The organism is Streptomyces sp. NPDC059788 (assembly GCF_042732265.1).
Taxonomy (GTDB): domain Bacteria; phylum Actinomycetota; class Actinomycetes; order Streptomycetales; family Streptomycetaceae; genus Streptomyces.
On record NZ_JBHWHY010000021.1, the window covers coordinates 1 to 114,479 of the forward strand.

Consider the following 114,479-nt stretch of genomic DNA (forward strand, 5'->3'; position numbering starts at 1 on the left):
CGGGCGCACCGCGGCCCCGGGCCCCGCCGCCCGCCCCGTGCGCGACACTGACCGCATGAGACTCTTCGCCGCCGTACTCCCGCCCGAGGCCGCCGTCGACGAACTCGACGCCCGGGTACGCCGGTTGCGGGCGCTGCCCGGCGCCGATCGGCTGCGCTGGACCGGCCGGGCCGGCTGGCACTTCACCCTCGCCTTCTACGGCGAGGTACCCGACACCACCCTGCCGGGCCTGCACGAACGGCTGGCGCGGGCCGCGCGGCGGCACGAGCCGTTCCCGCTGCGCCTCAAGGGCGGCGGGCGCTTCGCGGACCGGGTGGTGTGGGCCGGGGCCGAGGGCGGCCTGCCGGCCATGCGCAAGCTGGCGGACTCGGCCGCGGCGGCGGCCCGCCGGGCCGGGGTGGAGGTGAGCGGCCACCGCCAGTACACCCCGCACCTGACCGTCGCCCGCAACCGCGCGGCAGCCCTCGACACCGGCCCGTTCGTCGACGGCCTGGCCGGCTTCGAGGGCGGCGCGTGGACCGTACGGGAGCTGGCGCTCGTCCGCAGCCGGCTGCCGGACTCCGGGGTGGCGGGCGAGCAGCCCCGGTACGAGACGGTGGCGGCCTGGCCGCTGGGCCGCTGAGCAGGCGTCCCGCCGCCCGTCGGGGCCCGTGGGGCCCGCCTGGCCGTCGGCGGCCGCCGCGGGCCGGTTAGGCTCGAAGGGTGGACCCCAAAACCCGTAACCGGATCATGTCCGGCCTGTTCGCCGTGCTGCTCGTCGTCGTGATCGTGGCGGCCGCCCTGCGCTGAGACGCCGGGCGGCCCTCGACGGCATCGCGTCGCGCACTCACCTCACCAGGCGAACGCCTCCGGAGACGGCCCCGTGCCGGGGAAGATCTCGTCGAGCGAGTCGAGCAGCTCGGGCGACAGCTCCAGCTCCACGGCGCGCAGCGCGGATTCGAGCTGGCCGGTGGTGCGCGGCCCGACGATCGGCCCGGTCACACCGGGCCGGGTGAGCAGCCAGGCCAGCGCGACCTCGCCGGGCTGCAGTCCGTGCTTGTCGAGCAGGTCCTCGTAGGACTCGATCTGTGCCCGGATCGCGGAGTTCGCCAGCGCGCCGGCCGAGCGGCCCCCGTTCGTACGGGCTCCGCCGCCCTCGCGCTCCTTGCGCAGGGCGCCGCCGAGCAGGCCGCCGTGCAGCGGCGACCACGGGATGACGCCGAGGCCGTAGGACCGGGCCGCCGGGATCACCTCCATCTCGGCGCGCCGCTCGGCGAGGTTGTACAGGCACTGCTCGCTGACCAGGCCGAGGGAGCCGCGGCGTGCGGCGGCCTCGTTGGCCTGCGCGAGGTGCCAGCCCGCGTGGTTGGAGGACCCGGCGTAAAGGATCTTGCCCTGCTGCACCAGGACGTCGACGGCCTGCCAGATCTCGTCCCACGGCGTGTGCCGGTCCACGTGGTGGAACTGGTACAGGTCGATGTGGTCGGTGTTCAGGCGCTTGAGGCTGGCGTCCACCGCCCGCCGGATGTTGAGCGCGGACAGGCGGTCGTCGTTGGGCCAGACCTGTCCGCCGTCGGCGCCCATGTTGCCGTAGACCTTCGTGGCGAGCACGGTCTTGTCGCGGCGGCCGCCGCCCTGGGCGAACCAGGAGCCGACGATCTCCTCGGTGCGGCCCTTGTTCTCGCCCCATCCGTAGACGTTGGCGGTGTCGAGGAAGTTGACGCCCGCGGCGAGCGCGGCGTCCATGATGGTGTGGCTGTCGGCTTCGTCCGTCTGGGGGCCGAAGTTCATGGTGCCGAGAACGAGTCGGCTGACCTTGAGTCCGGTGCGTCCGAGCTGCGTGTACTCCATGAGGCCATAGCCAACGCCTTGGAGTGCGCTCGAATCAAGCAGTCCGCCGTGTCCGGCGGGTGGTCGTGCGGGGCGCGCGGCCGTCCGTCCCTCAGGCGTCCACGGGGGTGTACGGCGCGCCCACGCCCCACGCCTGGTGCAGGGCGTCCGCGAAGGCCGCCGCGAGCAGGTGCTCGCCCGAGGCGGAGGGGTGCGTTCCGTCGTAGGTGTCCCGGTCCAGGTCGTAGTCGGCCGGGTGGGAGGCCAGCAGCAGCGGTGAGGCGGGGGTCGACAGGTCCGCGACCGCCTTGGCCAGCAGTTCGTTGAAGCGCTCGCACTCGGCGGCGAAGGGGGCGTCGGACAGGGCGCGGGTGTTCGGGATGACCGGCAGCAGTACGGCGCGTATGTGCCCGTTGGCGGCCCGCGCCCGTGCGACGAAGCGGTGCACGTTCGCGGCGGTCTGCGCGGCGTCCGTGTAGAACCCGAGGTCTATCAGCCCGAGCGAGACCAGCAGGGTGTCGGCCTTGGTGGTGCGCACGGCGTCGCCGATCAGCGGCGCCATGTGGTGCCAGCCCTCGCCCCAGCCGGCCAGGTGCCGCCGGGCGCGCTCGGGGAAGTCCGGGTCGCGGTAGGCGTGCGAGACGGCCGCGTCGGCGGACATGTCGTACAGCTCGGTACGCGGTCCGACGATGCGGTACGGGCCGCCGAAGGTCCGGTTGAGGTGCTGCCACATCCGGTAGCGCCACGTGAAGTCACCGGCGCTGCCGACCGTCATCGAGTCACCGACGAACATCACACGCATACGACCTCCCGGCCGCCCGGCCCGGGCGCGCCGGAGAGCGCTGTCGGGGTGGTCATGCCGAGATCATAAGGAGCGGGGGGCCGGAGGGGGCGGGCGGGGCGGGGATGCGTTCGCAGTTTCGAAACCCACCTCTTCGAGCGATGGCAGTCGCGTGTTTCCGCGCCTACCTTAATTCGTGGGAGTCCGGTCGCTCATGCGTCGCATCTCGCATCCGCGCTGGTGCGGCTGCTGTTCCGGTGCTGTTCCGGCCGCTGGGCTGCCGTGACCGGAATAGCGATGTCCCCACGAATGCGAGGAGCCAGGGGCGCAGGACGGTTTACCGGACCGATGGATACGTGAATTGCCGAGTACGTGACCTTGACCGTGGCCGGGGCCGTGTCCGAAATGCGGCCGGCGCACTCCGGGAGTGATCCGTGCGCACCGGAATTTCCCGGGGACCGATTTCGTGAGCTGAATGTGTGGGCGGGAAGCCGGCCGCCGGGTATACCGACGGCCGGCCTTCTCGCGTCCGGCCGCGGGCCGGCAGCCGGGCCGCACCGCCGCGCGGCCGAAGTGGGAGGCTGTGCCCATGCGTTCGCTACTGTGCGCGGCCGGGGCCGCGGGAATACTGCTGTTCGCGGCGGCCGGACCGGCGACGGCCGACGGCGGGGCAGGGGACGAGGGCTTCACGATCGGGGACAGGCGGATCACCGAGTCCAGCGGCCTGGCGGCCAGCCGGGCCCACCCCGGCGTGTACTGGACCCACAACGACAGCGACGACGGACCGTACGTCTACGCCGTGGACGGCCGCACCGGCCGCACGGTCGCGACGATCACACTGCGCGGCATCGGCGACCCCCGCGACGTGGAGGCGGTCTCGGTCGGCCCGGACGGCAACGTCTACGTCGGTGACATCGGCGACAATCTCGGCGGCAGCTGGGACCACGTATGGATCTACCGTTTCCCCGAGCCGGAGCGGCTGCGCGACCAGACCGTCACCGCGGCGCAGTTCACCGTCAAGTACGGCGACGGGCCGCGGGACGCCGAGGCGATGATGGTGCACCCGAAAACCGGGCGGGTCTACATCGCCAGCAAGAAGAAGAGCGGCGGGGCCGCCCTGTACGAGGGCCCGGAGCGGCTGGCCGCGCGCGGCGCGAACACCTTCCGCCGGGTCGCCGGCATCGACCAGTGGGTGACGGACGGGGCGTTCTCGCCGGACGGTACGCGGCTGCTGCTGCGCGGCTACTTCGGCGCCGAGATGTACCGGTGGGAGGGCGGCCGTCCCAAGGACATCGGGAGCGTGGGCGTGCCGTTGCAGATGCAGGGGGAGTCGGTGACCTTCACCCCGGACGGGCGGACGCTGCTGTTCGGGTCGGAGGGCAAGGGGAGCCAGGTGCAGCCGGTGGGGCTCAGCGGTGATCAGCTGCCGGAGTCGGCGGCGAAGGAGTCCGGCGGCAAGGGCGGCGACGGCGGCGCGGGCAAGGGGGACGCGGCCGACGGTAGCCAGGACGCGGGCAAGAACCGCAACGTGCTGCTGGCGGCGGCGACGTTCGGCGTGGCGACGGTGGTGGTGCTGGCGCTGCGCCGGGTGTTCCGCCGGCGGTAGGGCACAGGGGGACCGGGCGCCCGTTCCGTCCTACGAGCCGGGCGCCGCCCTCCCCGGCGGCCCGCCCTCTCAGCAGCCCGGCCCCTCAATAGCCCGGCCTTTCAGCAGCCTGGCCCTTCAGCAGCCCCGCTCCTCGAAGTACGCGGCGAAGCCGTCGAGCAGACGGCCGAGGCCCAGTTCGAACGCCGCGTCGTCGTCGGCGTCGGCGGTGAAGGTGTCCTCGGCGAGCTGGGCGAGGTGCGGGTAGCGGCCGCTCTCCATCGCCCGGACCAGGAAGGCCTCCTGCGTCTTCCACCACTCCTCGTCGCTGATGCCGGTGTGCTTCTCGGCCATCACCGAGTTCAGCCGGGTGCGGGCGGCGCCCGCGACGTAGCCCTCCACGGCCAGCAGTATCCGGATCTTCTCCCGGTCGGGGAGGTCCAGGCCGGACAGCCCGCGCAGGGTGAACTCCAGGCCGTCCAGCGAGTTGGGGCCCAGCAGCGGGCGCGTCTGGTCGATCTGGAGCAGCCACGGGTGCCGGTGGTGCAGCTGCCAGTTGCCGCGCGCGGCGGTCTCCAGGACGGTGCGCCAGCCGGCCTCGGGCCCGGGGAACTCCGCGGCGTCGAACTCGACGATCTGGTCGAGCATCAGGTCCAGCAGCTCGCCCTTGCCCGGCACGTAGCGGTAGAGCGACATCGTGCCGACGCCCAGTTCGGCGGCGACCCGGCGCATGGAGACGGCGCCGATGCCCTCGGCGTCGGCGACCGCCACCGCGGCGGTGACGATCCGGTCGAGGGTCAGGCCGGGCTTGGGGCCGCGGCTGGGCCGCTCGCCGGTGCCCCAGAGCAGCTCCATGCTGCGCGTCACATCGCCGCTGCCGCTGTGTTCTGTCGTCATGGTGCCGCCCAGTCTAAGCCGCCGCGCAAAAACCGGGTACGTCGTACGCACAACCGGGTACGGTGTACGCGTAACTGGGCACGGCGTACCCGATTCGGGGTGGCGGAAGGACGGGGAAGCGCATGGGGACATCCGGAACGGCCGTGCTGGCGGAGGGCCTGGCCAAGCGGTACGGCGACAAGCGGGCGCTCGACGGCTTCGACCTCGCCGTACGGCGCGGCACCGTGCAGGGCTTGCTCGGCCCCAACGGCGCGGGCAAGACCACCGCCGTACGGATTCTGGCGACGCTGCTGCGGCTGGACGGCGGGCGGGCGACGGTCGCCGGGCACGACGTGGCGCGCGAGCCGCACGCCGTACGCAGGCGGATCGGCCTGGCCGGGCAGTACGCCGCCTTGGACGAGATCCTGACCGGACGGCAGAACCTGGAGATGTTCGGGCGGCTGTTCCACCTGGACGGGCGGCGGGCGCGGGCCCGCGCGGACGAGCTGCTGGACCGGTTCGGTCTGACCGACGCCGCCGGCAAGCAGGTCAGGGCCTACAGCGGCGGCATGCGGCGGCGCCTGGACCTGGCGGCCGGCATGCTGCTCGCGCCCGAGGTGCTGTTCCTGGACGAGCCGACGACCGGACTCGACCCGCGCGGCCGCAACGAGGTCTGGGGGAGCGTCCGGGACCTGGTCGCGGGCGGTACGACGGTCCTGCTGACCACGCAGTACCTCGACGAGGCCGACCAGCTGGCCGACCGGATCGCCGTCATCGACCACGGCCGGACCGTCGCCGAGGACACCCCGGACGGGCTCAAGCAGGGCATCGGCGGCGACCGCGTCCAGGTGGTGCTGCGCGACGCGGGCGAACTGCCGCGGGCGGCGCGGATCGTGGCGCGGGTGGCGGCGTACGGCGCCGAGCCGGACACGGGCGCGGCGGAACGGCGGGTCGGTGCGCCGGTGACGGACGGCGTGGCGGCCCTGACCGAGGTCGCGCGGGCGCTCCAGGACGCGAAGGTGGACGTGGCGGACATCGGACTGCGGCGGCCGACGCTGGACGAGGTCTTCCTGCGCCTGACGGGACACCGTACGGCGGATGCGACCGCCACCACGGCGGACGTGCCCGCCCCCACGCACCGGACGGAGGCCGCCGCGTGAGCACCCCCGCGACCCCCGCCACTCCCGCGCCCCTCCCGGAGCGGCGCCTGTACTGGGCCCTCGCCGACTGCTGGACCGTCGTCCGCCGCGACCTCACCCACTTCGTCAGACAGCCCGTCAACATCGCCTGGCAGCTGGGCTTCCCGATCGTCTCCGTCCTGCTCTTCGTCTACGTCTTCGGCAGCGCGATGGACGTCGGCGGCGGGCGCTCCTACCGGGACTACGCCATGCCCGGCATGTTCGCCATGACGATGGCCTTCGGCTTCATGAACACCGCGGTGCTGGTCGCGGTCGACAAGGACCGGGGCGTGACCGACCGCTTCCGCTCGATGCCGATGGCGCGTTCGGCGGTGGTCAGCGGCCGGGGTGTCGCGGACGTGTGCGGCGCGGCGCTGGACCTGGCGGTGCTGGCGCTGATCGCCGTCGTCGTCGGCTGGCGCTCGGACGGCAGCGCGCTCGCCACGCTGGCCGCCTTCGCCCTGCTGCTGCACCTGCGCTTCGCGCTCATCTGGCTCGGGGTGCTGCTGGGGCTGCTGGTGCCCAACCAGGAGGCGGCGGGCGGGCTGTTCGGGGTGGCCTTCCCGTTCGGCATGATCTCCAGCGTCTTCACACCGCCGTCGATGATGCCGGACTGGCTGGGCACGATCGCGATGTGGAACCCGGTCTCCTCGACGGCGAACGCCGTCCGCGAACTGTTCGGCCGGCCCGGCGCGACCGGCGGCAGCTGGATCGAGGAACACGCCCTGCTGATGGCGGTGGTCTGGCCGGTCGTCCTGACCGCGGTCTTCCTGCCGCTGGCGGTACGCCGCTTCCAGCGCCTCAGTCGCTGAGCGGCCGGGTGCCCCGCCGTGCCGCTACGGTGAGCGCCCCGCGAAGCAGCGGGCTCAGAGGGAACGGGTCCGGCACGAGGCCGCCGGGTTGTGTGCGCAAGGGGTTCCCCGCCACAGGTCGCACGGCGGCTACGGGTCTCCCGGAAGTCCGCGTACGCCTGGCACGCACCAGAAGCACGCACCTGGTCCCGGCGCGGTCACGCGCCCCGCGTCACCATCCGGGCCGCGGGCTCGGGGCGTGTACCGCTCGCGGTCCTGGTGTGCCGCAGAACCGGTCACCGCTCCCGGCTCATCTTCCGGACGTTACCCCCGACCAGGGACCTCGGCGGCCGTTCCCGTCCGCGCTCACCTGGCGCGCTCGGCGAGCGGGTCCAGGCCCGACACGTAAGTCTACAGCTGTATACTTACGTGGTCGGATACCTCGCATCACCGCGGAGTGCGGGCCGCGAGGCGGCCCTGAGAGGGAACACGAGATGAACCTCAACCTGACCGGTAAGCGCGCGCTCGTCACAGGTTCGAGCGCGGGGCTGGGCAAGGACACTGCGAAGCTGCTGGCAGCCGAGGGTGCCGCGGTCGTGGTCCACGGCCGGGACAAGGACCGTACGGAGGGGGTCGCGCAGGAGATCCGGGAGGCCGGCGGGACGGCCGGCGCGGTCGTCGGTGACCTCGCCGACGACCGCGCCGCCGCCGACGTCGCCCGCGCCGCCACTGCGGACGGCCCCGTCGACATCCTCGTCAACAACGCCGGTTTCTACCGGGACCTGTCCTGGGCCGAAGCCACTCCCGACGAGTGGCGCGACACCTACAACGTCAACGTCGTCTCAGGCGTCCGCATGATCCGGCACCTGGTCCCCGCCATGCGCGAACGCGGCTGGGGGCGTGTCGTCACCATCGGCGGCGGGCTCGCCTCCCAGCCGATGAACACCCACCCCCAGTACAACGCCACCTTGGCCGCCCGGCACAACCTCGCTGTCTCCCTCGCCCGCGAACTCAAGGGCACCGGCGTCACGTCCAACGTCGTTTCCCCCGGGGTGATCCTCGTCGAGGCCACCAAGGACCTCGTCACCGGCATCGGGCCCGACCGTGGCTGGGGCCGGACCTGGGACGAGATCCAGCCCAACGCCGTCCGGGCTCTCCTCCCCAACGACCAGGAGCGCTTCGGCGAACCGGAGGAGATCGCCGCAGCCGTCGCCTACCTCTGCAGCGGCTACGCCCAGTACATCAGCGGAGCCACCATCCGCGTCGACGGCGGACTCATCCGCTCCGCCTTCTGAGCGCACCGGCTCCGCTGTCCCGCGGGCCGACGACGGACGGCTACCCGTCGGCGCCGTCGAGACCGGGTCCGGGCACCGACGTGCCGCCCGCTTCATGGATGACCGGTTCGAGCATGTCGGTGAGGAGGGCGGTGAGGTGGGCGTCATCGGCCGTGACGAGCGCGGTGGTACCGACGACGCTGCGCAGCAGCCACGTTCCGGCGACCAGCGCGAGGGCGAGCTGCGCGCGCACCTCGGCGTCCGATCCGTCGAGCAACCCTGCCAGACGGGCCCCCACGTTGGTCTCCACGCCCTGCCGGACGATGCCCGCCGCCTCCGCGTCCGGCGCCGAGCGCAACAACAGGAGGAACGGATCGAGCCGTTCGGCGCCGGACGCGGTGCGCTCGGTGAGCGTGTGGGCGATGGCACCCGCCAAGCCGGTGCGTTCGTCGCCGACGATGGCCGGCGGTGCGAAGGCACGAGCGACGGCCTGCGCGAACAGGCCCTCCTTCGAGCCGAAGTAGCGGTTGATCATCATCGCCGACACACCCGCCCGCTCGGCGATCTGGCGCACCCCGGCCCCGGCGTACCCGTGCTCGGTGAACTCCACGACCGCGGCGGCGAGGATCGCCTCGCGCGTCGCGGCGGCGTCGCGCCTGCGGGCAGGACGTGCAGTGCTCATGGCCAGGAGCATACGGGGGCGCCGATGCACGGATCACGGGACGGTGGAGCCGCGGTCAGCGCGCTGGAGTCCCCGCTTTCACCTGCACGGCCGCCGCCCTCGTACGGACGGAGCGGCGGGCGCGTGCGTCGGCGGTTGCTACAGCTTGCCGATGACGTGGTCGACGCAGGCGGTGAGCGCCTCGACGTCCGCCGGGTCGATCGCCGGGAACATCGCCACCCGCAGCTGGTTGCGGCCCAGCTTGCGGTACGGCTCGGTGTCGACGATGCCGTTGGCGCGCAGCACCTTGGCGACGGCGGCCGCGTCGATCGCGTCGTCGAAGTCGATGGTGCCGATGACCTGGGAGCGCTTGGCCGCGTCGGTGACGAACGGCGTCGCGTACGCGGACTCCTCGGCCCAGCCGTACAGCGTGCGCGAGGAGGCCGCGGTGCGCCGCACCGCCCAGTCCAGGCCGCCCTGGCCGTTGATCCACTCCAGCTGCTCGTTGAGCAGGAAGAGGGTGGACAGCGCCGGGGTGTTGTATGTCTGGTTCTTCAGGGAGTTGTCGATCGCCGTCGGCAGCGAGAAGAACTCCGGGATGTGCCGGCCGGAGGCGTGCACGCCGCGGGCGCGCTCCAGGGCGGCGGGGGAGAAGACGCCGATCCACAGGCCGCCGTCGGAGGCGAAGGACTTCTGTGGCGCGAAGTAGTAGACGTCGGTCTGCGCGATGTCGACGGGCAGGCCGCCCGCGCCGGAGGTCGCGTCCACCAGGACCAGGGAGCCGGTGTCCGCGCCCGCCACGCGCTCGATGGGAGCGGCGACACCGGTGGAGGTCTCGTTGTGGGTGAGGGCGTAGACGTCCACGCCCTCCTCGGCCTTGGGCTCCGGGTGGTCGCCCGGGTCGGCGGAGATCAGCGTGGGCTCGGCGAGCCACGGCGCCAGCTTGGCGGCCTTGGCGAACTTCGAGGAGAACTCGCCGAACGTGAGGTGCTGGGACTTGTTCTCGATCAGGCCGTGGGTCGCGATGTCCCAGAAGGCGGTGGAGCCGCCGTTGCCGAGGACGACCTCGTAGCCCTCGGGGAGCCGGAACAGCTCGCGTACGCCGTCGCGTACCTTGCCGACCAGGTTCTTGACCGGAGCCTGGCGGTGGGACGTGCCGAGCAGGGAACGTCCGGTGGCGGCGAGGGCGTCGAGCGCCTCCGTACGCACCTTGGAGGGGCCCGCGCCGAAGCGACCGTCGGCGGGCTTGATGTCAGCGGGAATCTGGATATCAGCCACGGGCGAAGCGTAATCCGTCAGGGGGCCGGTTCAGGACCGGGGTCCACCGGATGAGACGGAACGGGGGCTGCCGTTTGCCGGGGGTCCGCGCGACGCGTGTCCGCCTCGCGGGCATCCGCCGTACGGGCCTGCGCGTACAGGTCGGTGACCGAGGCCGCGGCCCGCGCCAGCTCCGCCCGTGCCTCCGGCGGTTCGAGGACCTCCAGCGACGTGGCGAACTGGAGCAGCTGGCGGACCGCGCGCAGCTCCTGCAGTGCCAGTTCGACCGTCACCCAGGTCCCGCCGGTGTCCCGCGGCGGCTCCACCAGCGCCGTACCGAGGATGCGGACGAACAGGTCCAGACGGGTACGCAGCACCCGGGCCGTCACCCGCAGTCCCGCCGGCCGGGTCTCCACCTGCCGGCGCAGTGCTTCCCACGCGTCGGCCAGCTCCACGCCCTCGCGGCGCCGGACGGGCGCGTCGAGCACGGTGGCCTCGGCCACCCGGTCGGCCCGGAAGAGCCGCGCGCGCCGCCGCCGGTCCGCGACCAGGTACCAGGTCCCGGCCTTGGAGACGAGCCCGTACGGGTCGACGGTGTACGTACGCGGCTCGGTCTCGCCGCTGTGCCGGTACCGCAGGCGCAGCCGCCGGTCGGCGAAGACCGCGGTGTGCAGGGCGTCCAGCTCCACGTCCGGCCGGGGGCCGGACAGCCAGCGCCCGGGGTCGACCAGGATGCGGCGGCTGGTCAGTTCGGCGGCGGGCCGGTGCGGCGCGGGCAGCGCGGCCATCACCTTGCGCAGCGCGGAGCCGAGCGCGTCGTCCAGTCCGAGCGCGTGGTGCGCCCCCTCGGCGGCCAGTACGAACAGGGCGCGCGCCTCGTCGGTGGTCAGCCCGGTCACGTCCGTGCGGAACCCGGGCAGCAGCGCGATGCCGCCGTGCCGTCCCCGCTCCGCGTACACCGGCACCCCGGCCGCCGACAGCGACTCGATGTCGCGGTAGATCGTCCGTACGGACACCTCCAGCCGTGCGGCCAGGTCGGCGGCCGGCACCCGGCCGCGCGTCTGGAGGAGCAGGAGGACGGAGAGGAGGCGGTCGGATTTCACGCGGTCCAGTCTTCCGGAAAGCCGGACGGAAAACATGACGGCGGGTGTCAAGTTATGACGCCAAAGTGCCGGGCATGGACATCATGAACCCCACCGTTCCCGCCGTTTCCGCCGCCCCTGCCGAGTTGGCCGCCCAGGTCGCCGGCGTCGTCTTCGTCCCTGGTGACGAGGGGTACGAGACGGAGCGCTCCGGCTTCCAGACCGGGCACCGGCACCGGCCGTCGGTGATCGTCGGGGCGGCGGGGGCGGCCGACGTCGTGGCGGCGGTGCGGTACGCCCGCGCCAACGGCCTGCCCGTGTCCGTGCAGTCGACCGGGCACGGACTCGCGGCGGCGACCGACGGCGGGCTGCTGGTCAGCACGCGCCGGATGGACGAGGTGCGGATCGACGCCGGGGCGCGCACCGCGTGGGCCGGGGCGGGCGCGCTGTGGGGCGATGTGATCGAGGAGGCCGCGCCGTACGGGCTGGCGCCGGTGAACGGGTCGTCGCCCGGCGTGGGGGTCGTGGGATACACGCTCGGCGGTGGGCTGGGCATTCTGGGCCGGGAGTTCGGCTACGCGTCGGACCGGGTGCGGCTGGTGGAAGTGGTCACCGCCGACGGCGCGTTGCGCCAGGTCACGCCGGAGCGTGACGCCGGCCTCTTCCGCGCGCTGCTCGGCGGCGGGCACGGGCTGGGCGTGGTGACCGGCCTGAAGTTCGGGCTGGTGCCCGTGGAGCGGGTGTACGGCGGGCAACTGGTCTTCGGCGCCGACCTGATGGACGAGGCGCTGGCCGCGTACCTGGCCTGGACCGAGGACCTGCCCGGCACGCTGACCTCGTCGGTCGGGCTGATCGCGTACCCGGACGTCCCGGCGGTGCCCGGCCATCTGCGCGGGCGTTACCTGGCACACATCCGCATCGCGTACACGGGTACGGCGGAAGACGGCGAGCGGCTGGTCGCGCCGCTGCGCGCGGTCGGGCCGCGGGTGGCCGACACGCTGCACGACATGCCGTACACCGAGTCGCACACCATCCACCAGGACCCGCAGACGCCGCACGCCTACGACGGCGACAGCGTCCTGCTCAGCGGCCTCGACGCGGCGGAACTGCGCACGGTGACCGCGCTGACCGGGCCGGACGCGCCGATGATGACCGTGGTGCAGCTCAACCACCTCGGCGGGGCGCTCGCCACGGGCGGCGGTTCCGTCGGTCACCGGGACGCGCGGTATCTGCTGCGCCTGCTCTCTCCGCTGGACGGTACGGACATCGCGTCGGTGCGGGCCCTGCACGAGGAGGTGCGTGCGGTGCTGTCGGCCAGGGCTGTCGGCCGCAGCGTCAACTTCCTGTTCGGCGATCACGGTGACAAGGCGGCCGGTGCGCACGAGGAGCCGGTGCGCCTGCGGACGGCCGCGGCCAAGGCGGCGTACGACCCCGGAAACCTGTTCCGGGCGTAGCCGGTCCGGGTGCCGGCGGACAGGGGGGAGCGCGCCCGGCCGAGTGGGCAGGCTGGGGGCATGGCTGATCGTAGGCAGACACGCGGGACGCGGAACGGGACACCGGGCGGGGCGCCGGAGGACGCGCCGGGCGGCACGCCGGACGGGACGCGGGACCTGGCCCGGGAGCTGGCGGCCGCCGTGCGCGGTGAGGTCTCGGTGGCCGCCGGGGACCGGGCGCTGATGACGATGGACGCGTCCAACTACCGCCGGGTGCCGCGGGCGGTGGTCGCGCCGCGGGACGCGGAGGACGTCGCCGCCGTCCTGCGGGTGTGCCGCGAGCGCGGTGTGCCGGTGGTGCCGCGCGGCGGCGGGACGAGCATCGCGGGGCAGGCCACCGGCGTCGGCGTGGTGCTGGACTGCACCCGGCACCTGCGGCGGATCGTGTCGCTGGAGGCCGAGGCGCGCACGGCCGTCGTCCAGCCGGGCGTGGTCCTCGACGACCTGCGGGCGGCGGCCGGCGCGCACGGCCTGACCTTCGGCCCGGACCCGTCCACACACAGCCGCTGCACCCTCGGCGGCATGATCGGCAACAACTCCTGCGGCTCGCACTCGGTGGCGTGGGGCACCACCGCCGACAGCGTCCACGAGCTCGACGTGCTCACGTACGGCGGCGAGCGGCTGCGCGCCGGGCGGGGCGCGGCGGCACTGGCCGCGCTCCCGCAGCGGCTGCGGGACGGCGTGCGAGCCCTGGTCGACGGGGACTTGGCCCTGCTGCGCACCGGCTACCCGGACCTCCCGCGCCGTATCTCCGGCTACGCGCTGGACGCCCTCCTCCCCGAGCGGGGCACCGACCTGGCGCGGGCGCTCACCGGCAGCGAGGGCACCCTCGGCGTGCTGACCGAGGCCACCGTGAAGCTGGTCAGGCCGCCCGCCGCCAAGGTGCTGGCGGTGCTCGGGTACGCGGACGAGAGCGCGGCGGCCGAGGCGGCGCACACCTTGCTGCCGTACCGGCCGCTGACCGTCGAGGGCATGGCGGCCGACCTGGTGGGCAACGCGTCGGGGCTGCCCAAGGGCGGCGCCTGGTTGTTCGTCGAGATGGGCGGCGGGACGGCCGCGGCGGCGCTGGCGCGGGCCGAGGAACTGTGCCGCGGCGCGTCCACCACCGATCACACCGTCGTCACCGACCCGGCGCGGCAGCGCGCCCTGTGGCGGGTGCGCGAGGACGCGTCCGGCACCGCGACCCGGATGCCGGACGGCTCCGAGGCGTGGCCCGGCTGGGAGGACTGCGCGGTGCCGCCCGCACGGCTCGGCGCCTATCTGCGGGACTTCCGGGAGCTACTGGCCCAGTACGGGCTGCGCGGCACGCCGTACGGGCACTTCGGCGACGGCTGCATCCACGTCCGTATCGACTTCGACCTGCTGACCGCCCCCGGCATCCGCCGGTTCCGGGAATTCTCCTGCGACCTGGGCGAACTGGTCGTCGCCCACGGCGGTTCGCTGTCCGGCGAGCACGGCGACGGGCAGGCGCGCGCCGAACTGCTGCCCAAGATGTACGGCACCGAACTGGTCGGCCTCTTCGAGCGTTTCAAGGATCTGTGGGACCCGGCGGGCGGCCTGAACCCCGGAATGCTCGTCCGCCCGGACCGGATGGACGAGAACCTGCGCTTCGCGCCGCTGCCGGAGCGCCCGGTGGACGTGGAGTTCGGCTATCCGCACGACGGCGGCGACTTCTCGGCGGCGGTACGGCGCTGCGTCGGCGTCGCCAAGTGCCGTACCAGCGCCCCGGGCACGTCGGCCGTCATGTGCCCGTCGTACCGCGCCACCGGCGAGGAGCGGCACTCCACCCGCGGCCGGGCCCGGCTGCTGCACGAGATGCTGGCGGGCGACGTGGTCACCGACGGCTGGCGTTCCGAGGAGGTGCGGGACGCGCTGGACCTGTGCCTGTCCTGCAAGGGCTGCCGCAGCGACTGCCCGGTGGGCGTGGACATGGCCACGTACAAGGCCGAGTTCCTGCACCACCACTACGCGGGACGGCTGCGGCCCGCCGCGCACTACTCGATGGGCCGCCTGCCGCGCTGGCTGCGCGCGGCGGCCCCGGCCGCGCCGCTGCTCAACGCCCTGGCCCGGACGCCGCTGGCGGGCGCCGGCAAGCGCCTCGGCGGCATCGCGCCGCAGCGGGCGATCCCGGAACTGGCCACCGAGCCGTTCGTACGGTGGTGGGGGAAGCGGACGGCGCCCCTGGGGACGCCCACGGACCCGGCGGTCCTGCTGTGGCCGGACACCTTCACCAACTACCTCGCACCCGAGGTGGGCCGCGCCGCCGTACACGTCCTGGAAGCCGCCGGACTCTCCGTGGGGCTGCCCCCTGCGGGGCGCCGCAACCGGCCCCTGTGCTGCGGCCTGACCTGGGTCTCGACCGGCCAGCTCGACCAGGCGCGCACGGTCATGCGCCGTACGGTGGACGCCCTCGATCCCCTGCTCGCGGACGGCGGCCGGCTGACCGTCCTCGAACCGAGCTGCGCGGCGGCCCTGCGCACGGACCTGCCCGAACTGCTCCCCGACGACCCGCGCGCCGCGCGGCTGGCCGCCTCGGTACGCACCTTCGCGCAGACCCTGGAGGAGCAGGCCCCCGACTGGGAACCACCCCGCGTCGACCGCCCGGCCGTCGGACAGACCCACTGCCACCAGCACGCCGTACTCGGCGAGGCGGCCGAGCAGCGCCTGCGCGCGCGGGCCGGGCTGGCGGGCGGGCTGAGCGGCGGCTGCTGCGGCCTGGCCGGGAACTTCGGCTTCGAGCGCGGCCACTACGACGTGTCCGTGGCCTGCGCGGAGGAGCAGCTCCTGCCGTCCGTACGGGACGCGGACCCCGGCGCCGAAGTCCTCGCCGACGGCTTCTCCTGCCGTACCCAGATCGGCCAGCTCACCGACCGGCGGGCCCGGCACCTGGCACAGGTGCTGGCCGAGGCGCTGCCGTCGCGGGCCCAGCGGAGCGCAATGCCGCATTCCGACACCTGTTGACCCTGATGGCCGCAGCGCATCACAGCAGGTGGAAATCACATTTCACGGCGCGGGAGGCGGGCCGTAGCGTGGGCGTGTGAACGAGTCGCGCCACGAGCCCAGCAGCCTGCCGCCCCTGCCCCCGGTCCCGGAGCCGGTCCCGGCCCCCGAGGCGGTCCCGGCCTCCCCCGAGGTCCGGGCCGCCGGACAGGGTGCGGTAGGGAGTGGGCGCCTGACATCCGTGGCGCTGGTCATCGGCGGCATCGTCTCGCTGCAGTTCGGCGCCTCGGTCGCGGTGCTGCTCTTCCCGCGGGCCGGCGCGCTCGGCGTGGTCACCCTCCGGCTGGTCGTCGCCGCGCTCGTCCTCATGATCGCCTGCCGCCCGAGGATGCGCGGCTACACCCGGGGCGACTGGGCCACGATCCTCGCCTTCGGCGTCGCCCTGGTCGCCATGAACTCGCTCTTCTACGAGGCGATCGACCGCATTCCGCTGGGCGCCGCCGTCACGCTGGAGTTCATGGGCCCGCTGATCCTCTCGGTGGTCACCTCGCGGCGGGCGCTGAGTCTGCTGTGGGCGGGGCTGGCGCTGGGCGGCGTGGCCCTGCTCGGCCGGGAGGGGTTCGACGGGCTGGACCCGCTCGGCGCCGGTCTCGCGCTGACGGCGGGCGCCCTGTGGGCCGCGTACATCCTGCTCTCGACCCGGACCGGACAGCGCTTCCCGCAGGCGGACGGCCTGGCCCTGGCGATGTCGGTGGCGGCGGTACTGAGCCTCCCGCTCGGCATCTCGACCGCGGGCACGGCCCTGCTGGACCCGGTCACGATCGGGCTGGGCGCCGCCGTCGCCCTGCTCTCCTCGGTCACGCCGTACACCCTCGAACTGCTCGCCCTGCGCAAACTGCCGGCCTCCGGCTTCGCCGTGATGATGAGCCTGGAGCCGGCCGCCGGCGCCCTGGCCGGCTTCCTGGTCCTGCACCAGTCCCTCGGCTGGGCCGAACTGGTGGCGATCGGGCTGGTGGTGCTGGCGAGCGTGGGGGCTGTGCGGAGTGCGGGCCGGGGCGGGGCGGGCTGACGGTCGCGACGCCCCCGGCGGAAGCGCGTCATCCGGTCGGCTGCCGGTCTGCCGTCAGGTGGTGGGGGCCGCGGGCGTGCGCAGGACCGCCGCGGCGGCGCCGAGCAGGGTCAGGGTCAGGACGATCGCCATGAAGACCTGGCCGTGCATGCCGAGGACGAAGAGGGTCCGGCCGGCGAACTCCGGGTCGTAGGTGGCGGTGCCGGGGAACAGGAGGGCGCCGATCATGCCGAGCCAGGGGACGGCCAGGAGCGCGGCGGCGCACAGCAGCCGGCCGCGGGTGCCCTGGCCCCGCCGCAGGGCGAGGGCCAGGCCGAGGAGGCCGAGGAGCACCGTCATCAGCATGTACTGGGCGTCGTGGAACTTGGCGTGGGGCGGCCAGCCGGGGTTGAAGGCGTGCTGGGCCGCCAGATCCGGGACGACGAGATCGGCGAGCACGGCGCTGACCGTGGTGACCGCCCCGACGAGGACGATCAGGATGCGCGGGAGGGGCATGGGGTGACCTCTGGGGGTTCGGTGGTTTCCCGGTGGGGACACGCTTTCGCGGAGCCGGGCGTAGCGGGGCACGGGTGGGAGACACGCGGGTGGGGGTGTCAGGGCGTCCAGGCGTAGGCGGTGCTGATCGAGCGGTTGAAGAGCGAGGTGGGCAGGAGGGGCAGGGCCGCGTCCCGCAGGGCGGCCAGCGGCGGGGCCGTCCAGTGCGCGGGAGCGCCGGCCTGCCGGGAGCGGCGGGTGATCATCTGGGTACGCGGCCTGCGGACGCGGTCGTATTCCTCCAGCCCCGCTCGCACGCCGAGGGTGTCCGCCGCCGCGGCGAGGGTCACTGCGTCCTCAAGTGCCTGGCAGGCGCCCTGTCCCAGGTTGGGGGTCATCGCGTGCGCGGCGTCTCCGAGGACCGCGACCTTTCCGGAGACGTAGGCGGGCAGCTTCGGCAGCTCGTACGAGTCGTGCTGCAGCACCGCTTCCGCGTCCGCGGCATTCAGCAGTGCGGGGATGGGGCCGTGCCAGTGCGCGAAGCGTTCGCGCAGCCGGTCGAGGTGGGTGCGGGAGCCGAGCGGGGCGTTGGCCAGCAGGTAGCAGTAGACGCGGCCGTCCGGCATCGGCACATGCCCGAACCGTTCGCCTCGCCCCCAGGTTTCCACGCTCCCCTCGACGGCCCGGGGCGGTGCGATGAAGCGCCAGGTGGTGTATCCGACGTAGCGCGGTCCGGGGAGGTGCGGCCAGAGGGAGTGCCGTGTCGCGCTGCGCACGCCGTCGGCGCCCACCACGAGATCCGCGGTGGAGGTGCCCGCGCTGTGGTGGACCGTGCCGTCGGGCCGCACCTGGCGCACCTCGGTGCCGGGCCGCAGCGCCGGTGCGGGAACGGCCGCGCGCAGGAGGCCGATCAGAGCGGCCCGGTGCACGGTCACCCACTGGCCGAAGCGGCGTTTCAGGTCGTCGACGTCGTTGCGGATCAGCCAGTCCCCGCTTGCGCGGCGGATGCCCGCGGGCGGATCGGACAGCCCGCCGGAACGCAGCGGATCGCCGAGGCCCAGCGTGTCCAGCGCGCGTAAGCCGTTGGGCTGGATGGACACTCCCGCACCGATCTCGGTGAACTCCGGCGCGCGTTCCAGGACCTCCACCTGCCAGCCGCGCTGATGGAAGGCGACAGCCGCGGTCAGCCCGCCGATGCCACCGCCCACAATGATCGCCTTCATCGTCGGGTCTCCTTCGTGGTCGTGGAGTGCCGGGCCGGTGCGGGGCGCGGTGGAGCACTCTCCCCAGGCCCATTCCCTAGGGCCTCTAAGCTCACTTAGAGGCATTAAGGAAACATAGATGCCCTAGGATGTCAACGGTGCTTACGGTGTTGGTGGAGCGACAAGAGGGGTGACGATGGCCGCAGGGGCCAGCAGCAGGCGGGAGAGGCTGCGCCGGGCGACCCTTGAGGAGATTCACGGGGCCGCGCGCAAGCTCCTGGTCGAGCAGGGGTCGGCCGCGGTGACGATCAACGCGGTCGCCAGGCAGGTGGGCATGAGCGGCCCGGCCCTCTACCACTACTACGCCGGCCACGACGAGCTGGTCGGCGCGGTCACGGCGGACTTCTTCCGCGAGCTGACCGCCGCCATGGAGCACGCCCGTGACGCCCGCGCCGACGCGCCGGTCGGCGAGCGCATCCTCGCGGCCTGCCGGGCCATGCGGGCCTGGGCGAGCGCCCATCCCGCCGAGTTCGGCTGGGTCTTCGCCAGTCCGGTCGCCCCGCCGAACCGGCAGCCCGGCTCGGCGCGCCGCCAGGCCGGGCAGCGGTTCGAGCAGGTCCTGCTGGACCTGACGGTCGAGCTGTGGAGGACGCGGCCGTTTCCGGTGCCCGATCCGGCCGGCCTGCCCGCGTCGCTGCGCGAGCAGCTGACCGCCTACTCCACCGCCATCGACGGCGGCCTGCCACCCGAGGCCGCGCACGTCTTCCTGTCCTGCTGGACCAGGCTGTACGGCCTGCTGTGCATGGAAATCCTGCACCAACTGGACTTCGCCTACTCCGACCTGGAGCCCGTCTTCGAGGAGTGCCTGCGCGACGTGGCCGACACCCTCGGCCTGTAGGGGCGTCCGCGGGCACCCGGCCCGCACCCGCCTTCTTCTCCGGGGCCGGTGGGCCCCGGCCCGCGCCCGCTCTCCTCAGAAAATCATGCATGCGTGCTTGATTGTTTCCCCGCGCGCTGTCACGCTCGTTCCCGCACCGCATCAGTCAACGTGCCCTGCCCGTACGGCAGATGGCCGACGAGGGGAGTGCCGCGTGTCCGACGCCGACGCCAGTGCCGTACTGGCGGATCTGAGAGACGAAGGGGACGCGCTCGACGCGCTGGTCGGTGGCCTGGCGTCAGAGGGGTGGGCGCTGGCGACGCCGGCCGTGGGCTGGACCGTCGCCCACCAGATCGGGCACCTGGCCTGGACCGACCGGCAGGCCCTGCTGTCCGCCACCGATCCCGCCGCCTTCCAGGAGGCGGTCCGGCGGGCCCTGTCCGCTCCGACGACGTTCGTCGACGAAGGCGCGGAGGGGGAGGCGCAGGCACCGCCCGGCGAACTGCTGGCCCGCTGGCGGCAGGGCCGGGCCGAGTTGCACGAGGCCCTCGCCACGCGGACCGCGGGGGACCGGCTGCCGTGGTTCGGTACCGCGATGAGCACCGCCTCCATGGCCACGGGGCGGCTCATGGAGACCTGGGCGCACGGCCAGGACATCGCCGACGCGCTCGGTGCGACGCGCGAACCCACCGCACGGCTGCGGCACGTGGCCCGCATCGGCGTACGGGCGCGGAACTTCGCGTACGCGGCCAACGGACTGAGCGCTCCAGAGGAAGAGTTCAGGGTCGAGCTGCGGGCCCCCGGCGGCGGCATCTGGGCCTACGGTCCCGAGGGCGCGGCCCAGCGGGTCACCGGCGACGCCCTGGGCTTCTGCCTGCTGGTGACCCAGCGCGCCCACCGCGACGACGTGGACGTACGGGCCGAAGGCGCGGACGCCGACCGCTGGCTGGGCATCGCCCAGGCGTTCGCCGGGCCGCCGGGCAGGGGCCGTGAGCCGGGCGGCCGTGGTGGCCCGGAGGGCGCTCGGTGACCGGCGGCGAGGTGCTGCGCGTCGGCAACGCCTCCGGCTTCTACGGCGACCGCTTCGACGCCGTGCGCGAGATGCTCACCGGCGGCCCGCTCGACGTCCTGACCGGCGACTACCTCGCCGAGCTGACCATGCTCATCCTGGGCCGCGACCGCCTCAAGGACCCCGCCCGCGGCTATGCGAAGACGTTCCTGCGGCAGCTGGAGGACACCCTCGGCCTGGCTGTCGAGCGTGGGGTACGGATCGTCACCAACGCGGGAGGGCTCAACCCCGCCGGACTCGCGGAGGCCGTCGAAGAGTTGGCCCACCGGAGCGGCGTCCCGGTGCGGGTGGCGCACGTGGAGGGCGACGACCTCATGGCCCGCTACGCCGGGCGCGCGGGCGTGCTGACCGCCAACGCCTACCTGGGCGGCGAGGGCATCGCCGCGTGTCTGCGGGCCGGCGCCGACGTGGTCGTGACCGGCCGGGTCACGGACGCCGCGCTGGTCAGCGGGGCCGCGGCGGCCCACTTCGGCTGGGCGCCCACGGACCACGACCGGCTGGCGGGCGCGGTCGCCGCGGGTCACGTCCTGGAGTGCGGCACCCAGGCGACCGGCGGCAACTATTCCTTCTTCGCCGACCCGGACTTCTCCGCCGCCCACGACCTGCGCCGCCCCGGCTTCCCGCTCGCCGAGATCGCCGCCGACGGCTCCTCGGTGATCACCAAGCACCCCGGTACGGGCGGCGCGGTCACCGTCGGCACCGTCACCGCCCAGCTGCTGTACGAGACGGCCGGCGCGCGCTACGCGGGCCCGGACGTGACCGCGCGGCTGGACACCGTACGCCTGACAGCGGACGGCCCGGACCGGGTGCGTATCGACGGCGTACGCGGTGAGGCGCCGCCGCCGACGCTGAAGGTGGGCCTGACCCGCCTGGGCGGCTGGCGCAACGCGGTGACGTTCGTGCTGACCGGCCTGGACATCGAGGCCAAGGCCGCCCTCGTACGGGAGCAGATGGAGGCGGCCTTCGACGCGGCCGAACGCCGCCCGGCGTCCGTGGAATGGACGCTGGCCCGCACCGACCACGCGGACGCCGCCGTCCAGGAGGAGGCGAGCGCGCTGCTGCGGCTGGTGGTGCGGGACGCCGAACAGGACGCGGTGGGACGGGTGGTCAGCGGGGCGGCGATCGAGCTGGCGCTCGGCAGCGTCCCCGGGTTCCACGTGACGGCGCCGCCGGGCAAGGGCGAGCCGTACGGCGTCTTCGAGGCGGAGTACGTGGACGCGGCGGACGTGCCGCACACCGCCGTACTCCCCGACGGCAGCCGCGCAGAGGTGCCACCGCCCACAGAATCCCGCGAGCTGACACCGCTCGCCGAGCCCCCGCTCCCCGAACCCCTGGCCCACGACGGCCGGTTCCGGCGCGCCCCGCTCGGTCTCGTGGCCGGTGCCCGCAGCGGCGACAAGGGCGGCTCGGCGAACGTCGGCGTCTGGGCCCGTACGGACACGGCCTGGCGCTGGCTGGCCCACGAGCTGACCGCCGACCGCCTGCGCGAACTCCTCCCGGAGACGGCGGACCTGCCGGTGACCCGCCACGTCCTGCCCCATCTGCGTTCCCTGAACTTCGTGATCGACGGCCTGCTCGGCGCGGGCGTCGCCGCGCAGGCCCGCTTCGACCCGCAGGCCAAGGCCGTGGGGGAGTGGCTGCGCGCCCGCCACCTGGACATACCGGAGGTGTTGCTGTGACCGTGCTCGGCAGCCGGCTGGACCCGACAGGACCCGAGTACGCGGCCAACCGCGAGGCGATGCTCGCCAAACTCGCGGAGATCGACACGGAACACGCCAAGGCCATCGGCGGAGGCGGCGCCAAGTACGTCGAGCGGCACCGGGGGCGCGGCAAGCTGCTCGCCCGCGAGCGCGTCGAACTGCTCCTCGACCCGGACACACCGTTCCTCGAACTGTCGCCGCTGGCCGCCTGGGGCAGCGACTACCCGGTGGGCGCGTCCCTGGTCACCGGCATCGGTGTGATCGAGGGGGTGGAGTGTCTGGTCACGGCCAACGACCCGACCGTACGGGGCGGGGCCTCCAACCCGTGGACGCTGAAGAAGGCCCTGCGCGCCAACGAGATCGCCTTCGCGAACCGGCTGCCCGTCGTATCGCTGGTGGAGTCCGGCGGCGCCGACCTGCCCAGCCAGAAGGAGATCTTCATTCCGGGCGGCGCGCTGTTCAAGGACATCACCCGGCTGTCCGCCGCCGGTATCCCCACCGTCGCCGTCGTCTTCGGCAACTCCACGGCCGGCGGCGCGTACATCCCCGGCATGTCCGACCACGTGATCATGGTCAGGGAGCGGGCGAAGGTCTTCCTCGGCGGTCCGCCGCTGGTCAAGATGGCCACCGGCGAGGAGAGCGACGACGAGTCGCTGGGCGGCGCCGAGATGCACGCCCGTACGTCCGGGCTCGCCGACCACTTCGCCCTGGACGAACCGGACGCGCTCCGGCAGGCCCGCCGGGTCGTCGCCCGCCTCAACTGGCAGAAGGCGCACGGAGATCCAGGACCGGCCGCGCCGCCCAAGTACGACGAGGACGAACTGCTCGGCATCGTCCCCGGCGACCTCAAGGCGCCCTTCGACCCGCGCGAGGTCATCGCCCGCATCGTGGACGGCTCGGACTTCGACGAGTTCAAACCGCTGTACGGGCCTTCGCTCACGACCGGCTGGGCCCGGCTGCACGGCTACCCCGTAGGCGTCCTCGCCAACGCGCAGGGCGTGCTGTTCAGCGCGGAGTCGCAGAAGGCCGCGCAGTTCATCCAGCTCGCCAACCAGCGCGACATCCCGCTGCTCTTCCTGCACAACACCACCGGCTACATGGTCGGCAAGGAGTACGAACAGGGCGGGATCATCAAGCACGGCGCCATGATGATCAACGCGGTCTCCAACTCCCGTGTCCCGCACCTGTCCGTCCTGATGGGCGCCTCCTACGGCGCCGGGCACTACGGCATGTGCGGCCGCGCCTACGACCCGCGCTTCCTGTTCGCCTGGCCCAGCGCCAAGTCCGCCGTCATGGGCCCGCAGCAGCTCGCCGGGGTGCTGTCGATCGTCGCCCGCGCCTCCGCCGCCGCCAAGGGACAGCCGTACGACGACGAGGCCGACGCCGGGCTGCGCGCCATGGTCGAGCAGCAGATCGAGTCCGAGTCGCTGCCGATGTTCCTGTCCGGGCGGCTGTACGACGACGGCGTCATCGACCCCCGCGACACCCGAACCGTCCTCGGCCTGTGCCTGTCCGCCCTGCACACCGCCCCCGTCGAGGGCGCGCGCGGCGGCTTCGGCGTCTTCCGGATGTGAGGAACACGTGATCTCTTCCCTCCTCGTCGCCAACCGTGGCGAGATCGCCCGCCGCGTCTTCCGCACCTGCCGGGAACTGGGCATCGCCACCGTGGCCGTGTACTCCGACGCGGACGCCGACGCCCCGCACGTCCGCGAGGCCGATGCCGCCGTACGCCTCCCGGGCAACGCCCCCGCCGACACCTATCTGCGCGGCGACCTGATCGTGAAGGCCGCGCACGCCGCCGGTGCCGACGCCGTCCACCCCGGCTACGGCTTCCTCTCCGAGAACGCGGGCTTCGCCGCGGCCGTCGCCGACGCGGGCCTGACCTGGGTCGGCCCGCCGCCCGCCGCCATCGAATCGATGGCCTCCAAGACCCGCGCCAAGGAACTGATGGCGGCGGCCGGGGTGCCGCTGCTCGCCCCCGTCGATCCGGACCGGGCGACCGCCGCCGACCTGCCGCTGCTGGTGAAGGCGGCGGCGGGTGGCGGCGGGCGCGGGATGCGTGTCGTACGGGACCTGGCCGGCCTGCCGGGGGAGCTGGCGGCGGCACGGGCCGAGGCCGCCGCGGCCTTCGGGGACGGCGAGGTCTTCGCCGAGCCGTACGTGGTCGGCGGCCGGCACGTCGAGGTGCAGGTCCTCGCCGACGCGCACGGCACCGTCTGGACCCTCGGCACCCGCGACTGCTCCCTCCAGCGCCGCCACCAGAAGGTCATCGAGGAAGCCCCCGCACCCGGCCTCTCGGACGAACTGCGCGCCACCCTGCACGCCGCCGCCGCCGACGCCGCCCGCACCATCGGCTACCGCGGCGCGGGCACCGTCGAATTCCTCGTCTCCGCCGCCGGACACGCCCACTTCCTGGAGATGAACACCCGTCTCCAGGTCGAACACCCGGTCACCGAGGCCGTGTACGGCGTCGATCTCGTGGCGCTCCAGCTCCGGGTGGCCGAGGGCGAGGAACTGCCGGACGCACCGCCCGCCCCGCGCGGCCACGCCGTCGAGGCCCGGCTGTACGCGGAGGACCCGGCGGCGGACTGGCAGCCGCAGACCGGCACCCTGCACCACCTGTCCGTGCCCGACGGCGTCCGGCTCGACTCCGGCGTGGCCGACGGCGTCGTCATCGGCGTGCACTACGACCCGATGCTCGCCAAGGTCATCGCCTGGGCGCCGAGCCGCGCCGAAGCCGTACGCAAGCTGGCAGGAGCCCTGGAACGGGCCCGCGTGCACGGCCCGGTCACCAACCGCGACCTGCTCGTACGGTCCCTGCGCCACCCCGAGTTCGCCACCGCGACCGGCCTGGACACCGGCTTCTACGACCGCAACCTGGACGAGCTGACGGCGGCCCCCGACGGCACGGCCACCGGCCTGTGCGCGCTCGCCGCCGCCCTCGCCGACGCCCACGGCCGGTCCCGCTTCGGCGGCTTCCGCAACGTACCGTCCCAGCCGCAGGCCAAGACGTACGCGTGCGGCGGCGCCGAGTACGAGGTCCGCTACCGGGTCGGCCGCGACGGCCTGCACGCCGAGGAGTTCCCCGGCGTACGGCTGCTGACGGCCGCGCCCGGCCGGGTCGTCCTCGAAACCGACGGCGTACGGCGCGAGTTCGGTGTCGACCGCCACGGCGACCGGGTCTACGTCGACTCCGCCACCGGCTCCCGAGCCCTCACCGCCCTGCCCCGCTTCCCCGACCCCACCGCCCGCGCGGAACCGGGCTCGCTGCTCGCCCCCATGCCCGGCACGGTCGTCCGGGTGGCCGACGGCCTGGCCGAGGGGGACCGCGTCGAGGCCGGGGCCCCGCTGCTCTGGCTCGAAGCCATGAAGATGGAACACAGGATCACTGCCCCCGCCTCCGGCACGCTGACCGCCCTGCACGTCAAGGCCGGCCAGCAGGTCGAGGTCGGCACGCCGCTGGCCGTCGTCACCGCATGACGCCGCTCCCCCTCGAAGGAGTCCCCGTGAGCACCCCCGTGATCGAAACCGAGGAACACCGCGCCCTGCGCGCGTCCGTCGCCGCGCTCGGCAAGCGCTACGGACGCGAGTACTTCGCCCGCGTCGTCGCCGAGGGCAAGCACACCGACGACCTGTGGGCGGAGGCCGCCAAGCTGGGCTATCTGGGCGTCAACCTGCCCGAGGAGTACGGCGGCGGAGGCGGCGGCATCGCCGAACTCTCCATCGTGCTGGAGGAGCTGGGAGCGGCCGGCTGCCCCCTGCTCATGCTCGTCGTCTCGCCCGCCATCTGCGGCACCGTCATCGCCCGCTTCGGCACCGAGGAGCAGAAGCGGACCTGGCTGCCCGGCCTCGCCGACGGCTCCCGCAAGATGGCCTTCGGCATCACCGAACCGGACGCCGGCTCCAACTCGCACCGCATCACCACCACCGCCCGCCGCGACCCGGCCACCGGCGAATGGGTCCTCAACGGCCGCAAGGTCTTCATATCCGGCGTGGACATCGCCGAGGCCACCCTGATCGTCGGCCGCACCGAGGACGCCCGCACCGGCAAGCTCAAGGCCTGCCTGTTCATCGTCCCGCGCGACACCCCGGGCTTCGGGCGCAGTCAGATCGCGATGGAGCTGGGGGCGCCGGAGAAGCAGTTCGAGCTGACGCTCGACGACGTACGGCTGCCCGCGGACGCCCTGGTCGGTGGGGGCACCTCCCATGCCGGAGGCCATGGGGGAGAGGACGCGGGGCTTCTCCAGCTCTTCGCCGGACTCAACCCCGAACGCATCATGACCGCCGCGTTCGCCCTCGGCATGGGCCGCTACGCGGTCGGGCGGGCCGTCGACTACGCCCGCACCCGGCAGGTCTGGAAGGCGCCCATCGGAGCCCACCAGGCCGTCGCCCACCCCCTCGCCCAGGTCCACATCGAGCTGGAACTCGCCCGCCTGATGATGCAGAAGGCCGCCCGTCTCTACGACGCGGGCGACGACATGGGCGCGGGCGAGGCCGCCAACATGGCCAAGTACGCGGCGGCCGAGGCGGCGGTGAAGGCCGTCGACCAGGCGGTGCACACCCTCGGCGGCAACGGCCTGACCCACGAGTACGGCCTCGCCTCCCTGATCACCGCGGCCCGGGTCGCCCGGATCGCGCCGGTCAGCCGGGAGATGATCCTCAACTACGTCTCCCACCAGAGCCTCGGCCTGCCCAAGTCGTACTGACCGGCCGCGCCCGGCATCGCGGTCGCCGTGCTGACAACCGCACCGGCAACCGCGATGCTGCACGCACACGGACAGGCGCCCGCCCGCGGCCCGGACCGGCACCGGACGCGCGCCGCTGCTGAGGGGATGGCCATGGTCTTTCACAGTCAGTACGCCGATGTCGCACCCGTGGACCTGCCGATCCACGAAGCCGTACTGGGCCGGTCGGCCACCGCGTACGCCGCCCTGCCCGCCCTGATCGACGGCCAGGACGGCACCACGGTCAGCTACGCCGAACTCGACGGCGCCTCCCGCCGGATCGCCGCGGCCCTGGCCGACTCCGGCGTCCGCCCCGGCGACGTGCTCGCCCTGCACAGTCCCAACACCATCGTCTACCCGGCCGTCTGCTACGCCGCCTCCCGCTGCGGCGCGGCCGTCACCACCGTCCACCCCCTCGCCACCTCGGGCGAGTTCGCCCAGCAGCTGCGCGACTCCGGCGCCAACTGGATCGTCACCGCCTCCCCGCTCCTGGAGACGGCCCGCAGCGCCGCCGAACAGGCCGGCGGCATCACCGAGGTGTTCGTCTGCGACGGCGCCGTCGGCCACCGCTCCGTCCGCGACATGATCGCCTCCACCGCCCCCGAACCGGCCGTACGCATCGACCCCGCCCGGGACGTGGCCGTCCTGCCGTACTCCTCCGGCACCACCGGCAGCCCCAAAGGCGTGATGCTCACCCACCGCTCCCTCGCCACCAACCTCGCCCAGCTCGGCGAGCTGATCGGCAGCGGCCCCGGCGACCGCGTCCTGGCCGTGCTGCCCTTCTTCCACATCTACGGACTGACCGCCCTGATGAACGCCCCGCTGCGCAACGGCTCCACCGTCGTCGTACTGCCCCGCTTCGACCTCGAACACTTCCTGCGCACCATCGAGAAGTACCGGATCAACGCGGTGTACGTGGCCCCGCCCATCGTCCTGGCCCTCGCCAAGCACCCGGCCGTCGCCCAGTACGACCTGTCCTCGCTCGACTACGTCGTCAGCGCCGCCGCCCCGCTGGACGCCCGGCTCGCCGGCACCTGCGCCCGCCGCCTGGGCATCCCGCCCGTCATGCAGGCGTACGGCATGACCGAACTCTCGCCCGGCACCCACGCCGTACCGCTGGGCGCCACCGGCGCGCCGCCCGGCACGGTCGGCAAGCTGCTGCCCGGCACCGAGATGCGCATCCGCTGCACGGACACCGACAAGGACCTCGGCACCGGCGAGAGCGGCGAGATCCTCATCCGCGGCCCGCAGGTCATGAAGGGCTACCTCGGACGGCCCGCGGAGACCGAGGCCGTGATCGACGCCGACGGGTGGCTGCACACCGGCGACATCGGGCGGGTGGACGCCGACGGCTGGCTGTACGTCGTGGACCGCGTCAAGGAACTGATCAAATACAAGGGTTACCAGGTCGCCCCCGCCGACCTCGAAGCGGTGCTGCTCGCCCACGAGGGCATCGCGGACGCCGCGGTGATCGGCGTCACCGACGCCGACGGCAACGAGATCCCCAAGGCCTACGTCGTACGGCAGCACGGGGAGCCGGGGGCCCTGCTCACCGAGGACGACGTCATCACGTACGTTGCCGGGCAGGTCGCCCCGTACAAGAAAGTACGGCGGGTGGAGTTCACGGACGCCGTGCCCCGCGCCGCCACCGGCAAGATCCTGCGGCGCGAACTGCGCGCCAGGGAAAGGAGTTCCACGGCCTCATGACCGACGCCACACCGGACGCCACGCCCCGGGCCGCACCGGCCGCACCCGACGCCGCACCCGACGCCGCACCCGACGCCACGCCGGACGCCCCGCTGGTGCGGCGCGCCCACGACCGGGGCGTCACCGTCCTGACCCTGGACTCCCCGCACAACCGCAACGCGCTGTCCCGGCGCCTGGTGGGCGAACTCCACGCGGCCCTGACGGCCGCCGCCGAGTGCACCGACACGCGCGCCGTACTGCTCACCCACACCGGGACGACGTTCTGCGCGGGAGCGGACCTCACGGAGGCGACGGAGGCGGCGGATACCGCGGACACGGCCGGGGCGGCCGTCTCCGGCCCCCTCGGCCTCGTCCGCCTCCTGCGCGCCGTCATCGAACTCCCCAAGCCCGTCGTCGCCGAGGTCACCGGCCACGTGCGGGCCGGCGGCCTCGGCCTGCTCGGCGCCTGCGACCTGTCCGTGGCGGGACCCGGCGCCACCTTCGCCTTCACCGAGGCCCGCCTCGGCCTCGCCCCCGCCGTCATCTCCATGCCGCTGCTGCCCCGCATGGACCCGCGCGCCGCCGCCCGCTACTACCTCACCGGTGAGCGCTTCGACGCTGCCGAGGCGGCCCGTACCGGCCTGGTGACCCTGGCCGCCGACGATCCCGACGCCGCCCTCGAACCGGTCCTCGCGGGGCTGCGCAAGGGCTCCCCGCAGGGTCTGGCGGAGTCCAAGGCCCTGGTCACGGCCGAAGTCCTGCGCACCTTCGACCGCGACACCGCGGCCCTCGCCGGCACCTCCGCCCGCCTCTTCGCCTCCGACGAGGCCCGCGAGGGCATGACCGCCTTCCTCCAGCGCCGGGACCCGTCATGGGTACGGTGACCTCCGCCCGCACCCCCAAGGAACCGCAGCAGGAACGCAGCCGCGCCACCCGCCGTGCCCTCCTGGAAGCGGCCGTCTCCTGCCTCGCCGAACGCGGCTGGAGCGGCAGCACGGTCTCCGTCGTCGCGGAGCGCGCGGGCGTCTCGCGGGGGGCCGCCCAGCACCACTTCCGCACCCGCGAGGACCTGTTCACCGCGGCCGTCGAACACGTCGCGGAAAAACGCCGGGGCGCGCTGAAAGCCGTGGCCCACGACCTGCCGCCCACCGGCTCGGCCGCCCGCACCCGCATCGTCGTCGAGGAGATCGTCAACCTCTACACCGGCCCCCTCTTCCGGGCCGCCCTGCACCTCTGGGTGGCCGCCTCCGACGAGGAACCCCTGCGCGAGCGCGTCACCGCCCTGGAGGCCCGCGTCGGCCGCGAGGCGCACCGTACGGCGGTCGGCCTCCTGGGCGCCGACGAGGCGGTCCCCGGTGTCCGGGAAACCGTGCAGGGCCTCCTCGACATGTCCCGCGGCCTGGGCCTGGCCACCCTCCTCACCGACGACAAGGCCCGCCGCGACCGCGTGGTGACGCAGTGGGCGCACATCCTGGACACGGTGCTGAACGGGGACTGACAGGCCTCAGGCAGGCTCCTCGCCGGCAGCGGCGTACGCGTCGAGGCTGCGGGCCAGCGTCCGCACGAGATCGCGCAGGGCGGCGGGGCGCTCGATGACGAACGGGGCGTCCAGCGCGGCCAGTACCGGGGGAATCCAGTCCAGGCGTTCGGCCCGGATACGGACGCGGACCCATTCGGGACCGTCGTCGGACAGGGCGGCGATCCCGGCCGGAAGGCGGCTGCGGAGCTGCTCGACGCCGCCGCGGACGCGCACCGACACATCGTGGGTCCACGGCGTACGGGCGAGATGGTCGAGGACGGTCGCCGCCGGGTCGAAACCGTCCGGGACGGTGAACGTACCGGACAGCACGCGGACCGAGGCGATCCGGTCCAGCCGGAAGATCCGCATCTCCCCGGTGTCCCGGCCCGCGGCGGTCAGATACCACCGCCCGGAGTGCGCCACGAGCCCGTACGGCAGGACTGTACGGGCACTCCCGCCGCCCTTGCGGTCGGTGTACGCGAACGCCACCGGCCGCTGCTGCCGTACGGCCGCGGCGAGTTCGAGCAGCACCGACGCCTCCGGTGGGTCGGCGGGCCGGGGCCGGTCGGTGAAGTCGGCCGTCTCCAGCAGCGCTTCCAGCCGCCGCCGCAGGGCCACGGGCAGCACCCGCCGCACCTTCGCCGCGGCGCTCTCGCCGGCTGCCGCGGAGGCGGCGCCCGGTCCGCCGCGCTGCCCCGCGAGCAGGCCGAGCAGTACGGCCAGGGCCTCCTCGTCGGTGAGCATCAGCGGGGGCATCCGGTAGCCCGGGGCGAGCCGGTAGCCGCCGTACCGGCCCCGTACCGCGTCGACGGGGATGTCCAGGTCCAGCAGGTGGCCGACGTAGCGGCGGACGGTGCGCTCGTCGACGCAGAGGCGGGCGGCCAGCTCGGGAACGGTACGGATGCCGCCGCCCTGGAGGATCTCCAGCAGGGCGAGCACCCGGGCGGTGGTCGAAGTGGTCACTCCGGAATTCTGCCGCGGATACCGGGCGGAACCTGTCCGGTATTGCTCCTAGCGTGGCGAACACCCGGCGCCGCTTGCCGAGCCGGGCCCGCTCTGCCCTCCCGTCAGGAAGAACGACCCATGAACTTCGTGTCCATCCGCATCATCACCGACGACGTCGCCCGCCTCGTCGGGTTCTACGAGCGCCTCACCGGTGTACGCGCCGAGTGGGCGACCCCGGAATTCGCCGAGCTGGTCACGCCGTCGGGCACGCTGGCGATCGCCGGCAGCCGCACGGTGGCCCTGTTCGGCGAGGGGACCGCACGGGCCGCCGCCAACCACACGGTGATCACCGAGTTCCGCGTCGGCGACGTCGACGCGGAACACCGGCGACTGGAGTCCCTCGGCTGCACGTTCGTCCAGGAGCCGACGACCATGCCGTGGGGCAACCGCTCGCTGCTCCTGCGGGACCCCGACGGCAACCTGGTCAACCTCTTCACGCCCGTCACCGAGGACGCCGTGCGGCGCCAGGAGCGCCCGGCCCGTCACGCCGGCAGCGTGTAGCCCTCCACCGCCTCCGGCCCGCGCGGCCCCGGACCCACGTACGTGGCCGACGGCCGGACCAGGCGGCCCGTGCGCTTCTGCTCCAGGATGTGGGCGCTCCAGCCCGCCGTGCGGGCACAGGTGAACATCGACGTGAACATGTGCGCCGGGACCTCCGCGAAGTCCAGGACGATCGCCGCCCAGAACTCCACGTTCGTCGCCAGGACCCGGTCTGGACGCCGGTTGTGCAGCTCCTCCAGGGCGGCCTTCTCCAGCGCCTCCGCGACCTCGAAGCGCGGCGCGCCCAGTTCACGGGCCGTGCGCCGCAGCACCCGGGCCCGCGGGTCCTCGGCCCGGTACACCCGGTGGCCGAAGCCCATCAGCCGCTCGCCGCGGTCCAGCGCCCGCTTCACGTACGCCGTGGCGTCACCCGTCCGCTCGATCTCCTCGATCATGCCGAGGACCCGGGACGGTGCCCCGCCGTGCAGCGGCCCGGACATCGCGCCGACCGCGCCGGACAGTGCGGCCGCCACATCGGCGCCGGTCGAGGCGATGACCCGGGCCGTGAACGTGGACGCGTTCATGCCGTGCTCGGCCGCCGAGGTCCAGTACGCGTCCACGGCCGCGACGTGCTTGGGGTCCGGCTCGCCGCGCCAGCGCTTCATGAAGCGCTCCACGATCGTCCCGGCCTTGTCGATCTCCTTCTGCGGCACCATCGGCAGGCCCTGCCCGCGCGCCGACTGCGCGACGTAGGACAGCGCCATGACCGCGGCCCGCGCCAGCTCGTCGCGGGCGGTCTCCACATCGGTGTCCAGCAGCGGTTTCAGGCCCCACACCGGCGCGAGCATGGCCAGCGCGGACTGCACGTCCACCCGGATGTCACCGGAGTGGACCGGGATCGGGAACGGCTCGGCGGGCGGCAGCCCGGGGTTGAACGACCCGTCGACCAGCAGCCCCCACACGTTGCCGAAGGAGACCTTGCCGACCAGATCCTCGATGTCGACGCCCCGGTAGCGCAGCGCGCCGCCTTCCTTGTCCGGTTCGGCGATCTCCGTCTCGAACGCGACGACTCCTTCGAGTCCGGGTACGAAGTCGGACATCAGGCGGCTCCTCAAGATGTGGACGACATGCGGCTCATGACCAAGATGCCGTGCGTTCAATATCTGTCAGGTCAGGCTGGTCGGTCGGGCGGTCCGGCTGCCGCCGTGCGGGTGTCCCGTGTGGCGGACGGGGCGGCGCGCGGCTCCGGCCGCGGCCGGAGCCGCCGGCCGCGACCCGCGGTGCCGGGCCGGTTCCGTACGGCTGGTCCGGGTGCCGGTGCGGTTACGCGGCCGCGTCCGCGGCTCGCGGTCCGTACCGGTCACTCCCGTCATGCCCCGCGCGGGCGTTGGTCACCCGACCGTCACCCGGCGCTTCCCGCCCGGGGCACCTCGCTTCGATCACTTCAGGGCGGACACGATATCCCGCGCCCCCGGCGCGCCACAGTGGCTCGCGGCACGATTTTGGCCGGTCCGGTACGTACCGGGAAGCGTGACATCCGGCACACTGGACGATTCGCTTACGGGAGGGTTACGCCCGGCCGTCCAAGGGCAGACTTCCCTGCCACCCGGATGCCCCAACAAGCGTTCATGCTGCAAGATGTGGCCGTGCACTCCGCCGACACGCCCACCCCGGACCCGCTCGATCCTTCCGCCATGCGGGCGCATTACCGCGCCGAGGGACTCGACGAGGCAGAACTCGCCCCCAGCCCGTACGACCAGTTCGCGCGCTGGTTCAAGGAAGCGGCCACGAGTGGACTGCACGAGCCGAACGCGATGGTCGTCTCGACCGCCGACGCGGCCGGCCGTCCCAGCTCAAGGACCGTCCTGCTCAAGCGGTTCGACGAGCACGGCTTCGTCTTCTTCACCAACTACGCCAGCCGCAAGGGCCGGGACCTGGCCGAAAACGCTCATGTCTCGCTGCTCTTCCCCTGGCACCCGCTCGCCCGCCAGGTGATCGTGACGGGCACGGCCGCCCGCATCGGGCGCGACGAGACCGCCGCGTACTTCCGCACCCGCCCGCACGGCTCCCAGCTCGGTGCCTGGGCCAGCGACCAGTCCGCTCCGGTCGCCTCGCGCGCCGAACTGGAGCGCGCGTACGACGACCTGGCGGCCCGTTACCCCGAAGGCGAGCAGGTGCCGGCGCCGCCGCACTGGGGCGGCGTGCGGGTCGTCGCGGAGACCGTCGAGTTCTGGCAGGGCCGGGAGAACCGCCTGCACGACCGGTTGCGGTACGAGCGGGAAGGCAGCGGCGGAGAGGGCTGGTCCGTCGTGCGGCTCGCGCCCTGAGAGGCGGGAGGGCGGGGGCGGTACGGGCGTACGCGGGCCCGCCCGCACGCAGACGACCCGCGGGCTGCTTCCCCCGCGCCTGTGGCGCGAAGGGGCCGGTCGGACGAACCGGCAGCCCGCGGGTCGGGTGACTGCTTGGGATTGGCCGGCTGCGCAGCTGTTTCCTGCGCTGGTCCGGCGCTGCACACTGAGTGCGACGACGGGCCGCTAGCCCGCAGTCACCTCACGCGTCCGGTGCGAAATCATCTGCCGAACCACCTCCCTTCTCGTGTGCCTCACACCCTAGGAACCGGTCCGGCGGGCGCACAACCGAATTTCCCGCGACGGGGTTTTCAGGGATTTCCGCGAATGGGGTGTGGTCCGCGTCACGTTCCAGTTGAATGATCCGGCGTGCAGCACGTACGGCCGCGTTCGTAGGGGGTGCCAGTGGCTGCTTCGTCTTCGTCGTCCTCTTCGTCGTCCTCGTCGCACCGCTTCGAGCCCGTACCGCCCGGCGGGCCGGGCCGGGGCAGCCCGCCCGCGGACGACGCGCGCGCGGACGGGCTCACCGGCGAGGAGCCGGACCCGCAGCCGGACAGCGAGGACTCCGGCCTGCTCGCCGCCCTGCTGGACGGGATGGACGCCGCGCTGTGCGCCTTCGGCGCGGACGGCTCGGTCACGCACTGGAACCGCGAGGCGGAGCGGATTCTCGGCTGGTCGGCGGCCGAGGCGGTCGGCCGGCCCGGACTGGCCGGCTGGGCGGTCCGCAAGGAGGACGCCGACGAGGTGGAGGAGCGGCTGCTGGCGGCGACGCGGTCGCCGGGGCGCCAGGTCCACGAGTTCGCGCTGCTGACGAAGGACGGGCGCCGCGTCCTGGTGCGTACCCAGTCGTCCGCGGTGCTCGGGCCGGACGGGCGGGCGGCGGGCGTGTACTGCGCGTTCAGCGAGGTGCACACGCAGATCGACCTGGAGCGCTCCATCGCGCTGAGCGAGGCCCTGTTCGTGGACGCCTCCTGGGGCGTGGTGCTCGTCGACGCCGACCTGCGGCCCGCGGTCGTCAACGCCCACGCGGCACGCGCCCTGGGGATGGGCCGTACGGCCGTGCTCGGGCGCCCGCTGGGCGATCTGCTGACCCAGGGCGTGGAGGAGCTGGAGAGCGCCCTGACGCACGTCCTCGCGGAAGGCACCCCGCCCGCAGCCGCCGAACTGTGGGTCACGCTCCGGTCCGACGAGGCCGAGCAGCCCCGCCGGTGCTGGCGCAGCGGCTTCCTGCGGCTGGCCTCGCCGCTGGCGGAGGAGGCCGTACCGCTCGGCGTGGGCTGGCTCTTCCAGGACGTCACGGACGCCAAGCGCACGGAACAGGAAGGCTCCCTGCTGCGCTTCCGCGCCCAGCAGCTGCACCGCGCGGGCCGGGCCGCGGGGGAGTGCGAGGACCCCATGGAGGCGGCGGCGGTCCATCTCGACTTCGCGCTGGCGGGGTTCGCCGATCACGGGCTGATCGACGTGGTGGGCGGCGGGGGCGAGGCCGGTGACGGCGCGCCGGCGCTCGTCCGGGCCGTCGCCTCGCCCGCCGGGGCCCCCGGCCCCTCCGAAGCCGTGCCGCCGACCGGCATCCCGGTGGCCTACGGGGCGGGCCACCCGGCCGCGCAGGCGCTGGAACGATGCGGCTCGGTACGGGCCGGCGCGGGCCCGGCGGTCGCGGAGGGCTGGGCCGCGGCCCGCAAGTGGCCGGACGGCACGGTGCACGGCCTGTGCGTGGTGCTGCGCAGCCGGGGGCGGACGCTGGGCGTGGCGACGTTCCTGCGCGGGCCCTCGCGGCGCCCCTTCGACCGGGCGGACGCGGCGTACGCGGAGGACGTCGCCTCCCGCATCGCCGCCGCCCTGGACCTGGCGGGCGGCCCGGCGGGGCGCTGACGGGCCGGTGGACGTGCGGCTGCCGGGCGCGTCGTCCGCACGGCCGTACGGCTGTCCGGCGGGCCGCGTCCTACTGCCGGTAGTAGATCCGGTCCGCGTACTCCCGGATCACCCGGCCGTTCCAGTCGTGGCCGCCGTCCACGTTGCCCGAGCGCAGCAGCGGCGGGTCGATGCCGCGGTCGGCGAGCACGCCCGCGGCCGTCGCGACGACGGACTGCATGATCGCGCTGGTCACGACCGTCGAGGCGGGCGCGAAGGGCGCCTCGATGCCCGGCAGCGTCAACTCCGCGTCGCCCACCGGGATCTTGCTGTCCACGACGATGTCGCAGTGGTCCCTGAGGAACGTGCCGGAGACGTGCCGGGACCTGGTCTCCTCGGCGTACGCCACCGACGTCACCCCGACGACCTTCAGGCCGAGCGCCCGCGCGTTCATGGCCATCTCCACCGGGAGCGCGTTGCGGCCGGACAGCGAGATGATGACCAGGACGTCCCCGGCCTCCATGGGGCTGGTGTCCAGGACGGCCCCGGCCAGCCCGTCCACCCGCTCCAGCGCGCTGCCCAGCGTCGCAGGCCGTACGTCGACGCCGACGACGCCCGGCACGGTCAGCAGGTTCATGATGGCGAGGCCACCCGCTCGGTAGACGGTGTCCTGCGCGGGGAGGGAGGAGTGCCCGGCGCCGAAGACGAAGACCCGGCCGCCCGCCTCGACGGTGTCGGCGATCAGCGTCCCGGCCGCGCCGATCGGCTCGTCCTCCTCGTCGCGCACCCGGCGCAGCAGGTCCATCGCGGCGTCGAAGTACTGCCCGGCCAACCGGTTGCTCTCGCCCATCGCCGCGGGGCCCCTCTCGTCGGTGTTCGGCGGTCTTGTACGTTGGTGCTCGTACATTTGTCCTACGTTTTGACACGTCCGGCACCGGGTGCGGACCGGCGGCGCTGCGCGCCGGGTCCCGACGCGGGGCAGCCGTGGCGCGGATCACGTTGCGGTCTGGACCAGTGCCCTGTCAATACGGTGCGCGCCCCTGCCCGCGACCGGGTGGACACCTTCCGGCCGTCCGGACGTCGCCCGGTTGCCGTTCCGGCGCCGCCGTACCGGGACTTCCCGGGGCCCGGCCGGAGCGGACGCGGAACCGTTGTCAGTGGGATGCGTCAGAATTGAGTTCAGGGCCACCGCACGACACATCGAGGGGCACGCATGTCCGGACTGATCGACACCACGGAGATGTATCTCCGCACCATCCTTGAGCTGGAAGAGGAAGGTGTGGTCCCGATGCGCGCCCGGATCGCCGAGCGGCTCGAACAGAGCGGCCCGACGGTCAGCCAGACCGTGGCGCGCATGGAGCGGGACGGCCTGCTCACGGTCGCGGGCGACCGCCACCTGGAGCTCACCGAGGAGGGCCGCCGGCTGGCGACCCGCGTCATGCGCAAGCACCGCCTCGCCGAGTGCCTGCTCGTCGACGTCATCGGACTGGAGTGGGAGCAGGTGCACGCCGAGGCGTGCCGCTGGGAGCACGTGATGAGCGAGGCGGTCGAGCGCCGCGTCGTGGAGCTGCTGCGGCATCCGACGGAGTCGCCGTACGGCAACCCCATCCCGGGGCTGGAGGAGCTGGGCGAGAAGGCCGAGGCCGACCCGTTCCTGGACGCCGGCATGGTGAGCCTGATGGACCTGGACGCCGGCGCGGACGGCAAGACGGTCGTGGTGCGCCGGATCGGCGAGCCCATCCAGGCGGACGCCCAGCTCATGTACACGCTGCGGCGCGCCGGTGTGCAGCCGGGCGCGGTGGTCAGCGTGACCGAGTCGTCCTCGGGCGTGCTCATCGGCAGCAGCGGTGAGGCGGCGGAGCTGGAGTCCGAGATCGCCGCACACGTTTTCGTGGCCAAGCGCTGACCCCGTAACGCCGCTCGTTTCCCGGCTGACCTGCTTCGACGGCCGTCCCGGCGCGGTGGCCAACTGTTCGGTCGTCCGACGGAGTTGGCGGAACGCGAGCGCGGCGGCCGGTGGCATGCCACCCTGGCGCTGAGCGTGTGCGCGGGAGCACCCGGGAGCCGTACGGCGCAGTGGTCGATCGCGTGCGCGAGAACAGCGGGCTCATGACGTTGTGGCGCCGGAGACCTGGGCGAGGCGGCTGAGGACGAGCGGAGCGGGACGGTGTCCGCCGCCGCGGCCCCGGGTCGGGGAGGGGGCTCGGGTGAGGAGCAGTCCGCCGCGACCCCCGGCCCGGCCGGGCGCGTCGCCACCGCAAGCGGAGCGCGCCGCGAGGCGGGCGCGCACGGCGGCCTCGGAATGTCGCGGGAGGTTCGGCGGGGGAGCCGGAGCCGCAAGCGGAGCCAGGGCCGGGGGCGGCATCACGGCCGCAAGCGGAGCCAGGGCCGTCGGCGGAACGCGGGCCGGAGGCGGAACCGCGGCCGGAGGCGGCCGGCCCGTCCGCCGCGGCGATGGCGGCCGCGCGAAAGACCAGGGCCCCGGCGCTGCGAGCAGCCGGGGCCCCGCCTCCCCATGTCCCCCCGCCAAGACCCGGAGCCCCGAGCTCTCAGGGTCTTTCCCGTCGGGCCCCCTTCCCGGTGGGGCCCGCCTCCCGCTACGTGTCTCCCCTCGGCGAGGACCGGCAATCCTTGGGCGTGGTCACCCGAACGAGGGTTATTGGGCGCAGAATCAGCCTATTCGAATAGAGGTTCGATAGTGTGGGGCTGCTCAAGGACCGAATGGGGGTGCCAGGACCCATGGTGCGGCGTATCGACGTGACGGGGGCCGGCGGCGTCCGGCTCGCCGCCTGGGAGTTCACCGACCCGCCGAAGGCCGGCCGGGAGGAAGGGGAGCGCGGCCCGGGAGTGCTCCTGCTGCACGGCCTGATGGGCCGCGCGTCGCACTGGGCCGAGACCGCCCGCTGGCTCGGCTCCCGGTGCCGCCCCGTCGGCCTGGACCAGCGCGGCCACGGCCGCAGCGAGAAACCCCAGGACGGTCCGTACGACCGCGAGGCGTTCGTGGCCGACGGCATCGCCGCCATCGAGCAGCTCGGCCTGGCACCCGCCGTCCTGATCGGCCACTCGATGGGCGCCCTGACGGCCTGGCAGGTGGCCGCCCGCCGCCCCGACCTGGTCAGCGCGCTGGTCGTCTGCGACATGCGGGCCTCGGCCCTGGGCTCGGCCTCGCAGCAGGAGTGGGCGGACTGGTTCCGCTCCTGGCCGGTCCCGTTCGCCACCCTCGCGGACGTACGCAAGTGGTTCGGCGAGGACGACCCGACGCTGGAGCGGCCCAAGCCGGCCCGCGGCGAGTTCTTCGCCGAGGTGATGGCCGAGCGCGCGGACGGCTGGCGCCCGGTCTTCTCCCGCCACCAGATGCTCACCGCCCGCGAGACCTGGGTCCACGACGCCCACTGGGAAGACCTCGCCCTGGTGCAGTGCCCCACGCTCGTGGTCCGCGGCCTGGACGGCGAACTGGGCCGCGCCGAGGCCCAGGAGATGGTCCGGGTCCTCCCGCGCGGCGCCTACGCGGAGATACCGGACGCCGGTCACTGGCTCCCCTGGGAAGCCCCCGAGGAATGGCGGGGCGTCCTGGACCCGTTCCTCCAATCCGTCCTCCCCACCTGACCGGAACCCGGTCGGGACCTGACCGGAACCCGACCGGTCTCCGCCCCACCGGCCTCCCCCCTCCTCCCACCCGTCAAGGATCTGCCGAGCCCCCCGGAACCTCGCTAGTGTCGTCGGCCATGCGTCTTCTTGTTCTTGGCGGTACGTCATTCGTCGGCCGGGCCATCGTCGAGGATGCCCTGCGCACCGGTTTCGAGGTGACCTTGTTCGGCCGGGGCCGCACCAACCCGGACCTCTTCCCCGGCCTGGAACGGCTCGTCGGCGACCGCGACACCGGCGACTACGCCGCGCTGTCGGACGGCAGTTGGGACGCCGTCGCGGACGTCAGCGGCTACGTCCCGCGGCACGTCGGACAGGCCATGGACGCGCTGGGCGACCGCGTCGGCCGGTATGTGTTCATCTCCAGCCACGCGGTCTACGAACGCACCGGCCTGGCCCCGGGCGGCGACGAGGACACCCCGCGCCGCCCGCCCGTACGGGACACCGAGGAGCTGAGCGAAGCCACGTACGGGCCGCTCAAGGTGGCCTGCGAGGACGATGTGACGGCCCGGTACGGCACGCGGGCGACGATCGTCCGGCCGGGCAAGGTGGCCGGACCGCACGACTCGATGGACACGTTCACGTACTGGGTGCGCCGTGCCGCGCGCGGCGGCCGGGTGGCGCTGCCGGCCGACCCCGCCCAGCCGGTGCAGATCGTCGACTCGCGGGATCTGGCCCGGCTGGTCGTGCAGTTGATCTGCGACGACCGCCCCGGCGCCTTCCACGCGGTGGGCCCCGCCGAGCCGACGACCCTCGGCGGACTGATCGAGATCTGCGCCCGGGTGGCGGGCACCGAGGTCGAGATCGTGCCGGTGGCTCCCGACGGCGCGCCGCCCATGTTCCCCCTCGTACGCCCGGACTGGCCCACTCAGCAGCGCAGCGCGGCACGCGCCCGCCGGGCGGGCCTCCCGGCGACTCCGCTGGCGGTGACGGCCGCGGACGTCCTGGCCTGGGACCGCTCCCGCGGTGAGCCCCCGCTCCCGCTCGGCTACACCCCGGAACAGGAACAAGCGGCCCTGAACGGGCACCACTCCGCCTGAGCGAGGGCCGATGGCCGGGCGCCGGGCGCCGGGCGCCGGGTGCGGGGTGCGGGGCGCCGGGCGGGAGCGGGCCGGGCCCCCGCTCCCGCCCTCCGGTTCACCCCTTGCTGACCGCCACCAGAATCTCCGGCAGTCGCGCCGCCACCCGCGGCGCGGCCACCCGCATCCCCAGGAGCGCGATGCCCACCCCGTAGGCCGCCCCCACCGGCAGCAGCAGCCACAGCAGGCTGTGCAGGCCCGCCACGTGCAGCCACACCATCAGTCCGATCATCGGCGCGGCCAGCACGCCGCTCGCCAGCATTCCGGCGAGCAGGCTGAACCAGGCGACGGCGCCCTGACCGGCCGCGATGTTCTTGTTGCTCTCCGAGGGGATCGAGTAAGGGAACACCACCGAGGCCATCGCGCCGGTCGCCACCAGGGCGCCGAGCAGCGCCAGCGACATTCCGTAGACGTCGAAGAAGGCGGACCACGGCCCGAGGACGGCCGCCGCGCCGACCACGACCAGCGTCACGAACGGCACGCCGACCAGGGCCAGGCCCAGCCCCCGCGCGCGCAGCTCCACGAAGGCGTCGCGGGGCGTGGAGATCGTCGAGGCGACCATCCAGAACGCCGAGGTGTCCTGCCCGAACTGGTTGTACATCTGCATCCCCAGCAGGGCCGGCGCCGAGAACGCCGTGTAGATGCTGCCGCCGCCCTGGAGGGCGGAGACGACCGGGACGAGCAGGCCCACGCCGATCGCCATCGCCCAGGACATCTTCGACTTGGGGTCGCGCCACGCGTAGCGCAGCATCCGCAGGACGACGGTGCCCGTACGGCCCTCCGGCAGCAGCCGCTGAAGTCCGCCGCCCGAGGAGCGCCGCTTGCGCGCGCTGTCCTGCTCGACGGCCTGGAGGGTGGAGGAGTCGGGCGAGGTCATCACCGTGGTCAGGGTGCGGCTCCACCACCACAGCAGCAGGCCGAGGGCCGCCGCGGCCAGCGCCAGGCCCAGTACGGCACGGCCGTACGAGCCTTCGCTCGCCGCGCGTACCGCGTCCACGGCCGAGGCGGGCGGCACCCAGCGCAGGATGTCGGACGTGGATTCCAGGGCGGACAGCCCGGCCCCCGACCCGAACAGCTTCTGCGTGCCGATGTTCACGCCCTGCCCGCCGATCGCGACGAACAGGCCGCTCAGTACGGCGAGGTCGCGGCCCCGGCGGCTGGTCAGCAGCCGTACGTTGGCGGTGGCGACGGCCCGTGCCAGCGCCACGCACACCAGGACGACCAGGACGACGGCGAGGACGCCGACGACGGCGGCGCCCGCGCTGTGCGCCATCATGATCACTGAACCGACGGCCAGCGCCAGGGTGAAGACCGGGCCGATGCCCACCAGCGACGTCACCAGCAGCGAGACGATCAGCGGGCGCGGCCGCAGCGGCAGCATGACCAGCCGGGTCGGGTCGAGGGTCTCGTCGGCCGACGGGAAGAACAGCGGCATCGCCGCCCAGCCCAGCGCCAGGATGGCGGCGAGCAGCACGCCCAGCGCGCCCGCGTGCTCGACGTCGCGCAGGGCGACCAGGCCGAGCAGCACAGCCGCGGCGAACAGCAGGGACAGCACCAGCGACGCCACGTACGCGACGGCCCGGCCGGTCGACTGGCGCAGGCCGTTGCGCAGGAGGGACAGCTTGAGGCGGACGAGGACCGGCGTCAGCGACGCACCCGAGGCGGTGTGCCGGTCCCCGGACGGCGTGCGGGCGGGCGCGGCGGAGGCGGAGGGGGCGGTCATCGGGCGCTCCCGCCACCCAGCCAGTCCAGGTTCTGGCCGGCCGCGCGGCCGTTGGCGCCGACCAGTTCGAGGAACGCGTCCTGGAGGGACGGCGCGTCGCCGCGTACGTCCGCGAGCGGGCCGTCCGCCCTGATGCGCCCGCCGGCCATCACCGCCACCCAGTCGCACAGCGACTCCACCAGCTCCATCACATGGCTGGAGAAGACGACGGTGGCCCCGGAGGCCGTGTAGCGCTCCAGGACGCCGCGGATGGTCTGCGCGGACACCGGGTCGACGCCCTCGAACGGCTCGTCCAGGAAGAGGATCTCGGGATTGTGCAGCAGCGCCGCCGCCAGGCCGATCTTCTTGCGCATACCGGTCGAGTAGTCGACGACGAGCTTGTTCTGCGCGCCGGACAGGTCCAGTACCTCCAGCAGCTGGTCCGCGCGCTTGTCGACCTCCGCGCCGGGCAGCCCCCGCAGCCGCCCGATGTAGGCCAGGAGTTCGCGGCCGGACAGCCGCTCGAACAGGCGCAGGCCCTCGGGCAGTACGCCGATGCGGGACTTCACCGCGACCGGGTCGTGCCACACGTCGTGGCCGCCGATCTCCACCTGCCCGGCGTCCGGGCGCAGCAGGCCGGTCACCATCGACAGGGTGGTGGTCTTGCCCGCGCCGTTCGGGCCGACGAGGCCGATGAAGCGGCCCGCGGGCAGTGTCAGGTCGATTCCCGCGACGGCGACCTGCTCGCCGTACTTCTTCCACAGCCCCTGGACGCGCACGGCGGGCGGGCCGCCGCGGTCCTCCCGGGCGGGCGGGCCGTCCGGTGGTGTGGCCGTTCCGGCCGGCTGGTCGATGTGTTCCGGTTCGTTGGCCACCGGGCCTGCCCTTCCACGTCCCCGCAGGGGCCGGTCGTGCCCCCGTCCGTTCATCCCACGATACGGGCGGGTGTGCGACGGGGCCGGTGCGGCCGAACGGCCGGGCGCGCGGTGCCGGGAGGGGGCGTGCGCTGCTTGTCGCGCTCCGGGCGCACACGCTCGGGTACGGGGGCGGGGCGACGCGCCTCGTGCGGCTCCGCCGCCCCGTCCTCAGCGTCCGCGGGCCGCCGCGGCCTCCCGCCCGCAGGCGTACGCCAGCGGGCTGATCAGTTCGTCCGCGTCCGGCAGCCACCGGTTGGCGGCGGTGGGCTGGCGCACCCACTGCACCGCCCCGTGCGCGCCCACCCGCGTCGGCGGCGCGGCGACGTAGTCGCCCTCGCCCCGCGTGACCAGGTCCAGCGAGGAGGGCGCCCAGCCCAGGTGCCGTACCAGGTCGGGCACCTTGACCGAGGCGCCGGGGAGGACGAAGAAGAGCATCCGGCGGCCCGGGGTGCGGGTCACCGGGCCGAGCGGCAGGTCCATCCGCTCCATCCGGGCCAGGGCCAGGCAGCCCGCCGTCTCGGGCACGTCGAGCGCCTCGAACGTACGGCCCGTCGGCAGCAGGATCGAGGCCCGTGGATTCCTGCCCCACAGGCGGCGGGCGGCCGTCGCGCTGCCCGTGGCGTGGCCGGCCCAGCCCGGGACCGCCGGGTGCGCGCCGGGCGCGGCGCAGTCGGGTGCGCCGCACGAGCAGCGCGGCACCTCGCCGTCGTCTTCGAGCCATGCGCCGGGCAAGACGTCCCAATGCCGCTCTTCCGCGTAACGCACCGCAGTTTCGATCAACAGCTCGCCACGCTGCTCCGGTACCCGAGAGGCTCCTGTGACTCCGATGGTGTCTTCCACGTGCTGGACAACTTCCCCTGTCACCAAGGGTTACGGCCGACACGTCCACCGCCCCGGCGCATCGTTCCCGCACGTGGGGCGCATGGATGCACGTGCGGGGGCGCGTGCGGGGTAGCGACGGGAGAACGGGTAGCCACCTGCGTGACGGGCGGAGAGACCGCCCGGCGTACCCCGGTTCCGTCGATTCCCCGGAATCCCCGTCCCACCGAAGACCGGAGCAGCAGGAGCCAGGCCCGAGAGGCAGCACCCGGAACCGCGGCAGCGGGACCTACCGGACACCGCAATCCGGCGGAGCGATCCGCCGGCCGGTCGGTCCGATCGCCACAACACCGGAATGTCAAGGCTTTGGCGGACATGACGCACATCTGAGATATCCCGGATATCCGGCATATGCGCGGGGAATTGATCAATGGGTACGGCGTTCGCTGGTGAACGCGCAGCAGTAATCAGGGGGTGCAGCATGGCCGCCAGGCCACTCGTCGCGCGGCAGCCGAACGAACGGCTGCAGGCGCTCATTCAGGAAGCCGCCTGTTCCAACGCCGGACTCGCCCGCCGCGTCAACATGTGCGGCGCCGAGCACGGCCTCGACCTGCGCTACGACAAGACCTCCGTCGCCCGCTGGCTGCGCGGCCAGCAGCCGCGCGGCCGGGCCCCCGCCATCATCGCGGAGGCACTGGGGCGCAAACTGGGGCGCACGGTCACCATCGACGAAATCGGGATGGCCGACGGCAAGAACCTCGCGTCCGGTGTGGGCCTGCAGTTCTCGCCCACGGTCCTGGGCGCCATCGAACAGGTCTGTGAGCTGTGGCGCAGCGACGTGGGGCGGCGGGACTTCCTCAGCGGCTCCACCGTCGCCGCGTCCGCGCTGGTCGAACCGAGCCGCGACTGGCTCATCACCAGCGCCGACCCGCAGGTGGCGCGCAACGCCGGTGCCCGGGTGGGCATCTCGGACGTCGAAGCCGTACGGGCCATGACCACGGCCCTCGGTGAGCTGGACCACCGCTACGGCAGCGGCCACGTCCGGCCGGTCGTCGTCCACTACCTCAACAGCGTCGTCTCCGGGCTGCTGGCCGGCTCGTACCGGGAGGCGGTCGGCCGTGAACTGTTCGCGGCGGTCGCCCGGCTGACCGAACTGGGCGGCTACATGGCCGTCGACACCGGACAGCCGGGACTGGCGCAGCGCTACTACATCCAGGCGCTGCGGCTGGCCCAGGCCGCCGGGGACCGCGGTTACGGGGGCTATGTGCTGGCCGCCAGCATGAGCCACCTCGCCGCCTCGCTGGGCAACCCCAGGGAGATCGCGCAGCTCGCGAAGGCCGCGCAGGAAGGCGCGCGCGGGCACGTCACGCCGCGCGCGGAGGCGATGTTCTTCGCGGCGGAGGCGCGCGGGCACGCCCTGATGGGCGACGCGCGGGCCTTCCAGGTCGTGGCGGGCCGGGCGGTGGGCGCGATGGAGCGGGCCGGCGGCTCTTCCGGCACCGCGGACGACCCGGCGTGGATCACCCACTTCGACGAGGCCTACCTCGCCGACGAACTCGCGCACTGCCACCGGGACTTGGGGCAGGCGAGTGCGGCGCGCCAGCGCGCGCAGGAGGCGGTGGACGGGCACCCCGAAGGGCGGGCGCGCCGCCGCGCCATCGGGCTGGTTTTGCTGGCCAGCGCACAGGTGCAGCAGCGCGAGATCGAGCTGGCGTGCCACACCGGCACCCAGGCGGTCGAGTTGCTGGGCAAGCTGCGCTCGAACCGCGGCGCGGAATATCTGGAGGACTTCCAGCTGCGGCTGGAGCCGTACCGGGACGAGCCGGTGGTGCGGGAGTTCGGTGCCCGGCTGGAATTGCGGGCAGCCGCGTAGCGACTCGCGGCCCGCGACCGCCGGGGGAGGGCTGGTCGGCGTCCGGGCCGCCTCGTCCTTCCGTGCCGGGCGGGCCGCGCAGGGCCCGCCCGGCACCTCCCCACGGCGCCGTCGCCGGAGCCCGCCCGGGGGCCTCGCCGTGGCCCTCCCGATGCCGTGCCGCAGGCTTCCGCGGTGGCTCGTGCGGCGCCTCGTGCGGCGCCTCGTACGGGCGGTGACCAGGGGACATGGTCGAACGTGACTGCGACCCGGTAGCGTGAGCCGACGCTTCCGTAAGTCAGCAGATCGTAGGAGTCCCGGTGACGCAGAGCGGACAGGGCAGCGACCCGCACAATCCTGCGGGCGGGCCCGCGCGAGAGGGCGTTGTGCTGCCCGCTCACGGTGATCCGTGGGTCCCCGGCCAGCAGGCCGCACCGCCCGCGGGCCAGCCGTGGGGGCAGCCCTGGGGCCCCGATCAGCAGCAGAATCCGGGCGGACAGCCGGTGCCGGGGCAGCCGCCGGCCCCAGGTCAGCAGCCGGTCCAAGGCCAGCCGGTACAGGGGCAGCCGGTGCAGGGCCAGGCGCCCCAGGGACAGACCTACGGACAGCCGCCGCAGGGCCAGCAGCCCCCCGGCCAGCAGCAGGCTCCGGGCCAGCAGCCTTTCGGGCAGCAGTCTTACGGGCAGGATCAGTCGTTCGGCCATCAGCAGTCTTACGGTCAGGACCAGTCGTTCGGCCAGGGGCAGCAGTCGTACGGGCAGCAGCCGCAGTTCGGGCAGCAGCCGCCGCCCGCCCAGCAGCCGTCGTACGGCCAGGCCCCCTTCGCCCAACAGCCGCCGCCCGCACCGCAGCAGCCTGCCCAGCCGATGCCTCCGGCGCCTCCGACGGCGCCGCCCGCTCAGCAGCAGCCGCAGTCGCAGCCGCCGTTCCCGCAGCAACAGCCCCCGGCCGCCATGCCGCTGCCTCCCCAGGGACAGCCCGCACAGCATCCCGGCCAGCCGGTACAGCCCGGCCAGGCGCCGCCCCCGTCCCCGGACATGGAAGCGACCGCGCTGATATCGCCGTTCGACCCGCAGGCGGGCGGCCCGACCGGCGCGCCGCCCGCCGGGGGGCAGCAGCCGTACGGGCAGCTCGTCCCCGCGACGCCGCAGGCCGGCGCGCCGATGCCGCCCGCCGCCGGTGACCCCGAATCGACGGCGCTGCTGCGCCCGGTCGGCGGACGGCCGGGTCGGACGGGCGCGGGTGCCGGGGCCGGGCAGCCCGGCCCGATGCCCGGTGCCGCGCCGATGCCGCCGGAGGCGGGGGGTCCTGCGGGCGGACGCCCCGAAACGCCCGGCGAGTCCACCCGTACGCTGCGCGCGATCAAGCCGGACGGCCCGCAGCCCGGCCCGGCACAGTCCGCGCCGTCCGGTGCCGACTCCGAGGCCACCCAGTTCATACCGCCGATCGGCGCCGGGACCCCCGCGCCGCCGCCCGGCGCGCCCTTCGGCGTACGGCCCGGCGAGCCCGGTGACCGTGCGACACCGGCCGAGTTCGACGGCCTGTTCCGCTCCGGCCCCGGCGGCGCGGTGCCGCCCGGGACGCCGGGCGGTGTCCCGGACGCGACCGCGCAGCTGCCCCGTTTCGACGAGCCGGACCAGCAGCCGCAGGGCCCGTACGGCCAGCCGCCCTACGGCCGGCCGCCGCACGGGCAGCCGCAGTACGGCCACGAGCCGGACGACGGCGGCCGGCGCCGGCGCTTCGCCCCCGCCGTGGTCATCGGCGTCGCCGTGGTCGCCCTGGCGGGCGCCGGTCTCGGTGTCGGCTACGCGCTCAGCGGGGGCGGTGACGACGGCCCCGCCACGAAGAAGGAGGGCGCCGGCGGCCCGTCCGGCGCGGCGGACGACGGCAAGGGCGACAAGGACGGCAAGGCGGGCGGGCAGCAGCCGCCGTCCGCCGACCCGGTGGCCGCGCAGGCCAAGGACCTCGATGCGCTCCTGAAGGACAGCAACAACAGCCGCTCCGCCGTGATCGGCGCGGTCAAGAGCATCAAGTCGTGCGACAACCTCGACGGTGCGGCCCAGGACCTCCGGGAGGCCGCCCAGCAGCGCAACGACCTGGTGAGCCGCCTGGGCAAGCTGTCCGTCGACAAGCTGCCGGCCGGCGGCGAGCTGACCGCCTCGCTCAACGAGGCGTGGAAGTCCTCCGCCTCGGCCGACAACCACTACGCGGCCTGGGCCGGCCAGGTGAAGGGCAAGAAGGGCTGTCCCAAGGGCAAGGCCCGGGGCGGCAAGGAGCCTGCCCAGGGCAACGCGGACAGCGGCCGGGCCACGAAGGCCAAGCAGCAGGCGGCGAAGCTGTGGAACCCGATCGCGCAGAAGTACGGGCTGACCGAGCGGCGCCCGGAACAGCTCTGACAGCCCTGGCAGTTCCGGTTCTGACCGTTCCGGCCAGCTCTGGCAGGGGAGGCCCCCGGAAGCGGCCGGCGCACGGCCGCGCGCCGGCCGCGGGCCTCACACCTTCCCCGCCCTCCGCTCCAGGAACAGCAGCCAGGCCAGATACACGCCGCCGCCCACGCCCGTGATCACGCCCACCGGCAGGATGGCCGTGCCGGAGACGCGCTGGGCGGCCCAGTCGGCGAGGGTGACCAGGACGGCGCCCATCCAGGCGGCGGGCAGCACGTTGGGGCCCGGCGAGCGGGTGAGGCGGCGGGCCAGCTGGGGTGCGGCGAGGGCGACGAACGGGATGGGACCGGCGGCCGCGACGGAGAGCGCCGTCAGGCCGGTGCCGGCGGCGAGCAGGGCCAGGCGGCTGCGTTCCGGGGCGACGCCCAGCGCCGCCGCGGTGTCGTCGCCCATCTCCAGCATGGTGAGCCGGCGGGCCAGGGCCAGGACGGCGGGCGCCAGGGCGGCGACGCCGAGCGCGGCCACACTCACGTCCGCCCAGCCGCGTCCGTTGAGGCTGCCGATCATCCAGGTGGCGGCCTCGGCGGCCTTGCCGATGTCGGCCCGTACGTACAGATAGCTGGTCAGCGAGCCCAGGACTGCCGAGCCGCCGATGCCGACGAGCACCAGCCGGTAGCCGTGCACGCCGCGGCGCCAGGCCAGCAGATAGACGGCGGCGGCGGTGGCCAGGCCGCCGAGCACCGCGCCGACGGCGATCTGCGCGGTGCCGGCCTCCAGGAGGATGACGGAGACGAGGGCGCCGGCCGACGCGCCGCTGCCGAAGCCGATGACGTCGGGGCTGCCGAGGGGGTTGCGGGCCAGCGACTGGAAGACCGCGCCGCTCATGCCCATCGCGAACCCCGCCAGCAGCCCGTCCAGCACCCGGGGCAGCCGCAGGTCCACCACGACGAAGTCGGCGCCGGGCGGGCCGTCCCCGAAGAGGGTGGCGACGACTTCGGCGGGGGACAGGCGGTAGCTGCCCATGCCCAGGGAGAGGACGGCCACGAGGGTGCCGGTCAGCGCCAGTGCCGCGCAGACCAGCAGGGCGCGCCGTCCCAGGCGCAGGGACAGTCCGCCGCGGGTGCGCAGGACGGCGGGGCGCGGCGCCGGCCGGCGCGTGGCGGGGGTGCGTACGGCGGTCACAGCTGGGCCACCTTCCGTCGGCGGACGAGGTGGATGAAGACCAGGCCGCCGCAGAACGCGGTGACCACGCCGACCTCGATCTCGGACGGCGGCACCAGCACCCGGCCGATGATGTCGGACCCGAGCAGCAGGACGGGCGCGAAGACCGCGCAGTAGGGGAACAGCCATCGGGTGTCGGGGCCGCAGAAGGCCCGTACGGCGTGCGGGATCATCAGGCCGACGAAGCCGATCGGCCCGCACACGGCGGTCGCGGCGCCGGACAGCAGGGTGATGGCGACGATGGACAGCACCCGGGTCCGGCCGGGCCGGGCGCCCAGGGCGCGGGCGGTGTCCTCGCCTAGGGCCACGGTGTTCAGCGGGCGGGCCACCGCCAGCGCGATGACGGCGCCCGCCAGCAGGAACGGCAGCGCGGACAGCAGCAGGTCGCCGCGGCGGCCCGCGAGCGTGCCGATCGACCAGTGCCGCATGGTCTCCAGGGCGCCCAGGTCCGTCAGTTGCAGCCCGTTGACGTAGCCGAAGAGGGCGGCGTTGACGGCGGTGCCGGCGAGGGCCAGGCGTACCGGGGTGGCGGCCCGGCTGCCGCCGAGCGCGTTGACCAGGACGGCCGCCACACCGGCGCCCGCCAGCGCGAACCACAGGTAGCCGGTGAAGGAGGTGATGCCCAGCACGCTGATCGCGGTGACCACGGCGGCCGAGGCGCCCGCGTTGACGCCGAGCAGGCCGGGGTCGGCCAGCGGGTTGCGGGTGAGGGTCTGCATCACGGCGCCGGCCAGCCCGAGGGCGGCGCCCGCCGCGACGCCCAGCGCCGTACGCGGCAGCCGCAGCTCCCGCACGATCCGGTCGTCGGCGGTGCCGGTCGGCCCGAACAGGCCGTGCCACACCTGGTCGAGGGGGATGGCCTTGGCGCCGACGGCGATGCTCGCCAGCACCACGACGGCCAGCAGCGCCAGCCCCAGCAGCAGCCCGCCGGCCCGCACCGCCCGGCGCCCGGCGGGCGGTGCCGCCGGGGCGGGCGGCGCGGTGCGCGCCGCGGGAGCGGTCGTCGTCACGCGGCGCTGCCTTCCCGGGCGGCGGCCCGGTGGCGCACGCACTCCTCGTACGAGGGCAGCAGGCCCAGCCGCTCGGCCTCCGCCAGGGTGGGCGCGGCGCTGTCCTTGGGGGACAGCAGCGGGTCGACGCCGGCCGGCCAGCCGATGCCCAGGGCCGGGTCCAGCGGGTGGACGCCGTGTTCGCGGCGCGGCTGGTAGCCGGTGGAGCACAGGTAGACGACGGTGGCGTCGTCGGTCAGGGCCATGAAGGCGTGGCCGAGGCCTTCGGAGAGGTACACCGCGCTGAGCCCGTCCTCGTCCAGCTCGACGGCCTCCCACGCGCGGTAGGTGGGGGAGCCGGTGCGCAGGTCCACCACCACGTCCAGTACGGCGCCGCGTACGCAGGTGACGTACTTGGCCTGGCCGGGCGGCACCTCGCTGAAGTGCACGCCGCGCAGCGAGCCGCGGCGGGAGACGGAGCAGTTGGCCTGGGCCAGCACCGGGGCGCGGCCGGTGGCGGCGGTGAACTCCGGCTGGGTGAACCATTCGTGGAAGGAGCCGCGGTCGTCCCGGTGGACGAGTGGTTCGCGGACCCAGGCTCCTTCGATGCTCAGCGGGCGCATGAGACCCCTCCTTCCAGGGCCGCGGTCACCGCGGCGAATTCGGCGGTGAGCGCGGCGCGCCAGTGCCGGGGCGCGGGCATCCCGGCGGCGGCCCAGCGGTCGTGGCCCAGCACGCTCCAGGCGGGGCGGCGGGCGGGGCGGTCCAGGGTGGTGCTGTCGGTGGGCCGTACCCGGTCGGGGTCGGCGCCGGCCAGCCGGAAGACCTCGCGGGCCAGCCCGTACCAGGTGGTCAGGCCGCCCGCGGTGGCGTGGAAGACGCCGGGGCGCGCGGGGCCGCGGCCCAGGGCGAGCAGCCGCTCGGCCACGTCGCGGGCCGGGGTGGGCTGGCCGGTCTGGTCGTTCACGACGTCCACGGTGGCGCCCCGGGTGGCGCGTTCGGCCATGGTCCGGACGAAGTTGCGGCCGTGGGCGCCGTACAGCCAGGCGGTGCGGACGACGGTGCCGGTGTGCGGAAGTTCGGACAGTACGGCCTGTTCGCCGGCGAGTTTGCCGCGTCCGTATGCGGTACGCGGTCCGGTCGGCGCGCCTTCCGTGTACGGGGTGGTGGCGTCGCCCGCGAAGACGTAGTCGGTGGACAGGTGCAGCAGCCGGGTGCCGCTGCGGGCGCAGGCGCGGGCCAGCCCGCGTACCGCGTCGGCGTTGACGCGCCGGGCCTGCTCCTCGTGGGTCTCGGCCGCGTCCACGTCCGTGTAGGCGGCGCAGTTGACGACCACGGCGGGTCGGACGCGCCGCAGGGCGGACTCCACGGCGTGGGTGTCGGTCAGGTCCAGGGACCGGCGGTCGAGGGGGAGCGCGCATTCGCCCTCGGCGGCGAGCAGGCGGCACATCTCGCGGCCGAGCATGCCGCTCGCACCGGTGATCAGCCAGCGGTTCACCGGGCGGCACCGCCCAGGGCCGGTGCCGGGGCGGCGGCGTGGGTGCCGTCGGCCGGGGGCGCGCAGCGTTCGGGGTGGTCGCGGTACCAGGCGACGGTTTCGGCGAGTCCGTCCTCGAAGGAGTGGCGCGGGGTGTAGCCGAGTTCGTCGTGGATCTTGGTCCAGTCCACCGAGTAGCGCCGGTCGTGGCCCTTGCGGTCGGTGACGCGCTCGATCCGGTCCGCGTCGGCGCCGCAGGCGGCGAGCAGCCGTGCGGTGAGGTCGCGGTTGCTCAGTTCGGTGCCGCCGCCGATGTTGTAGACCTCGCCGGGCCGGCCGCCCTCCAGGACCAGGCGCAGCGCCCGGCAGTGGTCGTCGACATGCAGCCAGTCGCGGACGTGCAGCCCGTCGCCGTACAGCGGTACGCGCCCGCCGGCCAGCAGCCTGCTGACGAACAGCGGGATGACCTTCTCGGGGTGCTGGTAGGGGCCGTAGTTGTTGGAGCAGCGGGTCACCGACACGTCCAGGCCGTGGGTGCGGTGGTGGGCCAGCGCGAGGAGGTCGGAGCCGGCCTTGGTGGCGGAGTACGGGGAGTTGGGGGCCAGGGGCGCGTCCTCGGTCCAGGAGCCCTCCGCGATCGAGCCGTACACCTCGTCGGTGGAGACGTGGACGAAGCGGGCCACGCGGTGGCGTACGGCGGACTCCAGGAGGATCTGGGTGCCCAGGACGTTGGTGGCGGCGAAGTCGGTGCCGCCCGCGATGGAACGGTCCACGTGCGACTCGGCGGCGAAGTGCACCACCGCGTCGTGTCCGGCCAGCAGGGAGTCCACCAGCGGCTGGTCGCGGATGTCGCCGTGGACGAAGGAGAACCGCGGGTCGCCCTCCACCGGGCGGAGGTTGGCGCGGTCGCCGGCGTAGGTCAGCGCGTCCAGGACGGTGACGTGCGGCCCGCTGCCGGGGCCTTCGGGGGCGAGCAGGGTGCGGACGAAGTGGGAGCCGATGAAGCCGGCCCCGCCGGTGACGAGGATTCTCAAGGCGTCAGTCCAAGAAGGGGAAAGGGGGACGGGGAGGCGCGGGCCCGGACCTCAGGGCGCGATCTGCACCTGGCTGTGGTCGCCGAGCACCAGGCGGTGCGCGCGGGGCGCGCGGGCGGCGCCGCTCATGCGGACCATGCGGCCGATGAGGGAGCCCTCGATCCGGCCGGCGTTCTCGATGCGGGAGTCGTCCAGGACGATGGAGAACTCCACCTCGCTGCCGCTGATCACACAGCCGTCGGCGACGGAGGTGGACGGGCCGATGTAGGAGTCGCGGACGACGCTGCCCGCGCCGATGACCGCGGGCCCCACGATCCGGGACCGTACGACGCTGGCCCCGGCCTCGACGCGGACCCGGCCGACCAGTTCGCTGTCGCCGTCCACCTCGCCCAGTACGGCGGGCGGCAGGCCCTCCAGCACGGTGCGGTTGACCTCCAGCATGTCGGTGACGTTTCCGGTGTCCTTCCAGTATCCGGAGATGACGGTGGACTGCACGGTGCGGCCCGCGTCGACCAGCCACTGGAGGGCGTCGGTGATCTCCAGTTCGCCGCGCGCCGAGGGCCGGATGGCCCGTACGGCGTCGTGCACGGCCGGGGTGAAGAGGTAGACGCCGACCAGGGCGAGGTCGCTGCGCGGCTCGGCGGGCTTCTCCTCCAGGCGCAGGACGCGGCCCTCGGCGTCGAGTTCGGCGACACCGAAGGCGCTCGGGTCGGGGACCTTGGTGAGCAGGATGCGCGCGTCGGGGCGGGCCGCGCGGAACTCGCCGACGAGTTCGGTGATGCCGCCGACCACGAAGTTGTCGCCGAGGTACATCACGAAGTCGTCGTCGCCCAGCCAGTCGCGGGCGATCAGGACGGCGTGCGCCAGGCCGAGGGGCTGTTCCTGGGGGAGGTAGGTGACGCGGGCCCCGAAGCCGGAGCCGTCGCCCACGGCCGTACGGATCTCCGCGGCGGTGTCCCCGACGATGATGCCGATGTCGGTGATGCCGGCGGCGACCAGGGACTCGATGCCGTAGAAGAGCACCGGCTTGTTGGCGACGGGGACGAGTTGTTTGGCGGCGGTGTGGGTGATGGGCCGCAGTCTGCTGCCGGTGCCTCCGGAGAGGACAAGTGCCTTCATGAGCGGGTCATCCTTGGGTGAGGGGGGCGGGCTCGGCGGCGGCCGAGTGGTGGTGCCACAGCCGGGCGTACGGGCCGTCGGCGGCGAGGAGTTGCTGGTGGGTGCCTTCTTCGGCGATCCGTCCTGCGTCCAGGACGACGATCCGGTCGGCCCGCGCGGCGGTGGCCAGGCGGTGCGCGACCAGGACGGTGGTGCGGCCGTCGGCCAGGCGGTCCCCGGCGTCGAGCACCGTGCCCTCGGTGGCCGGGTCGAGGGCGGCGGTGGCCTCGTCCAGCAGGAGCAGGCCGGGGTCCACGAGGTGGGCGCGGGCCAGGGCGACCAGCTGGCGCTGGCCGGCGGACAGGCGCTGTCCGCGTTCGCCGACGGGCTGGTGGAAGCCGTACGGCTGGGCGGTCACCGCGGGCAGCGCGCCCACCGCCCGCACGGCCTCCTCCACGTCGCGGTCGGTGGCCCCGGGCCGCCCGTAGCGGATGTTGTCGGCGATGTCGCCGGTGAACAGGTGGGCTTCCTGGGGGACGACGCCCAGCCGCCGCCGGTAGGCCGGCGGGTCGTAGGCGCGTACGTCCACGCCGTCCACCAGCACCTGGCCCTCGGTGGCGTCGTGGAAGCGGGCCAGCAGCTTGACCACGGTGGACTTGCCGGCCCCGGTCGCGCCGACGAGCGCGACCGTCTCGCCGGGCTCGACGCGCAGACTGACCCGGTCCAGTGAGGGACGCTCGGCGCCCGGGTAGCGCAGAGTGACCTCGCGCAGTTCGACCGCGCCGCGCAGCCGGTCCGGTACGGGCACGGGCTCGGCGGCGGGCCGCACCGACGGCTCGACGCGCAGCAGCTGGAGGGTGCGGCGCAGGCCGACGGACGCCTGCTGGTAGCTGTCGAAGGCGAGCGAGAGCTGCTGGATCGGCGAGAAGAACATGCCGAGGAAGAGCGTGAAGGCGACCAGGACACCGGCGTCGAGGCCGCCGTCCGCGACCCGGTGGGCGCCGACGAGCAGGACGGTGGCCTTGGCGAGTTCGGCGGTGAGGTTGACGCACGGGAAGTACACGGCGGCGTAGCGCTGGGCGCGCAGCCGGGCGGTGCGGTAGTTCTCGGAGAGCTTGCCGAACGCCTCGGCGGTCTTGCTCTCGCGCGACTGGGCCTGGGCGACGCGCAGCCCCGAGACGTTCTCCTGGAGGCTGGAGTTGACCTCGCCGATGCTCTTGCGGGCGTCGGTGTACGCGGCGGAGGACAGCCGCCAGAAGACGGCCGTGGCCAGTGCGATCAGGGGGACGAGGGCGAGCGCGGTGAGCGCGAGCGGCAGATCGACGGCGAGCATCGCCACGACGGCGCCGCACAGCGTGGCCAGGGCGGCGACGGAGGTCAGCAGGTGCGTCTGGAGGAAGGCGGAGAGCGCGTCGATGTCGTTGACCATGGCGGTCATGATCTGGCCGCCGCGTTCGCGCTCGTAGAAGTCCAGGCCCAGCCGCTGGAGGTGGGCGAAGGTCTTCACCCGCAGCCCGTAGAGCACCCGTTCCCCGGCGCGGCGGGTGACGCGCGCCTGGACGGTGAGCACGGCCCAGCCGGCCGCGACGACGAGCAGCGCGGTCAGCACGGTGGCGGCGAGGGCGCCGCCGTCGCCCGCGCCGACCCCGGCGTCCAGGCCGTGCCGGACGAGGAGGGGCAGCGCGAGGGAGGCGAGGGAGTCGGCGACGACGAGGAGCAGGCCGAGCAGCAGCGCGGCGCGGACCGGGGCGAGCAGCCGCCGGAAGCGGGCGTCGGGGTCGGGGGCGCGCAGCCGGGCGTCGTCCAGGCGCGGGTCGTCGGTGGTCTCCTCCGGGGTGCCCTGGGCCGCGTCGGCCGGGGGTTCGGGCCACAGGTCCGGGGTGACGCCCCGGCCGGCGGTGTGTTCGGCGGCGGTGACGCGGACGTCGAGGGAGTCGCCGGGCCCGGCCAGCAGTTCGCGGAACAGCGGGCAGCGCTCGGTCAGCTCCTCCTGGGTGCCGGTGTCCACCACACGGCCGTCGTCCAGGACGGCGATGCGGTCGGCGAGCTGGAGGGTGGAGCGACGGTGTGCGATCAGCAGGGTCGTGCGGTCGCCGGTGACGGCGCGCAGGGTGCGGTGGATGGCGGCCTCGGTGGCGGCGTCCACGGCGGAGGTCGCGTCGTCCAGGACCAGGACGCGCGGGTCGGCCAGCAGGGCGCGGGCCAGCACCAGGCGCTGCCGCTGCCCGCCGGAGAGCGTCAGCCCGCGCTCGCCGACCTCGGTGGCGTAGCCGTCGGGCAGCGCGGCGATGAACCCGTGCGCTTCTGCGGCCTCGGCGGCGGCCCTGACCTGCGCGTCGGTGGCGTCCGGGCGGCCGTAGGCGATGTTGTCGCGGACCGAGCAGGAGAACAGGAAGGGTTCTTCGAAGACCACGCCGATGGTGCCGCGCAGGTCGGCGAGTGCCAGTTCCCGTACGTCGGTGGCCGCGCCGGGCGGGCCGACGCGCACCGTGCCGTCCTGCGGGTCGTAGAAGCGGGGGAGCAGCAGCGAGACGGTGGATTTGCCGGAGCCGGACGGGCCGACGAGTGCGAGTGTCTCGCCGGGCCGGACGGTCAGGGAGACGCCGTTGAGCACGGGGTCGCTGGGGGCGTATCCGAAGCGCACGTCGCGCAGTTCCAGGCCGGTCGGGCCGGCGGGCAGTTCGGCGGGGTCGGCCGGGTCGGTGATCTCGGGCCGGGCGTCGATGAGTTCGTAGACCCGCTCGGCGGCGGCGCGCGCCTGCTGGGCGGTGACCAGGAAGCTGGCGAACAGACGGGCGGGCCCGGCGAGCAGCGCCAGGTAGGCGGCGAAGGTCAGGAAGGTGCCCAGGCCGATGGTGCCGCGCAGCGCCAGCCAGCCGCCGAGGGCGAGCACACCGACCTGGCCGAGCGCGGGCAGCGCCGCGAGGGTGGCGGTGGCTCCGGCCTGGATGCGGGCCACCCGCATCCGCCGCCCGAACAGGGTGCGGGCGGCGCGGGCCAGCCGGTCGACCTCGCGGTCCTCCTGGCCGAAGCCCTTGACCACGCGTACGCCGGTGACGGCCTCCTCGACCTGCTCGGCGAGGTGCGCGGCGCCGGCCTGCGCGTCGCGGGTGGCGGGCACGAGCCGGGCGCGGCTGCGGGCGGCGGCCCACGCGGTGGCGGGTACCACGGTCAGCGCGACCAGGGCGAGCGGCGCGCACAGCCACAGCATCGCGCCGACGGCGACGAGGAAGAGGGCCGAGGTGCCCAGCGGGATGGGCAGCATCCCGAGCATGATCTGCACCTGCGTCAGGTCGCTGTTGGCGCGGGAGACCACCTGGCCCGTGCGCAGCGCGTCCTGTTTGACGCCGTCCAGGCGCTGGAGGGAGTCGAACACCTCCGTACGCAGCCGGTGCTGGACGCCGAGGGCGAGTTTCCCGGCGGCGTACCGGCGGGTGAACTCGGCGCCGAACTGGACCAGCGCCAGGCCCGCCATGGCGGCGGCCAGCCAGCCGATGCGGCCGGTGTGCCCGGCGACGGCGTCGTCGACGCCGAGCCCGGCCAGGAGGGGGCCGACCGCCTCAAGTCCCGTGCCGAACACGGAACTGACGGCGACCGCGAAGAGGAGTCGGGGATGGTGCCGGCACGCGGCACCGAGCCTGCGTATCCAGCCGGGGGACGTTGTTGACCTGCTGAGCACGTGGTTAGCTTAGGCTTGCCTAAGTGCAGGGTCGCCACTCCGGTGGTGTGACCTGACGCACATAGGCCGTCACCACACCGTTCAGCGCCGTCCCGCCGCACCACCCGTGCCCCGTAACCGTCCTGACGGGACGTCGGGGGAGAAAGCAGGTTGTCGATGCGTGTCCTGTTCGCCGGGCCGCCCTTCTTCGGGCTGCTCTACCCCTTGGTTCCGCTCGCCCAGGCCTTCCGCGCCGCGGGCCACGACGTCCTCGTCGCCACCTGCGGACGGGCCGTCGGCCACACCGCGTCGGCCGGGCTGCCGGCCGTCGACTGCGCGCCCGGCATCGACCCCGACGCCCTGTACGCCGCCATGGAGAAGAACCGCCGCGGCAAGCCGCCGGCCCCGGGAGAGAAGAACACCGCGCCCAAGGGCAAGGGATTCTCCTTCTTCAGCGAGGAGATGGCGGACACCATGGTCGACGTCGCCCGCCACTGGCGCCCGGACCTCGTCGTGCACACCCCCAACGGCGTCGTCGGCCAGCTCGTCGCCGCGGCCCTCGGCATACCCTCGGTCGTGCACGCGGTCGGCTTCGGCCACACCGGCCGGCACGTCGCGATGATGAACGACGCCCTCGCCGACGGATACGCCCGCCACCGCCTGAGCGGGCCGGAACCGGTCGCCGCCTGGCTCGACGTCACCCCGCCCGCCATGAGCGTCACCGCCGAGCCGCACCGCCGCTACCTGCGCTACGTCCCGTACAACGGCGGCGGCGCGCTGCCCCACTGGCTCTTCGAGGACCGCAAACGCCCCCGGATCGCGGTCACCCTCGGCACGGTCCGCCCGGTCGTGGACGGCGTCTCCCCCATCGAGTGGGTCATCGACGCGGCCCGGGTCACCGACGCCGAGTTCGTCCTCGCGCTCGGCGGCGCCGACCTGTCGGAGCTCGGCCCGCTCCCCGAGAACGTCCGCCCCGTCGAGTGGACGCCCCTGGGCGCGCTGCTCGCCGCCAGCGACGCCACCATCCACCACGGCGGCGCCGGTACGACGCTCACCGCCCTCGACTCGGGCCTGCCGCAGCTCGTCCTCGGCGAAGGCGCCGACCGGCCGGCCAACGCGGCGGCCGTCCAGGCGCGCGGCTGCGGCCTGGTGCCGCCGGACCCGTCCGCCCTCGCCGGGCCCGGGCACCCCGGACGCGACCTGGTCCGGCGGCTCCTGGAGGACGAAGCGCTGGCCACCGCCGCCCGCGAGACGGCGGAGGAGATGGCCGCGCTGCCCAGCCCCGCCGACACCGTGCCCCGCCTGGTCGAACTGGCCCTCGCCCGCGGAGCGGCCGGATGACCCGCGCGGACGGCGGCACGGCGACCGGCGCCCTGACGGCCCCCGGCCCGAAGGCCCCCCTCCCGAAGCCCCCCGCCCTGAAAGCCGCCGTCAAACCGCCCGGCCTCCCCCGCCCCCACCCGGCCGAGACCGCGGTCAGCCCGCGGCTGACGCGCCTGGCCGCGCAGCTCGCCGAGGCCGGTTCCGCGGACGCCCGCGCCGGGGTGCTGGACCGGTTCTGGGCCGAGGCGGCCGACGCGGGCACCCCGCTGGTCGAACCGCTCGACGGCGACCCCGGACACCGCGCCGTCACCTTCCTGTGGCGCGGCGACTCCGCGACCCGCCAGGTGCTGCTGATGGTCAACCGGCTGATGGACCGCGCCGACCTGCCCTCCAGCCTGATGCGCCACCTGCCCGGTACGGACGTGTGGCACCTGACGTACCGCCTGCGCGGCGATCACCGCGGCTCGTACCGCATTGCCCCCGACACCGAGGGACGGGCGGCCGGCGACCTCGGCGCGCTGGCCGCCACCGGCGTCGGCGACCCCCTCAACCCCCGCACCGTCGCCACCCGCTGGCATGGCCCGCCCGGCTCCGTCTTCGAGCTGCCGGACGCCCCCGCCCGCCCCTGGACCCACCCCGCGCACCCCGGCACCCCGCGCGGCACGGTGCGGCGGCACCACGTGGCCAGCGCGGCCCTCGGCACGGAACGCGAGGTGTGGGTGTACGAGCCGCCGGCCGCCGCCGCGACGGGCCGCGCCGGGGCACCCACCGACACCCTCGTCCTGCTCGACGGGGACATGTGGTTCGGCCAGTTGCGCCTGGAGGACGCGCTCGACGGCCTGATCGCCGACGGCGCGATCCCGCCGCTCACGGTGCTGGCCCCGCACGCCGTCGACAACGCCACCCGCTCCCGGGAGCTCGGCGGGCACCCGGAGTACGTCACCTTCCTCGCCCGCGAACTGCTGCCCTGGGCCGCCGGGCGCCTGCCGGTCGCACCGGACCCGGCGCGCACGGTCGTCGCGGGCCAGAGCCTGGGCGGACTCACCGCCCTGTACGCCGGATACGCCGCGCCGGACCAGTTCGGCAACGTCCTGGCCCAGTCCCCGTCCATGTGGTGGCGGCCCCCGGACGAGCCGTCCGAAGACACGGCGTGGATCACCCGGAGCTACGCCGAAGGGGCACCGCGCGGACTGCGGCTGCACCTGGACGTGGGCCTGCACGAGTGGGGAATGCTCGAACAGGTCCAGGACCTGCGCCGGGTGCTCCGCGCCGGCGGCCACCCCGTCACCGGCGCCGACTTCAACGGCGGCCACGACTACGTCTGCTGGTCCGTCGCCCTCGCCCAGGGGCTGATCACCCTCCTCGGGCCGGGGTCGCGACCGGATTCCTGAAGCACGGGCCCCGAGGCACGGCCCCCTGAAGCACCGGCCTCGGCCCCCTCCGCCCGCCCGCCGGCCCCGCACTCTTCGTCCCGTACACACAAGGAGCAACACCGATGCGTTACCGCCGACCCGCCGCCCTGCTCACCGTCGCCCTGGCCGGCGCCCTGACTCTCGCCGGCTGCGGCGACGGCGACTCCGGCGGCAAGGACGGCGCCGACGGCACGGCGGGCGGCACCCGCACGGTCACCGACGCCAACGGCAAGAAGGTGGAGGTGCCCGCCACCCCCAAGAAGGTGGTGACGCTCAGCGAGCCCACCCTCGATGCCGCGCTCGCCCTGGGCGCCCACCCGATCGGCGCCACCAGCGGCCGCGGCCAGTCCGGCGTGGCCGGCTACCTCGCCCCCGAGGCCGGTTCCGCCCAGATCGTCGCCAACGTCGCCGAACCCGACCTGGACAAGCTCGCCGCCATGCGGCCGGACCTGATCCTGCTCGACGAGACGGTGGGCGCCAAGCGCGTACAGGACAAGCTGAGCCGGATCGCCCCCACCGTGCTCACCGCCAAACTGAACGCCCCCTGGCGGGACGCCTTCACCGCGACCGCCGACGCCCTCGGCAAGAAGGCCGACGGCCAGAAGTGGCTCACCTCCTTCGACGCCCGCCTCAAGACCGTCAAGAGCGAACTCGGGCCCAACGCCGAGGCGGTCACCAGCGTCATCCGCTGGCAGAACGGCGCGCCCTCGGTCGTCGGCAAGGGCAAGGGCCACGTCGGCGACACCCTCGCCGCGCTCGGCCTCAAGCGGCCCCAGGGCCAGCAGGGCGAGAGCGTCGGGCACAGCGAGCCGGTGAGCCTGGAGCGCCTGGACACCATCGACGGCGACTGGCTCTTCCTCGGCGCGCTCGGCGACCGGGCCGCGGGGGAGAAGGCCCTCAAGGAGGCCGCCGCCGTACCGAACTTCGGCAAGCTCAAGGCCGTCGAGAAGCACCACGTCGTGGCGATCGACGGCTCCGCCTGGAACAGCTCGGGCGGCCCGCTCGCCGCGCAGGCCGTCCTCACGGACGTCGAGAAGGCCCTCGCGAAGAAGAGCTGAGCCGTCCCGGCCGGGGCGGGCGGCTCCCTGCCGCCCGCCCTCAGCCGTCGGCTCTCCGCTCCCGGTGTTCCGCTCTCACCCGTCCGCCCGCGGCCGCTCCAGCGTCGTGGCGACGTTCACGAAGCCCTCCTTCGCCGCCACCAGCTGTCCCTCCCGTACGGCCTGGTAGGTCACCAGCCCGTTCACTATCCGCGGGAAGTCCTGCACCGCGAGCATGTCGTCGGAGCGCCAGCGCAGCTTCGGCGTCAGGCCGCCCGTGTCCACGGCCCGGTCGCCGCGGTCCAGCGCCTGCTGCACCGTGTGCGCCGTGATGGTCCCGACGCCCTCCTCGCCGAGCTGCTCGACGACCGCGCGCAGCACCGTGTAGGCGATCCACGTCGTCTGCACGCCGGGGTCGGCCGGGTCGATGCGGTTGTCGCCGAACGCGTGGTCGCTGATGACCTTGCGCATCGGCTTCCAGCGCGCATCGCTCGCGACCGGGTACCAGCCGGTCAGGTACGCGCCTTCCAGCGGGCCCGACCGGCCGCCCGTACGGTCCACCAGCGCCTGCCCGACGCTGCCCAGCACCGAGGCGATCCGCACCTTCGAGCCGTCGGGCTGGAGGCGGCGGAAGGAGTCGAAGAAGGTGTCGGTGCGCTCGCCGAGGGTGGCCGTCACACAGCCGCCCGCGCCCTTGGCGCCGTCCAGCGCGCGCCGCGCCGCGTCCTCGTAGTCGGTGCCGTCCTCCGGCGCGCGGACGTCCCGGGCGGCGCCGCGGCTGCCGTCGGACAGGCCCGCGCCGAGGAGCGCCGGCATCTGGTCGCCCTGGATGGTGTCCGGCCGGACCAGCGAGACCCGCTCGCAGACGCTCGCCAACTGGCGTCCGTTGCCCGCCAGAAGGGACGCCTGCCCGCCGTTGACCGGGTACGACAGGGGGCTGGCGAACTCCTCGTCGGAGACGCCGTACCCGCCGATGTACGGGATGCCGTTGCGCTCCAGCGGCGAGATGAACGAACGGCCGAACTGGCTGTACGAACCGACGACCGCGACCGCCTTGGCCTCGACGGCGCGCTGCGCGCAGCGCGCGGCGGCCACCGAGTCGTTGTGGTCGTTGCAGGTGAGGACCTTCAGCGGGTGGCCGCCGATGCCGCCCTGGGCGTTGACCCAGCGCGCGTACGCCTGCGCCATGGCGGGCATCCCCGGCATGTTGGTCGCCTTGGTGTCCACCGGCGCCCACGTCATCACCGTGAGCGGCTCCTTCTCCCCGGAGCCTCCGGGGGTGCCGGGGAGGGAGCCGCAGGCCGAGAGCAGTGACGCCAGGGCCGCCGTGCAGGCCGTGACAGCCGTGGCGGCTGCGCAGGCGCGGGGGAAGGGGCGGGGGGAGGGGCGTCGCCGTCCGGTCATGTCCACGGAGCCTTCCGCTTCGCCCGGAACGCGTGAGTGACGTCCGGGCAACGGGTGGTGACAGTGGGGTGAACTCCGGGGGGCCGTCAGTGATCATCGGCCGAGAACGTACGATCGAATACTGTGCAAGGTTCGGAGAAGTCTTCCCGTCGCGGCCGTCGCTCGACCACCATGGGCGCCATGCCGCTTACCGACATGCCGTGGTGGCGCTGGCGCAGCAATGTGCGCTCCGCGCTGCACATGCTCTCCGACCCCGCCTTCCAGCAGGAGACCTGGCTGGCCGGCCGCCCGGGGTACGGCGACGTCACCGACGCCGTCTACCGGCTCGTCGAGGACACCTGGCTGGACAACTGGTCCGCCGAGAAGTACGTCGGCACGATCTTCCGCGACTCCCAGGAGGCGTCCCTGGTCGACGTCGCCGTGCTGCGGGTGCTGCGCATCATGCACCAGGTCGGGCCGGACGCCCCGGTGACCGCCTACCTGGAGCACCACGCCTGGGCGGAGGCCGTACGGGCCGCGCGCGACGCGCACGTACGGATGGCGGCGGCGGACGGCGAGGACCCGGACGTGGCGCCGCACTCGCTCGAAGTCCTGGCGATCATCACGCGCGGCCAGGGCGCCTTCGCCTGAGCGCACGCTCCGCCGCGGGACGGACCACGGCCGGGAATGTGCGACCCTATGAGGTCATGAGCGACTCGCAGCCCAGTACCCCCGACCAGTACGTCCTCACCCTCTCCTGCCCGGACAAGCAGGGCATCGTGCACGCGGTGTCCAGCTACCTGTTCATGACCGGTTGCAACATCGAGGACAGCCAGCAGTTCGGGGACCACGACACCGGGCTCTTCTTCATGCGGGTCCACTTCGGCGCGGACACCACGGTCAGCGTGGAGAAGCTGCGCGCCAGCTTCGCCGCGGTCGGCGACTCCTTCCAGATGGACTGGCAGATCCACCGCGCCGACGAGAAGATGCGCGTCATCCTCATGGTGTCCAGGTTCGGGCACTGCCTCAACGACCTGCTCTTCCGCTCCCGGATCGGCGCGCTGCCGGTCGAGATCGCGGCCGTGGTCTCCAACCACACCGACTTCGCCGAGCTGGCCGGCTCCTACGACGTCCCCTTCCACCACATCCCGGTGACCAAGGACACCAAGGCCGCCGCCGAGGCGCAGGTGCTGGAGCTGGTGCGCGAGGAGAACGTCGAGCTGGTCGTGCTGGCCCGCTACATGCAGGTGCTCTCCGACGACCTGTGCAAGGCGCTGTCCGGGCGGATCATCAACATCCACCACTCCTTCCTGCCGAGCTTCAAGGGCGCCAAGCCCTACCACCAGGCGCACGCGCGCGGCGTCAAGCTCATCGGCGCCACCGCCCACTACGTGACCGCGGATCTCGACGAGGGCCCGATCATCGAGCAGGAGGTCGAGCGGGTCGGCCACGGCGTCACGCCGGACCAGCTCGTGGCCGTCGGCCGGGACGTGGAGTGCCAGGCCCTGGCGCGCGCCGTGAAGTGGCACAGCGAGCGCCGCGTACTGCTCAACGGCACGCGCACGGTCGTCTTCGCGTAGCAGCCGGCGGCGCCCCCTCCGGACAGTTCCGTACGCGTCCGCGCGGCACGCCGTGACCCGGTGGTCACGGCGTGCTCACAGCCGCGACAGCGAGGCAGCGGCGAACAGCACGTCGCGGATCGCGTCCGGCTCGCCGTGCTGCCCGGCGGCGGCCTCCTGCGGCGGGACGTGCCCGGCCGCCAGCTGGCAGAACTCGATGCTGTCCAGCGCGATGTGCGCGACCGTGCGGTCCGGGGTGCCGAGGGCGCCCGGCGAGTCCAGGGCTATGTACCAGTGGCCGCCGCCGCAGCCCTCGACCTCCAGATGCAGCGTGCGGCCGGGCGCGCCCGCCTCGACCAGGTGCCGCGGCGGCGACGCCAGCCCCGCCCGGCGCCGGTGGGCCAGCACGCCGGGCAGCAGCCGGGCCGCCAGGTCCACCATCAGGTGCAGATGCCCGGCGGCCGGGGGCTCGTACGGATAGTCCACCGCGTCCGCGATGTCGCCCGCGTGCACCCAGCACTCGAAGGCGCGGTCCAGGAAGGAGTCGCGCAGCGGCAGCCGGATATCGGGCCCGTACGGCACGGTCAGTTCGGCGACGCCGCCGCCCGCGAAGGACACCGTCCGGATCAAAGTGTGGCTCTGGTCGCGCCACAGTCCGCGGGTCGCGTGCGGGGAGCGGCCGTCCGCGATCGCCTGCCAGCAGGCTTCCGTACGCTCGCCGGGTCCGGCCGGTCCGGGCGGGGCCGCGGCACCCAGCGGGTCGCCGAGTCCGAGCGCGGTGGCGACCATGCCGTCCACGGCCATCAGATGTCCGATGACCCCGGCGACGGTCGTGCGCCGGTCGGCCGGCCGCTCGCCCTCGAACCAGCGCAGCCGCACCGGAGCCCGCCACTCCGCCTCGCCCATGTCGCTCAGCAGCGCGTCCAGCTTCGCCGTCTCGGCGTCGTACGGCGCCGCCCACTCGGGCACGGGGATACGGGCCGGTCTGCGGCCGAGGCAGCCCTCCAGGACGCGGGAGCGCAGCAGCGGGTCGAGGTCCAGCGGGTCGGCCGGGTGCAGCAGGCCGACCGCGTCGCGCAGGCGCAGCGCCTCGTCGGCGCAGGCCGCGCAGTCCGTGAGGTGCTCCTCGACGGCGGCCGTCTCCTCGGCGGAGCAGGCGGCCAGGGCCCAGGCGCCCAGCAGGGACTTCAGCACCCGGTGCGGGGTGGGCGCGGGGCCGGGTGCCGGCGGTGCTTCCGCGGCCGGTGTGCCCGAGGCCGGCGCTCGCGGCACGGGTGCTTCCGGTTCCGCCGTCGTCGCCGGTGCTTCCGGTGCGGGCGGGGGAGCGTCCGGCAGCGGCCCGTTGTCCTCGGCGGCGGAGCGCGGGGACGGTATACGGGGCCGGCCGCCGCCGTGGGGGCCGCCCCGGCCGTGCGGGTCGGCCGGACCACGCGGGCCGCCCTGGCCGCCCTGGCCGTGCGGGTCGTGCGGGTCGTGGGGGTCGTGCCGGTCCCACCCCTCCGGGCCGTTCACAGCGGGCGTCCGTATCCGGGAGTGCGCGGTGGGGGCTCCGACGGCTTGGCGGGCGGCAGGGTCTGGTGGTTGTGCGCGGTGGACAGCAGCTGGAGGCCCAGGCGCAGCCGGCGCCGGGCCTCGTCCTCGGTGACGCCGAGGTCGGCGGCGGTCTGGCGGTAGTCGCGGCGCTGGAAGTAGGCCAGCTCCAGGGCGGCGCGCAGCGGTGCGGGCATGGACGTGACGATGTAGTCGGCGCGGGCGGCGGTGGAGGCCGCGCGGATCTGGCGCTCCGTCTCGGCGGGCTCGGGGGCGTCCTTGCCGCGGTCCCGGGCCGAGGCGGCCTCGGTCTGGCGCAGCCGGTGCACGGACTGGCGGTGGGCGAGCTGGGCGACCCAGGAGCGCAGCGAGCCCTGCTTGGGGTCGTAGGAGTCGGGATTCTCCCAGATGTAGCCGAAGACTTCACGGGTGATGCGGTCGGCGGCCGTCTCGCTGCCCAGGACCCGGCGGGCAAGGCTGTGCACAAGCGAAGCGAACCGGTCGTACAGCTCGCCGAGCGCCGCCGCCTCGCCCCGTGCCAGCCGCTGCTGCATCCGCCTGTCCCAGCGCGGTGGTGCGTCATGTCCCATTCGGCCCCCATCCCTCGCCGCCGCCGTGTCCCGGCACGACGGCGCACTCCACCGTGCCATCGAATGTAGTGGTCCGGTCCGACATTGACGCCCCTTTGCGGCAAACCCGTACGGCCGGTGGTTGACGGATGGTATGGACACGGTCACTTTTGGTGGTAATGCCCGCTCGTCCGGGATCGAAGCGGAACTGTTCGCGTCTGTATCTGCCGATGTGTTATCCGTGTGTGACCGGTTCCCGGGGAAAGTTCCCCGCCGAGTGGGCATAGCCTTGTAAGGGAACGGCCCGTTGCGCAAAGAATTCTGAAGAGTTTCAGGGGAGAACGGCCGGGCAGTCGAGGCGGGAAGGGCGCATTCCGGTTGTTGCCGGAGGTGTCCCGTCCGCAAGCGAGCGAAAGGCTTCGAGCGCGTGTCGTTGAAGGTGGCAGAAGGCGAGCAGGGCCGCTGGGCCGTATTGCAGGTCTCCGGCGAAATGGACCTGGTCACATCGCCGGCGGTGCGCCAGCACGTGCACGACGCCGTCGCGGAGGGCCGCCGCAGCGTGGTGCTCGACCTCTCCGAGGTCCGGTTCTGCGACTCCAGCGGCGTCGGCGTGCTGATCGCCGCCCGCCGCCTGATGCGCTCCTGCCAGGGGCGGTTGCGGCTGATCCTGCCCGCGCAGGGCGCGGTGGACGGCTCGCACGTCAACCGGGTGCTCGCGGCGCTCGGCGTGCGCCGCCTCTTCGAGGTCTACCCGGACCTGAGCACGGCCGTCGACGAAGCGGCCGCCCCGCTCTCCGCGTGAACCGGCGCGGACGGACCCGCCGGAAGCCGACCGGCGGCAGTAGCGTCATTCCCGCTCAATCGTGACGCCTGGTAAGCATTTCGTAACGCATTGTGCTCGATGATCGGTCGAGGTCCGGTTCTCCCGCTCCTGATCATTTCAATTCGCCACGAACGCGGCGAAAATCCTCACCCCGCATCCCGCGGGAATTCCGCCCGTACGAGAAATCCGCCGTCCGCCGTGTGCCCCGCCTCCAGCAGGCCCCCCAGGATCTGGGCGCGCTCGCGCAGACCGACCAGGCCGTGGCCGCCGCCCGGGAGTGCCGGCGCGGGCGCGGACGTGTCCGGCGGCCCGTTGCGCACCTCCACCCGCAGGCCTTGCGGAGCCACCGCCGCCCCGTCCCCTCCAGGGCTCCCGTCCGCCTCCACCGCCGCGACCCGCACCCGCACCCGCGCGCCCGGCGCGTGCTTGCGCACGTTCGTCAGCGCCTCCTGAACGGTCCGGAAGGCGGCCCGCTCCACGGCCTTCGCGCCGCCCGCCCCCTCCGGCACCTCGTGCTCGTAGACGACGTCCAGCGCGCTCATCTCGATCAGCCGCGGCAGCTCGGCCAGGTCCGGCTGCGGCGCCAGTTCGCGCGCGTCCGCGCTGCCGCCGCCGGCCGCCCGCAGGATGCCGACCATGTGCCGCAGCTCCTCCAGGGTCCGTACGGACAGCTCGCGGATCGTGCGGGCCGACTCCCGCGCGGCCTCCTCCCCGGCGCTCACCTGCACCGCCCCCGCTTGCAGACTGATCAGACTGACCTGGTGCGCGACCACGTCGTGCATCTCGCGGGCCAGCCGCGCCCGCTCGGTGGCCAGCACCCGGTCCGCGATCAGCCGGTTCTCGCGGCGCAGGCTGTGCGTCAGGTCGTCGACGCGGGCGGCGAGTTCGCGGCGGGTGCGCACCAGCAGGCCCAGCGCGATGGGCGCGGCGGAGGTCACCGTCGCGTCGATCAGCACCTGGAGGTTCTCGCGGTGCGCGCCCAGGTCCAGGTCGGAGAGCGGGTACGGGAAGAAGTGCGCGGCGATCAGCAGGGCGGCGCAGGCGCCGAGCCGGACACGGCCCGGCCGGAGCGCGGCGAGGGTGTAGAGGGCGATCATCGGCGCGAACCAGATGTAGCCGATGTACAGGCCGGGGAGCGCGACGAGGAAGACGGCGAGCGGCAGCCGGCGCCGCAGCAGCAGCGCGGCGGCGGCGACCAGGGAGACGCCCAACTCCAGGCCGAGGTCCAGGCCGTTGACGAGGAAGGCGTCCACCATCGACAGGAGGACGGGCACGGCGAGGGGCACGGCCCGGCGTATGACGCCGGGAAGGCCGCCGGCCCCCTTCATCGCGGACCGCCCGTGACGAGGCCCGCGCGGTCCGCGAGGATCGCCGCCTGGACCCGGTTGAGGCCGCCCAGCTTCCCCAGCAGCGCCCGCACATGGTCCTTGACGGTGCTCGGCGCCAGCCCCATCCGCTCCGCGATCTGCGCGTTGCCCAGGCCCTCGCCCAGCAGGGCCAGTACCTCGGACTCCCGCGGCGTCAGGCCCTGAACGGCGCGGGCCGCCGCGGCCTGGTCCTCGGCGGTGAGGAAGCCGCCGATCACGGCGCGGGTGACGCCGGGGTCGAGCACGCTGCCGCCCTCGGCCAGCGTCCGTACGGCCCGTACGAGTTGTTCGGGGTCGGAGTCCTTCAGCAGGAATCCGGCCGCGCCCTCGCGCAGCGCCGCGGCCAGGTACTCCTGCGCGTCGAACGTCGTGAGCATGGCCACGGCGGGCGGCTCGGCCGTGGCGCGCAGCCGGCGCAGCACGGTCAGCCCGTCCACGTCGGGCATCCGGATGTCGAGCAGGACGACGTCCGCCGCGCTGTCCCGCACCGTGTCCACGGCCTCGGCTCCGCCGCAGTCCGCGACCATCTCGATGTCCGGGGCGGTGCCCAGGATCATCCGCAGCCCGGATCTGACCAGCCGCTCGTCGTCCACCACCGCGACACGGATCACCGGCCGCCCCTCTCTGCATCGCGTTCTGTGGCCTGCCCGCCGCCTGCCGTGCCCCGACCCCCGCCGGACGGCGGGGGTCGGGGCACGACCTGCGGAGGATGCCGTGAGGTGGCGCCCGCGGGCAGAGTGCCTTTCATGCTGCACCACCAAGGGGGCCACAAGCCGACCACGCGGTGCAGCTCACAGTGACGGCCGCCGCGACCCCCACACGCGGCGGCCGTCGCCCTTAGGCCCGCGGGCCCGTCTCCGGGCCGTTCCGCGTCCTGCCTCCGGGCCGTCCCGCGTCCTGTCTCCGGGCCGTCCCGCGTTCCGTCTCCGGGCCGTCCGCGGCCCCGGATTGCTCGCCTCCGGAACAACTTCGTCCCCGCCCGTTGCCTCCCGTCACTGCCGCCTCTAGGTTGTGCGCGGTCCGCTGCTCGCCGGTCCGTACGGCGTTCCGCTGACCGCCACCCCCCTCGGAGCACGGCCCCACGGGGCACGGCTCGGCATCGCTTCGGAGGCTTCTTCGTGCACAGACCCCGACGTACCCCCACACCGTCCGACGCTCCCGGCACCTCCGGCATATCCGGCACTTCCGTACGGGCGCGCCTACGGTCCCGAATACCGGCCGGACGCACCCGTACCCGCCTGCGCCTGACCGCCGCCGCGGCCGGCCTCGCGCTCGCCACCGGCCTGGCCGCCACCGCCCCCACCGCCTCGGCGTCCCCCACCGCGTCCCCCGCCCCGCCCGCGGCCTCCCGCACCCAGCAGGTCGAGTACTTCACCCCGCAGGGCCACCCCCGGCACACCACCGTCCCGGTCGCCACGCCCAAGAGCCTGGTGAGCGCCCACCGTGCGCGTTCCGCCGCCGAACTGGCCGCCGACGGCGACGTGACGTCGGTCGTCCGCAACGGCCCGACCGCCAAGAAGGTCGACGTCGTCGTCATCGGCGACGGCTACACCCTCGCCCAGCAGAAGGACTTCCACGCCGACGCGAAGGCCAAGTGGGCGCAGATCTCCGCCGTCGAGCCGTACGCCTCGAACCGCTCGCTGTTCAACGTCTGGACCGTGGACGCCGTCTCCAACCAGTCCGGCGTCTCCGGCGACCCGGCCAGGAACGTGGTCAAGGACACCGCGCTGGACACCCGCTTCTGGTGCGACGACATCGAGCGCCTGCTGTGTGTGGACACCGGCAAGGTCGAGAAGTACGCCGCCAAGGCCCCGGACGCCGACCTCGTGATCGTCCTCGGCAATTCCGCCAAGTACGGCGGCGCGGGCTACAACGACATCACCTCGCCCGTCGGCTACGACGGCATCGCCACCGCCTCCTCCGACCACCGCGACTCCGCGCAGGTGGCGGTCCACGAAACCGGGCACTCCCTCGGCAAGCTGGCCGACGAGTACGTCTACGACACCAACGGCACGTACACCGGCGCCGAGCCGGCCGCGCCCAACATCACCAAGATGAGCGCCGCGCAGATGAAGGCCAAGAAGGCGAAGTGGTACCGCTACCTCGGCCAGAACTCGCCGGACGGCGGCAAGGTGGGCGCCTTCGAGGGCGGCGGCTACTACCCGCGCGGCCTCAACCGCCCCACCGAGAACTCGATCATGCGCACGCTGGGCCGGGAGTTCAACCTGCCCGGCCGTCAGGCCATGATCGATGGCTTCCACCGCCATACGGGGGGCTGAGCCGACCCTCGTACGCGCCGTACGCACTGAACGAGCGGCCGGTCGCCAGGACCACCACCGAGGTCGTGGCGGCCAGTTCGTACGCCGTCAGCACCAGCGACACCGCGCTCTCGCCCGTGACGAACGGGCCGCCGAAGAACCCGGTGACGGTCAGCAGCACCACCGTCCGCACCGTCAGGTACAGCTCGACGGCGGCGAACACCAGCAGCGCGCCGCGCACGTCGCGGTTGCTGCGGACGGCGAGCACGCCGAGCACCAGCAGGACGGCCACCGACGACAGCGTGGTGAACTCGCCGGACTGGGACAGCCGGACGGCGTCGGCGGGGGCGGAGCCGTCCACCGCGCCCCGCAGGTAGGTGCCCAGGTCGATGCGCTCCTCGGCCATGCCCCACGCCGTCCAGGCGAGCCGTGCCACGCCCATCACGAGGAAGAGCACGCCGCAGATACGGGAGAGCCGGCGCCGCCACCAGGAGTCGGTGTCGGCGCACGACCGTTTTGCCACCACGGGCCGGGGGCCGCGCTCCGGCACGGCGTCAGGGTCGGGTACGGCGCCAGGGTCCGGCACGGCGCCGCGGTCCGGCCGGTGGCCGTCCCGGGCCCCGCCGTCCGCGGGGTCCGCGCCACCGGCCGGACCGGCCCGTTCGCCGGTGCGGTCACCGGCCCGGTGCAGCGACACGACCACCACCAGGGCCGCCAGCAGCCCCAGGGCCCGCGTCGCCAGCACCCAGCCGCCGATCGGCTCCGTGGCGTACAGCTGCCGGTAGCCGGAGTGGCACAGGCCGACGATCTCGCGCGCCGACTGGGCCAGGATCACCCAGCCCAGCAGCAGCGCGCCCGTGCGCGCCACCCGCCGCAGGGCCAGCGCACCGCCCGCGACCGCCAGCAGCGCCACGACCAGGGCCCATTCGCCGGGCCCGAGCGTCCACATGAAGAACGAGGCGCGCGGGTTGAAGAGCCCCTCGAAGAAGTCCCAGACGCTGCCGTCGCCCTGGACGATCCCGTACACCGTCCACGCGGTCAGCGCGCCGCCGTAGAGGGCGAGGGCGGCCCCCGCCGTGCGGTACGCCCGCTCGTGCCCGGCCGCCGCCCGGCCGGGGTCGGGGCCGGGCCGGACATCCACCGCACCGCCGTCCTGCATCACCATGTCCGACCCCCGATCCGCCGCGCCGTGCTCACCCGCGCCGGCCCGTGCACTGCCGGCCGGCCACGTCCCACTGCCCCGTACCCACTGCCGTGTTCTGCTGCCGCCTCACTGTTTCAAGGACGGCGACACAGGCGGCGGAGGTTCCCTCGCGTGTGTCGTGGGGCACTGCCGGACACGAGGTCACCGCGCCGCACCGGACACCGACCGGCCGGGCTGTGAACTCCCTGCCCCACGGCGCGCGCCGCAATCGTGCACAACCGCCCCGTGCGCCTCCCGCGCACCGCACGCCACCCGGACATCCACCGCCGTGGCCCGGCCGGTGGGGCAAGATGAGCCCATGGGGAGCTTGCGGGGCGAGGGCCGGCTCATCGCCGGCCGCTACCGTCTGGGCGAACGGCTCGGCCGCGGCGGCATGGGAACGGTCTGGCGCGCCACCGACGAGATGCTGCGCCGTCAGGTCGCGGTCAAGGAACTGCACCTGGACGACGGCCCCGCCGACGCGGAGCCCGGCACCCAGCGGGCGCGGGCGATGCGCGAGGCCCGGACCGTGGCCCAGATCAAGCACCCGAACGTGATCGTCCTGCACGATGTCGTCGAACAGGACGCCCGCCCCTGGATCGTCATGGAACTGGTCGACGGCCCCTCCCTCGCCGACCGGCTGACCAGCGGCGGACCGCTCGCGCCGCGTGAGGTGGCGCGCATCGGCCTGGCCCTGCTGGGCGCCCTGCGCGCGGCCCACGCGCGCGGGGTCCTGCACCGCGACATCAAGCCCGCCAACGTCCTGCTGGAGTCGGGCACCGGCCGCGTCGTCCTCACCGACTTCGGCGTCGCCCAGGTCCCCGGCAGTACGACGCTGACCGAGACCGGCGGCTTCGTCGGCTCGCCCGAGTACACCGCGCCCGAGCGGATGTCCGGCCTGCACGCCGGACCGGCGGCGGACCTGTGGTCGGTCGGTGTGCTGCTGTGCGCGGCGCTCAGCGGGCGGACGCCGTTCCACCGCGAGTCGCTGGGCGGCGTGCTCAGCGCGGTCGTGCACGAGGAGATCGAACTCCCGGAACCGGCCCGCCCGCTCCTGGCCGTGGTCCGCGGCCTGCTGGAGCGCGATCCGGAGCGGCGGCTGGACATCGCGGGCACCGAACGGCTGTTGCGCGGCTACCTCCAGTCGGGCCGCGCGCCCGAGACCCCGCCGCCCCCGCCCGCCGCGCCCGAACGCCCGGCCCCCGGACGCCCGGCCCCCGAACCGGGCCGTCCCCACGGCGTCCCGATACCGGACGCCCTCGCGGACCGCGCGCTGGCCGCGGCGGCCCGTCCGCACACCGGCCGCGCGCGCACCGCGCTCCTCGCGGGCCTGGCCGTGTGCCTGCTCGCGGGTGCGGGCGTCGGCGTCGCGGCGCTGGTCCTGCGCGGCGGCGATACGGACGGGAAGGACGGCGGGTCGCGGGCCACCCGAACGCGACCGTCGCAGGAACGTTCGGGCGCGCCCGGTACGGCCACCTCGGCCCCCGGCTCCGGCCGCACCCCCGCCGTCCCGCAGGGCTACCACCTGGTGCGCGACCCGCTCGGCTGCTCCCTCGCCGTCCCGGACGGCTTCTTCCGTTCGTACGAGAAACCGCGCGTCTTCTACTACTCCGCGGGCAAGCGCCAGCGCCTCGGCATTCACATCCAGGAGAACGCTTCCACCGGGCCACTGGACACCATGCGCCGCGCCGACGCCGAAGGCCCCGGCAACTACCCCGGCTACCGCGACGGCACCGTCACCCGGACCACGCACCGCGGCCGGCCCGCCGCCCGGTGGGAGTTCACCTGGGACGGCGGGCCGGGGGAGGGCGGTGCCCGGCACACCTACGACCTCATCTGGGAGGAGGGCGGCACGACGTACGACGTGTGGGTCTCGGCGCCGCTCGCCGAACACGACCGGGCGAAACGGCACTTCACGATCGCTCTGAATACTTTTCAGCCGCTGTGAACCAGTTCAGTAGGTCCAGTCCCGTTCTGTACGGGTGTCCGTAGCTCTTCGGCCCCATGGCGCGCGCAGCGGCCCGGACCGTCCGGACGTCGCCCGCCGGGGCGCCCCGTACCCGTAAGGGCCCAGCGCAGCGGCCTTGTGGCCAGTGAACACTGGCGCGATTGTGCCCACCGCGTGAAAACTCGTTACCGGTGGGTACCCAAAGCGTCCGGCGCGTCATACGCTCGCCCGCATGACGGACTCGCAGGACACCGGAACCCGCTCCTCCGCAACCGCCGGCGCCACCACCACGGCCGGCCGGACCGCGCCCGCCGGCGGCAACCCCGTCGCCCGCGCCGCCACCGGCACCCGGACCGCCGCCGACGTGGTCACCCCGCACCTGGTCACCCGCCTGACCCGCGGCGTGACCGGCAGCGGCCGCACCGCCAACCACACGCCCTTCACCGGCGAGAAGCTGGCGGACCTGCCCGAGTCCACCCCCGCGGACGTCGCCACCGCCTTCGACCGGGCCCGCGCCGCCCAGCGCGCCTGGGCCGAGGTCCCCGTACGGCAGCGCGCCGCCGTCCTGCTGCGCTTCCACGACCTCGTCCTGCGCCGCCAGGCCGAGGTGCTGGACCTGATCCAGCTGGAGACCGGCAAGGCCCGGCTGCACGCGCACGAGGAGATCCAGGCCGTCGCCGTCGCGGCCCGCCACTACGGCCGCAAGGCACCCGCGTACCTGCGCCCCCGGAGCCACACCGGCGTCGTGCCGACCCTCACCAAGGTCACCGAACTGCGGCAGCCGCGCGGCGTCATAGGGCAGATAGCGCCCTGGAACTACCCCTTCGAACTGTCCGTCGGCGACGCGCTGCCCGCCTTCGCCGCCGGCAACGCCGTCGTCATGAAGCCCGACACCGGGACCGCGCTGACCGCCCTGTGGGCCCGCGAACAGCTCATCGAGGCCGGGCTGCCGCCGGAGGTCTGGCAGGTCGTCCTCGGTGACGGCCCGGTCGTCGGCCCCGAGGTCGTCAAGCACGCCGACTACGTGTCCTTCACCGGCTCCACCCGCACCGGCCGCGAGGTCGCCCAGGGCGCCGCCGCCCGCCTGGTCGGCGTCTCCCTCGAACTCGGCGGCAAGAACGCCATGCTGGTCCTGCACGACGCCGACGTGGACAAGGCCGCTGCGGGCGCCGTACGCGGCTGCTTCTCCTCCGCGGGCCAGCTGTGCGTCTCCATCGAGCGCCTGTACGTGCACGAGTCCGTGGCCGACGCCTTCGTGGAGCGTTTCGCCGAGCGGACGAAGGCGATGCGGCTGGGCAACGCCCTCGCCTACGGCGCCGACATGGGCTCGCTGGTCGGCGAACGGCAGCTGGAGACCGTCACCCGGCACGTGGAGGAGGCCGTCGCCAAGGGCGCCACACTGGTCGCGGGGGGCCGCCCCCGGCCCGACATCGGCCCGCTGTTCTACGAGCCCACCATCCTCGACGGTGTCGAGTCCCCGATGGCCGTGTGCGAGGAGGAGACCTTCGGCCCGGTCGTCTCGGTCTACCGCTTCGGCGACGAGGACGAGGCGGTGGCCCGCGCCAACGCCACACCGTACGGCCTGAACTCCAGCGTCTGGACCAAGGACGCCCGCCGCGGCCACGCCGTCGCCCGGCGGCTGCGCACCGGCACCGTCAACATCAACGAGGCGTACGCGGCGGGCTACGGCAGCGTCCAGTCCCCGATGGGCGGCATGGGCGATTCGGGGCTCGGCCGCCGGCACGGCTCGGAGGGCATCCTCAAGTTCACCGAGGCGCAGACCGTCGCCCACCAGCGCCTGATGCCGCTGGCGCCGTCGTTCGGCATGGACGACGAGAAGTACGCGGCGTTCATGACCCGCAGCCTGCGCGCATTGAAGGCGATCCGCCTCCGCTGAGACACGGGCCCGCGGGCCCGCCCGAGAACGAGGGAGTGCCAGTGCCCCAGGACCACCCTGCCCAGACACAGCGCGACACGTCCGAGGACGGGTACGACTACGACGTGCTCGTCATCGGCTCGGGGTTCGGCGGCTCCGTCTCCGCGCTCCGCCTGACCGAGAAGGGCTACCGCGTCGGCGTCCTGGAGGCCGGGCGCCGCTTCACCCGCGCCACCCTGCCCAGGAACTCCTGGGACCTGAAGAACTACCTGTGGGCGCCCGCCCTCGGCTGCTACGGCATCCAGCGCGTGCACCTGCTCGGCAACGTCATGGTCCTCGCGGGCGCCGGGGTCGGCGGCGGCTCGCTCAACTACGCCAACACCCTCTACGTACCGCCGAAGCAGTTCTTCGACGACCAGCAGTGGGGGCACATCACCGACTGGCAGGACGAGCTGAAGCCGTACTACGACCAGGCGCGGCGGATGCTCGGCGTACGGCTCAACCCGACCATGACCCCCTCGGACGTCCACCTCAAGGCCGCCGCCGAGAAGATGGGCGTCGGCGACTCCTTCCACATGGCGCCGGTCGGCGTGTTCTTCGGCGACGGCAAGGACACCGACGGCACGGCGAAGGCCGACCCCGGTGCCGAGGTGCCCGACCCGTACTTCGGCGGCGCCGGCCCCGCCCGCACGGCGTGCACCGAATGCGGCGAGTGCATGACCGGCTGCCGGCACGGCGCCAAGAACACCCTCAACGAGAACTACCTGTACCTCGCCGAGCGGGCCGGAGCCGTCATCCACCCGATGACGTCCGTGGTCACCGTCACCGAGAACTCCCGCGGCGGTTTCGCCGTCGGCACGCTGCCCACCGACGACAAGCGCAAGGGCAGGGGCCGCACCTTCACCGCCCGGCGGGTGGTCGTGGCCGCCGGCACCTACGGCACCCAGACGCTCCTGCACCGGATGAAGGACAGCGGCCTGCTGCCCCGCGTCTCCTCCCGGCTGGGCGAGCTGACCCGCACCAACTCCGAGGCGCTGGTGGGCGCGCAGACCGACGACCGCCGCTACCGCAAGGCGCACGGCGAGCCGAAGGCCGACTTCACCCGCGGCGTCGCGATCACCTCGTCCATCCACCCCAACGACAGCACCCACATCGAGCCGGTGCGCTACGGCAAGGGCTCCAACGCGATGGGCAGCCTGTCCGTCCTCCAGGTCCCGATCGCCACCCGCGCGCCCCGCGCCCTGGCCTGGGCCGGCAACTGCGTGCGCCACCCGCTCCTGCTGCTGCGTTCACTGTCCAACCGCCGCTGGTCGGAGCGGACCATCATCGGCCTGGTCATGCAGTCCCTGGACAACTCCCTGACCACGTACCGCAAGCCGGGCGGCCTGGGCAAGGGCCTGCTCACCGCGCGCCAGGGCCACGGCGCGCCCAACCCCCAGCAGATCCCCGAGGCCACCGAGGCGGCCACCCTGCTCGCCCAGGAGATCAACGGCTTCGCGGGCAGCAACGTCGGCGAGCTGATGGGCACCCCGCTGACCGCGCACTTCCTGGGCGGCTGCCCGATCGGCGAGGACGCGGACCACGGCGTGATCGACCCGTACCACCGCCTGTACGGGCACCCCGGCATCTCCGTGGTCGACGGCTCCGCCGTCTCCGCCAACCTCGGCGTCAACCCGTCGCTGACCATCACCGCGCAGGCCGAACGCGCCATGTCCTTCTGGCCCAACAAGGGCGAGGACGACGCGCGGCCCGCGCCCGGCCACCCGTACCGGCGGCTGTCCGCGGTGGGGCCGCGGCGCCCGGCCGTCCCCGAGGACGCGTTCGGCGCGCTGCGGCTGCCCCTGCTGCCCGTACCGGCCGTCCCGCCGAAGCCGCAGGCCGCGGCGCCGGCGGAGAGCTGACCCGCGGCCGTACGGGCCGTACCGCTTCCGGCGCGGCCCGTACGGCGTCCCGCCTCAGGCCGCGTCGGCGCCCTTGCGGCGGCGCACGACGAACACCGCGCCCGCACCGAGGGCGACCGCCGCCGCACCCGACAGCGCGACGACCGGCAGCACGGAGGACGCGCCGGTCTCGGCGAGCCTCCCGGTGACCGGCAGCTGCACCTGCTGCTCGGAACCCCCGTGCGGCGCGGGGCGGTTGGGGTGCTTTCCGGGCTTTCCTGGCTTGCCCTGGGAGTCCGGCACATGGGGCTTGGCGCTGCCGGTCGGCAGGATGTCGAAGTCGTAGTCCACGGCCTCCGAGTAGCCGCACTCGTGGTCCGCGTTCGCGTACCAGCCCAGGCTGAACGCGCCGCCCCAGCTGGCGGGCGTCTTCGCGTCGGCCTTCAGCCGCAGCCGTGCCTCCGCGTACTCGCCGGGCCGCAGGCCGTCGCGGCCGCCGAGCGAGACGAAGAACCCGTCGTTCTCCTCGGCTCCCGGGACCCGCTGCCACGTCCCACTGCCCACGTCGAACCACTGGAAGGTCAGGTGGTCCGAGACGTCGTCGGTGGTCGGGATCTTCAGGGCGCTGAGAAGCGCGAAGGCGGCCACGGACTTGATGTGCTTGGTGGAGATGTTGGTGGCGCGGAAGGTGAAGTCCACCCATCCGGAACCCGCCACGATCTTGCTCGGCAGGCCGCGGAGTTCGGTCCGTACCGCCCGCTCGCTGGAGTAGTCCGCGCACTCCGGCTCGTCGGTGGGCGTGGTCGTCGGTGTGGCGCTGGGCGTTTTCGTCTCTGTGGGCTCCCCGGGCCCGGCGGCGGGCGGCTTCGCCGGGGTCGCGGTGTCCTGGCCGCCCCCGGGCTGCGTCGGCGTGCCGGTCTGTCCGGGCCCCGGGGAGCCGGAGGACGGGGTCGCGCCGGGCGTCGGCGTCGCCGACGGGGTGGCGGTCGCGGTGGGCTGGGCGCCCTGTCCGGGCGGCTCGGTGGCGTACGCGGCGGGGGCCGCCAGCAGGGCGGCGGGGGCTATGGCGGCCGTCGCGGTGACGGCGGCCAGGGCGCGGCGGAGCTTCATCGTGAAGACCTCTCGGTGCCGAAGTGCCGTGACCACGGCACGGGTTCGTGACAGGCCGTCGCGGTGGGGCGCGGGATGGCCGGGTGGTTGCCGTTACTGACCGGCCGTGCCGGGAAAAGGTTGCACGGCCGGGCACCGGCCCATAGCGAAGGGCCCCGGGGCGCCGCCCGCGAGGGGGGTGCGGGCGACCGGGGCCCTTGGCTTTCGGCGTCGGCGTCAGGGCAGCGCCGGCGCCGAGGGGGCGGCGCCGGAGGGGGGATGGCGCCGCTGGCTCTCAAGTTGTCCGGGGGTGGGCGCCCCCGCGAGTGCGGTGTGTCCGTACGCCGCGCGACGGTCCGGACCGCTGTACGCGCCGCCGCCCGCCGCGGGCACGGCGTGCCGCATTTTCCGCGTCGCTCCGGGCACGGTGTGCCGCTGTTGTGCATCGTGCTGGACGCGCCTCGTCCAACGCAACCGTTTCGACCGGATGCGGTCGGTCCCAGGCGTCCCCGAGACCGACCGCCCCATCGGATGTGACCGGGCTGCTGTCCCCTGCTGACCGGTCACGACACCGTGGCGAGGTCCCACGACGCGGACCGCTCCAAGTCGGCCGGCGTCTCATCGCCGCGGCGAGTCCGCCCACGGGCGGCGTCTACGCGTAGTCCTGCAGACCGCACCTGGCTGGCGTGGCACCCGGAACAACGAAGCCCGGCGGCGGCCGGTCACGGCGCCGTACGGGTGAGTCGGCCACGTACTACGGGTCGCCCGGCCACGACCGCGGCTGGACCGGCCACGACCGCGGGTGGGAGCGGCCGTGCACGCGCCCGGCGGCCCGGCCGCGGCCTCAGATCCGGCCGCGGCACAGCTCCAGCAGCGTCATCGCGAGCGCGGTGCCGGGGCGGCCGAGCTGCCCCCGGTAGTGCTCCAGCACCTCCATCTCGCGCGAGAGGCTCACCCGGCGCCCGCCGGAGGCGATGCGCTCGCGCTGGATGACGGCCGAGACGGCCATGCGCTCCTGTACGAGGCCGATGATCCGGCCGTCGAGGTCGTCGATCCGCGTACGGGCGTCCGTGATCACACCGGCCGCCGCCTCCGTACGCGCGCCGGTATCGGGTGCCGCCGCCTGCTTCGCCGCGACCGCCGTGGCCTGCGTCACCATGCCGGCCGCCGGGTCCGTAACCGCCTGGATACCGCTCATGTCCGTCACTCACTCCTGGAGATCGTGACCCCCGCAGCCGCCGTCGGTACCGCTTCGGCCCCGCCACTCCCGTCCAACACAGAGCGCCCCGGGCCTTGTCGGCCCGGGGCGCCTGGGAAGTCGCTCGTCAGTTGATCAAGCAGCACGACCATGGCAGCCGGACGGGCCGGTGCCATAGGTAAAGACGAAGGTCAGCTGCTTGTACATGGCGCTCAGTATGAGCCCGTTAGAATCGAAAGTCCAACCCCTTGCACCACCACCGCCGGAAGGCCGCCGAAGTGCCATCAGCGTCACCTGCTGCCGCCCCCGACGTCGTCCTGGTAGTCGACTTCGGCGCGCAGTACGCCCAGCTCATCGCCCGCCGCGTACGCGAAGCCCGGGTCTACAGCGAGATCGTCCCGTCCACCATGCCGGTGGCCGAGATGCTCGCCAAGAACCCCAAGGCGATCATCCTCTCCGGCGGTCCGTCGTCGGTCTACGCCGAGGACGCGCCCAGCCTGGACCGCGCCCTGTTCGAAGCCGGGGTCCCGGTCTTCGGCATGTGCTACGGCTTCCAGCTCATGGCCACCACCCTCGGCGGCACGGTCGACAACACCGGCGCCCGCGAGTACGGCCGTACCGGCCTGCACGTCTCCAAGAACGCCTCGACCCTCTTCGAGGGCACCCCGGCCGAGCAGCCCGTGTGGATGTCGCACGGCGACGCCTGTTCCGCCGCGCCCGAGGGCTTCACCGTCACCGCGTCCACCGACATGGTCCCGGTCGCCGCGTTCGAGAACGACGAGAAGAAGCTGTACGGCGTGCAGTACCACCCCGAGGTGATGCACTCCACGTACGGCCAGCAGGTCCTGGAGCACTTCCTCTACCGGGGGGCCGGCATCGACCCGGTGTGGACCACCACCAACGTCGTCGACGAGCAGGTCGCGGCCATCCGCGAGCAGGTCGGCAGCGCGCGGGCGATCTGTGGCCTGTCCGGCGGCGTGGACTCGGCGGTCGCCGCCGCCCTCGTCCAGAAGGCCATCGGCGACCAGCTCACCTGCGTGTACGTCGACCACGGCCTGATGCGCAAGGGCGAGACCGAGCAGGTCGAGAAGGACTTCGTGGCCGCCACCGGCGTCCAGCTGAAGGTCGTCGACGCCTCCGAGCGCTTCCTGAAGGCGCTGGCCGGCGTCTCGGACCCGGAGCAGAAGCGGAAGATCATCGGCCGCGAGTTCATCCGGGTCTTCGAGCAGGCCCAGGCGGAGATCGTCGCCGAGTCCGGTGCCGCGGGTGAGCCCGTGAAGTTCCTGGTCCAGGGCACGCTCTACCCGGACATCGTGGAGTCCGGCGGCGGCACCGGCACCGCGAACATCAAGTCCCACCACAACGTCGGCGGCCTCCCCGAGGACCTGGAGTTCGAGCTCATCGAGCCGCTCCGCCAGCTCTTCAAGGACGAGGTCCGCGCGGTCGGCTCCGAGCTGGGCCTGCCGGACGAGATCGTTCAGCGCCAGCCGTTCCCCGGCCCCGGCCTGGGCATCCGTATCGTCGGCGAGGTCACCGGCGAGCGCCTGGACCTGCTGCGCGAGGCCGACGCGATCGCCCGCGAGGAACTGACCGCGGCCGGCCTGGACCGCGAGATCTGGCAGTGCCCGGTGGTCCTGCTCGCGGACGTCCGCTCCGTCGGCGTCCAGGGCGACGGCCGCTCCTACGGTCACCCCATCGTGCTGCGCCCGGTCTCCTCCGAGGACGCGATGACCGCGGACTGGACCCGTATGCCGTACGACGTCCTGGCCCGCATCTCCACCCGCATCACCAACGAGGTCCCGGACGTCAACCGCGTCGTCCTCGACGTCACCAGCAAGCCCCCGGGCACCATCGAGTGGGAGTGACCCCCTCGTAGGTCCCCCGCACCAGGTCAACGCCGCAGCCGTCGCTCATCAGTTTGAGCGGCGGCTGCGGCGTTCTCGGTGGGTACGCTGGCCGTACGGCCCAGAATCCCGTTCATGGGAGGACTTATGACCGCTGAGATCGCGCACCACTGGCCCGTGCCCCCGCCGGACGGTTACACCGTGGACGACCTGCTGACCCTGCCCGACCTCCCGCCGCACACGGAATTGCTCGACGGGAGCTTGGTTTTTGTGAGTCCACAGCGTGATTTCCACAGCACCGTGATCGACCTGCTGGTGAACGGGCTGCGCCGCACTGCGCCCTCGGAGTTGAAGGTGCGGCGCGAGATGACCGTGGTGATCGACAAGCGCAACGGCCCGGAGCCGGACATCACGGTGGTGCGGGCCGCGGCGGTGCGCAGCCGGATGCAGTCGTACTTCCAGGTGCGGGACGTGCTCCTCGCCGTCGAAGTGGTGTCCCCGGAGTCCGAGGCCCGGGACCACGACACCAAGCCGCACAAGTACGCCAACGCGGGGATTCCGTACTTCTGGCGGGTCGAGATGGCCGGTGCCGACGATCACCCGGTGGTGCACGCCTTCGAGCTGGACCTGGAAGCCCGTACCTACCGTCCCGTCGACACCTTCCGGGAGCAGGTGAAACTCGGCGCGCCCTTCGACATCGACCTGACGGCGATCGACACCCTGTGAGCGTTGACAGCACCATCGGTTTCATCGGCACCGGGCTTCAAGCTGGAGCTGCACCACAAGGACATGGGCATCGTCACCGACGCCGCCCGCGCCGTGGGCGCCACGATCCCCGTCGGCGCCGCCGCGGCCCAACTGGTCGCCTCGGCCGTGGCGCGGGGCGACGGCGGGCTGGACCACTCGGCGCTGCTGCGCGGCGTGCAGCGGCTCAGCGGGTACGAGGGGAGCGCCGCGGGGCGTCCGTGACGCGGCGGCCCGCATCGCCGACGTACCGGCCGCCCTTCACCCGGGCCGCGCGGCGGCCCGTCGAACCGGACCGTCCGCGGAGTGCGGCGCCGTGCGCGGGACGTTGCCGCCGCTCAGCGGGCCTCGGCGCCGTAGCGGAGCCCGTCGACGAGCAGGGCGACCATCCGCCGCGTGTGGTCGTTGCCGTCGTCCTGCGCGGGCATGGTCAGGTTGGCCACGGCGCGCAGCAGGTCGTCGGGGTCGATGTCGGAGCGGATGTGGCCGGCGTTCGCCGCGGTGTCGAGGAGGGTGCCGAGGACGGGCTCGAAGCGCTGCTGGAAGTAGGCGGGCAGGCTGTCGTAGGCGGGGTCTCCGGAGTGCAGCGCGGTGCTCAGGCCGCGCTTCGTGGCGATGAAGCCCGCGAAGCGCTGAAGCCACCCGGCGAGCGCGTCGACCGGTTCGCACCGGGCCGTGAGGGCGGGCGCGGCGTCGGCGCAGGCGTCGACCTCGTGGCGGAAGACCGCGGCGATGAGGTCGGAACGCTGCGGGAAGTGGCGGTAGAGGGTGCCTGCCCCCACGCCGGCCTTGGCGGTGATCTGCCGTACGGGGGCGTCGACGCCCGAGGTGGCGAAGACTTCCGCGGCTGCCGTGAGCAGGGCGTCGGTGCTGCGCTGCGCGTCGGCGCGCACGCGCTTGCCGCCGGGCCGTCCCTGCGCCGCGACGGCGCCGCCGTCGGCTTGCCGCTGGGTGCCAGTGCCGCTGCCGCTGCCCGTGCCCTCGTCCACGATCCTCCTGCCGGCCGGCGGAACACCGATGCGTACCGGTCGGGCTGAACGGCGTTCCGTTTTACGTCGGCCAGCGTAGCGCGCCGCGTCGGACACCGGCTGCCATCGCGCAAGGGCCCCCTGGCCAGGGCGCGGCGGCGCCACGGAGCACGGGCCCCGCACCGTCGCGCCCACGGGCCCCGCACCGCCCCGCACCGCACCGTCACCTCACTGGAGCCAGAAGCGCGTCCTCTCCAGCCACACGTCGAGCAGCTGCCGGTCGCCGACGGTCTCCACACCCCCGGCGACGGCGGGGCGCCCGTAGAGGAAGAGGACCAGGTCGGTGATCGTGCCGCGGACGGCGACCGCGGCCTTCTCGTGGGCCGGGCGCCAGACGGGGGCCTCGCCGGTGAGGTCCACGAACCACTCCGCCTCCGTGTCCGTGGCGTGGAAGTGCAGGGTGCGGCCGGGGCCGAGCAGGACGGGCGCGCCGGGCTGCTCCTCGGCGATCTCCGGGACCGCGTGGAATCCCATCCACTCGTCGAGTGCGTCGCGGGCCACGTCCGCGTCGAGGACGTACTCCCGGCCGGCCGCCAGTGCGGCGTCGGCCCGGTGGAGCGCCGTCTCGTGCGTCATCCGGCGGGCCCAGAAGACGGGTGTCCCGCCGGGCGCCACGGTCCACACCGGTACGTCGGGCCCGGCGGCCCGCAGCGTCCCGGACAGCCGGGCGGCGCCCTCGGCGAGCAGGGCGCCCAGCGCCGCCGGGTCCTCGCCGGTGAGCCGCGGCGTCTCGTTGACCAGTTCGTCGGAGACCGGCTCCGTCGCCCGGGTCCCGACGATCGTCTCGACCCAGCGGTGTGCGCCGTTGACGTGCCGGATCAGCTGGCCGAGGTTCCAGCCGGGGCAGGTCGGCACCGGGGCCGCCGGGTCGGTGTCCTTGACGCCGGACCGCAGCAGGTCGGCCTGGTGGACGATCTCGGCGCAGTAGCGGTCGTAACTCAGGGGTGTACCGGGGGTGGCAGCCATGGGGGCACGGTAGTGGGCCGCCGACCGCTTCCGAAGCGAATTTCCGCCCGCCCCCTGGCCACCTCCGCTACCGGCAGGTAGCTTCCGTTTCGAGCCGTATGCGCGAGAAGGAGGAAGCCGCCGTGCCAGAGTCCACGCCGCCCGCCCCGGTGCCCACCGACCAGCTGCACTTCGCCCTGCCGCCGCAGCACGCGACTGTCGGGGAGGAACGGCAGTACCGCAAGGAGCGCCTCGCGGCGGCGTTGCGGCTCTTCGGGCGGTTCGGGTTCGAGGAGGGCGTGGCGGGCCACATCACGGCCCGGGACCCGGAGTTCACCGACTGTTTCTGGGTGAATCCGTTCGGAATGTCGTTCAAGCACATCACGGTGGGCGACCTGATCCTGGTCAACCACGAGGGCAAGGTCGTCGAGGGCCGCTACCACGTGAACCAGGCGGCGTTCGCGATCCACGCGCAGGTCCACCGGGCCCGCCCGGACGTCGTCGCCGCCGCGCACAGCCACTCGGTGTACGGGCGGTCCCTCGCCACTCTGGGGGAGCTGCTGGAGCCGATCACCCAGGACGTGTGCGCGTTCTACGAGGACCACGCCCTGTTCGACGACTACACGGGTGTCGTGGTGGACGAGGAGGAGGGCCGCCGCATCGCGGTCGCGCTCGGGCCGCACAAGGCCGTGATCCTGCGTAACCACGGCCTGTTGACGGTGGGCGACTCGGTCGACGCGGCGGCCTGGTGGTTCATCACGATGGAGCGTTCCTGCCAGGTGCAGCTGACCGCGCGGGCCGCGGGCAAGCCCGTACTGATCGACCACGAGAACGCCGTGCACACGCGGGAGCAGCTGGGCAACGACCTCGTCGCGTGGATCAACTACCAGCCGCTGTACCAGCAGATCACCCGCAGCGAACCGGACTTGCTCGGCTGACGCGGCCCGTCGTCGGCCCCCCCCCGGACCGTCGGGTGTCAGCGGCGGGACTCGATCCTCAGCCCGCCGTGGATCAGCGCGCGGGTCGTGTCGCGGGCGAGCATGTCGTGCGGGAAGCCCGACTCGATCGCGCTTGCCGCGTCCAGGCGGGCCAGTTGGGCGGCGGATAAGGCGTCGACGTCACCCGTCCGGAGCCGCCCTCCGGGTCCGGCGTCAACACGTCGGGGCGTCCGTCACCACCGCTCATCGCCCGTCACCGCCCGTACAACCGACCGTACGGCTTTTCCCGTCCGTCACGTGCGGCACAATTCCCTCTCAGTACGGTGAAGTTGACGACGACTGGTGGTCGGGGCGGAGCGGACGTGTCGGTGGAGACGGCGGGCGGGACGACGGGGGCGTCCGGATCGCCCGCGGTGACGGAAGGGTTCCCGGCGCCCGGGGCGGCTGGGGCGAGGGAAGCGGCAGGCGGCTACGGCGGTGACTGCACCTGCGGGAAGTGCCCGCGCGGCGCGCGCGAGGGGCATCGCAGGGCGGTCGCCGCGTTCGTGGCGCTGCGCGAGGAGTACGCGGCGGGGCGCGGCGTGCCGGCCGCGCTCGTCCACTCGGCGGGTGCGGCCCGGCAGTGGGTCTCGGACGAACTGGCGCTGTCGGCCCGTGCGGTCGCCGAGCGCGCCGCCGCCGAGGGCACGGCCTGGCTGGACGCCGTGTGGCGGCGGACGCTGCTGGTGCTCTGGGCCGGTGTCGGCGTGCTGCTGCTGATGCAGGCCCTGACCGCGATCGGTACGGGCTGGACGGTGCCGCGCACGGCGGCGCTGGCCGCGGCGACGGTCCTCGCGCTCGCGCTGACGGGCGCGGCGTGGCGGCACCGCTCGCGCGGCGGCCCACTGGCGCCGCTGATCGGCGAGGACAACCGGCTCTCGACCTCGCGCACGGTGGCGGCGGGCTGGCTGCTGCTGGTGGCCTACGCCGTCCTCGTGCAGGCCGTCCAGCTGGCCGTGGTGCGGGACGCGGACGCCCGCCAGGCGCTCGTGGACGGGCTCGAACTCCCGCGCGGCGCCGCGCTGCTCACGGTGCTCGCGGTCATCTGCGCGGTGGCGGTGCTGGTCCGCCGCGTCGTCGTCGTACGCATCCAGGGGCGGCGGCTGCAGAAGGTGCGCGCGGAGCGGCCACGCGCGGGTGACCTGCTCACGGACGACGCGGGGCGCGGCAGCCTCACCGACACCCAGTACCTGCTGCTGAACGTGGCCGCCCTGTCCTTCTCCCTGGTCCGGCTGGCCCGCGACCCGTCGCGGCTGCCGGACCTCCCGTGGTCGTTCGCCGCCGTCGTGGTCGTCGGCGCGGTCATGTATCTGGCGGGCAAGTACGCGGAGGGCGGCCGTCCGGTCGTCCTGTCGGTCGTCCGGGCCCGGGAGCCGGGCGATCTGGCCGCGCCCATCCGTATCGGCGACGACATCGAGATCCGCGGCACCGGCTTCGTACCGCCGGGCGCCCAGGCCCCGGACCTGCTGGCCCGCACCGTCGTACGGATCGGGGCGGTGCATGTGCACGTACCGCTGGTCCCGGTCGCCGGCGGCTTCGGCAATCCGACGGACGGTGTGCTGACCGTGCCCGTGCCGGCGGACGTCGAGCCGGGCCGGGTGGAGGTCAGGGTCGTCACGGCGGCGGGCGTGGAGACGAACAGCTGTCCGATCGACGTGCAGGACTGACCGCGGCGCAGCCGGCCGGGCCACGTGCGGGACCGGCTGAACGCCGGATACCGCGCCGTCCGTACCCCGTGCAGTACCCCTTGTGGAACACGCGCCCGCGGGCACACCATCGTCCGCGTCCGGCGGGGACGGAGAGGCGGGATGCCATGGCTCACGCGGATCGTACGGTCGCGGGCGGCCCCGGAGGGCCGGGCGCGGGGCTGGGCGGTGGCGGCGGCGCGCGCCGGGCCATGGCGCGCCACGCGCTGCTGCCGCTGCGGCTCTTCCTCGGTGTCACCTTCGTCTACGCGGGCCTGGACAAGCTGACCGACCCGGCCTTCTTCGCGTCCGGCGGTACGGGGTCGGTGGGCGAGCTGATGCGCCAGGTACGGGGCACCTCGGCCGTGCCCGCGCTGGTCGACCTCGCCCTGAGGAACCCGGCGGGCTTCGGCTACGCCATCGCCGCCGGGGAGCTGGCCGTCGGCATCGGCACGCTCGTCGGTCTGTTCGCGCGGGTCGCGGCGCTCGGCGGCGCGCTGATCTCGCTGAGCCTGTGGCTCACCGTCAGCTGGTCGACCCAGCCGTACTACTACGGCAACGACCTCGCGTACCTGATGGCCTGGCTGCCGCTGGTGCTGGCCGGGGCGCCGGTGCTGTCCCTGGACGCGGCCCTGGCGGCGCGCCGCAGCAGGCAGGGGCGGCAGCTGTTCGGATGACCGGCACCGGGCACGAGAGCACGGGGCACGGGCACGGGGGCGTGCCCGTACGGACTCTCAGTCCCGCGCCGACGACGATGCCGATGCCGATGCCGACGCCGCCCGATGGCGCCGCACCGCGCTCCAGACGGCCGCCGTCACACCGGACAGGAACAGGCCGGCCGGCACGGCCAGCATCGGCAGCGCGCCCGGCAGGTCCCACGCCCCGGCCGTCTCGCCCGCGTAGGCCCCGCCCACGCCCAGCGCGGTCAGGCCCGTGATGAGCCGGGCGGGTTCGAAGTCGTGGCGCTTCACTGCGGTACTCCCCGGGATGTGGTGGCGGACGCGGGCAGGGCGGGGACGGCCGGTGCGGATGCGGCGGGGGCCGGGGCGAGACCGGCCGGTGACGGGGTGGCGGACGGCGTGGCGGACGACGGCCGGGCGGCCCGCTCCACCTCCACCTGGCCCGCCCCCACCTTGAGGTCGAGGTCCAGCGTGCCGTGCGGCTTCTCGCCCTTCTTCAGGCCGGCCGCGGGCAGGGTGACGGTCTGGTCCTGGTCGGTCGCGATGCTGAAGTCCTCCGACGACTCGCCCGGCAGCCGGACGTCGCCGAGGCCCACGTCGATGTGCAGCCGTGCCGTGACGCCGTCGGGCACGACCACCCGCAGCTGTCCGGCGCCGACCGTGGCCTCGGTCCGTACCGTCTGCCCGTTCTTGAACGGCACGTTGCTCAGGTCCAGCTCCCCGCGCCCGGCCCCGAGGTGGTAACTCGGCTGTACGGAGGCGGCGTCCATCGGGAGCCAGACGCGGTTGCTCCAGTCGGCGGTGACGCTGTCCGGCAGCACCGCGGCGCCCGCCAGCAGCAGGGACGTCAGGATCACCATGAAGACCGTGCCGCCGCCGGTCCGCCCGAACCAGGCGCTGAGGACCAGCCCGAGGCCGAAGACGACGAGCGCGGCGGACAGCCCGGCGACGAGGGCGGTGGACAGGTGGTGGTCCGGCGCGGCGGCACCGCCCGCCGCCATGGCCGCGATCAGCGCCAGCAGGAACGTCCAGCCGCCGATCGGGCGGCCCGCCCGGCGGCGCCGGGCCGGTACGCCGCTCCGCGGCCCCGCGTACCCGTCCCAGGCCGTCGCGCCGGAGCCCCGGCCCGCCGTCCCGGCCGTGCCGCGTGCGCCGTACGCCTGCTCGTTCCCGTACGGGGCGTCGCTCGGCCCCCACAGATAACCCACGCCTGCCGTCCCTTCCTTGGAGAGCGGGTCCCGCCACCAGGACGGGCTGTTCCGCGCGGGCGGCGCCGTCGTCTCGGGCGGCGCGTCCGGGACGCTCTGCGCGGCTGCCGGGTCGGCGGCCCCCGGCCCGTCCGTGCCCGCCGCGCGGCGCTGCCGCGACCAGTACGCCGAACCGCCCACCGCCAGCGCGAGCATGACGGTGAAGGACAGCACGCCGCGGTTGGCCAGGGAGGTCAGGAAGAAACCGCAGCCGACCAGCGCGAACAGCAGCGCGGTCAGTGCCGTGCCCTCGACCCGGCCGGAGAGCAGCCGGCGCCCCTCGTTCTCGTCCTCGCCGTCCTGCGGGATCAGCAGCCAGGCGAAGCCGTACACGATGAGGCCGATGCCGCCGGAGACCGCCAGCACGGCCAGCACGATCCGGAAGATCACCGGGTCCAGTCCCCAGTGCCGGCCCAGGCCCCCGCAGACACCGGCGATCACCTTGTGCCGTCTGCTGCGGCGCAGGGGAGCCTGCGGGGCCGGGCGGTCTGCCGCGTCGGCGGGCGGCGGGGTGCCCGCGGGGCCGGACGTGGCCCCGGACGTGGCCCCGGACGTGGCTCCCTCGGGACCCGGCGTCTCCTCGGTGGGCGCAGCATCGTTCATGCGCCCATGGTGGCAAGCGGAACGGACGGGCGGCATCCGTGGGAACCCTGGTTGGTCCCTGAGATCGCTCCGGCACCGGGGACGGACGGGGCCGCGCCCCACCCGTAGGACCGCCCGCCGCACCCCGCAGGGCCGCCCCGCCGCACCCCGCAGGTCCGCCCCGCCTCACCCCGGAGGGCTGGAAGCGCCCCCCTCGGCGGCAGCGGCATACCGGCGTGCCAGCAGCGCACACGCCTCCTTCAGTTCGGCCGGTCCGACGATCTCCATGTCGGCGTCGAACCTCCCGACGGCGGTGGCCAGGGCCGTCCACGACCAGGACCCCAGGACGAGCCGGCAGCGGTCCGGGCCCAGTTCCTCGACGACGCCGTCGCGGGTGTACGGGGACACGGCCGCGGCGGGCAGGGCGAGGATCACCTCGCCCCGGCAGGGCGGGCCGTCCGGGCCGCCGAAGCCCTGGAACCTGCCCGCGACGAAGCCGGCCACATCGCCTCCGGGCAGGTCGCGCGGGGTGAAGCGGGGGCCGGTGGGAGTGCGCGGCGCGATCCGGTCCGCGCGGAACGTACGCCAGTCCTCGCGGTCGAGGTCCCAGGCGACGAGGTACCAGCGGCCTCCCCAGGTGACGAGGTGGTGCGGCTCCACCCGGCGCGGAGGCGGCCCGCTGCCCCGTCCCGCTTCCGGCGGCGACACGGGTACGTCCCCGGGCTCGTAGTCGAAGCGCAGCACCGCACGGGCGTGCACGGCGGCGCTGAGCGCCATGAGCACGCCGCTGTCGGCCTGCGGATTCGGCCGGGCCGCAGGCCGCTCGACGGCGGTGACCCGGAGGGTGTCGATCCGGTGGCGCAACCGTGTGGGCATGACCTGCCGGACGGTGTGCAGAGCGCGCGCCGCGGCTTCCTCAACTCCGGCGCCGGTGGTTGCGGCGAGCCGGAGGGCGACGGCGAGGGCGACGGCCTGCTCGTCGTCGAACAGCAGCGGCGGCAGCTCCCTGCCGGCGCCGAGCCGGTATCCGCCGTCGGGCCCCTTGGCCGCCACGATCGGATAGCCGAGTTCGCGCAGGCGGTCGACATCGCGGCGCACGGTGCGCCGGCTGACGTCCAGGCGCTCGGCCAGCAGCGCCCCCGGCCAGTCGCGGCGCGCCTGGAGGAGCGAGAGCAAGGACAGCAGTCGCGACGATGTCTTCTGCATGTCTCCATCCTGGCGCTGGTAGCGGACACACCCTGTCCGCTACCTCCGCCAGAGTACGACTCGCAAGGCCGAGCGGGCCCTGCGCCCGGCCGCGGCCCTTCGAACGCGGCCCGGCCACATCCGAGGCGAGGAGCCACCATGTCCGTCGATGCCGTGACCCACCTGAACTTCCGGGGCGACGCGCGCGCGGCGCTCACCTTCTACCAGGCCGTGTTCGGCGGCGACCTGGCCGTGGTCACGTACCGGGACGCCGGGAACGTGCGCGAACCGTCCGAGGCGGACCAGGTGATGTGGGGCCAAGTGACGGCCGGGAGCGGTTTTCGCGTGATGGCTTACGACGTGCCCGCGCACCTGCCGTGGAACCAGGGCGAGAACGCGTTCTTCCTCTCCCTCCGCGGAGAGACGGCCGAGGAGATCACCGCGTACTGGGAGAAGCTCTCCGAAGGCGCGACCGTCGTGCGGCCTTTGGAGCCCGCGCAGTGGGCGCCCCTCTACGGAATGCTGACGGACCGGTTCGGCGTCACCTGGGTCGTGGACGTGGTCAGCCCGTACGCAGCCGCCTGACCAGTGCAGATGTATCCGCTGAACCCGTACCCGTACCCGTACGCACGGGCCGGCGGCGGGCGTACGGAGGTGACCCGCACCCGATGACCGTTCTCGACGACCGCGCGCTCAACCGCGCGACACTCGCCCGGCAGCTGCTCCTGGACCGCGCGGACCTGCCGGCCCACGACGCCGTCGCGCACCTGTGCGGCCTCCAGGCGCAGGAGCCGCAGGAACCGTTCACCGGCCTCTGGTCGCGGCTGCGCGCCTTCGACCCGGCGGAGCTCTCGGACCTGCTGACCGGACGGCACGTGGTGCGCACCCATCTCATGCGCCGCACCGTCCACCTGCTCACCGCCGACGACGTCCTGGCCTGGCGCACCCGCCACGACGCCATGCTGCGGCAACGGGTGCTCGCCACCTACCGCAGCGACCTGGCCGGAGTGGACCTCGACGAGCTGGCCGCCGCGGGCCGCGCGGTCCTGGCCGACGGCGAGCCCCGCTCGATGCCCGAGCTGGGGCGGGCGGTCGTCGGCCGCTGGCCCGGTCCGGGCCCGCGGCCGCTGGGGGAGATGCTGGCCGCCGCGCTCATCCCGACGGTGCAGCTGCCGCCGCGCGGGCTGTGGCGCGTGAAGGCCGGCGCGCGGTACGCCGAGCTGTCCTCCTGGCTGGGCCGCGGCATCGACCCGCTGCCTCCCGACGGCTCCGATCCGGTGGGCGAGGCGCTGGTACGGCGTTACCTGGCCGCGTTCGGCCCGGCCGCCTCGGCCGACCTGCGCGCCTGGTGCGGACTCGCCGGACTGCCGCGCGCGGTCGCCGCCGTACGGGAGGAGCTGGTGACCTTCCGTGACGAGCGGGGCCGGGAGCTGCTGGACCTCCCCGGCGCGCCGCGCCCCGATCCCGACACGCCCGCGCCGGTGCGGTTCCTGCCGGCGTTCGACAACGCGATCCTCGGCTTCCACGACCGGAGCCGGATCATCGACGACGCCCATCGCGGCCTGTCGGTGGCCGGTGAGCGCGTCGTCCTGGTGGACGGCCGGGTGGCCGCGACCTGGGCGGCGAAGGACGGCACCGTGACGGTCGGCCCGTTGCGCCGCTTCTCCGGGGCCGAGCGCACGGCCGTGGGGGAGGAGGGGCGGGCGCTGGCGTCGTTCCTCTTCGACGGCGACGGCGACGGCGACGGCGACGGCGACCGCGACAGCGACCGCGTGGAGATCGCCGCGTTCCCGGACTGATCGCCCGCCTGCCCCGGACCGAAGGGCGGGCCCGGGGCAGGCCGACGGGCCCGTACCGGGTGCCTGCCCCGGGCCCCGGGCGGTGACGAAGCGTGAGCGCCGCAATCGAAAACGGTGGCTTCGCGAGTGCCGAACCGTATGTGCCGGAACGTCGGAGGGCTCCCGTACATGTGTCCGATGATTGCGCCCCGGTCCACCGCCGGCGCCCTTCGGACGACTATCGTTGCGCCGGACACGTGTACGGGGGGAACCGAAGGGGCGCGGCGCGGTGACGGAGGCGGCGGTGGACGACGGGCGGCTGGTCGCCGGGCGGTACCGCCTGGTCGAGGAGATAGGCCGGGGCGGCATGGGCACCGTCTGGCGGGCCCACGACGAACTGCTCGGCCGGCAGGTCGCCGTCAAGCGGCTGCACGTCTCCCCGGAGCTGGACGCCGACGACCTGGCCCGCCGCAACGAGCGCACCCGCCGCGAGGCGCAGTCCGCCGCCCGCATCAACCACCCCAACGTGGTCAGCGTCCACGACGTCGTCGACGACGACGGCCTGCCCTGCATCGTCATGGAGTACGTGCCCTCCGTGACGCTCGGCGACGTCATCAAGGAAGCCACGCTGTCGGACAGCGCGGTCCCGCCGGGCGAGGCGGCCCGGATCGGCCGCGGCATGATCGCCGCGCTGCGGGCGGCGCACGCCGCCGGTGTCCTGCACCGCGACGTCAAGCCCGGCAACGTGCTGCTCGGCGACGACGGCCGGGTCGTCCTCACCGACTTCGGCATCGCGGTCGCCACCGGCACCTCCACCCTCACCAAGACCGGCGAGCTGATCGGCTCCATCGACTACCTCGCCCCCGAGCGGGTACGCGGCGTCACCCCCGGCCCGGCCGCCGACCTGTGGGCGCTGGGCGCCACGCTCTACCAGGCGATGGAGGGGCGGCCCCCGTTCCGCAAGCTCACCGCGGTCGAGACGGCGTACTCCATCGCCGTGGACCCGCTGGACCCGCCGCGCAACGCCGGTCCGCTGACCGCGCTGATCGAGGCCCTGCTCGCGAAGGAGCCCGCGGACCGCCCCGCGGCCGAGGCCGTCGAGCAGGCGCTGCGCACCCCCACCGCGTACACGGACACGACGTGGCTGAGCACGCCGGGCGGCCGGGGAACCGCCGGAGACGGCGCCCGCACGGCGACGGGCGGTACGGCCCCGCCGTTCCGGGACGTCGACACGGGCTCCTCGGCCACCGGGGCACCGGCCACGGGATTCCCGGCCACGGGCTTCGCGTCTCCGCCCACGCCCTCCGGCTCGTACCGCTTGGCACCCCCAGCCCCGCACGCCACATCCGATACGTCCGCCACGGGCGGCTTGGGCGCCGGCGGCACCACCAGCGGCACGGCCACCACGGGCAGCACCCCTTTCGTCGGCAGCGCCCCCGCCGCGGCCCCCGACGACGGCCCCACCTCCCCGGTCCGGCACACGCAGGCCGGCCCGGCCGCCGGCCCCGGCAAGGAGTCCGGCAAGAAGCGTGGCCGCACGCTCCTGCTGAGCGCCGTCGCCGTGGTCGCCGTACTGGCCCTCACGGGCGGCACCCTGTACGCCCTCGGGTTCGGCCGGGACGGGGACGCGCAGGCGTCCGGCGGCGGCGCCCCGCAGACCGAGGAGCCCTCGCCCTCCGCGTCGAAGCCCAGCGCGAAGCCCACGCCCAGGCCGGTGCCCGCCGGGTACCACCGGATCACGGACCCCGCGGCCGGTGTCAGCTTCCCGCTGCCGAACGGCTGGACCCGCCAGAGCCAGGCGAGCGGCACGGGCACCACCTACCTCAACCCGAACCAGCTGGTCGGCCTGCGCATCGAGGTGCTCGACTTCGCGAGCGCCGATCCCCTGCAGCACTGGAAGGACAACGAGCGCAACTCCATCAGCGAGGGCAAGTTCCCCGGCTACCAGCAGCTGCGGATGCAGGGCACGGTCTTCCGCGACCGGCCCGCGGCGCTGTGGGAGTTCAAGTGGTCGGGCAGCAAGCGCGACTTCCACGCCATCGACCTGGGCTTCGGCCGGCCCGGCGAGAAGGAGTACGCGGTCTACCTCTCCGCGCCGAACGCCGAGTGGGACCGGTACAAGAAGGTCTTCGACGCCGTCCTGGCCGGCCTCCAGCTGCCCGAGGAACGCAAGCAGTAGCGGGCAGCGGCGAGTGCGGGCAGCCGACGGCGAGCACAAGCCGCGGCAGGCAGCAGCAAGCACGAGCCGCGGCGGACAGCGGCAGGCAGCCGCGACCGGCAGTACGGCGCCGAGGCACCACACCGGGTACGAAACCCCTGGTACCACCCCACGCGCCGACGGCTAGGGGTGCCCTCAGGGTCGACCCTGATGCCCCGGACCCGCACCACGTGTGACGATCGGTGTCATGACCACCGCGCCGCCCCGGCCCGAGGCGAGCTACGCCCCGGCGCCCGACCCCGACGATCCGCCCCTGCGCCGCCTCTACCGCAGTGCCGACGGCCGGATGCTCGGCGGTGTCGCGCGCGGGCTGGCCGGGCATCTCGGGCTGCCGGTCTCCTGGGTGCGGGTCGTCTTCGTCGCCCTGTTCATGGCCGAGGGCATGGGCGCGCTGCTGTACGCGGCGTTCTGGTTCATCGTGCCGCTGGGCGTCGGGGGCGTCGACGCGACGCGGGCGAACGCGCCGGCTGCTTCCTCCGTCGCCTCCGGCCACCTGCCCTGGAGCCGCAAGGGCCGTGCGCCCGGTGCCCGCAAGCCCGACAAGGGGCAGTTCTTCGCGCTGCTCACGCTGCTCGCGGGCGCGGCCGTCGTCGCGTCCCGCTTCCAGCTGGGCCGCGCCAACGCCTACGTGTGGCCGGTCCTGCTGATCGGCGCGGGTGTCGCGCTGGTCTGGCGGCAGGCGGACAACGCGCGGCGCGCGCAGTGGCTGGAGATGGGCCGCCGCAAGGGCGTGCTGCCGGTCGTGCGGGGCGCGGCCGGTGTGGCGCTGGTCGGCGTCGGCGTGACCGGCATCGTCGTCCTCCAGGGCTCGGTGGGCAACCTCGGTTCGGTGCTCCAGGCGGCGCTGGCCGTCCTGGTCGGTATCGCGCTGCTCGCGGGCCCGTACCTGGTGCGTATGACGCAGGACCTGTCCGAGGAGCGCCTGATGCGCATCCGCGCGCAGGAGCGTGCCGAAGTCGCCGCGCATGTCCACGACTCCGTCCTGCACACCCTCACCCTGATCCAGCGCAACGCGGAGGACCCGCGCGAGGTGGCCCGTCTCGCCCGCGCCCAGGAGCGCGAACTGCGCGCCTGGCTCTACAAGCCGGAGGGCCGCGGCAAGGACGAGGAGCAGGAACCGGACACCCTCGCCGAGGCGGTGCGCAGGACCGCGGCCGAGGTCGAGGACCACCACGGCGTGCCGATCGAGGTCGTGGTGGTCGGCGACTGCCCGCTGGACGAGCGGCTGAGCGCGCAGCTGCAGGCCGCGCGCGAGGCGATGGTCAACGCCGCGAAGTACGGTGGCGACGGCCCCGTACAGGTCTACGCCGAGGTGGAGGGCCGTACGGTCTTCGTCTCCGTACGCGACCGGGGCCCCGGCTTCGACCTGGACGCGGTCCCCGGCGACCGCATGGGCGTACGGGAGTCCATCATCGGCCGAATGCAGCGCAACGGCGGCACGGCCCGGCTGCGTTCCGCGCCCGACGGCGGGACGGTGGTCGAGCTGGAGGCGGAGCGCCTGCCGGATGACGGATGATGAGATGGCGCCGGCGGGCAGGACGCCGGTGCCGATGCCAACGAGGGACGGACGGACGAGATGAGCAGCGACGCCGCACAGGGTGACCAGGCCGGCGGCCCCGACCGCACGGTACGGGTCGTCCTCGTCGACGACCACCGGATGTTCCGTACGGGCGTCCAGGCCGAGATCGGCCGCACCGACGAGACCGGCGTGGAGGTCGTCGGCGAGGCCGCCGACGTCGACCAGGCCGTCACGGTCATCACCGCCACCCGCCCCGAGGTCGTCCTGCTGGACGTGCACCTGCCGGGCGGCGGCGGTGTCGAGGTGCTGCGCCGCTCCGCCTCGATGATGTCCGACCCCGAACGTCCCGTGCGCTTCCTCGCGCTGTCCGTGTCCGACGCCGCCGAGGACGTCATCGGGGTCATCCGCGGCGGCGCCCGTGGCTACGTCACCAAGACGATCACCGGTACGGACCTGGTCGACGCGGTCTTCCGCGTCTCCGACGGCGACGCGGTCTTCTCCCCGCGCCTGGCCGGCTTCGTGCTGGACGCCTTCGCCTCCACGGACGCCCCGCCGGTGGACGAGGACATGGACCGCCTCACCCAGCGCGAGCGCGAGGTGCTGCGCCTGATCGCCCGCGGCTACGCGTACAAGGAGATCGCCAAGCAGCTGTTCATCTCCGTCAAGACGGTCGAGTCGCACGTCTCGGCGGTGCTGCGCAAGCTCCAGCTCTCCAACCGGCACGAGCTGACGCGGTGGGCTACCGCCCGGCGGCTGGTCTGACGCAGGCGGCGGGGGCCGGTGCGTCTGCCGCGGTAGCGGCCTCACCGGTCCCACTGGCCTCGCCGGTCCCACCGGTCCCGCTCGCGACGACGCGCCCCGTACGACGCAGACGGTCCTCACGCCCCGTACCGCGCTTCCGCCGCCCGAGCTCCGGCGCGAGGGACACGATCCCCAGCGCCGCCAGCCCGGCCCCCAGCCAGATCGGCGCCCGCAGCCCGTACGCGCCGATGGCCATCCCGCCGACCAGCGACCCCACGATCACGCCCAGCGTGATGAACGACGAGTGCACGGTGTTCACCAGCGCCCGCGCGTTGCCGGCCCGCTGGACCCGGGTCACCATCGCGGGGTTCATCGTGACGCCGACCAGCCCGATCCCCATCATGAACACCACGGCGGGCACCGGCAGCTGCGCGAGCAGCGCGAATCCGACGAGGAACCCCAGGTTCAGGACCAGGCCGCCGAGCAGCACGGCGACGGTGTGCCGGTCGGCGAGGCGCCCGACGACGGTGTTCCCGACGACGGTCGCGGCCCCGTACGCGACGAGCAGCAGCGGTACGGTCCCGGTACCGAACCCGGTGACCCCGGTGAGGATCGGATTGAAGTAGCTGAAGACGGAGAACGTCGCCCCGATGATGAGCGTGCTGGTGGACAGCGCCAGCCACAGCCGGGGACTGCGGAACGCGCCCAGCTCCTCCCGGATGCCGCCGCCCGCGTCCGCGCGCTCCAGCCGCGGTACGCCGACGGCCGTGCACACCGCCGCGGCCACCGTGAGGACGGCGATCGCCCAGAACGCCGCGCGCCAGCCCAGGTGTTCGCCGATCAGCGTGGACATCGGCAGGCCGAGCAGCGTACCGAGCATGAGCCCGTTCATGGCCACGGCGATCGCCCGGCCGCGCGCCTCCGGGGCCGTGAGCTGGGCGCATACGGAGAGCGCCACCCCGAAGAAGGCCTGGGAGGCGACACCGGTGACGACCCGCGCGGCCATCATCACCCAGTAGTCCGACGCGACGGCGGCCAGCACGTTGCCCGCGAGGAACACCCCGAACAGCACCGCCAGGGCCCGCTTCTGCCGCAGCCGCATGACGCCGACCGTCAGGAACGGCCCGCCGACGGACATGGCCACCGCGAAGGCCGTGATCAGATAGCCGATCTGCGGAACGGTGGCGCCCAGCCCGTCCGCCATCTGCGGCATCAGCCCGGCGACGACGAACTCGCTGGTCACCATGGCGAAAATCCCCAGGGCCAGGACGTACACGGCGCGTGGTACGCGCATGATCCCCCTCTTTTCTTAACCGGTCGTTCCAGTAAATGGCCATACGAAGTCCCGCCGTGGCGGGGGAGGAGCGGCGAACGCGTCAGCGCGGCACGGTCGGTCGCGGCACCGCTAGCCCAGTACGCGCAGCGCCTGCTCGACGGCGTCGTCGAGCCGCCGCGCGTCACCGGTCTTGCCGATGACGCGCAGCCCCTGGATGAACGTGACCAGGAAACGGGCCTGGGCGCGCACCTCCGCGCCCTCCGCCAGCTCGCCCTGCGCCTTGGCCCGGATCAGGGCCCCGGTGATCGCCGACTCCACCTCGTGGAGCGCCGTCCCGATGCGCCGCTCCGCCTTCGTGTCGTGCGGCAGCAGCTCCACGGCCGTGTTCGTCACCAGGCATCCCTTGCGGTCCTGGTCCGCCAGCGACTCGGCGGCGAACGCGCGCAGGAACGCGCGGACGGCGGGCAGCGCCGGGCCCGGCCGGTTCAGGTGCTCCAGCGCCGCCGCCCCCTCGTTCTCGCAGTAGCGGTCCAGCGCGCGCAGGTACAGCTCGTGCTTGCTGCCGTATGTCGCGTAGATGCTGCCCCGGTTGATGCCGAGGTGCTCGACGAGGTCCTGCATCGACGTGGCTTCGTACCCCTTGCGCCAGAACAGCTCCAGGGCGAGCTGAAGAGTGGCGTCCGGGTCGAACTCCTTGGTTCTGCCCATGCGGGCACTCTAGGTGATTCCTGACCGACCGTTCAAGAAAGCAGTGTCCGGAGCCGGCGCCGCCACCGACGCCACCTTCAGCTCGAACCACACGACCTTCCCGATCCCGTACGGGCGCGGATACACCCCCCACTCGTCCGCGAGCGCCGCCACCAGCGCCAGCCCGCGCCCGCCCTCGTCGTCGACGCCCGCCACCCGGGGCTCGGGCATTCCGGAACAGGCGTCGGACACCTCCACCCGCAGCCGCCCCGCGTGCAGCAGACAGCGCACCCTGATGTACCGGTCGCGCGGAATCCGCGCATGGACACAGGCGTTGGCCATCAGCTCGCTGAGCACGAGCACGGCGGTCTCCGCCACCTCGCCCGGCAACCGCCACACCTCCGCCAGATCCCGCAGATACCCACGCGCCCGCCGCGCGCTCCGGAGGTGGCGCGACAGCCACCATTCGTTCTGAAGGGGGGAATTTCCGTGGTTCACCCCCCTGAGCATGGAGGCGCGGGCGTACGGTCAGCAGCCGCGACGGCGGTACGCACCTGGCTGTACCGGTCGTGCCGAGGAAAGGGGGAGCGGTGTCAAAGGGGCCGTCCCAAATGCCGATGACGTGGCGATATTGCGGTGATCAACTCAAGCTGTGGCGCACACGCGCAGGGGTATCCCGCGAAGCGATCGCTGAGGAAGCGAATTACGACGCCGAGTACGTCAAGTCGATGGAGCAGGGCCGTCGGAGGCCGACGCTGCGCATGCTGCAGATTGCGGACCAAGTTTGTCGGGCACACGGCATGTTGGAGTCGGCGCACGAATACCTGAAGCCGGAGAAATGTCACGAGCGCAGCAACGAGTTCATGGGGCTCGAAGCAGACGCGATCACGTTGCACTGGTACGAGAACCTCCTGATCCCGGGCTTGCTGCAGACCGAGGAGCACGCACGTGAGCTGATGGGGCACGGGTTCCCGCCGGTGGATGACGAGACGGTGGAAGCGCGCGTCGCGTTTCGACTCCAGCGTCAGGAAAGGCTTGAGGCCGAACCGGGCGTGCTGTTCAGCTTCGTCATCTACGAGGCCGCGTTGCACACGATGGTGGGAGGCCCTGAGATGATGAAGCGGCAACTCGACCGACTGCTGGAGCGGCAGAAGCTGCGCAACGTGTCGATCCAAATCCTGCCGGTCGGCCGTGCGCCCTACCAGGCACTCAGTGGGCCGGTCGTGTTGCTCGAAACTGCCGAGCACGAGACGTACGCATACTCGACGGGGCAGGGCGCCAGCACGTTGCAATCGGAGCGGAGCGATGTGAGTGAGCTGGCGCACCTGTACGGCATGATTCGTATGCAAGCGCTGGGAGTCGAGGACAGTGACGCGTACATTCGAAAGGTGGCAGCGGATCTATGAGTGCTTCGGCCGTGTGGAGGAAGTCCAGCTATAGCGGGTCCGACGCCGACTCCTGTGTGGAGATGGCCATCGGCCCCGGCGTCATCAGCATTCGTGACTCCAAGGACGCGGACGGGCCCCAACTTGCCATCTCCCCTCACGCCTGGGCGGCCTTCATACCCTTCGCCGCAGCCGGGGCGTAAGCCCCAAGCTCCGGGGGCCGGGCGTCGAGCCCTCTGTCTGAGGAACGGGTGGGCGGCACAACCCACCCACCCTCCCAACCCCCGCGCGTGGCAGCGGGGATGACAATTCGTGACCGGGTTGCGACCGAGCGTCGTCACCCTCTACCGTTCGCCACAGTGCGTAACGGTTGCGCGTTGCGAGCAATAAGCAACCCCGGCTGGTGCTACGAACACCAAACCGGGGTCTGACCTCCAAGATCAGGACACGATCTCGTGGCTGAAGCCCAACTTACTACGGCGCCTTGCGCGCCCGCCGCCCCCCACTCCCGCCTCGCCGCCCCCGGCTACGGCAAACGCTCCGCGCCCGACCAGGCCCGCCGTCGGCGGGGCGACTTCTCCCACCTGCCCGAACGCGAAGCGTTCATCGCGGCGTTCGTGGACCGGTTGCCGGACGGTGCCGCGATGGACGTCAAGACCCTGGCCGCCATCCAGCCCCGCTACGGCCAGCAAGCCGTCAGCTCCGCCCTCAACCGGCTCTCCGAGGCGGGGCACCTGCGGCGCATCCGGGAGACCATCGGCAACGGCGGTTCCCAGTGGGTGTACCGCACGTACTTCACCCGTACGGCCCGCGACGACACCTGGTGGCAGCACTTCCTCTCCGGCGACACACCCCCGCAACCACCCCCGGAGCTTCAACCGGACGAGCGACCCCCAACCCCCACCCCCGCCACCCCGGAACCCCCACCGTCCGCGGCCTCCGCGCCCCCACCGCCAACCGCTCCCCACCCCACCCTCCCGGGCCGCCGCCCAGAGGCCCGCATCGGGACCCGCCCGGCTCCGCCGCCCCCCTCCGCCGCCTACGCGGTCCTGGCCACCCTCGGCGCCGCCGACCCCCGTATGAGCCTGTCCGCCGCCGAATGCGCCGCACTCGAAGACCTCGCCGCCGAGTGGCTGGCCCGCGGCGCGACCGGCGCGCACCTCGTCACCGCCCTCACCGCCGGCCTGCCGCCCGAGGTCCACTCCCCGGGCGCCCTGGCCCGCAAGCGCCTGACCGACAAACTCCCCCCGGCCCCACCCGTGCCCCCACCGGGAGTTCCAACTCCCGTCCCTGCCCCCACCCGCATCATGGAGTGCACGGAATGCGGCACCCCCGGCCGCCCCGAAGCCCTCCCCGGCGGCCTCTGCCGCCCCTGCCGCGGCGACACCCCACCCCCGGACCCCACCACCACCCGTCTCCACGCCGAACGCACCCGTCACTTCGCCCACCTCTGCCGCTCCCGCTCCCTCCCGGGCTCCTCCCAGGCCAGCACGCAACGCGTGGGCAGCGGCAGCAAGTAGCAGACGAAGACCAACTGCACGGCCGGAAAGACGAAGAACCCGCATCCGGGCGCGAAAAGCATCAGCGGAACAATCGGAATCATCAGCAACAGGCTCGCCAGTACCCGGAACTCATCCTGCTCCCGCAGCGTCCGGCGCCCCGCCAGGAGCAGGATGATGACGAGGGAAGGCATCCCGAACCAGGCGAACAGCCGGCCTCCCCAGAGCAGCCACTCCTCCCAGAAGGGCCACACTCCGGCCTCGCGCTGGAGGCGTCCGGGGATCGACGCCCACACGATCACCCACCCGACGCCGAAGACCGCCACGTACCGCAGCGTGAGGTCCAGCAGCCACCACCCCAGGTGCTCCCGCCGATCACCCGGCTCGATCGTCTTGCCGCTCACCTCAAACCCCCCGCACGTTCCCACCCCGCCCGCTTTCGCCGAGGCCCGGAGGATCAAATTTGAACACGTTCACATCGTGATCATGGCAGACCCCCCACCGCCCCGGAACTCCGGCCCCGCCCCACCGGCGAGGCGCCCGGTCACGAGAGGACCGGCATCGGCATCGCGTGGCCGTAGAGCTCGTCGAGGCCGATCAACAGGACGTCCCCCCGTTCGGCTTCCGCGCGCAAGGCGTCGCTGAACCCGGCGGCGCTGAAGCACGCAAGCCCGCACCGCGTCGTGTCCATGCCTCGTTCGGCGAGTATCTGCCGGGCCCGGCCCAGCCGTTCCAGGTGGTTGACCCCCATGACCGTGCCCCACTTGGCTTCCCCGAGCAGGGACACCGACGGCCTCGCGCCTCCGGACCCCGGCTCCACGACCGCCACGTCGACCTGGATCTGCCGACGCGCTTTCGGGTCGGTCACCACGCCGCTGCCGATCTGCCCCAGCGACGTACTGAGCAGGGACCGCCCCGGTCCGAGGACGTACTCCTGGCACACGGTCTCGAAGTGCGGCCCGGCCACCTGCGCCGCGAACCGCTCGGCCGACTGCGCCCACACCTCCGTGGCCTGGCCACTCTCCAACTGCGCCCACGCCGGGCGCATGACGGCCTCGTAGAAGTTGATCAGCGGTTCGGTGATGCGGTACTGCGACTTGCCGGTCCGGAAGACGTCCGCCTCGCGCCTGAGGAGATGGCTGTCCTCCAGGACGTTGAGCGGGTGGGAGATGTCGACGGACTTGCGGCCGATGTACCCGGCGATACCTCCCCGCGTCGTGTTGCCCTGGGCCACCGCCGCGAGGACCGAGTGGTAGAGCGCGGTGTCCCGGATGTCCGCCTCCTCGGCGAGCAGGTAGCGCGCCTCCCGGAAGAGCGGGCTGAACGGCGAGAGGACCGTACGGCAGATCCAGTCGTCGAAGTCGTCAGGGCCGGCCGGAACGTCGTCCGCCAGGAACTGACGGCGGTAGGCGGGCGTGCCCCCGAGGACGGCATGCAGCCTGGCGGCGAGCGCCGGTTCACCACCGACGCCCCAGAAGTCGGCGGCTGCCCGGTACCCGAAGGGCCGGACCACGAGTTCGAGCTGGGCCCGCCCGCGAAGCGGAGCGGCGCCGGCCAGCAATCCGCCCATGACCGACATCGCCGAGCCGCACAGCAGCATGCGCATGCGGCTCTCTTCGACCTGGTGGCGGTCGATCTCGCGCTGGATGAGCGAGGGCAGTTCCGGGGAGACCTTCGCCAGGTACGGGAACTCGTCGACGACCACGAGCAACGGGTCGTCCCGCCTTCCGGGGGCGGCGAGCCCGAAGAGGTACGAGATCGCGTCGTCCCAGGTGGCGAAAGCGAACGGCGCGGGCGAACCCACGTACTCGGCCAGGGCGGAGCTGAACTGGCGCAGGGATTCGGCCTCGGTCCCGGCCGTCGCCCCGAAGTAGAACCCTCCGCACTGCTCGACGAGGGCCCGCAGCAGATAGGTCTTCCCCATGCGCCGTCTGCCGCTGACGATTCCGAGCATGGCGTGCGGCAGAGGCCGGCGCACGAAGGCGGAGAGCGCCTCCCACTCGCCGCCGCGATCGAAGACATTGGCCGGCTTGTGGGGCACTGATCGACGTTGCGAGGGGCTCACTCGCTCACTCCTTAGGAACGTACCCCTAAGGACTGTACTCCTAACCTCTGCCGCTTTCCGATTTCAGGAAGCCGAGTGGTTCGGCCGCCGTGCCGGGCCCCGAGGCCGGTACACCCGAGCACCGGCCTCGGAGTGGGCCCAGCTGTACCCCTCACCCGGGTGCTGCCCCCATCGCTCCGGCGGCCCCCTTCCGGGAGAGTCGTAGCCGCACCGCACGCCACGCTCGGGCCCCGCGCCCGCCGCACCCACGGAGGAACCGAATGAAGGCTCTGCTCTGGCTCGTACTCGCTGTCTGCCTGCTGGCCAATCTGTACGTCAGCGCGATGGGCGACGGCGGTGTGAAACAGGTCCTGTTGAGTGTGGTGTGCGGCGTGGGCATGCTCGGTGCGGGGACCGGTCTGTGGCTGACCCGGGAACGGCGTCAGTGATCCTCTCTCCCCTGCCGGCGCTTACCGAGCCAACTGATGCGAATCCGGGGTCGGTACCAGTTGCCCGGCCGCCGGGCCCTGGGCCGGGAGGTCGCACAAGGCCTGGCCCAGGTGGGCGAGTCTGGCGTAGTCGATGGGGCCCTGCTTCGGGGTTTTGCCGTCCGCCTCGACTCCGTAGTAATGCGTCAGGTTTGTGCCGAGGGACATCTGCCGACGGCCGTCCTCGCTGGACAGGGTCATGGTCTGGGAACCCCAGACGAGGCCGTCGTGTCCCCAGAGCCGCCGCCCGCAGTTCGGCAGGTCCAGTGAGAAGATGCCCAGGCCGTACCGCATGAGCGGGCTCTCCGTCGGCACCGTGGTCTTCATCTGGCGCAGTTCGGACGGGCGGAGCAGTTTGCCGGTCAGCAGGGTGCGGGTGAAACGGTTGAGGTCGTCCATCGTCGAGACGAGGGAACCGGCCGTACCGGCCCAGGACATGTCGTAGTCGGTGAAGTCGCGCGGCGGGTCGAACTGTTCGTACAGGGCCTCGTACAAATGGGAGTGCGGGCCGGTCAGGCGGGCCGAGCGCGGGAAATAGGTGTGCCGCAGCCCGGCCTTGCGTATGACGTGGTCGGTGATGTACTTCTCCGGCGCCTGGCCGGTGACCTTGCGGAGCAGCAACCCGGCTATCACGTAATTGGTGTTGGCGTAGTGATGGGCCTCGCCGGGCTTGCCCAGCGGCGGGCCCGCCAGGCCGATCCGGGCCAGTTCGGTGGGGTCGTAGTGGCGGTGGCGGTTCTTTTCGAGGTCCTCCAACTTCACGAAGATGACGTGGTCGTAGTCGTTGATTCCGCTGGTCTGGTCGAGCAGCATCCGGACCGTGATCGCCCGGCCCCGCTCGCCGGGTATGAGGTCCGGCAGATAGCGGCCGACCGGCGCGTCGAGGTCGATGTTGCCCTCGCCGACCTGCTGGAGCACGGCCACGGAGGTGAAGGTCTTGGTGATGCTGCCGATGCGGTGTTCGAGCTGCGGCGTCACGGGGCGGCCGGTCTTCACGTCGGCGACGCCGGCGGCGCCCTGCCAGGACGCGTCGCCGTCCCGTACGGCGGAGTAGGCGCCGTACATGCCCGCCTCGTGCAGGGACCGCAACGTCCGGTCCAGGGCCGCGCGATCGAGGCCGGTGCGGTGCGCGTCGGACGGGGCCGCCGCCGCGGGCGGGGCGGGCGCGGCGAACGGGTCGGCGGCCGAGGCCGGGAGGGCCGGTGCCAGCAGGGCCAGCAGGACGGCCGCGGCGGTGGCGGACAGTCTCAACCGGCGGCGGTTCGGGAGGGACAGGGGCATGAGGCGTCTCCGTCGGGTCGTGACCGGCGGCTCCCGCGGAGCCGGTGACGGCCGAAGGTCCGTGCGCACGCGTGGCCATGGCCGGGGCGTACGCGGGGTCGGGTGATCGTGAGGTGGGCGGTCGCGTGGTCGCGTGGTCGCGTGGTCACGAGCTCTTGGGGTCGTGATCTTCGCTTGACCGTGATTTTGCTGATCGCGCCGACTCCGGACATCAACCCCAGGTACGGGATCGCTCACACGTTCGCGTGACGTTTGTCAGGTTTAGTCGGCGAGGCCGCTCGCCATCGGATGCGCCCCGACGGCACGGGTGCGGAAAGAGGAACCCCAGGGGGGCAACCGCCGCGTGTCCGATGACCATCTAATCTTGCGGAGAGGCTCGCTGCCGACGGCAGGGCCAGAACCATGCCCACGCCGCACCATGCCCTGGAAGCGAGATCCCCGATGAGCCTGACGGGTACGCCCTTCTTCCTCACTGCGATCGCGCTGCTGGCCGTGGCCGTCGTGCTGCCGTTCGCCCTGTGGAGCCGGGTGCGCGGGCCGCAGATGATGCGGGCGCTGGCGCGCCTGGGCATGCTGCTGTTCGCGCAGGCCACCGCGATCACGCTGGTGTTCGTGGTCGTCAACAACACCAACAGCCTCTACGACAACTGGGACGACCTGCTCGGCACGTCCAACCACGTCGAAGCCGCCAAGGATCTCGGCCCGGACGGCCTGGGCGGGCTGAAGATGAAGGACGAGCCCAAGCAGCTGGTGCAGTTCGGGCCGGCCAAGGACCCGGTGGTCGGGCCCGATGTCCAGGAGGCCGAGTTCAAGGGCCGGATCTCGGGCGTCGGCGGCGAGGTGTACGTGTGGCTGCCGCCGCAGTACAACGACCCGGCGTACAAGGACAAGAAGTTCCCCGTCGTGCAGCTGCTGCCCGGCTTCCCCGGCTCGGCGAAGTCCTGGATGGGCACGCTGAAGGCGGCCGAACAGCTGAAGCCGCTGATGCGGCACGGCAAGGTCAAGCCGTTCATCCTGGTCGCGCCGCGCACCACGCTCCTGGGCAACGTGGACACCGGCTGCGTCAACATCCCCGGCAAGGCGAACGCCGACAGCTGGCTGAGCGTCGACGTACGCCAGATGGTGATCGACAACTTCCGGGCCGCGGACAAGGCCGACTCCTGGGCGCTGGCGGGCTATTCGGCGGGCGCGCACTGCGCCGCCAAGCTGGCGCTGGCCCACCCGGACCGCTACCGCGCCGCCGTCAGCCTCTCCGGCTTCAACGACCCCAAGATCGAGCCCGCCTCGCTCGCCGGCCAGGACCCCAAGCTGCGCGTCGAGAGCAACCCGATCAACATCCTCAAGTCCGCCAACAAGGCCGCCAAGCCGCCGCGCACCGCGCTCTACGTCTCCGGGGCCTCCGGGGACGGCTACGAGGCCGGGCTCGCCCTCAAGCAGCTCGCCAAGAGCCCGACCACGGTCAAGGTCAAGCTGATTCCGCCCGGCGCGGGCGGCCACGGCACGGCCGTGTGGAAGAACCAGATTCCGGAGGTCTTCCGGTGGCTGAGCGGTGTGGTGACGTCCTGAGCGTGGGGACGGCGGCGGCCCGGCGCTGGTGAGTCAGCCGGTGCCGGGGGCGGCGCCCTGGTCACCGTTGCTGGTGCCGCTGGTGCCGCTGGTGCTGCCGTCGCCGTCGTTGCTGCCGCTGTCGCCGTTCGTGGGTGGCGGGATGCGGACCGCCGTGACCGGCGCGTGCAGGCTCCAGCCCAGGGAGCGGTAGAGAGCCTGGCCCGCGGGGCTGGCCACCAGGACGCCCTGGGCGGCGCCGAGTTCGACGGCGTGTGCCGAGAGCGCGTTCATGACCAGGCTGCCCAGACCGCGGCGGCGGTGCCGCGTACTGGTGTTGATCATGTCGTAGATCACCGAAGGGGGCGAGGAGGCATCGGTGATCCCGGCCCGCCCGCGGGCGGCGAGGGAGCCGGTGGCCGCGTCCAGGACACGGCAGTCGATGACGCCCGTACCGTCCTCGTCCACCGTCTCGACCGTGTAGCCGGCGGGCGGCTCCGGAGGCGTCGGGGACGCGGGCAGCGCCGTCGACATCAGGAACTGCGGCTCGCCGAACTCCCAGCCGGCGGGCAGTACGGGGGCGATCTCCTCGCGCGGGACGCAGACCTTGATCCACAGGTTGGGGGTGGTGATCGAGGCGGTGAGTTCCCGGAGGACGCCGAGGTCGGCGGTGGGGAAGACGTACCGGCTCGGCTGGTCCGGAAGGCCGACCACGACGTGGAACCCGCCGAGTACGGCGACGGGGCCGGCGGTGCCGCGGCACCGCGTCCAGCCGTGCACCCAGGTCCGGACGAGGTCAGGGGGGACGGACGGGAGGGGAGAGGGGAGCGAACCGGCCGTTTCTATAGGGGGATTGTCTATAGGGAGGTTCATGAGGCCGATCTTAGGACGGCCCGCGGAACGAGGGGCCACGTCCGGCAGTCGCTCGCTGGGTCCGGCGGCGGCCCGTAACAGGGGGAGCGGGCCGCCGCCGTTCCTCTCGGCGGGGACGGCCGACGACCACCGGGGCGGAATCCGGCGGTGATGGGGAGTCGGCCGCCTGATTGAGGACGCTAAACCTCATCGGCACGGAAAGGCGGCCGCAGGCCGGATATTGGTCGGTTCAGGCCCGGAGGTGGCTGCGGATGTCCGCGGCCGTACGTCTTTGGGAGCGCATTGAGGGCGAGCTTTGACCGGGCCGCCGGTAGGCGCAAGAGCGCCCCGTCGCCGACCTCCCGCCCCCGCCCCTTTTGCTATGCGATGACCGATTGCGGGGTATTTTCAACGTGGTGCCGGTCACAACGCGAAAATGTGGTGAGCAGCCCGCGCCGCCACGTAATTTCCACCTGAGTGCGCGACCGCGCCCCCTGCCGACGGGGTGCGTGCCGCACTGGGAATACCGGTAACGGGGGTAGGCAACGCCTCTTGGACGTTGCCTTGTGGCCGGTGGCCGTCCCGGCCGCTCGCTGAAAAGGTTCGAGCGGCCGGGGAACACGGCAGGCACCTGCGAAAGAGAGTCCCGCTCACACGTCGCGCGGCAGAACTTCCATCGGGACATGGTCGGGATGGGCCATCGACGAGGCGGATTCCCGCGGCCGCGGCTTTCCGGGGACCGGGCGCAGCTTCCAGCGGCCCAGAATGGTGGCCAGCGCGATCGTGGCCTCCGTCCAGCTGAACCCGTCGCCGATGCACCGGCGGCTGCCGGCGCCGAAAGGGACGACCGCCTTGCGTTCGAGCTTTTCCCGCCGCTCGGGCAGCCAGCGGTCGGGGTCGAAGGAGTCCGGGTCGGGATAGTGCTCCGGATCGCGGTGCAGCGCGTAGAGGCTGAAGGCGATTTCGACACCGGCGGGGACGCGGTAGCCGCTGAGTTCGATCGGCGCGGTGGTGCGCCGCATCAGCAGCGTCACCCCGTGCAGGCGGATGACCTCGTCCAGCGTGCGCCGGATGCTGGTCAGGCGCGGCACGTCGTCGAAGGTCACGGGCCGGTCGCCGACCACCTCCTTGATCTCGGCGACCAGCTTCTTCTCCACCTCGGGGTGCTCGGCGAGGTGGTGGAAGGTCCAGGAGAGGGTGGACGCCGTGGTTTCCGTACCGGCGAACAGAATCGTCACCAGTTCGTCCCGGACTTCTTCGTCGGTGAGTCCCTCACCGGTGTCCGCGTCCCGCGCCGCGAGCAATACGGACAGCAGGTCGTTCCCGTCGGTCCGGCCCGACTCCCGCGTGGTGGCGACGACCTCGTCGATGACCTGGCGCATACTCGCCGTGGCCTGGTCGAAGCTCCGCCATATCGGCAGCTTGTCCAATATCTTGGGGGACGCGGCCCGGAGCAGCATGCCTTTCAGAATGACCGGCAGGTTCCGGCGCACCGCCTCCACGGCCGGCCGGCCGATATCGGTGGAGAAGAGCGTCGCCGCGAGCGTCTCGATGGCGTATTCGCCCATGACCTGTTCCACGGCGACATGTTGGCCGGGCGTCCAGGAATCGGCCAGCGCGCGGGCGCGGTCACTCATCACTTCCGCATAGCGGGCGATCTGCTTGGCGTGGAACATGGGCTGCACCAGGCGGCGGTGGCGGCGGTGCACCTCGCCGCCGGCCGTGGCCAGGCCGTTGCCGACCAGGGGGCGTACTCGGTCGAAGAGCCGGCCCTTTTCCAGGGACCGGCCGTGCGTGACCATGACGTCGTTGATCGCGGAAGCCCCGGAGACCACGTAGATCGGCATCGTGCCGATGTCGACCCGCACCAGGTCGCCCACGGCACGCAGCGACCGCAGGAAGCGCAGCGGGTCCCGCTGCAGCGGCAGGACGTGTCCCAACAGGGGTATTCCGCCGGGGGCGCGGGGAACGGCCGTCAACTCAAACACGGGGGTCCTTTCGCCGTGGCGATGTCCGCGCCGGCCTGCGTACGGAGACGATCCGCCGGGAGCGCCGCGGCCATCGCACGGTGCCGCGGCCGTGGGCGTATCCGAATGATCACCCACGGCATCGTACCCACCGTTCACATCTGAACCAATGGGCCGATCGGGCCCCGGATGTCACACCGGAGCGGGGCTTCCCCTCACCTCCCGGCGTCGACCTGCCGCGGCTCGAAAGCCACCGGGAGCGCGGCCGGACGCTGGGTCAGCCAGGCCGCCTCGATGCTCAGTTCCGACTCCAGCACCGCGAGCCTGACATCGGGCAGCAGGCTGAGCAGGGTGTCGATGCCGGTCTCCGCGATGGCGCGGCCGATGTCCGCACCCGGGCACTGGTGCGGGCCGAAGCTGAAGGCGAGGTGCGAGCGGTTGCCGTGCATCGGCGCCTCCGCGGCGCGGACCTCGGGGTCGGCGTTGCCCGCTGCCGGGCAGAGCAGCAGCATGTCCCCCTCGCGGATCTGCTGTCCGCCGAGCCGGGTGTCGCCGGTGGCCCACCGGCCGGGCACCGCCGCGATGGGCGGGGTGTCCCACAGCACCTGGTCCAGTGCGTCGGGCAGGGTCATCTGGGCGCCCGACAGGCTCCCCCGGAAACGGGGGTCGGTCAGCACCAGGCGCAGCGTGTGGGCGAGCAGGTTGACCGTGCCCTGGTGCGCTGCCACGAGGATGAGCCGGAGGTGCTCGATGATCTCGTCGTCGGTGAGCGCGGACGGGTGGGCTATCAGCTCCGACGCCAGGTCGCGTCCCGGCCTCTTCTTCTTCGCGTCGACCAGTTCGCGCAGTGCCTGCGTCACCAGTTCGTTGCTGGCGGCAGCCGTGGCACTGCCCTTGACGAGGTCGAGGGCGGGCGCCACCAGAGCCTGCCCCTCCTCGGGCGCCAGGCCCAGGACCTGCGAGACCACCAGCATCGGCAGCGGCTCGGCGTAGTCACGGACCAGATCGGCTTCGCCCTTCCTGGCGAAGGCCGACACCAGCTGCCGGGTGTAACGGGCGATGTAACGGCGCACGCCGTGCCGGTTGAGCTGGTCGAGGCTGTCCGTCACCGCGCTGCGCAGCCGCAGCAGCTCCGCCCCGTCGGCGAACACGCACAGGGGCTGCCAGCCGACCATGGGGACCAGGGGCGAGTCGTCCGGGATGAGCCCTTCCTGCCATGCGGACCAGCGCCGCGAGTCGCGGGAGAACCGGGAGGGGGTGCGCATCACCTCAAGGTTGTCCTGGTACCCCAGCACGATCCAGGCGGGTACGTCGCCGTGCAGCAGAACGGGCGCGACCGAGCCGTGCTCCTGGCGCAGCGCCTCGTACAGCTCCTTGGGGTGTGCCTCCGCGTCGGCCCCGTACAGCCGGCGCACCTCGGGACCCATGCCGTGTGCCGGGCAGCCGCGGGGCGGCACCGGTGCGGAGTTGTCACGGGCAGCGTCCGGGCGGGGGGTGGTCACAGGGCCTCCGAAGCCGTTGTTGGGAGGAGCAGCCACGGACGGGGGCCCGGCGGCGTGCTCACGCGTCATCTCCGGGTCGCGTGCCGCGATGCTGCTGCGGTCAAGATCCCGAGCCGGATGCAGCATATCTCCGGCGCACTGCTGCCCTGGAGGAGGCCGGGGGCCGGGGTGTGCGCATGAAGTACCGGCTCGTTTGTCGAAGTTGACAGGCCGTCGGTCACGGGGGCGATTCCCGGCCCCCGTCGCCGGATACGGGCATCTCGCCCGGCCCCGGCTCGTCGTTGACGAATGTCGCCCGCTGGAGCGTCGCGCCCTGGAATCCGCCGTGCGCCTCGGTGATGACGTGCGTACGGATCAGCTTTCCGATGCGGGGGTCCCAGAAAGGGCGCGGAGTGGGATTGATGACGATGTCGCCGTTCTGGGCAATCCAGCGCGGTGCGTCGCGATAGGCGCGGCGCGTCCGGGGATGGCGGCGGATATCCCGCTCGACACCCAGTACGCGCTGGTCCGTGGGGTGGCGCTGAAGAGTCGCCGATACCACCGCGAGCGCCGGCATCAGCCAGAATTCATGAAACGCCGCCAGGTCGTTCCCGCCCAGAATGTGCGGCGCGTCGGGGTGGAACAGGATGTACCTCTGGGTGTTACGGGTGGGGTGCGCTGTGACATGCTGCCGCACACCACCGAAGACGGCCCGAAAGGGCGGGTTCATGAGGACCACGTTCCAGGCGTGGTCATAGACGACGGACGGATGGCTGAGGCCGTCGATCATTCGCTGGTACAGCACCTCGACGGGGGTGCGCCGCTGCACGTCGGTGACGGTGGAAGGCGGCAGCTGCCCCGTCAGAACGTAGAGAACCGACCGGTTCTCCGGATTCATCTCCAAGGCGGTGCTGAGCTGCTCCACCTGCTGCGAGTTCAACTCCGCGGGGTGCCGCAGCCAGTTGCGCAGCGTGCGCGGAGTCTTCCCCATCTTCTCGGCCAGCTCTTTGCGGGTGACGCCGAGGGCTTCCCGCGACTCCTCCAGCAGCTGCCTGACCATCTCGTCGCGGTCCCGGCCGACGTCGTGCGGGTCCTCGGCCTCGGTGTCCATGAGTACTCCTGCCGGTCCCGTGTCCGTGGGCATGAGGGGGCAGGGTGTCCCGGAGCGGTGGGCGGCTGTCAATGGGGAGATCGTGAACATGCCGCCCGTGAGTGCCGCGTGGGCCGCAAAGTTGTATTTACCTGGGCAAGTGGCTCAAAAGCGGCAGATCCCCCGAGGGGAAAGGACGTTTCCCCTTTCTGGCGGTCATCCGGGAACTGGCCATGATGGGTATGGAGTGACGCATCGGGGGTGGCCCTTCAATTGAATGGACCGGTGAATTGCAGAAGAGTGTGATGCGGGATGAACGCTTTCGTTATCTCGATGCGGCCGCGGGCCGCATGCGGGCCAGTCGGCTCCTCGCCGTAAAGCCCGACAGTACTCTCATGGAACTGGCCGAAGAGGCCGGGATCAGTGTCGGTACGGCGAAGGATGTGCGTGACCGCGTACGTTCGGGGCGGGACCCGTTGCCGCCCAGGCTGCGCGCCGCCGAGAATCGGCGCGAGCGAACGAAAGCCGAAAAGGGAGACGTGCCGTCAGTTCCCGCAAGCCCGCTTCCGATTCCAGCTCCGCTTTCGCAGGATGTGGCGGCCGACATCGAATCCGTGGTGAATGCGCTGTTGCGGGATCCCTCGATGCGTACGGACGCCGGCCGGGCCTTGTTGTATCTGCTGAGGATGCACGCCGTTCAGGACGGGGACAAATGGCGGCAGTTGGCGGCCGGAGTACCGGGGCACCGTGCCGAAACCGTGGCCCGGGCCGCCCGGCGCTGCGCCGAGCAGTGGGCGCGTTTCGCCAAAGAGGTCGAAGGCGGCCGCCGCAGGAGAAGGTGACGGCGAAGGCGCTGTCCGCGGGCGGTGGCGGCTCGGCCTGATCCATCCGTGCCGGAAGCCCTCCCGGAAGCCGTCCCGCCGGCGTCATCGAGAATGCCCCGGGCGCGAAGCGGCGCTGCGCGAGGGCTACGATCCACCACTATGGACGTAGTAACCAAGGTCTTCGTGGGTCTGCACATCATCGGCATCGCCTCCCTGCTCGGTGGCTTCCTGACCCAGATGAAGCCGATGAGCGCGGGCGCCGCCCGCTTCACGCCGGCCATGCTGCACGGCGCGCTGACGATGCTGGTGACCGGCGTCATCCTGGTCGGCCTCAACCAGGCCCAGGACCACTCGCTCAACAACGTCAAGCTGGGCGTCAAGCTCGCCGTGCTGGTGGTGATCCTGGGCCTGGTCTACGTGAAGCGCGACGAGGAGAAGGTGGAGAAGCCCTTCTTCCTGGCGGTCGGCCTGTTGACGGTGGTCAACATCTTCATCGCCCTGCTGTGGACGTGAGCGGGACCGGCACGCCCTGACGGGCCGCGGGGCACGCGCCCCGCGGCCCGTTCTCATACGGGCCGCACACTCCCGTAGATCGGCATGTAGTAGATCGACTCGACCCGCACGCTCGCGCCGGGCTTCGGGGCGTGGATCATCTTGCCATCGCCGATGTACATCCCGACGTGGCTGATGTCGTCGTAGAAGAACACCAGGTCACCGGGCTTGAGATCCTGCGTCGCCACCCGGTCGCCGGCCTTCACCTGGTCCCAGGTGGTACGCGGCAGGGACACGCCCGCCGCCTTCCAGGCCGCCTGGGTCAGGCCGGAGCAGTCGTACGAGTTCGGGCCC

General features: G+C 73.4%; 97 protein-coding genes and 1 pseudogene (1 of these 98 running past the window's edge). 53 read left to right on the top strand and 45 right to left on the bottom strand.

Annotation, left to right across the window (positions count from 1 at the left end; genetic code table 11):
* Window positions 1–55: 55 nt before the first annotated feature.
* Window positions 56–622 carry an RNA 2',3'-cyclic phosphodiesterase gene (gene thpR / locus ACFV57_RS19620; protein ID WP_385233450.1) on the top strand — a complete coding sequence of 189 codons (567 nt, stop codon included), beginning with the start codon at window positions 56–58 and terminating at the stop codon, window positions 620–622.
* A 209-nt stretch (window positions 623–831) separates the two neighbouring features.
* On the opposite strand, the gene ACFV57_RS19625 is transcribed toward thpR, so the two are convergent.
* Together ACFV57_RS19625 and ACFV57_RS19630 are read right to left on the bottom strand one after the other, a co-directional pair.
* Window positions 832–1,830 (bottom strand): aldo/keto reductase, encoded by a 999-nt coding sequence (locus tag ACFV57_RS19625; protein WP_385233452.1) that lies wholly within the window; start codon window positions 1,828–1,830, stop codon window positions 832–834.
* Between the two features lie 91 nt (window positions 1,831–1,921).
* On the bottom strand, window positions 1,922–2,611 hold the full coding sequence (locus ACFV57_RS19630; RefSeq protein ID WP_385233455.1) for a GDSL-type esterase/lipase family protein: 690 nt from the start codon (window positions 2,609–2,611) through the stop codon (window positions 1,922–1,924).
* Between the two features lie 568 nt (window positions 2,612–3,179).
* Here ACFV57_RS19630 and ACFV57_RS19635 point away from each other — a divergent pair.
* Window positions 3,180–4,196, top strand: coding sequence for a hypothetical protein (locus ACFV57_RS19635; protein ID WP_385233458.1), 1,017 nt, complete (start codon window positions 3,180–3,182; stop codon window positions 4,194–4,196).
* Between the two features lie 117 nt (window positions 4,197–4,313).
* Here the strand turns inward: ACFV57_RS19635 and ACFV57_RS19640 are convergent, their stop codons facing one another.
* Complete coding sequence (locus tag ACFV57_RS19640) at window positions 4,314–5,072, bottom strand: TetR/AcrR family transcriptional regulator (RefSeq protein ID WP_385233461.1); 759 nt, start codon at window positions 5,070–5,072, stop codon at window positions 4,314–4,316.
* A gap of 122 nt (window positions 5,073–5,194) precedes the next feature.
* On the opposite strand from ACFV57_RS19640, the gene ACFV57_RS19645 reads away from it, so the two are divergent.
* The 3 genes from ACFV57_RS19645 (at window position 5,195) to ACFV57_RS19655 (ending at window position 8,315) form a co-directional block, all read left to right on the top strand.
* Entirely contained in the window at window positions 5,195–6,211 is a 1,017-nt protein-coding gene (locus ACFV57_RS19645; protein ID WP_385233464.1) for an ATP-binding cassette domain-containing protein, read from the top strand.
* Complete coding sequence (locus ACFV57_RS19650) at window positions 6,208–7,041, top strand: ABC transporter permease (RefSeq protein WP_385233467.1); 834 nt, start codon at window positions 6,208–6,210, stop codon at window positions 7,039–7,041. Before ACFV57_RS19645 ends, ACFV57_RS19650 begins: the two co-directional genes overlap by 4 nt.
* 473 nt (window positions 7,042–7,514) lie before the next feature.
* Window positions 7,515–8,315 carry an SDR family NAD(P)-dependent oxidoreductase gene (locus ACFV57_RS19655; protein ID WP_385233470.1) on the top strand — a complete coding sequence of 267 codons (801 nt, stop codon included), beginning with the start codon at window positions 7,515–7,517 and terminating at the stop codon, window positions 8,313–8,315.
* Window positions 8,316–8,355: 40 nt separating this feature from the next.
* Here ACFV57_RS19655 and ACFV57_RS19660 read toward each other — a convergent pair whose 3' ends face one another.
* From ACFV57_RS19660 to ACFV57_RS19670, 3 genes are all read right to left on the bottom strand, one after another.
* Window positions 8,356–8,976 (bottom strand): TetR/AcrR family transcriptional regulator, encoded by a 621-nt coding sequence (locus ACFV57_RS19660; RefSeq protein ID WP_385233473.1) that lies wholly within the window; start codon window positions 8,974–8,976, stop codon window positions 8,356–8,358.
* Between the two features lie 138 nt (window positions 8,977–9,114).
* Complete coding sequence (gene serC / locus ACFV57_RS19665) at window positions 9,115–10,233, bottom strand: phosphoserine transaminase (RefSeq protein WP_385233476.1); 1,119 nt, start codon at window positions 10,231–10,233, stop codon at window positions 9,115–9,117.
* A 17-nt stretch (window positions 10,234–10,250) separates the two neighbouring features.
* Entirely contained in the window at window positions 10,251–11,315 is a 1,065-nt protein-coding gene (locus ACFV57_RS19670) for a helix-turn-helix transcriptional regulator (protein ID WP_385233480.1), read from the bottom strand.
* A 74-nt stretch (window positions 11,316–11,389) separates the two neighbouring features.
* On the opposite strand from ACFV57_RS19670, the gene ACFV57_RS19675 reads away from it, so the two are divergent.
* The 3 genes from ACFV57_RS19675 to ACFV57_RS19685 all read left to right on the top strand — a co-directional run bounded on the left by ACFV57_RS19675 (window position 11,390) and on the right by ACFV57_RS19685 (window position 16,796).
* Window positions 11,390–12,748, top strand: coding sequence for an FAD-binding oxidoreductase (locus ACFV57_RS19675; protein WP_385233483.1), 1,359 nt, complete (start codon window positions 11,390–11,392; stop codon window positions 12,746–12,748).
* A gap of 60 nt (window positions 12,749–12,808) precedes the next feature.
* Window positions 12,809–15,748, top strand: a complete 2,940-nt coding sequence (locus ACFV57_RS19680; RefSeq protein ID WP_385233486.1) for an FAD-binding and (Fe-S)-binding domain-containing protein — start codon at window positions 12,809–12,811, stop codon at window positions 15,746–15,748.
* 76 nt (window positions 15,749–15,824) lie between these two features.
* Window positions 15,825–16,796: a DMT family transporter gene (locus ACFV57_RS19685; protein WP_385233489.1), complete on the top strand. Its 972-nt coding sequence runs from the start codon at window positions 15,825–15,827 to the stop codon at window positions 16,794–16,796.
* A gap of 54 nt (window positions 16,797–16,850) precedes the next feature.
* On the opposite strand, the gene ACFV57_RS19690 is transcribed toward ACFV57_RS19685, so the two are convergent.
* Both ACFV57_RS19690 and ACFV57_RS19695 read right to left on the bottom strand, forming a co-directional pair.
* A complete protein-coding gene (locus ACFV57_RS19690) occupies window positions 16,851–17,291 on the bottom strand; it encodes a DUF6640 family protein (protein WP_385233491.1) in 441 nt (146 codons plus the stop codon).
* Between the two features lie 98 nt (window positions 17,292–17,389).
* Window positions 17,390–18,493, bottom strand: a complete 1,104-nt coding sequence (locus ACFV57_RS19695; RefSeq protein WP_385233494.1) for an FAD-dependent monooxygenase — start codon at window positions 18,491–18,493, stop codon at window positions 17,390–17,392.
* A 175-nt stretch (window positions 18,494–18,668) separates the two neighbouring features.
* On the opposite strand from ACFV57_RS19695, the gene ACFV57_RS19700 reads away from it, so the two are divergent.
* The 9 genes from ACFV57_RS19700 to ACFV57_RS19740 all read left to right on the top strand — a co-directional run bounded on the left by ACFV57_RS19700 (window position 18,669) and on the right by ACFV57_RS19740 (window position 30,026).
* Window positions 18,669–19,370, top strand: a complete 702-nt coding sequence (locus ACFV57_RS19700; RefSeq protein ID WP_385233497.1) for a TetR/AcrR family transcriptional regulator — start codon at window positions 18,669–18,671, stop codon at window positions 19,368–19,370.
* A gap of 193 nt (window positions 19,371–19,563) precedes the next feature.
* Window positions 19,564–20,379, top strand: coding sequence for a TIGR03084 family metal-binding protein (locus ACFV57_RS19705; RefSeq protein ID WP_385233500.1), 816 nt, complete (start codon window positions 19,564–19,566; stop codon window positions 20,377–20,379).
* The gene (locus ACFV57_RS19710; protein ID WP_385233504.1) at window positions 20,376–22,097 is read left to right on the top strand and encodes an acyclic terpene utilization AtuA family protein; all 1,722 of its coding nucleotides are present in this window, start codon (window positions 20,376–20,378) and stop codon (window positions 22,095–22,097) included. The genes ACFV57_RS19705 and ACFV57_RS19710 overlap by 4 nt, the downstream gene beginning before the upstream one ends.
* Window positions 22,094–23,692, top strand: a complete 1,599-nt coding sequence (locus ACFV57_RS19715; RefSeq protein WP_385233506.1) for an acyl-CoA carboxylase subunit beta — start codon at window positions 22,094–22,096, stop codon at window positions 23,690–23,692. The genes ACFV57_RS19710 and ACFV57_RS19715 overlap by 4 nt, the downstream gene beginning before the upstream one ends.
* A 7-nt stretch (window positions 23,693–23,699) precedes the next feature.
* The gene (locus tag ACFV57_RS19720; RefSeq protein ID WP_385233508.1) at window positions 23,700–25,598 is read left to right on the top strand and encodes an acetyl/propionyl/methylcrotonyl-CoA carboxylase subunit alpha; all 1,899 of its coding nucleotides are present in this window, start codon (window positions 23,700–23,702) and stop codon (window positions 25,596–25,598) included.
* Entirely contained in the window at window positions 25,595–26,824 is a 1,230-nt protein-coding gene (locus ACFV57_RS19725) for an acyl-CoA dehydrogenase family protein (protein ID WP_385233510.1), read from the top strand. The genes ACFV57_RS19720 and ACFV57_RS19725 overlap by 4 nt, the downstream gene beginning before the upstream one ends.
* Window positions 26,825–26,956: 132 nt before the next feature.
* Complete coding sequence (locus ACFV57_RS19730) at window positions 26,957–28,549, top strand: 4-coumarate--CoA ligase family protein (protein ID WP_385233512.1); 1,593 nt, start codon at window positions 26,957–26,959, stop codon at window positions 28,547–28,549.
* Window positions 28,546–29,412, top strand: a complete 867-nt coding sequence (locus ACFV57_RS19735; RefSeq protein ID WP_385233515.1) for an enoyl-CoA hydratase family protein — start codon at window positions 28,546–28,548, stop codon at window positions 29,410–29,412. The genes ACFV57_RS19730 and ACFV57_RS19735 overlap by 4 nt, the downstream gene beginning before the upstream one ends.
* Window positions 29,400–30,026, top strand: a complete 627-nt coding sequence (locus ACFV57_RS19740; RefSeq protein WP_385233518.1) for a TetR/AcrR family transcriptional regulator — start codon at window positions 29,400–29,402, stop codon at window positions 30,024–30,026. The genes ACFV57_RS19735 and ACFV57_RS19740 overlap by 13 nt, the downstream gene beginning before the upstream one ends.
* 6 nt (window positions 30,027–30,032) lie before the next feature.
* Here the strand turns inward: ACFV57_RS19740 and ACFV57_RS19745 are convergent, their stop codons facing one another.
* Window positions 30,033–31,010 (bottom strand): helix-turn-helix transcriptional regulator, encoded by a 978-nt coding sequence (locus ACFV57_RS19745; RefSeq protein WP_385233521.1) that lies wholly within the window; start codon window positions 31,008–31,010, stop codon window positions 30,033–30,035.
* Window positions 31,011–31,130: 120 nt separating this feature from the next.
* Here ACFV57_RS19745 and ACFV57_RS19750 point away from each other — a divergent pair, with 120 nt between their 5' ends.
* Window positions 31,131–31,553 carry a VOC family protein gene (locus ACFV57_RS19750; RefSeq protein ID WP_385233524.1) on the top strand — a complete coding sequence of 141 codons (423 nt, stop codon included), beginning with the start codon at window positions 31,131–31,133 and terminating at the stop codon, window positions 31,551–31,553.
* Here the strand turns inward: ACFV57_RS19750 and ACFV57_RS19755 are convergent.
* Window positions 31,535–32,632 carry a citrate synthase 2 gene (locus tag ACFV57_RS19755; RefSeq protein WP_385233528.1) on the bottom strand — a complete coding sequence of 366 codons (1,098 nt, stop codon included), beginning with the start codon at window positions 32,630–32,632 and terminating at the stop codon, window positions 31,535–31,537. The genes ACFV57_RS19750 and ACFV57_RS19755 overlap by 19 nt on opposite strands.
* A 528-nt stretch (window positions 32,633–33,160) precedes the next feature.
* On the opposite strand from ACFV57_RS19755, the gene pdxH reads away from it, so the two are divergent.
* Together pdxH and ACFV57_RS19765 are read left to right on the top strand one after the other, a co-directional pair.
* Window positions 33,161–33,859: a pyridoxamine 5'-phosphate oxidase gene (gene pdxH, locus ACFV57_RS19760; protein ID WP_385233531.1), complete on the top strand. Its 699-nt coding sequence runs from the start codon at window positions 33,161–33,163 to the stop codon at window positions 33,857–33,859.
* A 426-nt stretch (window positions 33,860–34,285) separates the two neighbouring features.
* On the top strand, window positions 34,286–35,752 hold the full coding sequence (locus ACFV57_RS19765) for a PAS domain-containing protein (RefSeq protein ID WP_385233534.1): 1,467 nt from the start codon (window positions 34,286–34,288) through the stop codon (window positions 35,750–35,752).
* A 70-nt stretch (window positions 35,753–35,822) separates the two neighbouring features.
* On the opposite strand, the gene ACFV57_RS19770 is transcribed toward ACFV57_RS19765, so the two are convergent.
* The gene (locus tag ACFV57_RS19770; protein ID WP_385233537.1) at window positions 35,823–36,581 is read right to left on the bottom strand and encodes an SIS domain-containing protein; all 759 of its coding nucleotides are present in this window, start codon (window positions 36,579–36,581) and stop codon (window positions 35,823–35,825) included.
* A gap of 363 nt (window positions 36,582–36,944) precedes the next feature.
* Here ACFV57_RS19770 and ACFV57_RS19775 point away from each other — a divergent pair, with 363 nt between their 5' ends.
* The 3 genes from ACFV57_RS19775 (at window position 36,945) to ACFV57_RS19785 (ending at window position 40,416) form a co-directional block, all read left to right on the top strand.
* Complete coding sequence (locus ACFV57_RS19775; protein ID WP_385233540.1) at window positions 36,945–37,637, top strand: metal-dependent transcriptional regulator; 693 nt, start codon at window positions 36,945–36,947, stop codon at window positions 37,635–37,637.
* A gap of 833 nt (window positions 37,638–38,470) precedes the next feature.
* Window positions 38,471–39,337, top strand: coding sequence for an alpha/beta fold hydrolase (locus ACFV57_RS19780; RefSeq protein ID WP_385233822.1), 867 nt, complete (start codon window positions 38,471–38,473; stop codon window positions 39,335–39,337).
* 119 nt (window positions 39,338–39,456) lie between these two features.
* Window positions 39,457–40,416 (top strand): NAD-dependent epimerase/dehydratase family protein, encoded by a 960-nt coding sequence (locus ACFV57_RS19785; protein ID WP_385233543.1) that lies wholly within the window; start codon window positions 39,457–39,459, stop codon window positions 40,414–40,416.
* Window positions 40,417–40,513: 97 nt separating this feature from the next.
* Here the strand turns inward: ACFV57_RS19785 and ACFV57_RS19790 are convergent, their stop codons facing one another.
* The 3 genes from ACFV57_RS19790 to ACFV57_RS19800 form a co-directional block, all read right to left on the bottom strand.
* Window positions 40,514–42,178 (bottom strand): transporter, encoded by a 1,665-nt coding sequence (locus ACFV57_RS19790; protein WP_385233546.1) that lies wholly within the window; start codon window positions 42,176–42,178, stop codon window positions 40,514–40,516.
* Entirely contained in the window at window positions 42,175–43,032 is an 858-nt protein-coding gene (locus tag ACFV57_RS19795) for an ABC transporter ATP-binding protein (protein WP_385233549.1), read from the bottom strand. The genes ACFV57_RS19790 and ACFV57_RS19795 overlap by 4 nt, the downstream gene beginning before the upstream one ends.
* Window positions 43,033–43,242: 210 nt before the next feature.
* Window positions 43,243–43,914, bottom strand: a complete 672-nt coding sequence (locus ACFV57_RS19800) for a bifunctional DNA primase/polymerase (protein ID WP_385233552.1) — start codon at window positions 43,912–43,914, stop codon at window positions 43,243–43,245.
* A 460-nt stretch (window positions 43,915–44,374) separates the two neighbouring features.
* Between ACFV57_RS19800 and ACFV57_RS19805 the strand changes: the two genes are divergently transcribed.
* Complete coding sequence (locus tag ACFV57_RS19805) at window positions 44,375–45,766, top strand: transcriptional regulator (RefSeq protein WP_385233555.1); 1,392 nt, start codon at window positions 44,375–44,377, stop codon at window positions 45,764–45,766.
* Window positions 45,767–46,065: 299 nt separating this feature from the next.
* A complete protein-coding gene (locus ACFV57_RS19810; protein ID WP_385233558.1) occupies window positions 46,066–48,141 on the top strand; it encodes a hypothetical protein in 2,076 nt (691 codons plus the stop codon).
* 96 nt (window positions 48,142–48,237) lie between these two features.
* Here ACFV57_RS19810 and ACFV57_RS19815 read toward each other — a convergent pair whose 3' ends face one another.
* From ACFV57_RS19815 to ACFV57_RS19845, 7 genes are read right to left on the bottom strand one after another with little or no spacing between them, the layout of a single operon-like run.
* Complete coding sequence (locus ACFV57_RS19815; protein ID WP_385233561.1) at window positions 48,238–49,311, bottom strand: FecCD family ABC transporter permease; 1,074 nt, start codon at window positions 49,309–49,311, stop codon at window positions 48,238–48,240.
* Window positions 49,308–50,360 carry a FecCD family ABC transporter permease gene (locus tag ACFV57_RS19820; protein WP_385233564.1) on the bottom strand — a complete coding sequence of 351 codons (1,053 nt, stop codon included), beginning with the start codon at window positions 50,358–50,360 and terminating at the stop codon, window positions 49,308–49,310. The genes ACFV57_RS19815 and ACFV57_RS19820 overlap by 4 nt, the downstream gene beginning before the upstream one ends.
* Complete coding sequence (locus ACFV57_RS19825) at window positions 50,357–50,962, bottom strand: dTDP-4-dehydrorhamnose 3,5-epimerase family protein (RefSeq protein ID WP_385233568.1); 606 nt, start codon at window positions 50,960–50,962, stop codon at window positions 50,357–50,359. Before ACFV57_RS19825 ends, ACFV57_RS19820 begins: the two co-directional genes overlap by 4 nt.
* Entirely contained in the window at window positions 50,950–51,837 is an 888-nt protein-coding gene (gene rfbD, locus ACFV57_RS19830; protein ID WP_385233571.1) for a dTDP-4-dehydrorhamnose reductase, read from the bottom strand. The genes ACFV57_RS19825 and rfbD overlap by 13 nt, the downstream gene beginning before the upstream one ends.
* Window positions 51,834–52,850 carry a dTDP-glucose 4,6-dehydratase gene (rfbB, locus tag ACFV57_RS19835; protein WP_385233574.1) on the bottom strand — a complete coding sequence of 339 codons (1,017 nt, stop codon included), beginning with the start codon at window positions 52,848–52,850 and terminating at the stop codon, window positions 51,834–51,836. The genes rfbD and rfbB overlap by 4 nt, the downstream gene beginning before the upstream one ends.
* A 51-nt stretch (window positions 52,851–52,901) precedes the next feature.
* The gene (locus ACFV57_RS19840; RefSeq protein ID WP_385233577.1) at window positions 52,902–53,969 is read right to left on the bottom strand and encodes a glucose-1-phosphate thymidylyltransferase; all 1,068 of its coding nucleotides are present in this window, start codon (window positions 53,967–53,969) and stop codon (window positions 52,902–52,904) included.
* Window positions 53,970–53,976: 7 nt separating this feature from the next.
* Complete coding sequence (locus tag ACFV57_RS19845) at window positions 53,977–57,627, bottom strand: ABC transporter ATP-binding protein (RefSeq protein ID WP_385233580.1); 3,651 nt, start codon at window positions 57,625–57,627, stop codon at window positions 53,977–53,979.
* 156 nt (window positions 57,628–57,783) lie between these two features.
* Here ACFV57_RS19845 and ACFV57_RS19850 point away from each other — a divergent pair, with 156 nt between their 5' ends.
* The 3 genes from ACFV57_RS19850 (at window position 57,784) to ACFV57_RS19860 (ending at window position 61,399) form a co-directional block, all read left to right on the top strand.
* Complete coding sequence (locus tag ACFV57_RS19850; protein WP_385233825.1) at window positions 57,784–58,947, top strand: nucleotide disphospho-sugar-binding domain-containing protein; 1,164 nt, start codon at window positions 57,784–57,786, stop codon at window positions 58,945–58,947.
* The gene (gene fes, locus ACFV57_RS19855; protein ID WP_385233583.1) at window positions 58,944–60,320 is read left to right on the top strand and encodes an enterochelin esterase; all 1,377 of its coding nucleotides are present in this window, start codon (window positions 58,944–58,946) and stop codon (window positions 60,318–60,320) included. Before ACFV57_RS19850 ends, fes begins: the two co-directional genes overlap by 4 nt.
* Window positions 60,321–60,424: 104 nt before the next feature.
* A complete protein-coding gene (locus tag ACFV57_RS19860; protein ID WP_385233586.1) occupies window positions 60,425–61,399 on the top strand; it encodes an ABC transporter substrate-binding protein in 975 nt (324 codons plus the stop codon).
* A 75-nt stretch (window positions 61,400–61,474) separates the two neighbouring features.
* On the opposite strand, the gene ACFV57_RS19865 is transcribed toward ACFV57_RS19860, so the two are convergent.
* Window positions 61,475–62,782: an ABC transporter substrate-binding protein gene (locus tag ACFV57_RS19865; protein WP_385233589.1), complete on the bottom strand. Its 1,308-nt coding sequence runs from the start codon at window positions 62,780–62,782 to the stop codon at window positions 61,475–61,477.
* A gap of 180 nt (window positions 62,783–62,962) precedes the next feature.
* On the opposite strand from ACFV57_RS19865, the gene ACFV57_RS19870 reads away from it, so the two are divergent.
* Window positions 62,963–63,412 carry a hypothetical protein gene (locus tag ACFV57_RS19870; protein WP_385233592.1) on the top strand — a complete coding sequence of 150 codons (450 nt, stop codon included), beginning with the start codon at window positions 62,963–62,965 and terminating at the stop codon, window positions 63,410–63,412.
* A 56-nt stretch (window positions 63,413–63,468) separates the two neighbouring features.
* Window positions 63,469–64,341, top strand: a complete 873-nt coding sequence (gene purU, locus ACFV57_RS19875; protein ID WP_385233595.1) for a formyltetrahydrofolate deformylase — start codon at window positions 63,469–63,471, stop codon at window positions 64,339–64,341.
* Between the two features lie 75 nt (window positions 64,342–64,416).
* Here the strand turns inward: purU and ACFV57_RS19880 are convergent, their stop codons facing one another.
* On the bottom strand, window positions 64,417–65,832 hold the full coding sequence (locus ACFV57_RS19880; protein ID WP_385233598.1) for a zf-HC2 domain-containing protein: 1,416 nt from the start codon (window positions 65,830–65,832) through the stop codon (window positions 64,417–64,419).
* Window positions 65,829–66,440 (bottom strand): sigma-70 family RNA polymerase sigma factor, encoded by a 612-nt coding sequence (locus ACFV57_RS19885; protein WP_385233601.1) that lies wholly within the window; start codon window positions 66,438–66,440, stop codon window positions 65,829–65,831. The genes ACFV57_RS19880 and ACFV57_RS19885 overlap by 4 nt, the downstream gene beginning before the upstream one ends.
* A 406-nt stretch (window positions 66,441–66,846) precedes the next feature.
* Between ACFV57_RS19885 and ACFV57_RS19890 the strand changes: the two genes are divergently transcribed.
* Entirely contained in the window at window positions 66,847–67,221 is a 375-nt protein-coding gene (locus ACFV57_RS19890; RefSeq protein WP_073759200.1) for an STAS domain-containing protein, read from the top strand.
* A 167-nt stretch (window positions 67,222–67,388) separates the two neighbouring features.
* Here the strand turns inward: ACFV57_RS19890 and ACFV57_RS19895 are convergent, their stop codons facing one another.
* Together ACFV57_RS19895 and ACFV57_RS19900 are read right to left on the bottom strand one after the other, a co-directional pair.
* Complete coding sequence (locus ACFV57_RS19895) at window positions 67,389–68,570, bottom strand: sensor histidine kinase (protein ID WP_385233604.1); 1,182 nt, start codon at window positions 68,568–68,570, stop codon at window positions 67,389–67,391.
* Window positions 68,567–69,220, bottom strand: coding sequence for a response regulator (locus ACFV57_RS19900; protein WP_385233607.1), 654 nt, complete (start codon window positions 69,218–69,220; stop codon window positions 68,567–68,569). The genes ACFV57_RS19895 and ACFV57_RS19900 overlap by 4 nt, the downstream gene beginning before the upstream one ends.
* 507 nt (window positions 69,221–69,727) lie before the next feature.
* On the opposite strand from ACFV57_RS19900, the gene ACFV57_RS19905 reads away from it, so the two are divergent.
* Window positions 69,728–70,888, top strand: a complete 1,161-nt coding sequence (locus ACFV57_RS19905) for a M64 family metallopeptidase (protein ID WP_385233610.1) — start codon at window positions 69,728–69,730, stop codon at window positions 70,886–70,888.
* Here ACFV57_RS19905 and ACFV57_RS19910 read toward each other — a convergent pair.
* Window positions 70,830–72,032, bottom strand: coding sequence for a hypothetical protein (locus tag ACFV57_RS19910; RefSeq protein ID WP_385233613.1), 1,203 nt, complete (start codon window positions 72,030–72,032; stop codon window positions 70,830–70,832). The two genes, ACFV57_RS19905 and ACFV57_RS19910, sit on opposite strands and share 59 nt — an antisense overlap.
* Before the next feature lie 337 nt (window positions 72,033–72,369).
* Between ACFV57_RS19910 and ACFV57_RS19915 the strand changes: the two genes are divergently transcribed.
* The 3 genes from ACFV57_RS19915 to ACFV57_RS19925 all read left to right on the top strand — a co-directional run bounded on the left by ACFV57_RS19915 (window position 72,370) and on the right by ACFV57_RS19925 (window position 77,775).
* Window positions 72,370–73,998, top strand: a complete 1,629-nt coding sequence (locus ACFV57_RS19915) for a serine/threonine-protein kinase (protein ID WP_385233616.1) — start codon at window positions 72,370–72,372, stop codon at window positions 73,996–73,998.
* 232 nt (window positions 73,999–74,230) lie between these two features.
* Entirely contained in the window at window positions 74,231–75,895 is a 1,665-nt protein-coding gene (locus ACFV57_RS19920) for a succinic semialdehyde dehydrogenase (RefSeq protein ID WP_385233619.1), read from the top strand.
* 41 nt (window positions 75,896–75,936) lie between these two features.
* Window positions 75,937–77,775, top strand: a complete 1,839-nt coding sequence (locus ACFV57_RS19925; RefSeq protein ID WP_385233622.1) for a GMC family oxidoreductase N-terminal domain-containing protein — start codon at window positions 75,937–75,939, stop codon at window positions 77,773–77,775.
* A gap of 54 nt (window positions 77,776–77,829) precedes the next feature.
* On the opposite strand, the gene ACFV57_RS19930 is transcribed toward ACFV57_RS19925, so the two are convergent.
* A complete protein-coding gene (locus tag ACFV57_RS19930; protein ID WP_385233625.1) occupies window positions 77,830–78,864 on the bottom strand; it encodes an LAETG motif-containing sortase-dependent surface protein in 1,035 nt (344 codons plus the stop codon).
* 823 nt (window positions 78,865–79,687) lie between these two features.
* The gene (locus ACFV57_RS19935) at window positions 79,688–80,002 is read right to left on the bottom strand and encodes a chorismate mutase (protein ID WP_385233827.1); all 315 of its coding nucleotides are present in this window, start codon (window positions 80,000–80,002) and stop codon (window positions 79,688–79,690) included.
* Between the two features lie 317 nt (window positions 80,003–80,319).
* Between ACFV57_RS19935 and guaA the strand changes: the two genes are divergently transcribed.
* The 3 genes and pseudogenes from guaA to ACFV57_RS19950 form a co-directional block, all read left to right on the top strand.
* Window positions 80,320–81,906, top strand: a complete 1,587-nt coding sequence (gene guaA, locus ACFV57_RS19940) for a glutamine-hydrolyzing GMP synthase (RefSeq protein ID WP_385233628.1) — start codon at window positions 80,320–80,322, stop codon at window positions 81,904–81,906.
* Between the two features lie 126 nt (window positions 81,907–82,032).
* Window positions 82,033–82,611, top strand: a complete 579-nt coding sequence (locus ACFV57_RS19945) for a Uma2 family endonuclease (RefSeq protein WP_385233631.1) — start codon at window positions 82,033–82,035, stop codon at window positions 82,609–82,611.
* A gap of 30 nt (window positions 82,612–82,641) precedes the next feature.
* Window positions 82,642–82,854, top strand: a pseudogene (locus ACFV57_RS19950) (NAD-binding protein); the annotation flags it as partial.
* 113 nt (window positions 82,855–82,967) lie between these two features.
* Here ACFV57_RS19950 and ACFV57_RS19955 read toward each other — a convergent pair.
* Both ACFV57_RS19955 and ACFV57_RS19960 read right to left on the bottom strand, forming a co-directional pair.
* A complete protein-coding gene (locus ACFV57_RS19955) occupies window positions 82,968–83,522 on the bottom strand; it encodes a TetR/AcrR family transcriptional regulator (protein ID WP_385233830.1) in 555 nt (184 codons plus the stop codon).
* Window positions 83,523–83,825: 303 nt separating this feature from the next.
* Window positions 83,826–84,623: a maleylpyruvate isomerase family mycothiol-dependent enzyme gene (locus tag ACFV57_RS19960; protein ID WP_385233634.1), complete on the bottom strand. Its 798-nt coding sequence runs from the start codon at window positions 84,621–84,623 to the stop codon at window positions 83,826–83,828.
* 98 nt (window positions 84,624–84,721) lie between these two features.
* Between ACFV57_RS19960 and ACFV57_RS19965 the strand changes: the two genes are divergently transcribed.
* The 3 genes from ACFV57_RS19965 to ACFV57_RS19975 all read left to right on the top strand — a co-directional run bounded on the left by ACFV57_RS19965 (window position 84,722) and on the right by ACFV57_RS19975 (window position 87,941).
* On the top strand, window positions 84,722–85,540 hold the full coding sequence (locus tag ACFV57_RS19965) for a class II aldolase/adducin family protein (RefSeq protein ID WP_385233637.1): 819 nt from the start codon (window positions 84,722–84,724) through the stop codon (window positions 85,538–85,540).
* A gap of 413 nt (window positions 85,541–85,953) precedes the next feature.
* On the top strand, window positions 85,954–87,246 hold the full coding sequence (locus tag ACFV57_RS19970; protein ID WP_385233833.1) for a hypothetical protein: 1,293 nt from the start codon (window positions 85,954–85,956) through the stop codon (window positions 87,244–87,246).
* Between the two features lie 146 nt (window positions 87,247–87,392).
* Window positions 87,393–87,941 carry a DoxX family protein gene (locus tag ACFV57_RS19975; RefSeq protein WP_385233640.1) on the top strand — a complete coding sequence of 183 codons (549 nt, stop codon included), beginning with the start codon at window positions 87,393–87,395 and terminating at the stop codon, window positions 87,939–87,941.
* A 57-nt stretch (window positions 87,942–87,998) separates the two neighbouring features.
* Here ACFV57_RS19975 and ACFV57_RS19980 read toward each other — a convergent pair whose 3' ends face one another.
* The 3 genes from ACFV57_RS19980 to ACFV57_RS19990 all read right to left on the bottom strand — a co-directional run bounded on the left by ACFV57_RS19980 (window position 87,999) and on the right by ACFV57_RS19990 (window position 90,979).
* Entirely contained in the window at window positions 87,999–88,235 is a 237-nt protein-coding gene (locus tag ACFV57_RS19980) for a hypothetical protein (protein ID WP_385233643.1), read from the bottom strand.
* The gene (locus tag ACFV57_RS19985; RefSeq protein WP_385233646.1) at window positions 88,232–89,794 is read right to left on the bottom strand and encodes a PspC domain-containing protein; all 1,563 of its coding nucleotides are present in this window, start codon (window positions 89,792–89,794) and stop codon (window positions 88,232–88,234) included. The genes ACFV57_RS19980 and ACFV57_RS19985 overlap by 4 nt, the downstream gene beginning before the upstream one ends.
* A gap of 165 nt (window positions 89,795–89,959) precedes the next feature.
* Entirely contained in the window at window positions 89,960–90,979 is a 1,020-nt protein-coding gene (locus tag ACFV57_RS19990) for a helix-turn-helix transcriptional regulator (protein ID WP_385233649.1), read from the bottom strand.
* 138 nt (window positions 90,980–91,117) lie between these two features.
* Between ACFV57_RS19990 and ACFV57_RS19995 the strand changes: the two genes are divergently transcribed.
* The 5 genes from ACFV57_RS19995 (at window position 91,118) to ACFV57_RS20015 (ending at window position 97,235) form a co-directional block, all read left to right on the top strand.
* The gene (locus tag ACFV57_RS19995; protein WP_385233652.1) at window positions 91,118–91,543 is read left to right on the top strand and encodes a VOC family protein; all 426 of its coding nucleotides are present in this window, start codon (window positions 91,118–91,120) and stop codon (window positions 91,541–91,543) included.
* Window positions 91,544–91,626: 83 nt separating this feature from the next.
* Complete coding sequence (locus ACFV57_RS20000; protein ID WP_385233655.1) at window positions 91,627–92,757, top strand: winged helix DNA-binding domain-containing protein; 1,131 nt, start codon at window positions 91,627–91,629, stop codon at window positions 92,755–92,757.
* Window positions 92,758–93,025: 268 nt separating this feature from the next.
* Complete coding sequence (locus tag ACFV57_RS20005; protein WP_385233658.1) at window positions 93,026–94,915, top strand: protein kinase; 1,890 nt, start codon at window positions 93,026–93,028, stop codon at window positions 94,913–94,915.
* 226 nt (window positions 94,916–95,141) lie between these two features.
* Window positions 95,142–96,470, top strand: coding sequence for a PspC domain-containing protein (locus tag ACFV57_RS20010; RefSeq protein WP_385233661.1), 1,329 nt, complete (start codon window positions 95,142–95,144; stop codon window positions 96,468–96,470).
* A gap of 60 nt (window positions 96,471–96,530) precedes the next feature.
* The gene (locus ACFV57_RS20015; RefSeq protein WP_385233664.1) at window positions 96,531–97,235 is read left to right on the top strand and encodes a LuxR C-terminal-related transcriptional regulator; all 705 of its coding nucleotides are present in this window, start codon (window positions 96,531–96,533) and stop codon (window positions 97,233–97,235) included.
* Here ACFV57_RS20015 and ACFV57_RS20020 read toward each other — a convergent pair.
* The 3 genes from ACFV57_RS20020 to ACFV57_RS20030 all read right to left on the bottom strand — a co-directional run bounded on the left by ACFV57_RS20020 (window position 97,213) and on the right by ACFV57_RS20030 (window position 99,675).
* Entirely contained in the window at window positions 97,213–98,508 is a 1,296-nt protein-coding gene (locus tag ACFV57_RS20020) for an MFS transporter (protein ID WP_385233667.1), read from the bottom strand. The genes ACFV57_RS20015 and ACFV57_RS20020 overlap by 23 nt on opposite strands.
* A gap of 111 nt (window positions 98,509–98,619) precedes the next feature.
* On the bottom strand, window positions 98,620–99,198 hold the full coding sequence (locus ACFV57_RS20025; protein ID WP_385233670.1) for a TetR/AcrR family transcriptional regulator: 579 nt from the start codon (window positions 99,196–99,198) through the stop codon (window positions 98,620–98,622).
* Between the two features lie 9 nt (window positions 99,199–99,207).
* A complete protein-coding gene (locus ACFV57_RS20030; protein WP_385233672.1) occupies window positions 99,208–99,675 on the bottom strand; it encodes an ATP-binding protein in 468 nt (155 codons plus the stop codon).
* Window positions 99,676–99,788: 113 nt separating this feature from the next.
* Here ACFV57_RS20030 and ACFV57_RS20035 point away from each other — a divergent pair, with 113 nt between their 5' ends.
* The 3 genes from ACFV57_RS20035 to ACFV57_RS20045 all read left to right on the top strand — a co-directional run bounded on the left by ACFV57_RS20035 (window position 99,789) and on the right by ACFV57_RS20045 (window position 102,082).
* Window positions 99,789–100,583 (top strand): helix-turn-helix domain-containing protein, encoded by a 795-nt coding sequence (locus tag ACFV57_RS20035; protein WP_385233675.1) that lies wholly within the window; start codon window positions 99,789–99,791, stop codon window positions 100,581–100,583.
* Complete coding sequence (locus ACFV57_RS20040) at window positions 100,580–100,765, top strand: DUF397 domain-containing protein (RefSeq protein ID WP_385233678.1); 186 nt, start codon at window positions 100,580–100,582, stop codon at window positions 100,763–100,765. The genes ACFV57_RS20035 and ACFV57_RS20040 overlap by 4 nt, the downstream gene beginning before the upstream one ends.
* Window positions 100,766–101,017: 252 nt before the next feature.
* Window positions 101,018–102,082, top strand: a complete 1,065-nt coding sequence (locus tag ACFV57_RS20045; RefSeq protein ID WP_385233680.1) for a hypothetical protein — start codon at window positions 101,018–101,020, stop codon at window positions 102,080–102,082.
* On the opposite strand, the gene ACFV57_RS20050 is transcribed toward ACFV57_RS20045, so the two are convergent.
* A complete protein-coding gene (locus ACFV57_RS20050; RefSeq protein ID WP_385233683.1) occupies window positions 101,998–102,465 on the bottom strand; it encodes a hypothetical protein in 468 nt (155 codons plus the stop codon). The genes ACFV57_RS20045 and ACFV57_RS20050 overlap by 85 nt on opposite strands.
* 140 nt (window positions 102,466–102,605) lie before the next feature.
* Entirely contained in the window at window positions 102,606–104,102 is a 1,497-nt protein-coding gene (locus ACFV57_RS20055; RefSeq protein ID WP_385233686.1) for an ATP-binding protein, read from the bottom strand.
* A gap of 284 nt (window positions 104,103–104,386) precedes the next feature.
* On the opposite strand from ACFV57_RS20055, the gene ACFV57_RS20060 reads away from it, so the two are divergent.
* Window positions 104,387–104,554: a hypothetical protein gene (locus ACFV57_RS20060; RefSeq protein ID WP_385233689.1), complete on the top strand. Its 168-nt coding sequence runs from the start codon at window positions 104,387–104,389 to the stop codon at window positions 104,552–104,554.
* Between the two features lie 21 nt (window positions 104,555–104,575).
* Here the strand turns inward: ACFV57_RS20060 and ACFV57_RS20065 are convergent, their stop codons facing one another.
* Entirely contained in the window at window positions 104,576–105,874 is a 1,299-nt protein-coding gene (locus ACFV57_RS20065) for a serine hydrolase domain-containing protein (RefSeq protein WP_385233692.1), read from the bottom strand.
* A 441-nt stretch (window positions 105,875–106,315) separates the two neighbouring features.
* Here ACFV57_RS20065 and ACFV57_RS20070 point away from each other — a divergent pair, with 441 nt between their 5' ends.
* Window positions 106,316–107,440: an alpha/beta hydrolase gene (locus ACFV57_RS20070; protein WP_385233695.1), complete on the top strand. Its 1,125-nt coding sequence runs from the start codon at window positions 106,316–106,318 to the stop codon at window positions 107,438–107,440.
* 33 nt (window positions 107,441–107,473) lie between these two features.
* Here ACFV57_RS20070 and ACFV57_RS20075 read toward each other — a convergent pair whose 3' ends face one another.
* The 4 genes from ACFV57_RS20075 to ACFV57_RS20090 all read right to left on the bottom strand — a co-directional run bounded on the left by ACFV57_RS20075 (window position 107,474) and on the right by ACFV57_RS20090 (window position 112,830).
* Window positions 107,474–108,292: a GNAT family N-acetyltransferase gene (locus ACFV57_RS20075; protein WP_385233698.1), complete on the bottom strand. Its 819-nt coding sequence runs from the start codon at window positions 108,290–108,292 to the stop codon at window positions 107,474–107,476.
* A gap of 629 nt (window positions 108,293–108,921) precedes the next feature.
* Window positions 108,922–110,259: a cytochrome P450 gene (locus ACFV57_RS20080; protein ID WP_385233701.1), complete on the bottom strand. Its 1,338-nt coding sequence runs from the start codon at window positions 110,257–110,259 to the stop codon at window positions 108,922–108,924.
* Window positions 110,260–110,453: 194 nt separating this feature from the next.
* On the bottom strand, window positions 110,454–111,740 hold the full coding sequence (locus tag ACFV57_RS20085; RefSeq protein WP_385233704.1) for a cytochrome P450: 1,287 nt from the start codon (window positions 111,738–111,740) through the stop codon (window positions 110,454–110,456).
* Window positions 111,741–111,957: 217 nt separating this feature from the next.
* Window positions 111,958–112,830, bottom strand: a complete 873-nt coding sequence (locus tag ACFV57_RS20090) for a helix-turn-helix domain-containing protein (protein ID WP_385233707.1) — start codon at window positions 112,828–112,830, stop codon at window positions 111,958–111,960.
* Window positions 112,831–113,204: 374 nt separating this feature from the next.
* Here ACFV57_RS20090 and ACFV57_RS20095 point away from each other — a divergent pair, with 374 nt between their 5' ends.
* Both ACFV57_RS20095 and ACFV57_RS20100 read left to right on the top strand, forming a co-directional pair.
* Entirely contained in the window at window positions 113,205–113,651 is a 447-nt protein-coding gene (locus ACFV57_RS20095) for a hypothetical protein (protein WP_385233710.1), read from the top strand.
* 141 nt (window positions 113,652–113,792) lie between these two features.
* Window positions 113,793–114,146, top strand: a complete 354-nt coding sequence (locus ACFV57_RS20100; RefSeq protein ID WP_385233713.1) for a hypothetical protein — start codon at window positions 113,793–113,795, stop codon at window positions 114,144–114,146.
* 53 nt (window positions 114,147–114,199) lie between these two features.
* Here ACFV57_RS20100 and ACFV57_RS20105 read toward each other — a convergent pair whose 3' ends face one another.
* Window positions 114,200–114,479: the 3' portion of an NlpC/P60 family protein gene (locus ACFV57_RS20105; protein WP_385233716.1), read on the bottom strand. It continues 905 nt past the right edge of the window; 280 of the gene's 1,185 nt are visible here — the last part of the coding sequence; its start codon lies off the right edge, out of view — the gene reads right to left on this strand; it ends in the stop codon at window positions 114,200–114,202.

Coding starts and splice junctions, on each gene's coding strand:
- thpR (WP_385233450.1), top strand. CDS start 56: ATGAGACTCTTCGCCGCCGTACTCCCGCCCGAGGCCGCCGTCGACGAA.
- ACFV57_RS19625 (WP_385233452.1), bottom strand. CDS start 1,830: ATGGAGTACACGCAGCTCGGACGCACCGGACTCAAGGTCAGCCGACTC.
- ACFV57_RS19630 (WP_385233455.1), bottom strand. CDS start 2,611: ATGCGTGTGATGTTCGTCGGTGACTCGATGACGGTCGGCAGCGCCGGT.
- ACFV57_RS19635 (WP_385233458.1), top strand. CDS start 3,180: ATGCGTTCGCTACTGTGCGCGGCCGGGGCCGCGGGAATACTGCTGTTC.
- ACFV57_RS19640 (WP_385233461.1), bottom strand. CDS start 5,072: ATGACGACAGAACACAGCGGCAGCGGCGATGTGACGCGCAGCATGGAG.
- ACFV57_RS19645 (WP_385233464.1), top strand. CDS start 5,195: ATGGGGACATCCGGAACGGCCGTGCTGGCGGAGGGCCTGGCCAAGCGG.
- ACFV57_RS19655 (WP_385233470.1), top strand. CDS start 7,515: ATGAACCTCAACCTGACCGGTAAGCGCGCGCTCGTCACAGGTTCGAGC.
- ACFV57_RS19660 (WP_385233473.1), bottom strand. CDS start 8,976: ATGAGCACTGCACGTCCTGCCCGCAGGCGCGACGCCGCCGCGACGCGC.
- ACFV57_RS19675 (WP_385233483.1), top strand. CDS start 11,390: ATGGACATCATGAACCCCACCGTTCCCGCCGTTTCCGCCGCCCCTGCC.
- ACFV57_RS19680 (WP_385233486.1), top strand. CDS start 12,809: ATGGCTGATCGTAGGCAGACACGCGGGACGCGGAACGGGACACCGGGC.
- ACFV57_RS19690 (WP_385233491.1), bottom strand. CDS start 17,291: ATGCCCCTCCCGCGCATCCTGATCGTCCTCGTCGGGGCGGTCACCACG.
- ACFV57_RS19695 (WP_385233494.1), bottom strand. CDS start 18,493: ATGAAGGCGATCATTGTGGGCGGTGGCATCGGCGGGCTGACCGCGGCT.
- ACFV57_RS19700 (WP_385233497.1), top strand. CDS start 18,669: ATGGCCGCAGGGGCCAGCAGCAGGCGGGAGAGGCTGCGCCGGGCGACC.
- ACFV57_RS19725 (WP_385233510.1), top strand. CDS start 25,595: ATGACGCCGCTCCCCCTCGAAGGAGTCCCCGTGAGCACCCCCGTGATC.
- ACFV57_RS19730 (WP_385233512.1), top strand. CDS start 26,957: ATGGTCTTTCACAGTCAGTACGCCGATGTCGCACCCGTGGACCTGCCG.
- ACFV57_RS19735 (WP_385233515.1), top strand. CDS start 28,546: ATGACCGACGCCACACCGGACGCCACGCCCCGGGCCGCACCGGCCGCA.
- ACFV57_RS19740 (WP_385233518.1), top strand. CDS start 29,400: ATGGGTACGGTGACCTCCGCCCGCACCCCCAAGGAACCGCAGCAGGAA.
- ACFV57_RS19750 (WP_385233524.1), top strand. CDS start 31,131: ATGAACTTCGTGTCCATCCGCATCATCACCGACGACGTCGCCCGCCTC.
- ACFV57_RS19755 (WP_385233528.1), bottom strand. CDS start 32,632: ATGTCCGACTTCGTACCCGGACTCGAAGGAGTCGTCGCGTTCGAGACG.
- pdxH (WP_385233531.1), top strand. CDS start 33,161: ATGCTGCAAGATGTGGCCGTGCACTCCGCCGACACGCCCACCCCGGAC.
- ACFV57_RS19770 (WP_385233537.1), bottom strand. CDS start 36,581: ATGGGCGAGAGCAACCGGTTGGCCGGGCAGTACTTCGACGCCGCGATG.
- ACFV57_RS19775 (WP_385233540.1), top strand. CDS start 36,945: ATGTCCGGACTGATCGACACCACGGAGATGTATCTCCGCACCATCCTT.
- ACFV57_RS19780 (WP_385233822.1), top strand. CDS start 38,471: ATGGTGCGGCGTATCGACGTGACGGGGGCCGGCGGCGTCCGGCTCGCC.
- ACFV57_RS19785 (WP_385233543.1), top strand. CDS start 39,457: ATGCGTCTTCTTGTTCTTGGCGGTACGTCATTCGTCGGCCGGGCCATC.
- ACFV57_RS19790 (WP_385233546.1), bottom strand. CDS start 42,178: ATGACCGCCCCCTCCGCCTCCGCCGCGCCCGCCCGCACGCCGTCCGGG.
- ACFV57_RS19805 (WP_385233555.1), top strand. CDS start 44,375: ATGGCCGCCAGGCCACTCGTCGCGCGGCAGCCGAACGAACGGCTGCAG.
- ACFV57_RS19825 (WP_385233568.1), bottom strand. CDS start 50,962: ATGCGCCCGCTGAGCATCGAAGGAGCCTGGGTCCGCGAACCACTCGTC.
- ACFV57_RS19840 (WP_385233577.1), bottom strand. CDS start 53,969: ATGAAGGCACTTGTCCTCTCCGGAGGCACCGGCAGCAGACTGCGGCCC.
- ACFV57_RS19850 (WP_385233825.1), top strand. CDS start 57,784: ATGCGTGTCCTGTTCGCCGGGCCGCCCTTCTTCGGGCTGCTCTACCCC.
- fes (WP_385233583.1), top strand. CDS start 58,944: ATGACCCGCGCGGACGGCGGCACGGCGACCGGCGCCCTGACGGCCCCC.
- ACFV57_RS19860 (WP_385233586.1), top strand. CDS start 60,425: ATGCGTTACCGCCGACCCGCCGCCCTGCTCACCGTCGCCCTGGCCGGC.
- ACFV57_RS19865 (WP_385233589.1), bottom strand. CDS start 62,782: ATGACCGGACGGCGACGCCCCTCCCCCCGCCCCTTCCCCCGCGCCTGC.
- ACFV57_RS19870 (WP_385233592.1), top strand. CDS start 62,963: ATGCCGCTTACCGACATGCCGTGGTGGCGCTGGCGCAGCAATGTGCGC.
- purU (WP_385233595.1), top strand. CDS start 63,469: ATGAGCGACTCGCAGCCCAGTACCCCCGACCAGTACGTCCTCACCCTC.
- ACFV57_RS19885 (WP_385233601.1), bottom strand. CDS start 66,440: ATGGGACATGACGCACCACCGCGCTGGGACAGGCGGATGCAGCAGCGG.
- ACFV57_RS19895 (WP_385233604.1), bottom strand. CDS start 68,570: ATGAAGGGGGCCGGCGGCCTTCCCGGCGTCATACGCCGGGCCGTGCCC.
- ACFV57_RS19910 (WP_385233613.1), bottom strand. CDS start 72,032: ATGGTGATGCAGGACGGCGGTGCGGTGGATGTCCGGCCCGGCCCCGAC.
- ACFV57_RS19915 (WP_385233616.1), top strand. CDS start 72,370: ATGGGGAGCTTGCGGGGCGAGGGCCGGCTCATCGCCGGCCGCTACCGT.
- ACFV57_RS19920 (WP_385233619.1), top strand. CDS start 74,231: ATGACGGACTCGCAGGACACCGGAACCCGCTCCTCCGCAACCGCCGGC.
- ACFV57_RS19930 (WP_385233625.1), bottom strand. CDS start 78,864: ATGAAGCTCCGCCGCGCCCTGGCCGCCGTCACCGCGACGGCCGCCATA.
- ACFV57_RS19935 (WP_385233827.1), bottom strand. CDS start 80,002: ATGGTGACGCAGGCCACGGCGGTCGCGGCGAAGCAGGCGGCGGCACCC.
- ACFV57_RS19945 (WP_385233631.1), top strand. CDS start 82,033: ATGACCGCTGAGATCGCGCACCACTGGCCCGTGCCCCCGCCGGACGGT.
- ACFV57_RS19960 (WP_385233634.1), bottom strand. CDS start 84,623: ATGGCTGCCACCCCCGGTACACCCCTGAGTTACGACCGCTACTGCGCC.
- ACFV57_RS19965 (WP_385233637.1), top strand. CDS start 84,722: ATGCGCGAGAAGGAGGAAGCCGCCGTGCCAGAGTCCACGCCGCCCGCC.
- ACFV57_RS19975 (WP_385233640.1), top strand. CDS start 87,393: ATGGCTCACGCGGATCGTACGGTCGCGGGCGGCCCCGGAGGGCCGGGC.
- ACFV57_RS19985 (WP_385233646.1), bottom strand. CDS start 89,794: ATGAACGATGCTGCGCCCACCGAGGAGACGCCGGGTCCCGAGGGAGCC.
- ACFV57_RS19990 (WP_385233649.1), bottom strand. CDS start 90,979: ATGCAGAAGACATCGTCGCGACTGCTGTCCTTGCTCTCGCTCCTCCAG.
- ACFV57_RS19995 (WP_385233652.1), top strand. CDS start 91,118: ATGTCCGTCGATGCCGTGACCCACCTGAACTTCCGGGGCGACGCGCGC.
- ACFV57_RS20000 (WP_385233655.1), top strand. CDS start 91,627: ATGACCGTTCTCGACGACCGCGCGCTCAACCGCGCGACACTCGCCCGG.
- ACFV57_RS20010 (WP_385233661.1), top strand. CDS start 95,142: ATGACCACCGCGCCGCCCCGGCCCGAGGCGAGCTACGCCCCGGCGCCC.
- ACFV57_RS20015 (WP_385233664.1), top strand. CDS start 96,531: ATGAGCAGCGACGCCGCACAGGGTGACCAGGCCGGCGGCCCCGACCGC.
- ACFV57_RS20020 (WP_385233667.1), bottom strand. CDS start 98,508: ATGCGCGTACCACGCGCCGTGTACGTCCTGGCCCTGGGGATTTTCGCC.
- ACFV57_RS20025 (WP_385233670.1), bottom strand. CDS start 99,198: ATGGGCAGAACCAAGGAGTTCGACCCGGACGCCACTCTTCAGCTCGCC.
- ACFV57_RS20035 (WP_385233675.1), top strand. CDS start 99,789: ATGCCGATGACGTGGCGATATTGCGGTGATCAACTCAAGCTGTGGCGC.
- ACFV57_RS20040 (WP_385233678.1), top strand. CDS start 100,580: ATGAGTGCTTCGGCCGTGTGGAGGAAGTCCAGCTATAGCGGGTCCGAC.
- ACFV57_RS20060 (WP_385233689.1), top strand. CDS start 104,387: ATGAAGGCTCTGCTCTGGCTCGTACTCGCTGTCTGCCTGCTGGCCAAT.
- ACFV57_RS20065 (WP_385233692.1), bottom strand. CDS start 105,874: ATGCCCCTGTCCCTCCCGAACCGCCGCCGGTTGAGACTGTCCGCCACC.
- ACFV57_RS20070 (WP_385233695.1), top strand. CDS start 106,316: ATGAGCCTGACGGGTACGCCCTTCTTCCTCACTGCGATCGCGCTGCTG.
- ACFV57_RS20075 (WP_385233698.1), bottom strand. CDS start 108,292: ATGAACCTCCCTATAGACAATCCCCCTATAGAAACGGCCGGTTCGCTC.
- ACFV57_RS20090 (WP_385233707.1), bottom strand. CDS start 112,830: ATGGACACCGAGGCCGAGGACCCGCACGACGTCGGCCGGGACCGCGAC.
- ACFV57_RS20095 (WP_385233710.1), top strand. CDS start 113,205: ATGGAACTGGCCGAAGAGGCCGGGATCAGTGTCGGTACGGCGAAGGAT.
- ACFV57_RS20100 (WP_385233713.1), top strand. CDS start 113,793: ATGGACGTAGTAACCAAGGTCTTCGTGGGTCTGCACATCATCGGCATC.